98 protein-coding genes and 1 riboswitch (2 of these 99 cut by a window edge) are annotated in these 115,343 nt (G+C 61.9%); of the genes, 39 read left to right on the top strand and 59 right to left on the bottom strand.

Annotated features, from left to right (window positions below; translation table 11 throughout):
- The 12 genes from P3T18_RS04760 to P3T18_RS04705 all read left to right on the top strand — a co-directional run.
- A protein-coding gene (locus tag P3T18_RS04760) for an enoyl-CoA hydratase/isomerase family protein (protein ID WP_429298750.1) crosses the window boundary here: on the top strand, positions 1-51 show its 3' portion. Its footprint begins 690 nt before the window's first position; only the last 51 of its 741 coding nucleotides appear in the window; the start codon falls outside the window, past its left edge; its stop codon occupies positions 49-51.
- Positions 52-819: 768 nt separating this feature from the next.
- Positions 820-1,593, top strand: coding sequence for an SDR family NAD(P)-dependent oxidoreductase (locus P3T18_RS04755; protein WP_429298749.1), 774 nt, complete (start codon positions 820-822; stop codon positions 1,591-1,593).
- Between the two features lie 301 nt (positions 1,594-1,894).
- Entirely contained in the window at positions 1,895-2,239 is a 345-nt protein-coding gene (locus P3T18_RS04750) for a carboxymuconolactone decarboxylase family protein (protein WP_429298748.1), read from the top strand.
- Between the two features lie 62 nt (positions 2,240-2,301).
- Positions 2,302-2,970, top strand: coding sequence for a cupin domain-containing protein (locus P3T18_RS04745; RefSeq protein WP_429298747.1), 669 nt, complete (start codon positions 2,302-2,304; stop codon positions 2,968-2,970).
- A gap of 2 nt (positions 2,971-2,972) precedes the next feature.
- Positions 2,973-4,136, top strand: a complete 1,164-nt coding sequence (locus P3T18_RS04740) for a flavin monoamine oxidase family protein (protein ID WP_429298746.1) — start codon at positions 2,973-2,975, stop codon at positions 4,134-4,136.
- A gap of 314 nt (positions 4,137-4,450) precedes the next feature.
- The gene (locus tag P3T18_RS04735; RefSeq protein WP_429298745.1) at positions 4,451-5,359 is read left to right on the top strand and encodes a LysR family transcriptional regulator; all 909 of its coding nucleotides are present in this window, start codon (positions 4,451-4,453) and stop codon (positions 5,357-5,359) included.
- A 268-nt stretch (positions 5,360-5,627) separates the two neighbouring features.
- Positions 5,628-6,026 (top strand): tautomerase family protein, encoded by a 399-nt coding sequence (locus P3T18_RS04730; protein WP_429298744.1) that lies wholly within the window; start codon positions 5,628-5,630, stop codon positions 6,024-6,026.
- A complete protein-coding gene (locus P3T18_RS04725; protein WP_429298743.1) occupies positions 6,019-6,594 on the top strand; it encodes a TetR/AcrR family transcriptional regulator in 576 nt (191 codons plus the stop codon). The genes P3T18_RS04730 and P3T18_RS04725 overlap by 8 nt, the downstream gene beginning before the upstream one ends.
- A 383-nt stretch (positions 6,595-6,977) precedes the next feature.
- Complete coding sequence (locus P3T18_RS04720) at positions 6,978-8,807, top strand: thiamine pyrophosphate-requiring protein (RefSeq protein ID WP_429298742.1); 1,830 nt, start codon at positions 6,978-6,980, stop codon at positions 8,805-8,807.
- Positions 8,808-9,096: 289 nt separating this feature from the next.
- The gene (locus P3T18_RS04715) at positions 9,097-9,456 is read left to right on the top strand and encodes a DUF4148 domain-containing protein (RefSeq protein ID WP_429298741.1); all 360 of its coding nucleotides are present in this window, start codon (positions 9,097-9,099) and stop codon (positions 9,454-9,456) included.
- 306 nt (positions 9,457-9,762) lie between these two features.
- Positions 9,763-10,665 (top strand): SDR family oxidoreductase, encoded by a 903-nt coding sequence (locus P3T18_RS04710; protein WP_429299041.1) that lies wholly within the window; start codon positions 9,763-9,765, stop codon positions 10,663-10,665.
- Between the two features lie 284 nt (positions 10,666-10,949).
- Entirely contained in the window at positions 10,950-12,323 is a 1,374-nt protein-coding gene (locus P3T18_RS04705) for a Gfo/Idh/MocA family protein (protein WP_429298740.1), read from the top strand.
- A 122-nt stretch (positions 12,324-12,445) separates the two neighbouring features.
- Here P3T18_RS04705 and P3T18_RS04700 read toward each other — a convergent pair whose 3' ends face one another.
- Positions 12,446-13,783 carry a sensor histidine kinase gene (locus P3T18_RS04700; protein WP_429298739.1) on the bottom strand — a complete coding sequence of 446 codons (1,338 nt, stop codon included), beginning with the start codon at positions 13,781-13,783 and terminating at the stop codon, positions 12,446-12,448.
- Between the two features lie 251 nt (positions 13,784-14,034).
- Here P3T18_RS04700 and P3T18_RS04695 point away from each other — a divergent pair, with 251 nt between their 5' ends.
- The 5 genes from P3T18_RS04695 to P3T18_RS04675 all read left to right on the top strand — a co-directional run bounded on the left by P3T18_RS04695 (position 14,035) and on the right by P3T18_RS04675 (position 18,865).
- A complete protein-coding gene (locus P3T18_RS04695; RefSeq protein WP_429298738.1) occupies positions 14,035-14,847 on the top strand; it encodes a ParB-like protein in 813 nt (270 codons plus the stop codon).
- A gap of 95 nt (positions 14,848-14,942) precedes the next feature.
- A complete protein-coding gene (locus P3T18_RS04690; RefSeq protein WP_429299040.1) occupies positions 14,943-15,446 on the top strand; it encodes a DUF421 domain-containing protein in 504 nt (167 codons plus the stop codon).
- A 96-nt stretch (positions 15,447-15,542) separates the two neighbouring features.
- The gene (locus P3T18_RS04685) at positions 15,543-16,433 is read left to right on the top strand and encodes a YihY/virulence factor BrkB family protein (protein WP_429298737.1); all 891 of its coding nucleotides are present in this window, start codon (positions 15,543-15,545) and stop codon (positions 16,431-16,433) included.
- A gap of 84 nt (positions 16,434-16,517) precedes the next feature.
- Positions 16,518-16,865: a response regulator gene (locus P3T18_RS04680; RefSeq protein WP_429298736.1), complete on the top strand. Its 348-nt coding sequence runs from the start codon at positions 16,518-16,520 to the stop codon at positions 16,863-16,865.
- Positions 16,866-17,155: 290 nt separating this feature from the next.
- A complete protein-coding gene (locus tag P3T18_RS04675) occupies positions 17,156-18,865 on the top strand; it encodes a hybrid sensor histidine kinase/response regulator (RefSeq protein WP_429298735.1) in 1,710 nt (569 codons plus the stop codon).
- Positions 18,866-19,218: 353 nt separating this feature from the next.
- On the opposite strand, the gene P3T18_RS04670 is transcribed toward P3T18_RS04675, so the two are convergent.
- From P3T18_RS04670 to P3T18_RS04655, 4 genes are all read right to left on the bottom strand, one after another.
- Positions 19,219-20,628, bottom strand: coding sequence for a dihydrolipoyl dehydrogenase (locus P3T18_RS04670; protein WP_429298734.1), 1,410 nt, complete (start codon positions 20,626-20,628; stop codon positions 19,219-19,221).
- 174 nt (positions 20,629-20,802) lie between these two features.
- On the bottom strand, positions 20,803-21,348 hold the full coding sequence (locus P3T18_RS04665) for a low affinity iron permease family protein (RefSeq protein ID WP_429298733.1): 546 nt from the start codon (positions 21,346-21,348) through the stop codon (positions 20,803-20,805).
- 104 nt (positions 21,349-21,452) lie between these two features.
- Positions 21,453-23,171 (bottom strand): FAD-dependent oxidoreductase, encoded by a 1,719-nt coding sequence (locus P3T18_RS04660; protein ID WP_429298732.1) that lies wholly within the window; start codon positions 23,169-23,171, stop codon positions 21,453-21,455.
- A gap of 294 nt (positions 23,172-23,465) precedes the next feature.
- Positions 23,466-24,209, bottom strand: coding sequence for an SDR family oxidoreductase (locus P3T18_RS04655; protein ID WP_429298731.1), 744 nt, complete (start codon positions 24,207-24,209; stop codon positions 23,466-23,468).
- A 120-nt stretch (positions 24,210-24,329) separates the two neighbouring features.
- Between P3T18_RS04655 and P3T18_RS04650 the strand changes: the two genes are divergently transcribed.
- Complete coding sequence (locus P3T18_RS04650) at positions 24,330-25,226, top strand: LysR family transcriptional regulator (RefSeq protein WP_429298730.1); 897 nt, start codon at positions 24,330-24,332, stop codon at positions 25,224-25,226.
- A 247-nt stretch (positions 25,227-25,473) separates the two neighbouring features.
- Here the strand turns inward: P3T18_RS04650 and P3T18_RS04645 are convergent, their stop codons facing one another.
- Both P3T18_RS04645 and P3T18_RS04640 read right to left on the bottom strand, forming a co-directional pair.
- The gene (locus P3T18_RS04645) at positions 25,474-25,899 is read right to left on the bottom strand and encodes a hypothetical protein (RefSeq protein ID WP_429298729.1); all 426 of its coding nucleotides are present in this window, start codon (positions 25,897-25,899) and stop codon (positions 25,474-25,476) included.
- A 345-nt stretch (positions 25,900-26,244) separates the two neighbouring features.
- Entirely contained in the window at positions 26,245-26,859 is a 615-nt protein-coding gene (locus P3T18_RS04640) for a TetR/AcrR family transcriptional regulator (RefSeq protein WP_429298728.1), read from the bottom strand.
- A gap of 224 nt (positions 26,860-27,083) precedes the next feature.
- Between P3T18_RS04640 and P3T18_RS04635 the strand changes: the two genes are divergently transcribed.
- Positions 27,084-27,980 (top strand): alpha/beta fold hydrolase, encoded by an 897-nt coding sequence (locus P3T18_RS04635; protein WP_429298727.1) that lies wholly within the window; start codon positions 27,084-27,086, stop codon positions 27,978-27,980.
- A gap of 54 nt (positions 27,981-28,034) precedes the next feature.
- Entirely contained in the window at positions 28,035-29,015 is a 981-nt protein-coding gene (locus P3T18_RS04630; RefSeq protein WP_429299039.1) for an NAD(P)H-quinone oxidoreductase, read from the top strand.
- A 689-nt stretch (positions 29,016-29,704) separates the two neighbouring features.
- On the opposite strand, the gene P3T18_RS04625 is transcribed toward P3T18_RS04630, so the two are convergent.
- Complete coding sequence (locus P3T18_RS04625; protein WP_429298726.1) at positions 29,705-30,439, bottom strand: SDR family NAD(P)-dependent oxidoreductase; 735 nt, start codon at positions 30,437-30,439, stop codon at positions 29,705-29,707.
- A gap of 108 nt (positions 30,440-30,547) precedes the next feature.
- Between P3T18_RS04625 and P3T18_RS04620 the strand changes: the two genes are divergently transcribed.
- The gene (locus tag P3T18_RS04620; RefSeq protein WP_429298725.1) at positions 30,548-30,916 is read left to right on the top strand and encodes a winged helix-turn-helix transcriptional regulator; all 369 of its coding nucleotides are present in this window, start codon (positions 30,548-30,550) and stop codon (positions 30,914-30,916) included.
- A 263-nt stretch (positions 30,917-31,179) separates the two neighbouring features.
- On the opposite strand, the gene P3T18_RS04615 is transcribed toward P3T18_RS04620, so the two are convergent.
- Both P3T18_RS04615 and speB read right to left on the bottom strand, forming a co-directional pair.
- Positions 31,180-32,265, bottom strand: a complete 1,086-nt coding sequence (locus P3T18_RS04615; RefSeq protein ID WP_429299038.1) for a polyamine ABC transporter substrate-binding protein — start codon at positions 32,263-32,265, stop codon at positions 31,180-31,182.
- 57 nt (positions 32,266-32,322) lie between these two features.
- Complete coding sequence (gene speB, locus P3T18_RS04610) at positions 32,323-33,300, bottom strand: agmatinase (protein ID WP_429298724.1); 978 nt, start codon at positions 33,298-33,300, stop codon at positions 32,323-32,325.
- Positions 33,301-33,478: 178 nt separating this feature from the next.
- Between speB and P3T18_RS04605 the strand changes: the two genes are divergently transcribed.
- From P3T18_RS04605 to P3T18_RS04590, 4 genes are all read left to right on the top strand, one after another.
- Positions 33,479-34,366: a LysR substrate-binding domain-containing protein gene (locus P3T18_RS04605; protein WP_429298723.1), complete on the top strand. Its 888-nt coding sequence runs from the start codon at positions 33,479-33,481 to the stop codon at positions 34,364-34,366.
- A gap of 526 nt (positions 34,367-34,892) precedes the next feature.
- Positions 34,893-36,326, top strand: a complete 1,434-nt coding sequence (locus tag P3T18_RS04600) for an MFS transporter (RefSeq protein ID WP_429298722.1) — start codon at positions 34,893-34,895, stop codon at positions 36,324-36,326.
- A gap of 14 nt (positions 36,327-36,340) precedes the next feature.
- Positions 36,341-37,540: a CaiB/BaiF CoA transferase family protein gene (locus tag P3T18_RS04595; RefSeq protein ID WP_429298721.1), complete on the top strand. Its 1,200-nt coding sequence runs from the start codon at positions 36,341-36,343 to the stop codon at positions 37,538-37,540.
- A gap of 2 nt (positions 37,541-37,542) precedes the next feature.
- Positions 37,543-38,370, top strand: coding sequence for a citryl-CoA lyase (locus P3T18_RS04590; RefSeq protein ID WP_429298720.1), 828 nt, complete (start codon positions 37,543-37,545; stop codon positions 38,368-38,370).
- Here the strand turns inward: P3T18_RS04590 and P3T18_RS04585 are convergent.
- The 28 genes from P3T18_RS04585 to P3T18_RS04450 form a co-directional block, all read right to left on the bottom strand.
- Positions 38,358-39,077 carry an IclR family transcriptional regulator gene (locus P3T18_RS04585; protein WP_429298719.1) on the bottom strand — a complete coding sequence of 240 codons (720 nt, stop codon included), beginning with the start codon at positions 39,075-39,077 and terminating at the stop codon, positions 38,358-38,360. The genes P3T18_RS04590 and P3T18_RS04585 overlap by 13 nt on opposite strands.
- A gap of 271 nt (positions 39,078-39,348) precedes the next feature.
- On the bottom strand, positions 39,349-41,151 hold the full coding sequence (locus tag P3T18_RS04580) for a pilus assembly protein TadG-related protein (protein WP_429298718.1): 1,803 nt from the start codon (positions 41,149-41,151) through the stop codon (positions 39,349-39,351).
- Entirely contained in the window at positions 41,148-41,822 is a 675-nt protein-coding gene (locus P3T18_RS04575) for a TadE/TadG family type IV pilus assembly protein (RefSeq protein ID WP_429298717.1), read from the bottom strand. Before P3T18_RS04575 ends, P3T18_RS04580 begins: the two co-directional genes overlap by 4 nt.
- Entirely contained in the window at positions 41,819-42,436 is a 618-nt protein-coding gene (locus tag P3T18_RS04570) for a TadE/TadG family type IV pilus assembly protein (RefSeq protein ID WP_429298716.1), read from the bottom strand. The genes P3T18_RS04575 and P3T18_RS04570 overlap by 4 nt, the downstream gene beginning before the upstream one ends.
- Positions 42,437-42,444: 8 nt before the next feature.
- On the bottom strand, positions 42,445-43,311 hold the full coding sequence (locus P3T18_RS04565; RefSeq protein ID WP_429298715.1) for a tetratricopeptide repeat protein: 867 nt from the start codon (positions 43,309-43,311) through the stop codon (positions 42,445-42,447).
- Positions 43,308-44,264 carry a type II secretion system F family protein gene (locus tag P3T18_RS04560; protein WP_429298714.1) on the bottom strand — a complete coding sequence of 319 codons (957 nt, stop codon included), beginning with the start codon at positions 44,262-44,264 and terminating at the stop codon, positions 43,308-43,310. The genes P3T18_RS04565 and P3T18_RS04560 overlap by 4 nt, the downstream gene beginning before the upstream one ends.
- A 14-nt stretch (positions 44,265-44,278) precedes the next feature.
- On the bottom strand, positions 44,279-45,253 hold the full coding sequence (locus P3T18_RS04555) for a type II secretion system F family protein (protein WP_429298713.1): 975 nt from the start codon (positions 45,251-45,253) through the stop codon (positions 44,279-44,281).
- Entirely contained in the window at positions 45,250-46,773 is a 1,524-nt protein-coding gene (locus P3T18_RS04550; protein WP_429298712.1) for a CpaF family protein, read from the bottom strand. Before P3T18_RS04550 ends, P3T18_RS04555 begins: the two co-directional genes overlap by 4 nt.
- Positions 46,770-47,987, bottom strand: coding sequence for an AAA family ATPase (locus P3T18_RS04545; RefSeq protein ID WP_429298711.1), 1,218 nt, complete (start codon positions 47,985-47,987; stop codon positions 46,770-46,772). Before P3T18_RS04545 ends, P3T18_RS04550 begins: the two co-directional genes overlap by 4 nt.
- A gap of 37 nt (positions 47,988-48,024) precedes the next feature.
- Positions 48,025-48,405, bottom strand: coding sequence for a CpaD family pilus assembly lipoprotein (locus P3T18_RS04540; protein WP_429298710.1), 381 nt, complete (start codon positions 48,403-48,405; stop codon positions 48,025-48,027).
- A gap of 9 nt (positions 48,406-48,414) precedes the next feature.
- Entirely contained in the window at positions 48,415-49,869 is a 1,455-nt protein-coding gene (locus P3T18_RS04535; RefSeq protein ID WP_429298709.1) for a type II and III secretion system protein family protein, read from the bottom strand.
- 56 nt (positions 49,870-49,925) lie between these two features.
- The gene (gene cpaB, locus P3T18_RS04530) at positions 49,926-50,981 is read right to left on the bottom strand and encodes a Flp pilus assembly protein CpaB (protein WP_429298708.1); all 1,056 of its coding nucleotides are present in this window, start codon (positions 50,979-50,981) and stop codon (positions 49,926-49,928) included.
- 21 nt (positions 50,982-51,002) lie between these two features.
- Positions 51,003-51,536 carry an A24 family peptidase gene (locus P3T18_RS04525; RefSeq protein ID WP_429298707.1) on the bottom strand — a complete coding sequence of 178 codons (534 nt, stop codon included), beginning with the start codon at positions 51,534-51,536 and terminating at the stop codon, positions 51,003-51,005.
- Positions 51,537-51,601: 65 nt separating this feature from the next.
- Positions 51,602-51,838, bottom strand: a complete 237-nt coding sequence (locus tag P3T18_RS04520; RefSeq protein ID WP_429298706.1) for a Flp family type IVb pilin — start codon at positions 51,836-51,838, stop codon at positions 51,602-51,604.
- A 575-nt stretch (positions 51,839-52,413) separates the two neighbouring features.
- Positions 52,414-53,790 (bottom strand): c-type cytochrome, encoded by a 1,377-nt coding sequence (locus tag P3T18_RS04515; protein WP_429298705.1) that lies wholly within the window; start codon positions 53,788-53,790, stop codon positions 52,414-52,416.
- A gap of 13 nt (positions 53,791-53,803) precedes the next feature.
- Positions 53,804-55,573, bottom strand: coding sequence for a GMC family oxidoreductase (locus P3T18_RS04510; protein ID WP_429298704.1), 1,770 nt, complete (start codon positions 55,571-55,573; stop codon positions 53,804-53,806).
- A gap of 120 nt (positions 55,574-55,693) precedes the next feature.
- Positions 55,694-56,392, bottom strand: coding sequence for a gluconate 2-dehydrogenase subunit 3 family protein (locus P3T18_RS04505; protein WP_429298703.1), 699 nt, complete (start codon positions 56,390-56,392; stop codon positions 55,694-55,696).
- A gap of 255 nt (positions 56,393-56,647) precedes the next feature.
- Positions 56,648-58,465 (bottom strand): glutamine--fructose-6-phosphate transaminase (isomerizing), encoded by a 1,818-nt coding sequence (gene glmS / locus P3T18_RS04500; protein WP_429298702.1) that lies wholly within the window; start codon positions 58,463-58,465, stop codon positions 56,648-56,650.
- 62 nt (positions 58,466-58,527) lie between these two features.
- Positions 58,528-59,550, bottom strand: a complete 1,023-nt coding sequence (gene galE, locus P3T18_RS04495; protein ID WP_429298701.1) for a UDP-glucose 4-epimerase GalE — start codon at positions 59,548-59,550, stop codon at positions 58,528-58,530.
- A 35-nt stretch (positions 59,551-59,585) separates the two neighbouring features.
- Positions 59,586-60,488 (bottom strand): endo alpha-1,4 polygalactosaminidase, encoded by a 903-nt coding sequence (locus tag P3T18_RS04490; RefSeq protein WP_429298700.1) that lies wholly within the window; start codon positions 60,486-60,488, stop codon positions 59,586-59,588.
- 53 nt (positions 60,489-60,541) lie between these two features.
- Positions 60,542-61,609: an endo alpha-1,4 polygalactosaminidase gene (locus P3T18_RS04485; RefSeq protein WP_429298699.1), complete on the bottom strand. Its 1,068-nt coding sequence runs from the start codon at positions 61,607-61,609 to the stop codon at positions 60,542-60,544.
- 245 nt (positions 61,610-61,854) lie between these two features.
- Positions 61,855-63,228 (bottom strand): exopolysaccharide Pel transporter PelG, encoded by a 1,374-nt coding sequence (gene pelG / locus P3T18_RS04480; RefSeq protein ID WP_429298698.1) that lies wholly within the window; start codon positions 63,226-63,228, stop codon positions 61,855-61,857.
- Positions 63,228-64,880 (bottom strand): GT4 family glycosyltransferase PelF, encoded by a 1,653-nt coding sequence (gene pelF, locus P3T18_RS04475; RefSeq protein ID WP_429298697.1) that lies wholly within the window; start codon positions 64,878-64,880, stop codon positions 63,228-63,230. The genes pelG and pelF overlap by 1 nt, the downstream gene beginning before the upstream one ends.
- Positions 64,877-65,887 (bottom strand): hypothetical protein, encoded by a 1,011-nt coding sequence (locus tag P3T18_RS04470; RefSeq protein ID WP_429298696.1) that lies wholly within the window; start codon positions 65,885-65,887, stop codon positions 64,877-64,879. Before P3T18_RS04470 ends, pelF begins: the two co-directional genes overlap by 4 nt.
- Positions 65,880-67,292: a PelD GGDEF domain-containing protein gene (locus tag P3T18_RS04465; protein ID WP_429298695.1), complete on the bottom strand. Its 1,413-nt coding sequence runs from the start codon at positions 67,290-67,292 to the stop codon at positions 65,880-65,882. The genes P3T18_RS04470 and P3T18_RS04465 overlap by 8 nt, the downstream gene beginning before the upstream one ends.
- A 90-nt stretch (positions 67,293-67,382) precedes the next feature.
- Positions 67,383-67,934: a penicillin-binding protein activator LpoB gene (locus P3T18_RS04460; protein WP_429298694.1), complete on the bottom strand. Its 552-nt coding sequence runs from the start codon at positions 67,932-67,934 to the stop codon at positions 67,383-67,385.
- Between the two features lie 36 nt (positions 67,935-67,970).
- The gene (locus tag P3T18_RS04455) at positions 67,971-71,954 is read right to left on the bottom strand and encodes a tetratricopeptide repeat protein (protein ID WP_429298693.1); all 3,984 of its coding nucleotides are present in this window, start codon (positions 71,952-71,954) and stop codon (positions 67,971-67,973) included.
- Positions 71,944-74,679, bottom strand: coding sequence for a sugar ABC transporter (locus P3T18_RS04450; RefSeq protein ID WP_429298692.1), 2,736 nt, complete (start codon positions 74,677-74,679; stop codon positions 71,944-71,946). Before P3T18_RS04450 ends, P3T18_RS04455 begins: the two co-directional genes overlap by 11 nt.
- 729 nt (positions 74,680-75,408) lie before the next feature.
- Positions 75,409-75,488, top strand: a riboswitch (cyclic di-GMP riboswitch).
- A 54-nt stretch (positions 75,489-75,542) separates the two neighbouring features.
- Between P3T18_RS04450 and P3T18_RS04445 the strand changes: the two genes are divergently transcribed.
- Positions 75,543-76,415 (top strand): spherulation-specific family 4 protein, encoded by an 873-nt coding sequence (locus P3T18_RS04445; RefSeq protein WP_429298691.1) that lies wholly within the window; start codon positions 75,543-75,545, stop codon positions 76,413-76,415.
- Positions 76,416-76,454: 39 nt separating this feature from the next.
- Here the strand turns inward: P3T18_RS04445 and P3T18_RS04440 are convergent, their stop codons facing one another.
- Genes P3T18_RS04440 through P3T18_RS04425 form a run of 4 tightly spaced genes read right to left on the bottom strand, consistent with a single transcriptional unit; the run spans position 76,455 to position 80,876 of the window.
- On the bottom strand, positions 76,455-77,864 hold the full coding sequence (locus P3T18_RS04440; protein WP_429298690.1) for an MmgE/PrpD family protein: 1,410 nt from the start codon (positions 77,862-77,864) through the stop codon (positions 76,455-76,457).
- Positions 77,861-78,625 (bottom strand): CoA-transferase, encoded by a 765-nt coding sequence (locus tag P3T18_RS04435; protein WP_429298689.1) that lies wholly within the window; start codon positions 78,623-78,625, stop codon positions 77,861-77,863. The genes P3T18_RS04440 and P3T18_RS04435 overlap by 4 nt, the downstream gene beginning before the upstream one ends.
- Before the next feature lie 11 nt (positions 78,626-78,636).
- Positions 78,637-79,479 carry a CoA transferase subunit A gene (locus P3T18_RS04430; protein WP_429298688.1) on the bottom strand — a complete coding sequence of 281 codons (843 nt, stop codon included), beginning with the start codon at positions 79,477-79,479 and terminating at the stop codon, positions 78,637-78,639.
- 11 nt (positions 79,480-79,490) lie between these two features.
- Positions 79,491-80,876, bottom strand: a complete 1,386-nt coding sequence (locus P3T18_RS04425) for a phenylacetate--CoA ligase family protein (protein ID WP_429298687.1) — start codon at positions 80,874-80,876, stop codon at positions 79,491-79,493.
- A 311-nt stretch (positions 80,877-81,187) separates the two neighbouring features.
- Between P3T18_RS04425 and tcuC (P3T18_RS04420) the strand changes: the two genes are divergently transcribed.
- The gene (tcuC, locus tag P3T18_RS04420; RefSeq protein WP_429298686.1) at positions 81,188-82,498 is read left to right on the top strand and encodes a tricarballylate/proton symporter TcuC; all 1,311 of its coding nucleotides are present in this window, start codon (positions 81,188-81,190) and stop codon (positions 82,496-82,498) included.
- Between the two features lie 110 nt (positions 82,499-82,608).
- On the opposite strand, the gene tcuC (P3T18_RS04415) is transcribed toward tcuC (P3T18_RS04420), so the two are convergent.
- Together tcuC (P3T18_RS04415) and P3T18_RS04410 are read right to left on the bottom strand one after the other, a co-directional pair.
- Complete coding sequence (gene tcuC, locus P3T18_RS04415; protein ID WP_429298685.1) at positions 82,609-83,910, bottom strand: tricarballylate/proton symporter TcuC; 1,302 nt, start codon at positions 83,908-83,910, stop codon at positions 82,609-82,611.
- Positions 83,911-84,278: 368 nt separating this feature from the next.
- Positions 84,279-85,028 (bottom strand): IclR family transcriptional regulator, encoded by a 750-nt coding sequence (locus P3T18_RS04410; RefSeq protein WP_429298684.1) that lies wholly within the window; start codon positions 85,026-85,028, stop codon positions 84,279-84,281.
- A gap of 326 nt (positions 85,029-85,354) precedes the next feature.
- Here P3T18_RS04410 and P3T18_RS04405 point away from each other — a divergent pair, with 326 nt between their 5' ends.
- The 5 genes from P3T18_RS04405 (at position 85,355) to P3T18_RS04385 (ending at position 90,476) form a co-directional block, all read left to right on the top strand.
- Complete coding sequence (locus tag P3T18_RS04405) at positions 85,355-86,509, top strand: CaiB/BaiF CoA transferase family protein (protein ID WP_429298683.1); 1,155 nt, start codon at positions 85,355-85,357, stop codon at positions 86,507-86,509.
- Positions 86,506-87,249 (top strand): enoyl-CoA hydratase/isomerase family protein, encoded by a 744-nt coding sequence (locus P3T18_RS04400; protein WP_429298682.1) that lies wholly within the window; start codon positions 86,506-86,508, stop codon positions 87,247-87,249. The genes P3T18_RS04405 and P3T18_RS04400 overlap by 4 nt, the downstream gene beginning before the upstream one ends.
- Positions 87,250-87,348: 99 nt before the next feature.
- The gene (locus tag P3T18_RS04395) at positions 87,349-88,179 is read left to right on the top strand and encodes a CoA transferase subunit A (RefSeq protein WP_429298681.1); all 831 of its coding nucleotides are present in this window, start codon (positions 87,349-87,351) and stop codon (positions 88,177-88,179) included.
- Positions 88,172-88,906: a CoA-transferase subunit beta gene (locus P3T18_RS04390; protein WP_429298680.1), complete on the top strand. Its 735-nt coding sequence runs from the start codon at positions 88,172-88,174 to the stop codon at positions 88,904-88,906. The genes P3T18_RS04395 and P3T18_RS04390 overlap by 8 nt, the downstream gene beginning before the upstream one ends.
- Before the next feature lie 4 nt (positions 88,907-88,910).
- Positions 88,911-90,476: a class I adenylate-forming enzyme family protein gene (locus P3T18_RS04385; protein WP_429298679.1), complete on the top strand. Its 1,566-nt coding sequence runs from the start codon at positions 88,911-88,913 to the stop codon at positions 90,474-90,476.
- Here the strand turns inward: P3T18_RS04385 and P3T18_RS04380 are convergent.
- Positions 90,464-91,477, bottom strand: a complete 1,014-nt coding sequence (locus P3T18_RS04380) for a TauD/TfdA family dioxygenase (RefSeq protein ID WP_429298678.1) — start codon at positions 91,475-91,477, stop codon at positions 90,464-90,466. The genes P3T18_RS04385 and P3T18_RS04380 overlap by 13 nt on opposite strands.
- 155 nt (positions 91,478-91,632) lie before the next feature.
- On the opposite strand from P3T18_RS04380, the gene P3T18_RS04375 reads away from it, so the two are divergent.
- The 3 genes from P3T18_RS04375 to P3T18_RS04365 all read left to right on the top strand — a co-directional run bounded on the left by P3T18_RS04375 (position 91,633) and on the right by P3T18_RS04365 (position 94,569).
- Entirely contained in the window at positions 91,633-92,556 is a 924-nt protein-coding gene (locus P3T18_RS04375) for a LysR family transcriptional regulator (protein WP_429298677.1), read from the top strand.
- Between the two features lie 207 nt (positions 92,557-92,763).
- Positions 92,764-93,747 carry an MDR family oxidoreductase gene (locus P3T18_RS04370; protein ID WP_429298676.1) on the top strand — a complete coding sequence of 328 codons (984 nt, stop codon included), beginning with the start codon at positions 92,764-92,766 and terminating at the stop codon, positions 93,745-93,747.
- 78 nt (positions 93,748-93,825) lie between these two features.
- A complete protein-coding gene (locus tag P3T18_RS04365; protein ID WP_429298675.1) occupies positions 93,826-94,569 on the top strand; it encodes an enoyl-CoA hydratase/isomerase family protein in 744 nt (247 codons plus the stop codon).
- 90 nt (positions 94,570-94,659) lie between these two features.
- Here P3T18_RS04365 and P3T18_RS04360 read toward each other — a convergent pair whose 3' ends face one another.
- The 3 genes from P3T18_RS04360 to P3T18_RS04350 all read right to left on the bottom strand — a co-directional run bounded on the left by P3T18_RS04360 (position 94,660) and on the right by P3T18_RS04350 (position 97,873).
- The gene (locus tag P3T18_RS04360; RefSeq protein WP_429298674.1) at positions 94,660-95,592 is read right to left on the bottom strand and encodes a hydroxyacid dehydrogenase; all 933 of its coding nucleotides are present in this window, start codon (positions 95,590-95,592) and stop codon (positions 94,660-94,662) included.
- A gap of 15 nt (positions 95,593-95,607) precedes the next feature.
- A complete protein-coding gene (locus tag P3T18_RS04355) occupies positions 95,608-96,807 on the bottom strand; it encodes a mandelate racemase/muconate lactonizing enzyme family protein (RefSeq protein WP_429298673.1) in 1,200 nt (399 codons plus the stop codon).
- A gap of 76 nt (positions 96,808-96,883) precedes the next feature.
- Positions 96,884-97,873: a tripartite tricarboxylate transporter substrate binding protein gene (locus P3T18_RS04350; protein WP_429298672.1), complete on the bottom strand. Its 990-nt coding sequence runs from the start codon at positions 97,871-97,873 to the stop codon at positions 96,884-96,886.
- Between the two features lie 183 nt (positions 97,874-98,056).
- Here P3T18_RS04350 and acdA point away from each other — a divergent pair, with 183 nt between their 5' ends.
- Positions 98,057-99,235 carry a 3-sulfinopropanoyl-CoA desulfinase gene (gene acdA, locus P3T18_RS04345; RefSeq protein ID WP_429299037.1) on the top strand — a complete coding sequence of 393 codons (1,179 nt, stop codon included), beginning with the start codon at positions 98,057-98,059 and terminating at the stop codon, positions 99,233-99,235.
- Positions 99,236-99,322: 87 nt separating this feature from the next.
- Here the strand turns inward: acdA and P3T18_RS04340 are convergent, their stop codons facing one another.
- Both P3T18_RS04340 and P3T18_RS04335 read right to left on the bottom strand, forming a co-directional pair.
- Positions 99,323-100,072 (bottom strand): enoyl-CoA hydratase/isomerase family protein, encoded by a 750-nt coding sequence (locus tag P3T18_RS04340; protein ID WP_429298671.1) that lies wholly within the window; start codon positions 100,070-100,072, stop codon positions 99,323-99,325.
- 43 nt (positions 100,073-100,115) lie between these two features.
- Positions 100,116-102,236, bottom strand: a complete 2,121-nt coding sequence (locus P3T18_RS04335; protein WP_429298670.1) for an acetate--CoA ligase family protein — start codon at positions 102,234-102,236, stop codon at positions 100,116-100,118.
- A 321-nt stretch (positions 102,237-102,557) separates the two neighbouring features.
- On the opposite strand from P3T18_RS04335, the gene P3T18_RS04330 reads away from it, so the two are divergent.
- A complete protein-coding gene (locus P3T18_RS04330) occupies positions 102,558-103,538 on the top strand; it encodes a tripartite tricarboxylate transporter substrate binding protein (protein ID WP_429298669.1) in 981 nt (326 codons plus the stop codon).
- Positions 103,539-103,571: 33 nt separating this feature from the next.
- Here P3T18_RS04330 and P3T18_RS04325 read toward each other — a convergent pair whose 3' ends face one another.
- The 8 genes from P3T18_RS04325 to P3T18_RS04290 form a co-directional block, all read right to left on the bottom strand.
- Positions 103,572-105,689, bottom strand: coding sequence for an acetate--CoA ligase family protein (locus tag P3T18_RS04325; protein ID WP_429298668.1), 2,118 nt, complete (start codon positions 105,687-105,689; stop codon positions 103,572-103,574).
- A 69-nt stretch (positions 105,690-105,758) separates the two neighbouring features.
- Positions 105,759-107,096: a class-II fumarase/aspartase family protein gene (locus P3T18_RS04320; RefSeq protein ID WP_429298667.1), complete on the bottom strand. Its 1,338-nt coding sequence runs from the start codon at positions 107,094-107,096 to the stop codon at positions 105,759-105,761.
- A gap of 28 nt (positions 107,097-107,124) precedes the next feature.
- The gene (locus tag P3T18_RS04315; protein ID WP_429298666.1) at positions 107,125-108,084 is read right to left on the bottom strand and encodes a tripartite tricarboxylate transporter substrate binding protein; all 960 of its coding nucleotides are present in this window, start codon (positions 108,082-108,084) and stop codon (positions 107,125-107,127) included.
- Positions 108,085-108,195: 111 nt separating this feature from the next.
- On the bottom strand, positions 108,196-109,785 hold the full coding sequence (locus tag P3T18_RS04310) for a tripartite tricarboxylate transporter permease (protein WP_429298665.1): 1,590 nt from the start codon (positions 109,783-109,785) through the stop codon (positions 108,196-108,198).
- Between the two features lie 2 nt (positions 109,786-109,787).
- Positions 109,788-110,309, bottom strand: coding sequence for a tripartite tricarboxylate transporter TctB family protein (locus tag P3T18_RS04305; protein WP_429298664.1), 522 nt, complete (start codon positions 110,307-110,309; stop codon positions 109,788-109,790).
- 96 nt (positions 110,310-110,405) lie between these two features.
- Complete coding sequence (locus P3T18_RS04300) at positions 110,406-111,761, bottom strand: MmgE/PrpD family protein (RefSeq protein ID WP_429298663.1); 1,356 nt, start codon at positions 111,759-111,761, stop codon at positions 110,406-110,408.
- A gap of 86 nt (positions 111,762-111,847) precedes the next feature.
- Positions 111,848-112,186, bottom strand: coding sequence for a carboxymuconolactone decarboxylase family protein (locus P3T18_RS04295; RefSeq protein ID WP_429298662.1), 339 nt, complete (start codon positions 112,184-112,186; stop codon positions 111,848-111,850).
- Positions 112,187-112,319: 133 nt separating this feature from the next.
- Positions 112,320-113,159, bottom strand: coding sequence for an IclR family transcriptional regulator (locus P3T18_RS04290; RefSeq protein ID WP_429298661.1), 840 nt, complete (start codon positions 113,157-113,159; stop codon positions 112,320-112,322).
- A 238-nt stretch (positions 113,160-113,397) separates the two neighbouring features.
- Here P3T18_RS04290 and P3T18_RS04285 point away from each other — a divergent pair, with 238 nt between their 5' ends.
- A complete protein-coding gene (locus P3T18_RS04285) occupies positions 113,398-114,405 on the top strand; it encodes a LysR family transcriptional regulator (protein WP_429298660.1) in 1,008 nt (335 codons plus the stop codon).
- Between the two features lie 62 nt (positions 114,406-114,467).
- Entirely contained in the window at positions 114,468-115,064 is a 597-nt protein-coding gene (locus tag P3T18_RS04280) for a cysteine dioxygenase (protein WP_429298659.1), read from the top strand.
- Positions 115,065-115,125: 61 nt separating this feature from the next.
- Here the strand turns inward: P3T18_RS04280 and P3T18_RS04275 are convergent, their stop codons facing one another.
- Positions 115,126-115,343, bottom strand: partial view of an MFS transporter gene (locus P3T18_RS04275; RefSeq protein WP_429298658.1) — the final stretch only. It continues 1,102 nt past the right edge of the window; only the last 218 of its 1,320 coding nucleotides appear in the window; its start codon lies beyond the right edge, outside the window — the gene reads right to left on this strand; it ends in the stop codon at positions 115,126-115,128.

Raw genomic sequence — 115,343 nt, 5'->3', positions numbered from 1 at the left:
AGGGCAGATCTCAAGCTGACGAGAAAAAGTTGGGAGCCGATCTCCGCTTAGCACCACATTTCGCGCCGCAGCAATGACTAGTCCGTCCTTTTCGCCACGCAACGCTCGACCGTCGGTTGGAGTTGCGTCAGGCGGCCCATGATGTGACGTGTTGGTAGCGTCGAGCGATGTCGATCTCGAGTCACTGTTCAAGATCGCAAAGACCCAACGGCGCCGTCTCTTCAAACCTGCGCACCTTGCGACCTTTGGGGGACGATGCCGTGGCCCCCAAAGGCTTCTGACGCACTCCATCAGCGTTTGGTCGAGTCCGCTCAATGCGGCCCCCGAGCCGAGGGCGCACGACTTGACGATACATAAGTCGGATGCCGAACTCGCGGTTCCCACTTGAAGCCCCCTGCTCTCGTACTCGGCGACGTCGTTGCGATGATGAACCAGCGGCATTCCCCGCATCGCCCATTCCGGATCGACCTCGCCCCTTCGCAAGCCAAGGCGCAGCGAACCGAGCATCTTCATGTCAATAAAGATTTTCTTTCAATAAAAGACACATTTTCTCATTTGTCCGCAAATGGGAAGAGGTGAAGAATCTCAGCTAAATCGAAGGCAAGCACCTCTGCCGAGTGACGGGGTTTTAGTAGCCCATGCCTGGCGGATTTAATAGTTTTTCTCCCAGCGGGTGCTGGTGTCGATTGCGACCAAAGCTGGATCAGGAAGGTCGCAACCTCCTGCACGGATGTGGGCAGCGGCGTGCGCCGAGTGCCTCATCCGGGCTTTCCCTTCATCAAAACCTGTCGGTCGACAGGCGTTTAAAGAGTTCTCAAGATGAGCAATACATTTCACGGCAAAAAGATGCTGGTCGTCGGTGGCACCAGCGGGATGGGCATGCAATCGGCACGCATGGTGCTCGCCGAAGGCGGCAGTGTAGTAATCGTCGGCCACCGGCCAGACAAGACCGAGGAAGCGCGCAAGGAATTGGCTGCTATCGGTCAGGTTTGGGCGTTGACGGCCGACGTGTCCAGCGACGAGGGACTCGCCGCGCTACTCAAGACCATCGACGACCAACATGCCGACATCGACCTGCTGGTCAATGCGGCAGGCGTGTTCTTCCCCAAGCCTTTCCTGGAACACGTGAGCGCGGACTACGACCAGTACATGAGGCTGAACAAGGCGTTCTTCTTCATCACACAGAAGGTTGCAATCAATTTGATCGCCAACGAACGTTCGGGTGCGATCGTCAATATCGGTTCGATGTGGGCCAAGCAGGCCATCGCAGCAACACCGTCGTCGGCCTACTCGATGGCCAAGGCCGGCTTGCACTCGCTGACCCAGCACCTTGCGATGGAGTTGGCACCAAAGCATATCCGCGTCAATGCGGTGTCACCGGCGGTCGTGCAGACCCCTATCTACGAAGGTTTCATTCCGAAGGCTGAGGTCCACGCTGCACTCCAAGGCTTCAACGGCTTCCACCCAATTGGTCGTGTCGGCACTCCGCAAGACGTTGCCGAAGTCGTCGTTTTTTTGCTCTCCGACAAGGCGGCTTGGGTCACCGGCGCGATCTGGGACGTTGACGGCGGCGTGATGGCCGGCCGCAACTGACGCGAAGCGTGTAGGCGCTCGCGGTGATTTAAACCATCTCGCAAGGAGAAGTGCAAATGGTCTATCTGCAAATCAACAGAAACGACGCCGATGCCAGTTCCGCTGACGCGCGAAGAAGATGTGCAGGTACTTCGTGGCTTCGACTCCAGAGAAAAAGTGGGCGCCTAGCTGCAAATAGAGCCGTGACTTCAAACCATTGCTGATTGCCACATCCGACGGACGTGTTTATCACATCGCGTAAGTCCTGATCGCTGCGCGCAATGCAGGCGCCCGGCACTTAACCCGAATAGGAACCAAAGCCATGATGCAAGACTGGAACACCTACCGTGAGTCTCTCCTGGAACGCGTGGGCGACTACGCCAAGCAGACCCCTGACGTGATGCGCGGCTTGATGACGATCGAGAACGCTGCCGGCAAGACGGGCCATCTCGAACCGAAGATGCATGAACTGATCGCCCTCGCCGTGGCCGTGACAACACGTTGCGATGGCTGCATCGCCGTGCACACGAAAAAGGCCGCTGAGGCAGGTGCCACGTTGGGAGAAATCTCGGAGTCACTCGGCGTCGCTATTGCTTTGAACGCCGGCGCCGCACTGACCTACTCCGCGCGCGTCATCGAGACCTACCAGCAATTGCCCAACGAGTAAGCCGGAGCAGCAGATGCCTGCTGCGGGCGGGCTCTGTTGCTGCCACGTCTGGAAATTCGTCCATGCTTATTAACGCCGATTTTTCGCGCGCCGCCATCGTGGCGTCCCACCAATATCAATGGGTCGCGTCGCCCCAAAGCGGCGTCGAACGCGTGATGCTGGACCGGGTGGGCGCAGAGAAGGCCCGCTCGACCAGCATCGTGCGATACGCCCCCGGCTCCCACTTTCCTCGTCACGTTCACCCCGGCGGCGAGGAAATCCTGGTACTGGCCGGCACGCTTTCCGAAGGGGACGAGCACTACGCGGCAGGCTGGTATCTGCGCAATCCGCCTTATTCAAGCCACCAGCCGTCCAGCCGCGAGGGCGCCATCATCTTCGTCAAACTCCAGCAGATGCGAGCCGACGAGTGTCGTCGAGTGCGCATTAACACTGGCGACCCAGCCGCCTGGCGTCGCCAAAATGGCCGCGAAATCTGCCCGCTATTCTCGGATGACGTCGAACAGGTCTGTCTGCAACGCCTTGCGCAAAACGAAGTGCTGTTTGCCGAGCCTGTGGAAGGCGCTGAACTGCTGGTGCTGGCCGGCGAGGTTCTGGCAGACGACAAATCCTATGAGCGTGGGAGCTGGATGCGTTTGCCCGTAGGCCACTCCCCGAAGATCGCAGCGGGCGCGCATGGTGCCACCGTCTTTCTGAAAACCGGTCACCTGGCCGGCCGGGTGATAGAGGCATAGCCATGCAGACCACACGCATTGCGATCGTTGGTGCAGGATTGAGTGGCCTGTACGCCGCTCATCTGCTGGCGCGCGAAGGCATCCGGGAATATGTGCTGCTGGAAGCGCGAAATACGCTCGGCGGCCGGATCGCGTCCGTCGACGCGTCGGGGCGAGCCACGCCGGACATGGCGAACACTATCGACCGGTTCGACCTCGGCCCGACCTGGTTCTGGCCCGATCAGCAGCGCGAACTGTATCGCCTCGTCGATGAACTGGGACTGGAGCGCTTCACGCAATTCGAGGCGGGCGACACGGTGGTGGAGCGCTCACACAACGAGCCGCCTGTGCGTGTGGGCGGTTATATGAACTCACCCACTTCGGTCCGCCTGATTGGTGGCATGGACGCGCTGATCGATGCTCTGCACCGCACACTGGACCCACAGCAGATCGTTACCGGTCAGGTGGTGCGACGCCTGCGCAGCAAGGAAACGTATGTAGAGTTGGACAGCACGAACGCCGACGGGGTTGTCACAACCTGGCGCGCTGAGCATGTGTTGCTTGCGCTGCCGCCACGCCTTGTCGACGACACCATCGCCTTCGAGCCCGCTTTGCCGCAAGAACTGAGTCAGCAATGGCGCGCGACAGAGACGTGGATGGCGCCGCACGCCAAATACATAGCCATTTACGATACCCCGTTCTGGCGCGAGCAGGGACTTTCTGGCGAGGCCCGTAGTGCATGTGGTCCTCTAGGCGAGATCCACGACGCCTCCATGCCCGGCGGCAGCGCGGCGCTGTTTGGCTTCTTCGGGATTCCGGCGCACGTGCGCAGGAGCGTCTCCGAAGACGTCTTGCGCGCGCACTGCCAAGCGCAGTTTGCACGCCTGTTTGGGCCGCAGGCAGCGACGCCCCGTGCCGACGTCATTAAAGACTGGGCGCAAGACCCTTATACGGCCACTGCCGCCGATCTGGAAGCGGCGGGCCACCACGCTGAAGCACCGTCCAGCACGGCCACATCCGGTCCCTGGCGCGGACGCTTGACCGGCATCGCCAGCGAATGGTCATTGCAATTTCCAGAGTATGTCGCAGGCGCTGTTGACGCCGCGCGCGAGGCAGTCCAGGCATTACCTATTTTTCCCACTCGTGCCGATGTTCGTTCGCCAAGTCCTGTTTCGTTGAGACGGTGACATCACGCGATAATTAGGAACCCGTATAAGTTTGCGTCGAAACTACGCTTCTTTTTTCAAAATGAGAGTACTTGATCGATCTTGCCCACAACGTTTTGCTCACGAGCAAGGTCGGCAACGAGTTCGCTCAAAGCAGTTCGCTGTTGCCGCTCCCGTTTGGCAGGCGTTTAGCAAGACCGTCGAGTGGAAGCCCGGATCAGTCGTGCGTCCAATGACGAACCTGATTCATGAATGAACGACTGACCGCAATTTAGCGCGACTGCGCACGAGCAATATGATCCCGTAGCCACCAACGCTTTTGAGCGAGGTTCAGCATGAAGCGAGGGCAACTCGATGAACTTTTGGCGTTCGCGACCATCGCGCGTGCGCGCAGTTTCACGCGTGCGGCCGCCGAGCTCAGCCTATCCCCGTCCGCATTAAGTCATACCCTGAGAAGCCTCGAGATGCGCTTGGGCGTACGGCTACTCGCGCGGACCACACGAAGCGTCGCCCCCACGCCAGCCGGCGAGCGGTTGCTGCGTTCAGTCGAATCCGCACTGGAAGAAGTCGAGGCCGGCATTGGCGCCATCAATGAACGGCAAGGCACACCGTCAGGGCTTGTCAGAATCACGACCTGCCAATTTGCCGCGCTCGCCGTGCTGACGCCGGCTTTACCGGGATTTCTTTTAGACAACCCGAAAATTTCCGTCGAAATCACCGTGGATAGCCGACTGGTGGATCTTGTTCAGGGTGGTTTCGATGCGGGGATCAGGTGGGGCCAGCATCTCGATCAGGATATGGTCGCTGTCCGCGTAGGTCCTGACACACGCATGATCGTTGTCGCTGCGCCAGCTTATCTGGAACGGCGCTCTTGCCCGCGTTCGCCGGCCGATTTGAGGAGCCACAACTGCATCAGCTATCGCCTCCTCACCCGAGGCGGGACTTTTCCATGGACACTTGAACGCGATGGAAAAGCATTCCGCGCCCAGACGGAAGGTCAACTCATCGTTGATGATCCAGAAGTCGCGGTGAATTTAATTGTAGCGGGCGCCGGACTTGGAATGGTGCTTGAGCCAAAAGCCTCGCCGCACATGAAAACAGGCCGACTTGTTCAAGTCCTGGACGACTGGTCGGTGCCTTTTGAAGGGCCGCACCTCTACTATCCAAGCAGGCATGTGACGCCTGCATTGCGGGCGCTGATAGACGTGTTGAAGTGGGAGTCGTGCGTCCCGGCGTCGGCGTAATCTGAAATCACCAGCCCTCGGAAACGTCGTTAAAAACGATTGTCTGCATTTGTACTGGGGGCGTCGACCGTTTCCTTCCAGTCCATAGCTGCTGCACCACCATCCCCGATTGAAGTCGAATAACGTACCGGCCCGAGCCTTCGCGCCCCGCCCGATCCGGATTTTTATTTGACATACCTACAGGTCAAATTGTAGTATCGCCAAAATTGACGTGTGCAACCCGCGCATTTGTCACGGCCGATACGCCCTGAACCTTGGAGATTATGTAATGCCATTCGTGACCTTTACCGTCCGACGCGGATTCGACCGCGCCGACAAGTCCCAGTTGTCGGCGGCGATGATAGAAGCCCAGGTGGCCGCCGGTTTTCAGCGAGACGATCTGTTTCATCGTTTTCTCGACGTCGACCCTGAAGATCTGCTGGCGGATCCCCGCTATCCCAACTACACAGCCGACAGAACCGACCGGTTCGTTGTCGTCGAGGTGGTCATTTCGAAAGGGAGGCCGAAAGGCACGGCCGCCGTCATCGCGGATGAAGCGATCAGGCAGTTCGGCGAGCGCCTGCAGTTAGCGCCTCAGGATGTCCTGTTTATCTTCCAGGAAGTGGACCCGGAACTCCCGCGTTTTCCAGCTGAAACGCACAGCCCGAAGGCGACGGCCGATGCCTAAGCCATCCAAACGCGACCAGCTCATAGAAGCGACGAAAGCATTGCTTTGGGAAGTCGGCTACGAGGCCATGTCGCCTCGCGACATTCAGGCTCGGAGCGCCGCCAGGCCCGGTAGCCTCTATCACCATTTCCCGTCGAAGCTCGCGATCGCGGAGGCCGCGCTGGCAGAAGCGGCGGAGGAGGAAATCGCACGTCTCGATGAAATTTTTGCGGCCGATACCCCACCGCTGGAGGCCGTTCGCCACTACCTGCTCGTCAAAAGAGAGGCGTTCCGCGGCTGCCGGCTTGGCCGGTTGGTTCATGAGGCCTCAATCGAACATGAGGAACTTCGCAGACCGATCGCCGCTTACTTCGATGCTGTGCGCAATCACATTGCGCGATCGCTTGCGCAAGCCCAATCCGAAGGAGCGTTCCGAGCGGACCTCGATCCCGAGACATTGGCTGTTTCGCTGACTGCGCTGATTCAGGGAGGGTATGTCCTCGCTCGAACGTTCAACGACGAAGCACTTATGCGCCGGGCCGCTGATGGAGCTTTGGCCCTGCTTCCGGAACTGTCTCCATCGAAATGAAATGGTGGGGTGAACATTTCCGCCGCTTCGTTTAAACCATTGTCCACGAAGCCCTCCTCTTAAACGGCCACGTTGCGCTGCGAACTCGTGCTGATGTAGCCGGCCTCGGCTGCGGTTGAGTCTGCAGCCGAACCGGCGTCAGTGATGAATGTCGATTTGCCACCCGACAAGTTGCCTCCTGCCTTACCTTGCGGCTCTTTCAGAACATGCATCTGAACTCGATCCTTCAAGTTAGCGGAACTGGTTGCCGATTGAAAAAGCGCGGAACAGTGCTTGCTTGTTAAAGCGGATCAACAAGGCTGCTGGGGCATTTCCGGAGCAAGCGACACCGACTGACGGATTGCGCCGAAGCTGGCAACGCCATTTCCTTCGAGGAGTTCTTCATGTCAGAAACTGTCGGCGACTTCATCATCGAGCGACTTCACGCGTGGGGCGTACGTCGCATCTATGGCTACCCCGGTGATGGTATTAACGGCGTATTTGGTGCCCTGAACCGCGCACAGTCGGCGGCGAAGAAACGCGGTAAAGAAGACCACACGGCGATTGAGTTCGTGCAGGTCCGACATGAAGAAATGGCAGCCTTCATGGCATCCGCGCACGCCAAGTTCACCGGGGAGCTTGGTGTGTGTATCGCCACCTCGGGGCCCGGCGCTTCGCATCTCATCACCGGTTTGTATGACGCACGGATGGACCACATGCCGGTGCTTGCCATCGCGGGCCAACAGGCGCGTGCATCGCTTGGTGGGCATTACCAGCAGGAACTCGATCTCGTGTCGATGTTCAAGGACGTTGCCGGCGCATTCGTCGAACAGGCCTCGGTGCCGGCACAAGTGCGCCATCTCGTCGACCGGGCAATCCGCACGTCGTTAGCCGAGCGCAAGGTCACGGCCATCATCCTGCCGAACGATCTACAGGATTTGCCTTACGAAGCCCCCGGACGCAAGCACGGCACGCTCCATTCGGGGATCGGTTACCGTGCGCCGCGGGTTGTGCCCTTCCCCGACGATCTGCAAAAGGCTGCCGACGTCCTCAATGCGGGTAAGAAAGTCGCGATCCTCGTCGGCGCTGGCGCGTTGCACGCAACCGACGAAGTTATCGCCGTCGCGGAAAAACTCGGCGCGGGTGTCGCAAAGGCATTGCTCGGCAAAGCCGCATTGCCCGACGATCTGCCGTGGGTGACGGGCTCGATCGGATTACTCGGGACCAAGCCGAGTTACGACCTCATGATGGAATGCGACACGCTGCTGATGATCGGCTCTGGCTTCCCTTACGCCGAATTCCTGCCGAAAGAAGGTGCGGCGCGGGGCGTCCAGATCGACATGAAGGCCGACATGTTAAGCCTGCGATATCCGATGGAGGTCAACCTCGTCGGCGATAGTGCCGAAACGCTGCGCGCATTGTTGCCGCTTCTCGATGGAAAGAAAGATCGCGCATGGCGCAAGAAGATAGAGGGCTGGACCGAGGACTGGTGGAAGACGCTCGAGAAACGCGCGCATGAACCCGGCAAGGACGCCGTCAATCCGCAGCGCACGGTCTGGGAATTATCAAAGCGCATTCCGGCAAACTCGATCGTGACAAGCGACTCGGGGTCCTGCGCGAACTGGTTTGCACGTGACCTCCAGGTTCAACGCGGCATGATGTGTTCACTATCGGGTGGACTCGCGTCGATGGGTGCCGCGGTACCTTACGCGATTGCCGCCAAGTTTGCGTTTCCCGAGCGTCCGGTGATTGGTCTGGTGGGCGATGGCGCGATGCAAATGAACAATATGGCTGAGCTCATCACCGTCTCCAAGTACTGGAAGAACTGGGCCGATCCACGTTGGATCTGCATGGTTCTGAATAACGGCGATCTGAATCAGGTGACCTGGGAGCAGCGCGCGATGGAAGGCGATCCGAAGTTCGAAGCGTCGCAGGACATTCCTTCCGTGCCGTACCACAAGTTTGCCGAGCTGATCGGCTTGAAAGGCATCTACGTCGAGAACGACGAAGAGATGGGCGCCGCCTGGGATGAAGCACTTGCTTCGGATCGACCGGTCGTGATCGAGGTGAAGGCCGACCCGAACATCGCCCCACTGCCCCCACACATCACGCTGGCGCAGGCCAAAGCGTTTGCATCGACATTGCTGAAGGGCGATCCGGATGAAGACAATGTAATCGTTGAAACGGCCAAACAGATGCTCGGCGCGGTCCTTCCGGGGCATCGCGATAAATAGACAGTTGGGGCGACGGATCGCGCCCTAACCGTCGGCGCATCTCGATCGCTTTGACCGAATTGTGGGCGGCTGCCGAGGTTCGTTGAACCTGACTATCGGCTGACTGCCTGACAGGCAGTCACAAGCGCGTCAGTCGTAGTGCGTGGTCAGTTCTAGCGACCGTTAAATGAGTCTGATCCGAATTGCGCGGACCACGACCTATAAAAATAACAACGCGGCACGCCCTAACTAGCCGGCTGGCACGGCGCATGCGCAAGGTTCGGGGCAATTCAACTCATGGAGAATGACAATGAAGCTAAGGACACATCTTGTCGCGATTGCCGCTCTTGCTGCGATGCCGCTTGCTGCGCTCGCCCAGTCGAATATGCCGCAGCAAAACGATTCGTTGAGCCGCGCGCAGGTCAAAAGCGATCAGCGTAACGTCGAACAGGCGGGTTATAACAATTCCGTCGGAGACCAGACGTCATACCCGCGAGAGGCACAAGCCGCAGAGGCTCGCGTTGGCTCGCAGCAGGTTCGGCAGACTGAGAATGGGGATTACGGCGGCGTAGCAACCGATACGTCCTCGTCAGGTATTTCGAGATCCTCGCCGTCACGCGCCCATAACGGCGATGCATCTGGTGCCAAGTCGGTTTATTTTGGACAGTAGTCGTTGTCGAGCGAGTGAGCGGTGGCTTTAAAAACTCCGCTGCTCACTCGCCGTGATGCTAATTCATTCCATCGCATCAGACATGGCATTCAGATAGTGCTAACGAGGCAGCACATCGATGTGCCTCGCCTGCAAAACCATATTCGTTCAAAGGCCAGCAGGCCATTATCGTTCGTCCTCCCGCATCTGCATGTCGTCAAACGCAGTGATCCAAGGATCGCTGCCCGCCAGGAATATCCCTTGCTCAAACCAAGTACGCCCCCGGGGTCAGCGCCCCGCTCCACACAATTTCAAGGAAGACACGCGATGAGCAATGCAGATAACCAGTTTTCAATGCGCGATCCCCGTACTCAGTATCCGCAGCCGGACTTCGAAAAGCAGCCACAGTCGGCGCCGGGCCTCGCGAAGGACATGACGCCGCCGCCGGATCACGGTGAGTCGAGCTACAAGGGTTTTGGACGTTTAGCTGGTCGACGCGCGTTGATTACGGGCGCCGACAGCGGGATTGGTCGCGCGGTTGCGATCGCCTTCGCCCGTGAAGGCGCGGATGTCGCGCTGAATTATCTGGAGAGCGAAGAAGCCGACGCCCGCCAGGTCGTCAAGCTTATCGAGGACGCCGGTCGCAAAGCCGTGGCGCTGCCGGGCGACATCGGCGATGAAGCGTTTTGCAAGCAACTCGTTAGCGAGTCCGTGAAAAAGCTCGGCGGTCTGGACATTCTCGTTAATGTCGCAGGCAAGCAGACTTACGTCGAAGAGATCGCCGATCTGACGACAGAGCAGCTCGAAGCGACCTTCCGTACCAACGTATTCGCGATGTTCTGGTTGTGCAAGGCCGCCCTTCCCCACCTGCCTCCCGGCGCGACCATCATCAACACCACGTCGATCCAGAGCTATCAGCCGAGTCCCGGGCTGCTCGACTATGCCTCCACCAAAGCCGCGATCACTGCGTTCACCCATGCCTTCGCGAAACAGGTTATCAGCAAGGGCATTCGTGTGAATGCGGTCGCGCCTGGACCTGTCTGGACGCCGCTTCAGCCGAGCGGCGGTCAGCCGCAGGACAAAGTCGAGAAGTTTGGTTCTGAAGCACCGATGAAACGCCCCGGTCAACCGGCGGAACTGGCGCCCATATATGTCCTGCTGGCTTCGCAGGAATCGAGCTTCGTCACCGGCGAAGTGTATGGCGTGACGGGCGGTAACCACCTGCCTTGACCGCAGCCGTGCGGTGGAAAGCGCAGCGTGGCTTGAGTCGAATGGATGATGGACACAGCAGCGCTACGGTCGTCCGATGCGACCTTAGCGCAGCTATCTTTTCCTGCCTAACGGAAGCTCGTTACCGCATCCGACAAGCAGGTGCATTAAAGCCAGGATATCGGGCGCAATCAGCAATGCACCGTGCTCAGCAGGTGCCGTCGCCTCGCGTTATCGGACAGTGCGGCGCAGGACGACTCAGACGGCCTCCGACGAAACTTCGCGGAGTGCCGTGACCTTGCCGGTTGGCCAATAAGCAAGCACCCCATCTGCACGGAGCGATTTCTATGACTGCCAAAATCATTGAAAGCAGCACCGATTCCTCAAGCGAACACAGCGAGAGCGACTCACCCACTGTGGCACGAAGCCGACGCGGCTTTCTGCAACAAACTGGTTCCGGCGTCGCTGCTGTTTTCATGGCTGGAGCCGGCGGCACGGCATGGGCCGCAGCCTCAACGCCCGGCACGCCGAACAGCGTCAAACTGCCCTTGATTCAGGACACGACCACCGAGCAGGCTGAAAACACGCCCGATCCTAACGCTGAACCGGATCGGCGTGTCGGCTATGCGATTGTCGGCCTCGGACGTCTCACCTTGAACCAGATCCTGCCCGCATTGTCGGCCTGTAAATACTCGAAAGTGGTGGCACTGGTTAGCGGCGACGCAGAAAAGGCAAGGAAGATCGCGCGTCAGTATGGTGTGCGCCAGACGGCCATCTACGATTACTCGTCCTTCGAGAAACTCGCCGACAATCCCGAGGTGCAGGTCATATATATCGTGCTTCCCAATGGAATGCATGCCGAATACACAATGCGCGCGGCGTCCATCGGCAAACACGTTCTGTGCGAAAAACCCATGGCGATCAGCAGCGCCGAATGCCAGAAGATGATCGACGCATGCAAGCGCGCGCGACGCCTGTTGATGATCGCCTACCGCAGTCAGTATGAGCCAATGGATCGAATGATTGCGAAGTGGGTCCGGGAGAATCAGCTTGGCAACTTGCACGAATTTATCGCGGGCAACTCGCAGAACGCGGGCGACCCCACGCAGTGGCGTCTAAAACGGGCTCTCGCGGGCGGCGGACCGATGCCCGACGTTGGCATCTACTGCCTGAATGCAGCACGCTTTCTCAGTGGCGAAGAGCCGTTCGAAGTCACAGCGATGACAGTGCAGCCGAAGGATGATCCGCGTTTCACGGAAGTCGAACAGTCCGTGCAGTTCGTTCTGCGTTTTCCCAGCGGCTTTACGGCTACTTGTATGTCGAGTTATGCGAGTCACGAATCGCGCTTTTTCCGTCTGCAGGGCGCACATGGCTGGGCCGAAATGAATCCGGCTTTCGGCTACAACGGATTGCAGTTGCGCAGGGGCGAATTGTTCGACGGAAAAAACGCCGTGACGCAAATCAAGATCGACCCGGTGAATCAGTTCGCCAGAGAGATCGACCACATGTCGCTTTGCGTCGTGCGCGGACAGACGCCTCACACGCCTGGCGAAGAGGGTCTGCAGGATCAGCGGATTGTAGAAGCGATCTATGAATCGGCGCGCACGGGACGTACCGTCAGGATTGCAGCGCCCGCAGGTCCAACACGTGGGCCGGAGCCGGACGAAGAAGAATTCTGAACGGGTTACGGGTCAATCATCAGGGCCCGGCAAATCGTCGGCGGCGCCGCTATTCAGCGAAGGCAGGGCCTACTTCGATTGCTTGCGTGGCGTAAAACTCGGACCGCACCACCACGGCGGTCTTAGCCACCTTTCTTCGAGTCGCCGCCTATCGCCGCTGGAACTGGGCCAACCGGAATGCTCGCGGTAAAGCACGTTCCGTTCACTGTGTCCGAACAGGCTTCCAATGTCCCGCGATGAGCCAGAACGATCTGTTTGCAGATATAAAGCCCCAAACCCAGGCCGCCACCCGGCAGACTCGAAGGCGGTCGCCAGTATGGCTCGAACACCTTGGGTAATACGTGCGAGGGTATCGGCTCGCCATCATTGGCGACGGTCAAAACTAGCCAGCCATCCTCAATAGCAACGCGAACGCGCACAGGGGCGTGAGTCGCGCCGTAGGTCAACGCGTTCCCAAGCAGATTGGAAAGCAGTTGCTGCATGCGAGGGACATCACATTCAACCGATCGATCAATGGCAAGATCGATTTCTATGTCGCGGGACGGATTCGCAACACGCAACTCGTCGATCACGCCGCGCAAAGGCGTTGCGAGATCATCGACCTTCTGGATCGAAGCCATAATGCCGGTACCGAGTCTGCCACGCGCAAAGTCCATCACGTCGTCGATGAGCCGCGTCATGCGGTGAACTGTACGCTTGAGCCGCTGGCCCGCTCCGACGAGATCCGGATCAGCGGGACGGCGAATCAGCAGTTCCGCAGTCGCGGCGACTGCAGACAACGGATTACGCAGATCGTGGCCCAGCACAGCGATGAACTGTTCCCGAAGATTTGCGGTGGACCGCTCGTCTTTCAACAGCGCCTCGGTGCTCCATTGGCGCTGTTCGCTATCCAGTTGCATGGCGATCAGATTGGCGAACACCTCGAACATGCGCACGACTCGTGGCTCGGAAACTTTAGCTGGACGCGGATCGATCGCACACAGATTGCCGAAATATTCTCCGCTCGGCGTGACGATAGGAACGGAAATATAGCTTTCAAGCTTGTAGATAGCCGGGGTGTGGTGACTCTTGTAGGTCAGATCGGTACTGAAATGATCGACTATGATCGGCGCGTTCATGGCTCTTGACTCGAAGCACAGCGTGGTTTGAAGCTCGAGTTGCCCACCGGCCTTTAAACCGAAGCCAATATTGTCGTGGACCGTGCACGCGGTCCAGGTCGTGTCCGTGACCCGCGCGACCGCAGCGAAACCCATACCGGTCTCGTCGCAAATCATGCGCAGCATGGACGGAACCGCATCAATGCGAGCGATCGCGCCAAGGTCGCGTGCCAGCGCTTCCGAAGAGTCTTCCGAAAACCGTCCTTTTTCCATTTTCTCGTCAGCGTACGGGAGTACGCGGAACTCCATGATGGGCTTCGATGAATCGGCATCGCGCAATGCGGCGCGAACTTTGATACGCACGATTGCGCATCTATCCTTTTGACTCGAACAATCGTACCAAATAGCGGGAGTCTTACGGCTACTATCGCAGGACGCTGCATCTACTGCCTGCTGTAGCAAGTTGCGAACCCCTAACTTTGCCATGCGTCGCCTTTGATAGACGACGTCGGGTAGCTATCTCCACCGGCGTCAGCGCAAGAGGAACGGACGAACTAAGGCGCCATCAAAAGCATCACCATTTTGATGCTGCAAAGCGTCATGAAGTCCGCGCCTTGACGACCTTCATTAATTTCGCTCTGGCGCAAAATATGCTGATGCCGATAGGTAAGACGCCGAGTATCGACGCTGCAACTCGCAAGCCCGATGACCGGCCAAGCTTAGGTAGTAATGGATTTTCTTCGACGTCGCATTACATGCTATGCAGGCGAAGGCGCGCTACAGCAACCTCCCGGCACAACGAAATTTCCATTCCTTACAGGAAGGGTTTGATGAAAGCCGTCGCCATCAAAGACATACGCCCGACTCAGCTTACACACGGCCTTCGCGAGATACGTCGCAAGACCCAGTTCTACAAATCGCTGTCTGGACAGGACCTGAAAATGGCCATCGCCGAGAAGCCGGTTCCGCTCGTGCTTGGACCGGACGAACAGCCGTTTGCGATCGACCATCACCATGTCGCAACTGCCTTGCGGCGCGCAGGAATTGACACGATGCCGGCCGTTCTCGTGGCCGATCTATCGCGGTTGTCGTATCAGGACTTCTGGCTTTTGATGGACAACAACCGCTGGACTTACCCGTATAACTCAGCGGGGCAGAGGAAAAGCTTTGCGGATATACCCGAACATGTTTGGGATCTCGAGGACGATGTATTTCGCAGCCTCGCCGCATCAGTGCGAGACGCCGGCGGCTATGAGAAAACCACCGTGCCGCTCGAAGAGTTCAGGTGGGCGGACTTCTTTCGTACGTGTTTGCCCAACCCTGAAACCGAAGACGAATTCCTCGCCGTTCAGCGAAAGGCAATCGAACTGGCGAAAAGTAAAGCTGCGGCAGGGCTGCCGGGATTTCTTGGGAAAGTGCCGGGCTAGTGCCCTCCGCCGACACACCCAAATGTGAAGAGGAGCGGTTCGAATCCATCGCTCGAAGACTATCTCCGCAAAGACCTACGAAAAACAGGGAGGCGATCGTGGATGCACTAGTCGTGCTGTTTGGAGAAGGAAAAGACCTCTCCTCGCTTCAGATGGCGGCACGCGCGGCCGCAACATTTCTCGCGGCGCTAGTCTTTATCCGGATTTCCGGTCGCCGCTCATTCGGGCAACGCTCACCGTTCGATTATGTCGTCGCCATCCTGTTAGGTGCGACGATGAGCCGTGCGATAGTCGGCGCATCTCCCGCGCTGCCAACATTCATTGCATCGCTTGTCATCGTGCTCATGCATCGAGCGTTAGCATGGGCCTGTGTCCGGTCTCACGCACTGGAAGTGTTAGTGGGGGGCGTGGAACGCCAGTTATACCGCGACGGAAACTTCGATAGACAACAAATGCTGGCCGCACTGGTCTCGCAGACCGACATTCTCGAAACCGTACGAAAAGAGCTCGGTACAGAAGCGCTCGACAAGGTGCAAGCTGCGATTCTGGAACGTAACGGCGAGATCAGCATTATCCGAAAGCCAACGGCCGACCGATGACAGACGACGGAAGTCGTTGTTGGTTTCGAGTAAAGCAGCGAAGTTAGAGGCTCCGGCCAGCAAGCAAATTCCCTACCCAAACTCCCGCAGGCAACAATGCCAGCTAGTCACATCCATCGTCGAGGCCTTTTCCACACGTTCCGCGAGGCGATTTCCAGTTTCCTCTCGGACCGCTGTGCAACGCTGGCAGCCGGCATCGCCTTCTACTCTGCCTTTTCGCTTGCGCCGACATTACTCATCGTTCTCGCCGTTGCCGGCTGGTTTTTTGGACCCGACACCGCGCAGGGACGGTTGTTCGGCCAGATAAAAAACGTCACCGGCCCGGAAGCCGCTAGCGCGATGCAGGATATCGTCGCTCACGCCCATCGCACGTCCGGCAGCGGCATTGCCACCATCCTGTCTGTCGTTTTCCTCGTTGTCGGCGCGTCGGCGACGTTTTCGTCGCTCAATTCGGCGCTTAACCTCGTGTTCAAGGTCGAACCGCCGAAAGGCATCTCAGGTTTCGCGTTTCTTCTGCGCGCAAGACTCATTTCCTTCGCGCTCGTGATGGGGTTCGGCTTTCTGCTTGTCGTCTCCCTCGTGCTCGACGCCGCCATCCAGACAATAGGACATACCGTGCTCGGTAGCGTCGATCTGGCCATGCTCGCGACCGCCTTGCAGTTCATGTTCGGACTGGTCGTGCTAACAGCCGGCTTCGGCATTTTGATTAAATGGCTGCCAGACCGGCACGTCCCGTTCGACTACGCATTCACGGGTGGCCTGGTGTCAGCCATGCTATTTTCCGCGGGACGACACCTGTTCGGCTTTTACCTCTCACACGCGCAAAACGCGGGTTCCTTTGCGGCGGCCGGGTCACTTGCAATGTTGATGTTGTGGCTGTTTTTCTCGGCGGCGGTTTTTCTGCTGGGCGCGGAGCTGTCCGCCTCCATCATGGGCGTCACCGTCAAGACGGCTCAATCGTCCAGTCATAAATTGCATGGCTCTTAGGCCAGTTCAAGCCTTTTGTTTCGACTGATGCCTCCTTGCGCGCGGGAATACCCCTTGCGAATAATTCGGGTAAAGGGAGCTCTCATGACGTTAGTACTACTCGTCGAAGACGATGAAAATTTACGCGGAGCACTTACGACGGTCCTGACCGGGGATGGATACCGGGTGAGCACGGCTGAAGATGGCCGATATGCGATGATTGAAATCGCGCGAGAGCGGCCCGACATCATCGTGTCGGATGTCATGATGCCGCATATGGATGGCGTCGCACTCGTCCTCGCGCTACTCGCGGTTCCTTCGCTTTCCAGCATTCCGGTCGTCATGACGTCCGCAGGAGCGCGCCGACCTAACGTTCCGGTTCACGCTTTTCTGTCGAAGCCGTTTTCTGCGCTGCAATTGCTGACGATCCTGCGCGCGCTGCAACAGCCTTGACTCCATTTTTTGCGGCACTGTACGCGCAATGCTTACACGGACGCCGCTTGGGACGGCAAGTTTGACCGTTGTTATCCTATTCCCGGCTCCTCATCCGCACAATTTCCCGAGCGACGTTCTGGCTGCAATTTCCGTAGCACGTCCATCTTGCGGCCGTGGCAAAATGTTAGCGCTGGCCTGTAAGTTCCTATACAACCCGGCGATTCGCCGACGGCCGCACGGTACAGTCAATGTTTGCCGGCCCCCATCCTTGCCTTCGGCTATTCCGATTTCGGACGCGGCTCATCTTCATGGAACGCTATCGCTCACTCAACGGCCGCGAAGACCTCTCGTCGCGACCAGCAAGGCAGCCCGACCACGCCGCAGAGAATGCTGCACTGGTGCGGCTTGCCGCGGCTCAAACCGGACTGCGCGAACATCTTCTCGACGAGATTTCGCAGGCGGCGTTATCGCTCTGCAAGGCCGGCAGCGCGGGTATGAGCCTGCTTGAGATCGTGGGCGAAAGCCGCCAGTTCAGATGGCTCGCCGTGGCGGGACTTTGCGCAGATCTTCGCGGCAAGGCAACCGCATGGGACGAATGCCCGTGTGGCATCACGTTGCAGGCGGGCGAGCCGCAACTGTTCGTCAAACCGCAGGACTGGTTCCCGAGCCTCCGCTTTCCGGAGGTCGAGGTGCCCGAAGGGCTCGTGGTCCCGATAGCAAGCAATGGCACGCAACTAGGCGCGATCTGGGTGATGTCGCACGACCCAAAACATCAGTTCGACCGGGAAGATGTACGGCTGCTGTCCAATTTGGCACTGTTCGCCGGTGCGGCGTTGACCGTCGTGAATGAACGCGACAACGGTATCGCGAACGATCAGCGACACGGCGAATTCATCGCCATGCTCGGTCATGAACTTCGCAATCCGATGGCGCCGATCGACAGCGCAATTGGCGCCGCGAAGAAACTCTGCGCCGACAATACTGCGGCCGTTGAAGTGCTGACCGTGGCGCAACGACAGGTCCGGCATCTCCGTACCCTGGTAGACGATCTGTTGGATGCGGCGCGACTCAAGCACGGCAAACTCGCCATCCGTCACAGCGATACGTCTCTCAACGACATCACGTTCGATGCTATAACCACGGTCAAGCATCATTTCGACTCGCGACGGCATACGTTAAGAATAAACGGACTGGACGCTCCCATCCCCGTCTATGCAGACCATGTTCGTTTGAGCCAGGTATTGGGCAATGTGCTGTCGAATGCGGCGAAGTACACACCAGCGGGCGGCGTCATCGAAATGAGCGTGATTGCCGAGTGCTATGACCAGGAGCAAGGCGTACGCGGCGCCGTGACTGTCCGCGTGAAAGATAATGGCATCGGTATCGATCCCGCCGCACAACCACATATTTTCGAACTGTTCGCACAGTCGGCCCGAAATAATGCGCGCTCGGAGGGCGGACTCGGTATCGGTCTTGCCGTTGCGAGGCGCATGGTGGAACTGCACGGAGGGACTATCTCCCTGCAAAGCGCCGGGCCCGGCACAGGAACGGAGGTGACGTTGCAACTTCCGATTTTGCGGGAAGCGCCTACATCCGTTGCGGTGGAACCAAGGCCGCGCGACTCGCTGCCCGGTTCGGTTCGCGTGCTGCTGGTCGACGACAATCAGGATGCGCTAGTGGCGTTGGCACTATTGCTGGAACTCGAAGGCCACAACGTGAACACCATCGATAACGGCCGCGACGCGATCCGCCTGATTTCCGAAACCCGTCCTGAGGTAGCAATTATCGATGTCGGCATGCCGGACGTCGACGGCTTCGACGTGGCACGCGCGATTCGGGGCGACACCGCGCTGGCTGGCGTCATTCTCGTTGCGCTCACAGGCTATGCCGCGGAATCCGACAAATCGCGGGCGCTTGCCGCAGGTTTCGACTTTCACCTGACCAAGCCGATGTCGCTGGAGAAATTGAACCACATTATCCAGAACCGCACAGACCGTGGTTTAGGCGGGATTGTTTGAAGTAAATAGGGCATCCACGTGCCCCTCCGCGAGCGGCTTACAATGCCCGCTCATCTCGACGCCAGATAGTCCACTAGTTCCTCGATCACCACCGGCTTCACAAAAAACCGGATGAATCCCGCCGAGTACCGACTTAGCGCGACGAGTGTCGGCTACTCCGCTCCATGCAGGGTCAGCAGAGCCTTTGCCGCGTCGAAGTCGGGCCTATCGGCCAAGTCATGATCGACGACGTCGATTGTCGGCTCACACTCTTTCACCATATCGACTACGGCTTTTGCAGCGCGACAAACGTGTCGCGGATTCTAGTTAGCGACTGCCATTTTTATTCCACTTCGCTTTTGTGCCGTGGTTAACTATTCGCGAGAAGCCGGCGCAAGCTCCACGCCGTTCGCATTGCCCAACTTTGACGCAGCATTCCGCAACCCGGTCTGCACGAGTTCTTCGACGGTTGGATGATAGAACGGCATCCGCAGAAGTCCTTCTACCGTTTCTTCCCGCTGAACTGCCCATGCGAGGAGATGGGCGAGATGCTCGCCAGCGCCGCAGAACAACGCAGCACCCAGCAGCTTGCCGCTGTGCGGCTCGACGTAAAGGCGCAGCTTGTTTTCGTTCTGCCCGACAATTCCGGAGCGCGCGTTGTCGTCGCCCTTCCCGTCTACCACCAGCGTGCCGGCGGGCAACTCGTCAAACGGACGACCGATTGCGGCAATATCCGGATTCGTAAATGCAATGGACAGCGGCACACGGCGCTGCCACGCGTTGTTCGATTCGTGCCGCGCAGCGTTCCAGCCAGCGATACTGCCCTCGTCCGCCGCTTCGTGCTGCAACGGCCGATCATCGTCGACGTCGCCGGCAATATAGAAACTTGAATTTCCTATACGCATGGTCTGCGGATCGAATTCAACCTTGCCGTGCTCGTTCACCTCGATGCCGGCGTTTTCCAGTCCTAGCCCACTCAGCGCCGCTCGACGGCCCAACGCCACGAGTACGCATTCCACTTCCGCGCGCCGCTGCTGCGTGTCGCCTGACTCAAGCGCGAAAAATCCGCTGGCGTGACGCTTCAACTCGACGGGAGCATCGAGCCACAGTGTCATTTCGAGGCCAATTTGCCGGCGTGCCGCCGCGGCTATTTCTGGATCCCTGATCGCGCCGATGACATTGCCTTGATCCGCACCAGTCACTCGTACGCCGAGGCGACTCAATGCAACGCCCATTTCGAGCCCGATGGCCCCCAGTCCAATCACACCGATACTCGACGGCAACTCGTCGAGGTCGAATAACGAATCCGTAGTGAGAATTCCGCTACCCAATGCGCTCCATTTCTCGGGGACAATCGGAGCGGAGCCCGTCGCGATAACGATCGCCGTCGCGCGGACGATCACGCCGCCGACGTCGAGTTCGTTCGTGCCAGTCACGCGTGCGTCACCGAGTAAAAGTCCATTGCCGGCGAGATCGCGCGTTTCACGCGCCATTGCTTCGACCGATTCATCGCGTGTCTTTCGCGCAGCGAGCCATAGCCGGTTCGCGATTTCGCTCACTTGAGGAGCGTGATTGCCATACTGCCCGGAGACCGCGGCCATCAAATCGCTCGCATGCAGAACGGCCTTCGAGGGAATGCAACCGACCCGCGCGCACATGGTGCCGAGCTCGCCACGCTCGATCAGCACAAAGGTTTTGCCTGCATCTCTGACCTGGCGCAGGGCCTTCATTCCGGCAGTTCCCGCTCCGATGATCGCAACATCTACTTCGATTTTTTCTGTCATTCCCGGCAGCCTTTGCGCAGATTACGTTTGTTTAGCTTTGTGACAGATCGCCGTTAGATAAGCGTGACTAGAGGTATGGGGTTTTGTTCGCCGCATGTGCCGCGCACGCACGACTCGCTCGAATTGCCAATAAGGTTTTCAACGAAGCCATGGCGCGATTCGCTCCAGGCCCGCTCAACTGGCCTGGTCTGCGACCGCTTTCTTGCCACTGCGATCCTGCGGCTGCTGACACGCTTCAAGATCCGCCGCCTTTTTTCTCAGATCTTCGTCGCTTGGATTTTTCGTCGATAGTCGCAGATAGGCGGCCGCCAGACGTCGCAACTCTTCTTCCGACGCGTCTTCGATTCCGATCAGGTTGTTGTCGGCCGAGCGATGCGACGACAAAAGCTCGTTCAGCTTCATGTGCAGCGCAACGCTATCCTTGTTCTGGCTTTGCTGGATCAAAAACACCATCAGGAATGTGACGATGGTCGTTCCCGTGTTGATCACGAGTTGCCAACCGTCGGAGTAATGGAAAATCGGACCGGTAACGATCCACGCAATGACCGTCACTACTGCAAAGCAGAATGCCGCCGGAGAGCCGGCCCATCGCGTGACGAGACTTGCGAACCTGTCGAATACCTTGGTAAGCGGATGCCCGCTTGCGTAGGCGGGGCTCGACGTATCGGGGATAGTCGCCAACTCGTCCGTGGGTGCAACGGAAGAGGAATCGCTTTTCATGACGGCGCTCTCGAGGATGAGTCACCGTGAAACGCAACATTCGTACCTGATCAGCGATCCATGCGGACGATGTCAGAACAGCACGAGAATCCGAGTCACCTCGTTCACTCGCGCTGCCAGGTCAAAAATTGATGAATCTGCCCCACGACTGCCGCGCCCTCACCGACGGCTGCCGCGACCCGTTTGGTGGAACCGGCGCGAACATCACCGATCGCAAATACGCCGGGCACGCTGGTCTGCAGGTTCAACCGATATTGCATCTGATCCCGGCTCCCCTCGACATCCGGACCGGTGAGAATGAAGCCATGCCGGTCGACGTTGACGCCGCAGTCGCCGAGCCATCCGGTGTTGGGATCGGCGCCTATGAACAGGAATACCCTGCAGATATCGAAAGTGCGCTCCTCCTCGCTGCGGGAGTTGCGAACCTGCACCTGCGTCACGCCCTCTTCATCGCCGACCAGCCCTACGATTTCAGAATGGGTATGCAACTCGATATTTGGTGTGGCTTCAATCCGGTCGATCAGATAGCTCGACATGTTCGACGCCAGGCTGCCCTTGCGGATGAGAAGGTGAACCTTCGCCGCGTGACCGGCAAGATAGACCGCGGCCTGCCCGGCTGAATTGCCGCCGCCGACGAGCACGACCTCCTGCATCGAGCACAATTGGGCTTCTACGGGGGATGCCCAGTAGTACACGCCCTTGCCTTCGAATTGTTTGAGATTGCCCAGTGACGGCCGGCGATAACGCGCCCCGCAGGCCAGCACCACGGTGCGCGCCTTGAGCCGGGTCAGGCTGCCGCACATTTCCACCTGAAGCGGATAGCTGTCGCAATACAGGCGCCCGGCCGGTGCAGGGATGGCGATCTCGACGCCAAACTTTTCCGCCTGGACATAGGCACGGCCTGTCAGCGCGCCGCCCGAGACCCCGGTGGGGAACCCGAGGTAGTTTTCGATACGTGCGCTCGCGCCGGCCTGTCCGCCGTAGGCGCGTGTTTCCAGCACCAGCACGGACAAACCCTCCGACGCTGCGTACACCGCCGTCGCCAAACCGGCGGGACCCGCGCCGACGACGATCACGTCCCAAACCTTATCTTCGCTCAAAGGACGTAGCAGGCCGATGTTGCGACCCAGTTCGACGATGGTCGGATTCTTGCTCACGCCGATAGCCGGACAAATCACCAGCGGCCAGTCTTCCCGAGCCGGCTGAAGGTGCGCGACCAGTCGTGCCGCCCGTTCGTCTTCGAGCGGATCTAGAACCGTATGCGGGTGGGCGTTGGCCGTCAAAAAACTCTGTAAGCTGTGGATGCGGCCATGACCACGCGGACCGATGATGACCGGCCCGCCGGAATTCCTCTCCAGAAACGCCACACTGCGCAGTATCAGCGCCCGGACGAGGCGTTCGCCAAGCTCGGCATGGGCGACGATCAGTGCGCGCAACTTCTCGGATGACAGACGGACTACCTCCACGTCGCCTATCGCTATTCCGTCTACCATTTCGGGGCGCGCGGACAATTGCCCAATGTCGCCGGAGAACTGGCCGCCCCCTAACGTGATGATGCGCGAGTCGTTCTCGAAGCCATCGTGACAATACAGGGCGATACACCCCTGGAGAAGAACCAGAATGCCACCCGTCGGTATGCCGGCGCGTAGCACCTGCGCACCATCGGCGAATTGCTGCTTCTCGCCGAAGCGGGCGACATGGCGTATGTCTGCCTCGCTGAGCGTGGGATAAATCTGGTGACGCCGCTTCTCAAGTTCTGGCGTAGGCAGTGGCGGTTGGTCTTCATCCGACTCGCCAGGAAACTCCGCATGCTTGCTGGTCATGACGACTCCGTGTCAGCCGTTCGATAGAAGGGGCTGCGTACTGTATTCCGTGGAGTCTGACACATTTACTTCGGATGGATCGGCTGGCATGCTATCGAACGCCATCGCCTTGGCGTCTGCAGTTAGCGGGTCGTCAGCCGCCTGTTCGGACGAGTTAAAGCGGCGTATACGCAACGGCTTGCCGCTGCGTGTCGACCGGAGCCAAACCAGCGTCTTTACGGCGGGTAACGTCATCGCAAAGCGCCGTCTGAGCCCGCCGCATACACGGCGGGCTCGGCGCACGACGATGGTGGTTCAGAAATCCTGCGCAGTAGGTCGCAGCACGATTTCGTTGATGTCCACGTTTGCGGGTTCATCAATGGCATACGCAATCGCTCGCGCCACCGAATCGGCAGGAATGGCCAGCTTGTAGAACTCCTTGACGAACTTGCTGCTTTCCTCGTGGCTACTGCCCAGTTTCAGTTCGGAATCGACTGCGCCCGGCTCGATCGTCGTGGTGCGGATGGAACCGCCGACTTCATGGCGCAAGCCTTCCGAGATCGCACGCACGGCGAATTTCGTACCGCTGTAGACCGTGCCGCCAGGGCTGAAGACCTTCACGCCCGCCACCGATGCAATGTTGATGAAGTGTCCGCTGCCCTGCTGCTGGAAGACCGGCAGCGCGGCGGCGATGCCGTACAGCACGCCCTTGACGTTGATGTCGATCATGCGGTCCCATTCCTCGACTTTAACTTCGCTCATCGGAGCGATGGCCATCAGGCCAGCGTTGTTGACCAGCACGTCGATGCGTCCAAAGGTCTTCACGGCGGTGTCGATCAGATTTTTCACCTGTGCCGCACTGGTCACGTCGGTAGCGACCACTTCGACCTTGCCGCCGGCGGCGCGAATCTCGTCTGCCAGCGCGTTCATCATTTCCAGCCGACGTGCACCCAGCACCACCGAAGCGCCGCGTGCAGCCAGCATGCGCGCCGTGGCTGCGCCCAAACCGCTGCTTGCACCCGTAATGACGACGACCTTGCCTGCGATATTGTTGCTCATGATTTTTCCTCGTGTAGCGAGATGAATGAAGACTGCATGAACACGAGTGTAGAAAGGTCGCCTATACCGGTAAATGGAAATGTTACGATTAGACAATTCCTTTTTGTGGAATAGTCAATCGTGCAAAATCGGCTCGAAATGCTGCGTATCTTCGTGGCTGCGGCTGAGTCGCAAAGCTTCAAGGAGGCGGCTGCGCAGCTTGCCATCTCGCCGCAGGCAGTCACGCGCGCTATTCAGGATTTGGAGCGGCTGCACGGCGAAGTATTGTTTCACCGCAATACTCGCGGAATCCAGGTCACGACTTACGGCGAAGCGCTTGCGGTCCGCGCGAAAGCCAGTGTCCGCGAGCTGGACGAATTGTTCCTGCAGGCACCTGTGCGGGAGGCGCAGGAACTGGAAGGCATCGTTCGCCTGACGGCGCCCGTGATGCTGGGCCGCCGATGGTTGATGCCCACGCTGGAAAATCTCGCCAGCACGTATCCGCTCTTGCGCTTCGATATGCATCTGAGCGACGCCCGTGTTGCGGTCGTCGATGACCGCATTGATATCGGCGTGCGTTTCGGTCCGTTGCATGACAACCGTTTCGTGGCCCGCCGCGTCGCAGCGCCGGCATTTCACGTTGTCGGCACTCCGGAACTGATCGCGCGCCACGGCAAGCCTGCCCGCATCGAACAGTTGCACGACTTGCCAACGACGGCCTTGCGAGACGTAACCGCCGGCAAGGCGTGGCCTTGGTACTTTGCGAACGGCGCCCAAATCATTCCTGGCGCACCGCGTTTTATCAGCAACGACGGCGACGCCGAATGTCAGGCGATCCTCGCGGGAATGGGCTTTGGCCAGATTCCCGCGTATCTGGCCGATCCGTATATCGCCACGGGGCAATTGGTCCCTGTGCTGGAAAAGTTTATGCCGGAGCCGTGGGAAATCTACGTTTATCGTCCGCAGCGTGGCCCGGTTCCAACCCGGATTCGCCTGGTGTTCGACTCGTTCGTGGCGGCGTTGGATCGATATTCCTGATTGCCTTGTGAGACGCGTGCCGTCGGGTTCGACTGCGAATGCGTTCGCCGACAATTCGTTTTTGCAGATACCGTTTGGGGTGTTATCCGAATACCCTCTGCCGACTAACGAAGCCAGGAGCACGAACCCTGCCCTTCGAGTTACTTCTGGATTTCACTAGCGTAGACATTTGCGGGCGCTAGCGCAGATCGACTAGCCATCAATAGGACCAAACACAAGATGTGCAAATCGTTGCTCGGGTCCGTTGTCATTGCCAGCCGCAGCGGCCTGTATCAGTCGCGGCACCGGACTCCAAAATAAACGCAGTTTTCCTGCCGGTTTTCCGGTTGATATAAACCATCGAAGGGACCATTGTTCCCTGACTCACCATCTGATACTCACCTGTGACCTGCCTTCCGTAGACCTCGATCCACGTCGTGGTAGTTTCATCAGGGGCATTCTTGTCGAGTGTTTCCGAAGCTGATTCGGCCAGGATCAACGGAATGGCTTGCCGCGAGTTCTGGTACCGGACAAACCCCCACGACAACTTGCTCGACGAATCAGAATAGGTTTGCAACTCGAAGTTGGTCGATTTCGCCCCGCCCGAACCAAAGCAAAACGTATCGTGACTGATTTCCGCGTGGGCGATCAACGGAGCAAAAAGCAAAGAGGCCGAAAAAAATAGTGCCTTCATAGGTGTCATCGAATCAGGGTTCTCGCGGTATCAAAAATGTATCGATCGCGTGCTGGCTAGCGCATAACTTTGTCCCGATCTTCGGGTGCGGCGGACTATCTGGCATCACAACATGTGGCGGATTGCCGGCTGTTTCTGCTACCGGGTGTCCCTGTGCATCAACAACGGGTTCCTTCTTTCCATCAACGGACGCCGTTCGGAGCAGCAAAGTGTCTGCGCACCGAGCCCCGTCAATCTGCTCCGCCCGGTGGGATAAGTCGCTCTGGCGGGATGAGCAGTGATAGCAAAACTTTCCCGCACAACTCCCCGCCAACAACGCCCGAGGTGCTGCAAACGGTTAGCGTCCTAGAAAGACAGCAACTGCACGGCCTCGGAAATCAGCACCTCCCGATCTGCCGAATCGTCTTCCATCAATCTAGCGAGTCGGCGATCCAGCAACAGCATTGCAAGGCCATGTACGAACGACCATGTGAACACGGTGATGGCCCGGCGGTTACTGATATCTGGGCGCACTGCTGCGATCTCCCGCTCGAGAATATACAGAGCACAATCCATCGAAGCGACAAGCGTCTCGCCGCGCTGATCGCTCGGACGTGCCGGCCCGAACATGAGCCGGAACCGCTCAGGGCGGTCTAACGCAAAATCAACGTAGACGCGCGCGACGCACCTCACCCGCTGCGCCGGCCCATCCTTTACCAGGGCAAGTGCCTCCTCGAGACGCCCGACCAGTTCATCCGCCCCTTTCTTGGCAATCGCCGCGAGAAGCCCGTGAACGTTTCCAAAGTGGTGCGCCGGCGCGGCTTTGGACACTCCTGCACGCCGCGCGCATTCGGCTAGCGTGAAGCCGCCGACGCCCTGCTCCTCAAGAACAGCTTCGCCGGCTATGACAAGGGCGGAGCGCAGGTCGCCGTGGTGATATGAAGCCTTCGGCTGGATTGATGCAGGGTGATCGTGAATCATCTTGACTCGGTTAAGATCGAAATATAGAGTCGCATCTTACCCTCGTTCAGATCGCCTGAGTAGATTTCTGCGACTGCTTCTGCAGGGTGACGCAAGAAATGGAGGTCCCTAGGCATCGTGTCCTATCGACTTGCCTTTGAATGAGGCAGACGATAACTCGGGCCCCACTCGCCAGAAGTCACCGCCGGGCGTTAGTACGACCATAAACTGAATCGGAGCTTTCAATGTCAAACGTTACTTTCAGCACTACTAATTATGAAAAACCAAATCCTCCGACGGGCAATTGGAAAACTTACACTGAGGAACGGAAGGTATTGACCGCGTTCGGTCAAGTTAGCGTTCGTACCGGCGGCAACGAAGCCGGGCCGGTTATGGTTTTCTGGCCCAGCCTCATGCTGGACGCGTCAATGTGGAGCTACCAGTTCGATCATTTCGCGTCGGACTACCGGATTGTGCTGGTTAATCCGCCGGGAATCGGCGAATCGGATGCCCTCCGCCGTCCAATTTCCGTCGAGGAATCCGTTGCATGCCTGAAGTCGATTCTCGACGCCCTCAATATCGAAAGATGCATCGTCGTCGGCAACTCCTGGGGCTCCCTCGTCGCCGGTGTTGCCGCAGCCGATCTGTCTGAACGGATAATCGCGGCCGTCATCACGAATGGGACGGCGTCACCGTCAACGCCGGAGTTGATCGAACAGATGACCGGGGTGGCCGCAGGTCTGGAACAAAGCGAAACCGCTCCCGACTGGCTGCTGCCAGCAGTACAACAGGGCTTTGGAAGTCATGCCGCCGAAGCCCGCAATCCTGAGTTCCTGGCCTATCTCGGCCAGGTGATGCGCGAGGATCCCGTCTCGCTCGCTTTCGCGATCAAGGGAATCCTGCTCGCCCGCAAGGATCTCCACGCGACGATGCGCCGGATCCGTGACGTGCCAGTGCTGGTCATCGCAGACGCCGAAGATCGCGTGTTCGATATCGATCAGACGCAAAGCCTCGCCGATGCGATTGCCGGCAGCGAGTTGGTCGTCCTGCCGGACACAGGACATCTTGCCGCGCGTGAGAATCCCAATGCTGTCAACACAGCGATCGATGCGTTTCTCCTCAAGCATCAGGCAGTTCAATAAGCTACTGGCCACGAAGCGATGAATGAACAATCTGTATCTACTTTGCCCGAGACAATGATCGCTATCGATCCGGATGAACCGGGTGGCCCGGAGGTGTTAAGACCCGTCGTCCGCCCGGTACCCAAACCGGGGCCGGGAGAATATCTCATCAAGGTCGCAGCGGCTGGCATCAACCGCCCGGACGTGATACAGCGTCTCGGGCACTATCCTCCACCCGCCGGCGCACCACGTATTCTCGGCCTGGAACTGTCGGGCACGATTGTCGAGGCAGGCCTGGACGCAGATCCGTCGCGCGTAGGGCAAACGGTCTGTGCACTGGTACCGGGCGGCGCCTACGCCGAGTATTGCTGCGCCCCTTCAGGTCAATGTTTGCCCGTACCCGCGGGCCTTACCATGATCGAAGCAGCGGCTCTGCCTGAGACGCTGTTCACCGTGTGGAGCAACTTGTTTGATACGGCACAAGTGACCGAAGGCAACGTCATCCTGGTACACGGCGGTACGTCTGGAATCGGCACGATGGCTATTTCGCTTGGTCGCCTGTTTGGTCTGACAGTCATCGTTACCTGTGGGTCCGAACAAAAGTGCGCGCGTGCGCTGGAAATCGGAGCTGCTCATGCGATCAACTACAAGACCCACGATTTCGTCGAAGAAGTGAAGCGCATCACGGATGGACGTGGCGTCAACGCAGTGCTGGACATGGTCGCAGGCAGTTACGTGGCGCGCAATCTGCAGTGCCTCGCCGACGGCGGCCGACACGTCACGATTGCCGTTCAGGGCGGCACGAAGGCGGAGATCGATATGGTGCCGGTGATGACTCGCCGACTTACGCTCACAGGATCGACGCTGCGCGCACGGTCGACCGCATTCAAGGCGCACATTGCAGACACATTGTTGCACCGCGTCTGGCGTCACCTGATCGAAGGACGATTAAGGCCAATTATCGATACGACGTTCCCGTTATCGGATGCCGCGAAAGCTCACGCTAGAATGGACGCAGGTGAACACGTGGGAAAAATCGTGTTGTGCATCGCTTGAGGCCCAAAGCCATTCGCTACGTCCTTGTTCAATGTAGTTGTCCTGGTCCGAACGAGTCTTTCGGATTTGCTCTAAGTTGAAAACGGATCGAATAGCAGTCTTGCAGCACCGGAGACGACATATTCAAAGAGCAGTTCCACGAGGCTCACTTCGCGAGTTTCACGGTCCGATAGCAGGATGACCTCGCCGCTTTCCGAAGTTGAAGCAAAGTACAGCAGGCCATCGCTACGAAACAATGCGGTCACAGATCGTAAGATCGAGAGCGGGGTGAGTGCAAAAGCGTATTGCGAAATGAAAGCGGCATCAGCCAGCGGACCACTTCGAAAGTCCTCGGTAACGCTAACCTTTTACTGCTCCCCAAGAATCGAGGGCGAACGGCTTTTCTCGGATCATCTTCGCCGCCGCCTCGTTGACGATCCTACATTGAGCATGTGCGGATTCAGACTGGTCCTGCCGCTCGAGTGACCGCTATATAGTTCGCATGAGTGGTAGGAATTGGCCGACTTCTGTCCAATGCGATTGGCGTATGTCGGCCCTTTGAAGACATTGAAACTGCAATACGGGAGCTAACCGGGTATTCTGTGACTTAGCTAAACTAAAGAAATTTGCGTCACTTGCCGATCCAGGCCGGAGGCGAGCGGTAAGCTTGAAAAATTGCTCGCACCTGGAAGAGTTTCCAAACGCAGGCCTCAGAGCTGCGCCAAACCGCCATCGACTGCGACCTCGCTTGCGGTCATGAAGCTGCTGTCCTGAGAGGCAAGGAAGGCCGCCACCGCTCCGATTTCCGCCGGATCGGCCATGCGTTGAAGCGGTGTCATCGACGCGAAAACCTTCTGGCCTTCCTCGCCCAACGCTTCCTTCGCGAGTTCGGTCGCCGTCGCTCCGGGCGACAACACGTTCACCCGAATGCCCGTGCCTTTCAAGTCTTCCGCCCACGTCCGTGCGAGATTCCGCACCGCAGCCTTGCTCGCGCTGTAGGCGCTCATTCCCGGCGCGCCGGTGGTTCCGGCGCTCGAGCCGGTCAGGATGATCGAACCGCCCGCGCGCATCAACGGCAGCGCTTGCTGTACGGTGAAGATCGTCCCCTTCACATTGGTGTCGAAGGTCTCGTCGATGTGCTCGGCAGTGATTTTGCCGAGCGGGAGTTGGCTGCCCGCGCCTGCATTTGCGAAGACGATATTAAGGGTTCCACGCTCGGCCTTCACCGCCGCGTAAAGGCGATCAAGGTCGCCTATATCGGAGACAGAGCCGCTCACTGCGCGGGCATTGGGACCGAGTTCCGAGATTGCAACGTCGAGCAATTCCTGCCGGCGGCCGAAGAGAAACACAAAGGCCCCCTCGTCGATGAAACGTTTTGCTGCGGCCCGGCCGATGCCGGTCGCACCGCCGGTGATAACAGCGGTCTTTCCATTCAGTCTGGTCATCACGTGCATCCAATTTTGATTAATACGGAAGCATCGAACTGCTTGCTTGAGACCAGTATGCAGTTCTGATAACCTGAGGACAAGTATGCACCTTTTGGTAACTATCAAATGAATGACTGTTCCGAGCAATGCGGTGGCCGCTATTCCTATGGACTCGCTGCCACACTCAGCATCATCGCCGGCAAGTGGAAGCCACTGATCCTCTATTTCCTTCTTGACGGTCCGAAGCGCTACGGTGAACTCAAACGCAACGTCCATGGGGTGAGTGCCAAGGTACTGATTCAGCAATTGAAGGAACTCGAGGCTGATCGCATCCTGGAGCGGACGGACTATAAGGAAGTGCCACCACGGGTGGACTATGCGCTCACGCCGCTCGGTCGGAGTCTGGCCGACAAGATCGTTCCGCTATGCACGTGGGGAACCGAGAACATGGCAGAGATGGTGAACGCGCTCGCTGAGCGTGATCATTCGTCCTAGAGGCTTACGAGCGACCGAAAGTGGCCGACACTTGCCCGACGCGGCGGAGCACCATCGACCGTTGCCGTCGTTGAACGCCGTGGCACCTCAACGGCGGTGTATCGATGCTGAGCCGGCGCTCTCTTGTGCGGCGGGAAGCGCGAGCCAGCGGTCGTAGTTGGCCCCATACTCCACGCAACAGGTCGATTGCACAACGCGTTGGCCGCGCCGCGCTCAGCTAGACGGACTGAGTTGCACGCTCGCGCAATCGCACGTGAGCTCGCCTATCCGCCAGTTTTGAGTTGCGCCCACAGCCTGCCCTCCAGCCGCTTGATCGTCGACGGCAACGGCTTGAGCAGGAATAGCGTTTTCAACACGGAATCAGGCGGATACACGGTCGGATCATCGAGAATTTCAGGGCGCACGAATTTACGGGCGGCTGCATCGGCATTGGGGTAGAACACCTCGTTAGTAATGGCTGCATGGACCTCGGGACGCTCGATATAGTTGATCCAGTCGAGCGCAGCTTGCGGATGCGGTGCATCTTTCGGAATCGCCATCATGTCGAACCACACCGGCGCACCACCGGCGGGAATGAAGTATTTGACCTCGTAGCTCTTGTTGGCTTCGCGCGCGCGATGACTCGCCATCGACACATCGCCCGACCAGCTCAGCGCAAAGCAGATATCGTCGCCGGCCAGATCGTTGATGTAGCTGGTTGCGTTGAATTGTGTGATGTACGGGCGAATCTTCTTTAGTGCTTCATAGGCGGCCTGGTAGTCGGCCGGATTCTCGCTGTTCGGATCCCGGCCGATGTAGTGGAGCGTGACCGCGAACACATCGGATGGCGCGTCGAGTACGGACACGCCGCAACTCTTCAGCTTGCTCAGATATTCGGGCTTGAAGAGGATGTCCCAACTATCTAGCGGCGCGTCGTTGCCGAGAATTTTTTTGACGCGCGTGACGTTGTAACCGAGTCCTGTGGTGCCCCACGCCCACGGCACCGCGTATTGATTGCCGGGGTCCGCATCAGCGACTAGCCTCAGCAGACTGCGGTCCAGATTCACCATGTTCGGCAGTTTCGATTTGTCGAGTTTTTGATAGATGCCGGCTTCGATTTGCTTTGCGAGAAAGTTTGAAGTGGGCACCACGACGTCGTAGCCGGTTGAACCTGTCAGCAGTTTTGCCTGCAACGTTTCGTCACCGTCATAGACGTCATAGCGCACCTTGATGCCGGACTCCTTTTCAAAGTTCGGCACCGTGTCTTTCGCGATGTAGTCGGCCCAGTTGTATAGATTGAGCTGCTTTTCGTCGGCCTGCGAGCTTGCGTCGAACGCACAGAGCAGCAGTGCTGCCAGCATCGGCTTCATGATCGGGTTGGTCAATTTAGTTAGTCATCCATAAAGGTTTAGATAAAGCCGTTGGTCTTACATGCACTGAAGGCGTTGCAGCTTCTGATTGCGCATGAGGCACAGCATGTCGGCGGCAAGATGGGCGGCGGCGAGTGCGGTCACGTCGCTGTGGTCGTAAGGCGGAGACACTTCCACAACGTCCGCACCCACCAGATTCACAGGGCCCAGCGCGCGAACGATTTCCAACGCCTGCGCCGAGCTGAGACCGCCCGCTACAGGTGTGCCCGTGCCGGGCGCGAAGGCCGGATCGAGGCAATCGATGTCGAAGGTCAGGTAGGTCGGCTCGTCGCCCACAATAGCCAGCACTTCGTCGATCGTTGCCTGCGTGCCGTTGCGATGCACCCAGGGCGCGTCCAGAATGCGCACGCCCATGAAATCGTCGTTCCACGTGCGAATGCCAATTTGCACGGAATGCGCGGGATCGATGAGCCCTTCGCGGATCGCTTTGTAGAACATCGTGCCGTGGTTTAGCGAGTCGGGATTGTCGTCCGGCCAGGTATCGCAATGCGCGTCGAAGTGGATCAGGTTCAGCGGTTTGCCGTACTTTTCCGCGTGCGCAATGAGCAGTGGGTAGGTGATGTAGTGGTCGCCGCCCAAGGTCAGCATGCGTGCGCCGGTCGCCAGAATCTGGCGTGCGTGGGCGATGATCGCATCGCGAATCCCGAGCGGATTGTGGGCGTCGAACCAGCAGTCGCCATAGTCGACCACATTCAGATGATCGAACGGATCGATCCCCCACGGAAACGCACCCAGCTCGGACAATTGCACGGAGGCGGCCCGCATGCCCGCCGGACCGAAGCGCGTGCCCGGGCGGAAGGTCGTGGCAAGGTCGAGCGGAATGCCGGAGACGGCGACGTCGACACCGGTGAGATCGCGCGTGTATGGCCGGCGCATGAAGGACAGCACGCCCGCGTAGGTCGGGGCGGCAGGTTGCCCGTCGATACCTGCAGCGGCGGTTGGTGTGAGGTGGGAAGAGGCAAGGCTCATGGTCATACGAAACGGTCCGGTCAGTTTTAACGGACGCCGTCACACAAATATTTCTCATATCTGCAGAGACGGCGGGATGCGGGTGAGCGGCAACTGACGCTATCATTGCGGGTAGAAATTCCATCGAAAAGCGAAAAATCTTGCTGGAAGTATCGATATTTTTAATATCTCGTGATCTTCGACAATGCGCAGACTTCCCCCTTTGCAGGCCTTGCTCGCCTTCGATGCCGCCGCGCGGCTCGGCAGCTTCACGCGCGCGGCGCAAGAACTCGCGCTGACGCAATCGGCAATCAGCCATCAAATCCAGCAACTCGAGGAATGGACCGCGCAGCCGCTGTTCCGGCGGATCGGGCGAGGCGTTGCGTTGACCGCCGCCGGCACGCTGTATGCGCAGACCGTGACATCGGCGCTGGGCACACTCGCCGACGGCCGCGACCGTATCGAGCCGTATGGCAATCCTGATTCGGTGATTATGGTCTGTGCGCCGCAGTTCGCGTCGGGCTGGCTGATGCCGCGCATGCGCGCGTTTTCGGAGGCGTTGCCTGACATTGAGATCTGGCTGGTGACCGGAGAAGAGGTCAACGAGATCGATCGGATTGACGTCGACCTGGTAGTCTCGGCGAAGGAGATACGCACGCCCGAGGTGCTATGCGAGCGCTTGCTGGACGAAGAGACGGTCGCCATCTGCGGGCCTGTCACCGCGCATCGTCTGCGCTCAGTGCCCTTTCCCGAGTTATTGACGAAAGCGCCCTTGCTGGTTCACGAGGCCCATCCGGATTGGGCACCATGGTTGCCTGAACTGCGGCGTGGCGGATTGCGCACCCGGCGCGCGATGACCGTCAGCGATCCACGCTTCCTGGTGGCGGCCGCCGAGCAGGAAGCGGGGATCGCCATGGTGTCTCGGCTCGCCGCCGGCGATGCGCTGACAAGCGGGCGCGTCGAGGTCCTGCCGCAGGTGCCGGGATTCGCGCTCGCCCCACTCTGGTTGATGCGTTCAGCGCAGCCGGCGCGTTCCGCTGGGGTGGATGCGGTCTATGAGTGGCTGGTCGGAGCTTGCCGCGCCGAGCGCTAGACGCCACAGCGTGCACGTGGCCAGCCGGGCGTGATGAAAGGCCTGTGCTCCTATAACCGTTCTGACCGACGCCTCAATTGGCCTGATTGCGGGCGAAGGTCCGCTATCTGATTGGACCTGACGTTTGCGTGGGTAGGCTAGCGACCGAACTGGCCGAACCGAGTCACCTCGTCTACCGCTTCCCCAAGCTCTTTGCTCGCCCATTTCCATCGGGTCCTCCAACCCCGTGTCTCTCCCGCTGAGGAATGCGCCTATACAGGCTCTGCCTTAGCCTGGCAGCACGACTAGTGAATAAAGTCCAAACGCAAATAGATCGCCACAGTTGAACGGCGTGTGTAATGCCGATGGATCTCCAGAGCCACAAATGACCACCAGCACTCCCGCCCTCACCCCGCAGAACGTATTCACTAGGTAAAACCCCGTATTTCAAGCACCCGCATTCCCGACTACCCTGCCTTCTCACATAAACAGAACGTCGTTCTTTTAGACAGAACGAACCAGCCGCGAGACATTTTAGGAGGATCACATGGCAAGCCTGCCGCTCGACGCACATGGAGCGTCGCCCGATTCAAGCGTGAGCGCGCCCGGCTCCGTGCCCGGTATCAACGCGAGAATCGATCGTCTGCCCGCGACGCGCGCAGTTTGGATGCTGGTGTTTCTGCTTTCCATTGGTGGCTGGTTCGAGTTCTACGATCTGTTCTTCACCGCGTATGTCGGTCCTGGCCTCGTCAAGAGCGGCGTGTATTCGACCACCACGGCGTCGTTCTTCGGCGTCTCGGGTCTGGGCGCGTTCGTCGCGGCGTCGTTCGCCGGCCTTTTTATCGGCACCTTCTTTCTAGCCGGCATGGCCGACCGCTACGGCCGCAAAACCGTGTTCACCGTGTCGCTGCTCTGGTACTCCGCGGCCACGCTGATCATGGCGCTGCAAACCACGGCGCCCGCCATCAACGTATGGCGGCTGATCGCCGGCATCGGCGTGGGTGTGGAACTGGTGACAATCGACACCTACGTGAGCGAACTGGTGCCGAAGCATCTGCGCGGCCGCGCGTTCGCCTTCGTTCACCTCGTGCAGTACAGCGCTGTGCCGTCGGTCGCGTTCCTCGCGTGGTGGCTCGTGCCGCGCACGCCGTTCGGTCTCGACGGCTGGCGCTGGGTTGTGATCATCGGAGCGCTGGGGGCGCTAGTCGTGTGGGCGATTCGCCGCCGCGTGCCGGAAAGCCCACGCTGGCTCGCGCAACAGGGCCGCACTACCGAAGCCGAACAGGTGCTGCAGACGCTCGAAGCCAAAGTCGCCGCCCAATATGGCCGCCCGCTGCCCGCCGCCGTGCCGACCGTGGAACCGGCCACCACGCGCGCCGCCTTCCGCGAAATCTGGCAGCCGCCGTATCGCAGCCGTGCGATCACGATGCTCGTGTTCAACCTCTTCCAGTCGATCGGCTTCTACGGCTTCGCTTCGTGGGTACCGACGTTGCTCGTCTCCAAAGGCGTGACGATCACGCACAGCCTGCTGTACTCGTTCGTGATCGCGATCTCGAATCCGTTCGGCCCGCTGCTCGGCATGGCCTTCGCCGACCGCATCGAACGGAAGACACTGATCGTGCTCTCCGCGCTCGGCATCGCGGTGTTCGGCAGCCTGTTCGCGACGCAAACGTCACCCGCCATGCTGATGACGCTCGGCGTGCTCATCACGCTGTGCGGCACGCTGCTGTCCGTCGGCTATCACGCCTATCAGACGGAACTGTTCCCCACGCGTTTGCGGGCGCGCGCCGTCGGCTTCGTTTACTCGATGTCGCGCCTGTCCGCGATGTTCTCCGGCTTCATGATCGCTTTCGCGCTGCGTCACTTCGAAGTGACCGGCGTGTTCGCGTTGATCACCGTGTCGATGGTGATGGTGATGGGCGCAATCGGCTTCTTCGGACCGCGCACCAATCACCGCAATCTCGACGAAATTTCGCATTGAAAGAGGCTTCAAAGATGACGCTGCCGTTGGCTGGAGTGCGAGTACTCGATTTATCGAATGTACTCGCCGGACCGTTTTGCGCGTATCAACTCGCGCTGCTCGGCGCCGAAGTGATCAAGATCGAACATCCCGAAGGCGGCGATCTCGCGCGCCGTTTAGGCGCCGACAAACACGCATCGGCGCGCAACATGGGCGCCTCGTTCGTCGCAGTGAACGCGGGCAAACAATCGGTCACGCTCAATCTCAAAGACCCGCGCGGCAAGGAGATTCTGCGCGACTTCGTGCGCAACGCAGACGTGCTCGTCGAAAACTTCCGGCCCGGCGTGATGACACGCCTCGGCCTCGATTTCGACGCGCTGCGCGAGGTGAATCCCAAGCTGGTCTACTGCGCGATCTCGGGCTTCGGCATGAACGGCGAGTTCTCGAAGCGCCCCGCGTACGACCAGATCATTCAGGGCATTGCAGGCGTGATGAGCGTGACCGGCGACGCGCACAGCGCGCCGCTGCGCGTCGGCTATCCGGTGTCGGATACGGTCGGCGGATTGACGGCCGCATTCGGCATCTGCGCGGCCTTGCTCGATGCGCGGACGACAGGCCACGGGCGCATGCTCGACGTGTCAATGCTCGAATCCACGCTCGCGACGATGGGCTGGGTCGTGTCGAACTATCTGAACGCAGGCGTCACGCCCGAGCCGATGGGCAACGAGAACTTCACGGCCGCGCCGTCCGGCACGTTCGCGACCGGCGACGGTCCGCTGAACATCGCGGCGAACGAAAACAAGCAGTTCGCGAGTCTGTGTCATCTGATTGGCCGCGCTGATCTGCTCGACGACGCGCGCTTCTCCGAGCGCAACGCGCGCAAAGTGAATCGCGCCGCGCTGAAGGCCGAAATCGAAAGCGCGCTCGCGAGCGACAGCGCCGCGAATTGGGAAGCAAAGTTTTTTGAAGCCGGTGTGCCGGCGGGCCGAGTGATGTCTGTACCGGAGATTCTCGGTCACCCACATCTTGCGTCGCGCGAGTTCATCCGCGAATTTCCCGCTGAAGGCGAGGTCGACGCGCAACGCGTGACCCGCGCCGGTTTTCGTCTGAACGATGCAGACACGTCACCTGTCGCGCCCGCGCCGGTTCTCTCGGCCAACACGCGCGAGCAGCTCGTCGCGCTCGGCTACGACGACGCACATATCGACCATCTACGCGCTGAAGGAGTGATCTGAGCATGACGCAACCCGATTTCGACGCCGCCAAACTCGCCGCCGACTACTGGGGCACGTCGATCATCGACATTCATCCAGGCTCGATCAACGTGCGCGGCTTTCCGATTCAGGAATTGATCGGCGCGATCAGTTTTCCGCAGATGATCTGGCTGATGCTGCGCGGTGAGCTTCCCGACGCGGCACAGGCACGGCTCTTCGAAGCGGCACTCGTCGCTTCCGTGGATCACGGTCCGCACGCGCCCTCGATTGCAATTTCGCGCATCGCGACGAGTTGCGGTCTGCCGTTGAACGGCGCCATGGCATCGGCGATCAACGCACTCGACGACGTGCACGGCGGCGCGGGCCAGCAGGCGGTGGAGTTATACGACGCGATCGCTGAGCGCATGGAAAACGGCGCGACGCTGGAAAACGCAGTGGAATCCGGCGTGGATGCATTCATCGCGGAGCACGGCAAATATCTACCGGGCTTCGGCCATCGCTTCCATCCCGTCGATCCGCGCGCCACGCGACTGCTCGCACTCGTCGACGATTGCGTCGAACAGAAAACGATTGACGGACGCTACGCCGCGATCGCGCGAGGCATCGAAGCATTGCTCAAAGCACGCAAGAATCGGCCAGTGCCGATGAATATCGACGGCGCAACCGCCGTGATCTACGCGGAACTCGGCTTCGCGCCGGAACTGGCGCGCGGCGTATTCTGCCTTTCACGCGCCGTGGGCATTCTTTCGCATGCGTGGGAACAGCGTGGCCGCAAGGAACGCAATAAAGGTCCGATGCCGCGCCAGATGAATTACACGTACACGGGCAAGCCCGAACGTCACTTGCCCTGAACCTCGAGCGCACGCCGCTGCGCGTTGCGCATGGCGCGCGAGTCGCCGCCGAGCGCATCGGTGGCGCGCGTCGCGCATTCGAACAGCGCATCGAGATTTTGTTCGAGAAATGCCTGATCGATGCGCGAGCTGGGACCTGCCAGCGTCACGACGCCGCGCAAACTTTGACGCACACCGAACACCGGCATAGAGATACCCGCCGTTTCACGATCGCGTTCGCCGATCGACATACAGTAGAAATCTTCGCGAATCCTCTCGTACGGTTCGCCCTGCATGCCGCCGAAAGCGAGAAGTGCTCGCCCGCCCGAGCCGCTTTCCAGCGGCAGCACGTCGCCTTCGCGCACATGAAAGCGCACCGCATGCGTCGAATCGACGCGATGCAGACAGACACGCACTGCTTCGTCGCGCACATAGAACGAGACGCTCTCGCCGCTCGCTTCGGCAAGTTCACGCATCAGCGGCACGACAATATCGCCCATGTTCAGACTGCGTTGATAGAGCGCGCCCAGCATGAACGTAGCGGGGCCGAGCTGATAGCGGCCATCATCGAGGCGCAGCAGCAAGCGATGCTGGATAAGCGAGCCCGCCAACCGCAGCAGCGTGCTCTTGTACAGGCCTGTGCGCGCCGCGAGCTCTGCAAGCGTGAGGGCTTCGTCGTCGGGGCGGAATGCAAACAGGATCGCACAGGCTCGGTCGATCACGGCCACGCCTTCGCTGTCCTTTGGGATGGTTTTTTCCGTTGGCATCGTTCAGACAAGGCATGATGAGAAAACCAAATTTTACGCCACAGTGGCTGTGCTCCGGGCCTCCAGTTCAATGAAAAATAAGGTGATATTCTTTTCAGCAGAGCATCACTGACATTCGCAGATGCGCCAGATGGTCAACGTCTTGTCTCCGCTGCAGTCTAACGCCGGAAATTGAGTTCTATAGGCGACTGCTGGCTTCGAAGGTGCAACGCTCCGCCACAAATTCACCGCACTATTTAACGAGCCGAAGCTCGCTCAGGCTGCCGGCAATCTGCCCGAATGTCTTCTGCAGCGTCGAGTTGTCCGGCGCGTGAAAATAGTGATCGGCATCGGTCGCGCACGCGAGCATCGATTGCTGCGCGACGCTGCTCGACGAATCCGAGCCGAACGTGATCGCGTAGATCGTGATGCCCTCGGCCTTCATCTTGTTGCACAACGCGAGCTGATACGTGTTGAGGTCGTCCACGTAGCCGGCACCACCCGCGCTCGAATCCGTCGGACTGTTCTTGTGCAGTTCCGCCGAGTCGATACGACCGTTGGAGAGCGTGCTGCCGTCCGCGCGCGTGACGCTCGGCACGTTCAGCAGCGCGTTGCCAATGCCACTTAGTCCGTTGTTATAGATGGCGTTCGGGAACGTGTTCGTGCCGCTCACCTGGTTCTGGCCGTCGGTGAGAATGATCAGCACGCGCTTCAGGCCCACCTTATCGACCGGATACGGCAGCGTCGTGCTGCCCCACCCCGTCGTGCCTGCCCAATCGGGCGACAGCATGCGCCAGCCCCACAGCAGGCCGAGCGGAATGATGGTCGATCCAGCCGCATTCATTCCCTTGATGGCCGTATTCAACGCGGACTGATCCGAACTCAGGAACACGACTTTCTGCGAAATGCAGTTGTTGTTCTGCGTGTAAGTGGAGTTGGGATTATCGGAGCGTTGCGCCCAGATCCGCGTGAGACCGGAATACTTATCCTGCGCGTAGATGTTGCCCGGCTCGCCATTCGGATTCGGCACGCCGCCCGAGGTTATCGTGAACGGGATGCTGTTGATCGTGGTCGCCGGCTTGGAGAGGTTCGACGCGCAGTTCTGCCACGTGCCGCTCGGACACGTCTGCACCTGCATGCCCGAAGCCGGCGCGTTGTAGTAGTACTTCTTGAAAACCTTATCTGCAGGCTTGTAGGTCTGCACGTCGAGCACGCCGTTCTGCTCATCCGGTTTGCCGTTGGTGAGCCGCGGCTCGACCGTGCAGCCAGACCATGAACTTTCGACCACCCCATTCGTGTTGTACGAAGGCAGCGCGCCGAACCAGTTGCTCGAACTGGCAATGCTTTTTACGTTGACGGTGCTCGCGAACGGCACGAGACCGATCACCGCGTTGCCGGCGGGCGGCGTGCTGCCGTCGCCGAGCATGAGTGTGACAAGCGTCGAAGCCGCGTCGCGCAAACCCTGAATCTTGGTCGCGCCGCCGCTGCCGGTCGCGCTGCTGCCCATCGAACCCGTGTTGTCGAGGCCCATCACCAGTTCGAGATTGGTTTCGTTGCGACGGACTGCGGAGTTGCTCGCAGTGACGGTGTCGACCAGGATTGGCAGAAGACCGGCGGACCACATCGGCACGTTCGCGTTCACCTGCACGGATACAGTTTGCCCCGTGCCGAGCGCGCCGGTCACGGTTGCCTGGAAGCTCTTCGGGTCGACCGTACCGCTCACGTAATTGTCCGGGACATTGCTCATCAGATAGTTGTACGCATTGGTCTTCCATGCGTCGAAGTCGCTGCCCTGCAAGGTCGGATACAGGCTCAGGTTCACGCTGGCCGACAGCGTGGCGACGTCGAGCGCGTTCTGCAAGCGCGCCGCCATCAGATGCACGCGCATCATATCGATGCCGCCCAGCATGCTCATCAGAATGAGCCCGATACAGACGGCGAACATGGGCGTGACCGCGCCGCGCTCGCGGCGGCGCTTCGCGCGCGCAATGCGCAGCGCACGACTGACAATGGAAGCTTTGGCGTAAGCCGGCGAAGGCAACAAGGTGTCGCTCATGATGAAGTCAATAGAACTGGCGTCTTGCGCGGTCTGGCGAACACGACCTCGTAGACGGTGACGACGCCGGGCGCATTCGACCAGAATGCGGAGCTCATCAGAAACGGATTGAACTGGTAGAACACTTCGACGGCGATCATCGAGTCGCCGCTGAAAAATGGCCACGCGGAGGGTTTGAGCCCCGCCGGAAGCCGGGAATTCTGGTTGGGGCTGTTGGCACCATTAACCGGCGAGCGACGCTGCCAAAGCGTAGCTGGCGTGCCGGTCGAACCGACGCTGCCAATCGCCTGCGGGTTCTGACAGTTATTCGACACCGTGTCGCAAATCGACGTGATGATCACTTCGCCGCGGCTCTGAAAATCGAGCGGTTGCGAGATCGCCGTAGCCGCATACCAGTACGTGCCGATGTTGTTGGCGCTCGCCGTGGTATTCACGTCGACGATGCTCGCCTTCTGGCCGAGCGTGTCGGCAAGCGTGAAGGCGACGCGCTCGGCGGCCGACACCGTACGCAGATACAGATACAGCTCGGTGAAGCCGAGCATGACGAATAGCAGAAGCGGCACAATCACGGCCGTTTCGATGCCGGCAACGCCATGGTCGGATCGCCAGAAGCGTTTCAGGCGAAGCCGTGCAGCACGCTGGCGGCAGCGGCGAATGAGAGAGCGCATCATTGGGAGGGTTCGTTCTGCACGACAAATGTGCGGGTGAAACTCAGGGTCGGGATGCCGAACAGCTCGGGAATACCGGTGAAGCTGCTCATCGTGATCGTGAGCGAATAGCTCACCACGTCGTCGTAGTTGCCTGTGCCACTCACGCCGAGGTCCGCGTCCCACACGCCGTTCTTGTTCACGTCCACGAAGGGATCGCCCTTGACGTAGTGGCCGACATTGCCGACGTCGGTGTACGGTTCCGCGCCGGCGGAGCCGATGTACGACGGATAGACCTTACTCACGACGCTGAAGGTCTTCACGCGCGACATCCACACGACCATCGTGCCCTTGATGCTGTCGTTGACCGCGTCCTGCATCGTTTGGCCATTGGGCGGCAGCGTCGTGATGCCAAGTCGCGAAGCGCGCTGCACGGCCGTTTCAACCGTCGCATCGACCCATAGATCGAGGCCGGTTTCCACCGTGCCGAGCAGCAGGAACACGACCACGGGCGCGACGATTGCGAATTCGATGGCGGTCACGGCGCGCTCGTCGCGGCCAAAACGGCGTGCGCAGAGGCGCAGCGCGCTCCCAAGCGCACGCAGCGGGTTGTACAGGGTGACGAAGCGGTCGTGCACGCGCGGCCTTATTCGATCGGCGAAATGCGCATATCCGTCGCGGACGGTCCGCGCGGAGACGGCTTGTCGGCCGGAGCCTGCTTCGCGAGCAGATCCCTCACCGCGCTGTAATAGCGCAGATCGTCGTTGACGGATCCCTTGGGCAAGTCGATCGAGAGAATCCGGCCGGCCGCTTCGTCGTTACCCAGCACGCCGTAGGCGAGCGCCAGATTCTGACGTGCCTGCGGCGGCGCGCTCGGACCGTTGGCTACGTCGAGCAGCAGGTTCGCGCCTTCGCGCGGCTGTCCATCGAGTATCAGCGAAAGGCCGAGGTTGCTGCGCAACGCGACGTCGCCCGGCGTGGTTTCGAGGCCGCGGCGGTACGCGTCCTGCGCGTCGTGATGCCGGCCGCTCAGGTCGTAGGCCGCGCCCAGCCCGGCCCACGCAACGGCGTCGGCGGGGTTGGCGGCGACTAGCGGCTGGTACAGTTCGATCGCGTCGGCAAAGCGCCGTTCATGCACGGCGACGCGCGCGAGGCCGATGCGCGGACCGCGCGCGCCCTTGGCGATCGCGCCGGCGCGTTCGTACATCGAGCGCGCGCGATTCATGTCACCGGCGAGGTACAGGGTGTCGGCGAGACCGAGCAGCGCCTCCGTCGAATCGGGATGCGCGGCCAGTTCACGTTCGTAGATCGATGCCGCCATCTGCACGTTGCCGCCTTGTAGCGCGGTATTGGCGATGTGCATTTCGCTCGCGGTGCTCGGTGAAGAGTTGAGCACGGTGGGACGCGCCATCGGAATCTGCGCACGCGGCGACGAGCCGCATGCGCCGAGCGCGGTGATGGCGAGAAGCGCGGATACGCACAGCGTGGCGCGAGTGATCAGATTGAGCTTCATTTGAGTAGTTGTCCAAATACCGAGCCCAGCGTCAGAATCGCCGGGCCGCATGCGATCATCACCACTGTCGGCAGGATAAAGATCATCATGGGCAGCGTGATCTTCGGGGGTAGCTTGGCGGCCTTTTCTTCCATCGCCATCAGACGCGCGGAACGTTCGCTGCGTGACAGCACGCGCAGCGCCTGCGTGATCGGGGTGCCGTACTGCATGGACTGCACGAGCGTCGAAACAAGGCTGCGTGCGGACGGCAGGTCGACGCGTTCCGCGAAATTGCGCAACACGGCCGCGCTGTCGCCGCCCAGCTGCAACTCGTTCGCGGTGAACGTGAGTTCCTGCGCGAGTGCGGGAGCCATCATCGAGATCTCCGACGACACGCGGCGGATCGCGACGCTCAAACTGTTACCGGCATTCGTACAGATGACGAGCAGGTCGAGCGCGTCCGGCAGATACAGCGAAATCTCGTTGCGACGGCGGCCTGAGTACCAGGCCAACACATACTCGGGAATGATCATGCCGACCATGAAGCCACCGAGCGAAGCGAACACGCGCATGACGAAAAAGTCGCCGAAACGCGGTACGCGCTGGAAGAAAATGAACGCGGGAATCGCAATCGCGAGACCTGCAAAAAACTTCCCGGCAACCAGCAATGCAGTAGCGCGGCGGCTGCGAAAACCCGCGCGCACGAGGTTTTGCGTGAGCGCCGCGCGGCGCTTGGCGTCGAGAAGCGGAAGCCGGTCGCCAATATCCGCCATGCGTTTGACGAGGCGCTTCGCGAACGTATCCGCTACTTCATCGGCTTCGTCGGTCTGGGTGATCTTCAACGCATTCAGCGTGCGCACGCGATCGGCAACACGCTCAGCGGGGCCGCTGCGCATGCGGTAGTAGTAGTACGCGATGGCGAGCAGCAGTACGCACAACGACAGGTCGAGCAGCTTGGCGGCGGGGAAAACCATGATCTAGCGTGCCTTTAACGTGCGTTGTCGAGGTTGGACATCTTCGAGATCACGAGCAGGCCGGTGGCGAGCAGCGCTCCCGAGATGAACAGGATCGTGTGTCCGCTGGGGCGCTCGAACAACAACATGATGTAATCGCGGCTGACCAGATACAGAACGCCGAGAATGAAGAACGGCACGGCGGCGATGATCTTGCTGGCCACTCGCGTTTCGCCCGTCAGCGCGCGCGTTTTGAGCCGCAGGTCGCGGCGCGCGCGAATGATCGCGGAGAGGTTTTCGAGCGTCTCGCCCAGCTGTCCGCCGGTTTCGCGTTGCAGCAGCAGACACACGGAGAAGAACGAGAAGTCCGGAATCTGGATGCGTTTTACCGCGACTTCGAGCACTTCGTCGATGCCGATACCCACCTTCAGCGAATGACCCATCGTCTTAAACTCGGCACGCACGGGCTCGCTGCCTTCGTCGCCGGCCGCGACGATCGCCTGCGTCACTGGCACACCCGCGCGCACGGCGCGAATGATCAGGTCGAGCGTGTCGGGAAACGCGTTCACGAAGCGCAACTGATAATGCGCGATGAGCTTGTGATAAAGACGGTACGTCATGAACGCCATGATCGCGAGCGCGGCGAACGGCGTGCCCCAACCCGGCAGCGGCGCATAGTGCAGCGCGCCGAGACTCGCGCCGAACATCAGCACGGCCGCGATCGCCACGATCACCGCACCTCGCGGTCCCGCCACGATCTTCAGGCGCTCGATACGCGCTTCGAGCCACGCCTTCGCGGGATGATTGTTCACCTGCGCGCGAAAGCCGCTCGCCGCCCGTTCGCCTGCAATGCTGTCACGTCCACCGTTCTTCTGGGCGATTACGCCGAGCCGTGCCTTGATCAGCACAGGTGCGCTCGTGCGCGCGGAACGCATGATGACGCGCACGATCAACCCGACGAACAGGAAGCCGACGAACACCGAGACCGTGAGAATGTCGACGGGCGTCATGACTGCATCGCTTCCTGAAGCGCTTCTTCGAGGCCGTAATAAGCGGCGCGCTGCGAGAATGCAGGCCGTACCGACGAGGCCTCGAACGTGCCTTTCACTTCGTCGTTGAACGAACTCGCGTCGTAGCGGAACGTGAAGAGATCCTGCGTGATGATCACGTCGCCTTCCATGCCGGCCACTTCGGTCACACGTGTGATGCGGCGCATGCCGTCGCGCATCCGTTCGATCTGGAGAATCAGATTCACGGCGCTCGCAATCTGGCGGCGAATCGACACGAGCGGCAAATTGCCGTTCGCCATCATGACCATGCTTTCGATACGCGTGAGCGCGTCACGCGGTGTGTTCGCGTGGACTGTGGTCATCGAGCCGTCGTGGCCGGTGTTCATGGCCTGCAACACGTCGAACGCTTCGGGGCCGCGCGTTTCGCCGAGAATAATGCGGTCCGGCCGCATCCGCAGCGCGTTTCGCACGAGGTCGCGCTGGTTCACGCCGCCAGTGCCTTCGGTGTTGTCGGGCCGCGTTTCGAGGCTCACCACGTGCGGCTGCTGCAATTGCAATTCGGCCGCGTCTTCGATCGTCAGGATTCGTTCGCGTGCGTCGATGAAGTGCGACATCGCGTTGAGCAGCGTTGTCTTGCCGGAACCCGTGCCGCCGGAAATGATCGTGTTCAGACGGCACGCGCTGGCGATTTTCAGCACCCGCATCATCGGTTCGGAGAGGTTGCCCTGCTGCGCCATGCGTGCAAGGGTGATGTTGCGCTTGCTGAACTTACGAATGGCGATGCACGCGCCACGCAGCGCGAGCGGCGGCAGCACGACGTTGACCCGGCTGCCGTCGGCGAGACGCGCATCCACCATCGGGCTGCTTTCGTCGACGCGGCGGCCCACGGCGGCGGCGATCCGTTGCGCGACGTTCACCACGTGCGCATTGTCGCGAAACTTGAGCGGCGTGAGTTCGAGGCGGCCGTGGCGCTCCACGTAAACCTGATCGGAACCGTTCACCAGAATGTCGGTGATGGTGTCGTCGGCGAGCAGCGGCTCGATCGGGCCGACGCCAAACATGTCGTTGAGAATTTCATCGACGATCTGATTCAACTCGACCTGCGTGACGTTCAGACGGTCGCGTTCGACGATCTGCGCGCCGATCTGCTCGATGCCCTTGCGCACCTGCGGACGCGTTTGCACGACCACGGCCGACACGTTCATGCCCGCGTACACGGCGGTGCGAATGATGCGGAAATTGTCCGAGCGGATCAACGCTTCGCTGCCCTCGTTCGGCGTGTGCGGCGCGGCGCTCAGGCCCGCAATCGCAGCACCGGCACCCGGCGCAGCGCTACTGGCGACGTGTGCACCGTGCGGCGCGTGCGATGCAGGCGACCCGTGCACGGCATGCACAGCATGCGATGCGGCGTCGCCGGCATTCGCTCCGGCCGACGCGGCGCGATCGATCGCGCTAAGCGCGTCGAGCGTGCTGGAAGAATGGTAGGTGTCGGGCGCGTCGTTCTTCTGTCCGAACATCATGCGCTCCTGCGCTTGAGACGTCGTGCGATCCAACCCGGCTGCGCGACGATCGGCTGCCCTGTAAGGTCGGCGCTCAACTGCTCGACCGCTGCACCGAATGCCGACGCGGAGGTGAAGCGCCCTGCTTCGCCCAGGTTTTCCGCAGTCTGGACGCTGCGGCCGTCGTACGGCACTTCAGCCTGGACCACCCGGCCCACCGCCTGCATGAAGTCGGCGGGTTTCACCTGAGTCGGGATCGACGGCGTCGGGTTGTTCAGCACGAGCGACGCCGACGGCGTGCCCGAGCGGCTCTCGACATAGCGGAACAGGCGCGGAGCGTGACGCGCCGAGTGCACCGAACGGTCGGCCACCACGAACACCCGGCGCGACGCCGAGATCGCTTCCTCGGCGAGCGGCGACTGTGCATTCGGCACGTCGAGCACGACATAGTGGAAGCTGTTCTTCAGCACGTTGATGAGCGCCGAGAGACCGCCCGGCGGCGGCGTGAAGTCCGCGCCGTATTCCAGTTCGGACGACAGCACGAAAAAGCGGTTGCCCTTGGGCAGCAACGTTCGTTCGAGGTATTGCGGATCGAGCCGGTGCACGTTCGTGAGTGCGTCGGCAAGACCATTGTTGCTGTCGAGGGCGAGCATCGAATGCACCGCGCCGCCGCGCAGATTCACGTCGATATACGCGACCCGGCGATGCGTATCCGCCGCCAGATGCTGGCTGATCGAGAGCGCGAGCGTCGTCACGCCCACGCCGCCGCGCGTGCCGATGAAGCTCACCACCTTACCGGCGCGCGCCGAGTTGATCGGGGAGTGAGTGTCGCCGTCCAGTGTGCGTTGCAGCAGTTCCAGCGCGATCGGCTTGACCACGTAGTCGCTGACGCCGAGTTGCAGCAGGTTGCGGAACAGGCCGACGTCGTTACGGTCGCCGAGCACGAACACCTTCACCGACGGTTCGCAGACCTGGGCGAGACGCGCGAGGTCGGAGACCGGCATCGTCGAACCGGAAATATCGACGAGCAGACGCGAAGGCGAACGCTCGGCGCCTTTGAGAAATTCGATGGCCGCGTCGATGTCGCCCACCGCCACGTGGGCGTGCGGCATCATCTGGTCGAGCACATAGCGGCGCACGGCGCCCTCGCTGTCGCGGTCGGCCACGAAAGCGAGGAATTCGCACGACTTGCTGGCTTGTGCCGCGCCCGGCTTGATCAGGCTCATGAGGCTCATGTTGCGTTCCTGCTGGAGTTCGGGGTCGTCACGGTCGTCACTTGGCTTGCTGGCGCGTGCTGGTTTGGTCGAGCGGCGTCACCTCGTTCAACTGGTAGCGGCGCACGGCGGCGGCGGCGACCGCGCCGTCGGCCGGACCCATCGGCTTGGGACTCACGATGTCGGCCGGGCGCGCGATCTGCGCGGCCAGATTGCTATAGGTTGCGCAGCCGAATGCGACGCTCGGCCGGCGGAACCCGGCGTTCGTAACGAGCGACTCGCGTTCCAAGTCCGTGCAATCCGGACCGATCACGGAATGGCCGTCATACGAAAGCGTGGAAGCGTCGGGCATGCCGATCGACGGCTTGGTGAAGCAGCCGCCCAGCAACGTGCAGGCAGCAAGGGCGATCGACGCGTAGAACAATGAGCGGATGGACATGGTGCGTGCTCAGTAAATGAAACCTGCCGCGCCGACGAGGCGTGGCGTCGAGGCGGAGAGCGGATCCAGTCCGATCTTCTTCTGATAGGTGTATTCGACGTCGCTGCTCGGGCTCAGCACGGCCATCGAATCGGTCGGCGTGCGCAGGCGGCCCGGATCGGTCGGCTGCACGATGTACGGCGTCACGATCACGACCAGTTCGGTCTTGTTGTTCTGGTAGTTCGTCGAGGTGAACAGCTTGCCGAGCACGGGCAGCGAACCGAGCCCCGGCACCTGAGAGATCACGTCATTCGTATTGGCCTGCAACAGACCGCCGATGGCAAAGCTTTGTCCACTGGAAAGCTCGACGGTGGTGTCCAGACGCCGCACCGACAGACCCGGAATGGTGATGCCACCCGTCGTGATGCTCGCGCCCGAATCGAGCTGGCTCACTTCAGGCCGCACTTTCAGGCTGATGTGGTTGTCGGCGAGCACGGTGGGCGTGAAGTCGAGCTTCACGCCGAACTGCTTGAATTCGATGGTGATCGCGTTGTCCTGCTGCTGGATCGGAATCGGGAATTCGCCGCCCGCGAGAAAGCTCGCGGTTTGTCCCGACAAGGCAACCAGATTCGGCTCGGCCAGCACGGAAATGAGGCCCTCCTGATTCAGTGCATCGATCAGCGCCTGAATGTTGGTGTGCGACGTGGAAAAGCCGCCGAGCACCGAGAACGCGTTGTTGCTCGGCAGGTTCACCGTGTTCGGCGTCGTGTTCAGATTCATGATCTGACGCCCGCTGAACACGCCAGCCGAAAAGTTGCCGGCAAAATTGCTGATCGTGCTCCAGTTGATGCCGAGTTGCTGCGTGACGTTGCGATCGATCTCCGTGATCCGCACGCGCAACTGAACCTGCTGCGGACGCGGAATCGACAGACGGTTAATCAGCTGTTCCTTTTCTTTCATGTACGGCGTGAGCGTCTGCACGATGGCGTCGGCTTCGGCGGCATTGTTGACGTCGCCGGAAATCATCAGCGAGCCAGGCGCGCTGATGAGATTCAAATGCAGCGCAGGAAAGCGCGTACGCAGAATTGAATCCAGTGTGGTGACGTCCTGGCTCACCACGATGGTTTGCCGCAACACCTGCTTGTTGTTGGCGCCGAGTACGTAGAGCGTCGTGGTGCCGGCTTTCTTGCCGAGCACGAACACCGCGCGCGGGTTCGGGACGTTCACGTCGGCGATTTCCGGATCGGCGACGAACACGGCAGTGGCAGGCTCCGTCAGCCGGACCATTTCGCCCTTGCCGGCCGCGACCGTCAACTGCGCTTCGTGGCCGGCAACCGACGCTTGCGGCTGCGCGTCGGCATGCGTCGGCGAAGCGGCGACCTTGCGCGGCGCAGAGAGAATCGTGCCTTTGGATGCCGCGCAGGCAAACGACGCGGCGAACGACATCAGGACAGCCGCGCAAAGCGGTTTGAAGAAAGCGGGCATGACGGAAGGTTCCGGTGATACGTTCGATTCAAAGCGTCGGTTGATCATGGTGGGATTCACTGCGCCACCGGAACGCCGTCGACATACTGTTGTGCGATGGGCTTCATCGTCGCGGCGGGCTTGCCCGCCGGCGGCGTTGCCACTATCTGTTTCGTCGCGCCGGGCAGCGCCATGGCCGTCGGAATCGGCGGCAGCGGCGGAACGCCTGCGCTCCATGCACCGGCCTGCTCGCTAGATACGGCCGTCTTCTCCGAGCCACGGAAAACCTGCACGGGTGCCTCGACCGGGGCGGCGCGGACCACTTCGGCGGGTGCCGGCGCGCTGGCACGCTGCACGCGTGCGGTGTGCGTGATGTCGCCTGCGTAGACCGGCGGCGGTGCGTCTTCGACCGCGTCGCTCGCGGCATTTACCACGGTCGTGCGCGCGAAACTGCGCAGCGCCAGCGAAAGGCTGCCCAGCTTGCTGGCCACGGCAATCACTTCGGCGCGATGCGGTGTGACTTCCAGTGTCACGGTGCGTGCCGTTGCACGCGGCTCCGAGTCAACCGTGTTGTTACCCGTGGGGCGATGGAACTGCGAACCGACCGCCAGGACACGGACGCGTTGAGCAACCGTTTCGCTGGTGATCGACATGTCGCGCGAAGCGTCCTGACGATCCAGTTGTTGCGTCAGCAACAGGTCCACGAAATCGCCGGGCTGGATGAGACCGGCATTGCCGGAGACGTCGTCGATGGCCACCGACACGGCGCGCATGTCCGGCTTGAGCGTTGCGGCGAGAAAGCCGGGGTCATTGGCCGGAATCACGTCGGCAGTGACAATCACCGCGCCTTTCGCAATCGGATGACGCAGCAATGCGCCCTTGAGTTCGGGGCCGTCGATACCTTTGACGATGGCACCGTTGGGCACGTCACCATCGGCAACGGCGCGCCAGCCGAAATCGGTTTCGCGCAGCAGCAAACCTTCGGGGAGATCGGCCGCGGTGACGCGAATCATCTTGCTCGTCTCGACGGGCGCGGGCGTATTGCTCGCCGCATTCAGATACAACGTGCGCGCCAGAACGGCGAAGAGCCCGGCGGCAACTACGAGCAACAGGAGTTTGACAGTATTGGACATGACGGCGGCCCGGCTGGAAGCTTAAAAACGAGGCAAACGGAAAATGACGGGCAACCACAGACCAGCGGTACCACCCACTGCAAGTGCAACGCCATACGGCACGCCGCGTTTCGCCGAAAGCCAGTGCGCGAGCCGCTCGACAGGACGGCGCGGCGCGGCGGCGGCTTCTTCGCCGGCTGCGCGCTCGCGGCGGCGCGTGACGCGCGCGGCCAGCACACTGCAGGCGGCGACCGGCAACCCGGCCAGCGAAACGAGTATGAGAACGGGCCACGCAAGCGCGCCGCCGGTCCACACGAAAATTGCTGCGGCCATCTTGACGTCGCCGCCGCCTACCCAACGCAGCGCGAACATCACGAAGCCGATGACGAACACGGCGAGCGCAACGGCGCCATGTTTGAGAATGAGATAAAGCGGATCGCCCGCGATAATCGCGTCGACGAAATACAGCACGCCCACCGCGATAACGAGTCGCGTAGGCAACCGGCGATGACGGATGTCATAGGCCGCGAGCGCGAGAAGCGCGACGCTGGCGAGTAGGCGAATGAAAAGAGACAAGGAGGGGCTCGGGTGTCGGCCGGGAAGGCGGCGGTGCCAGCAAAGCGCACCGCCGTGTCCGGACTTTAGTTCGTTGCCGGAGCCTTCGTTACTGCGTTGCTCACTTGCGCATTGCCCTTCGTGAACAGCGAAGCTACGTTTCCGCCCATCGTGACGGCACCCACCGTCACCGCACCGACGATCAGCGCCGCAAGAATTGCGTACTCGATAGCGCTCACGCCACGTTCGTCTTTTGCAAATTTCTTCATCAGTTGACGCATTTTTTGCTCACCCCTTTTCCAGATTTCAAAAGCTTCCTGCACGCACCCAACGATTCGGTTGCTTTGGGAAGTGGGCCAATCGTATCTAGGAAAAGAAGAAATAATTTTTCGATATGCGATTCAAAACGCAGTCTTTTCGGGACTTAAGTTTTGAATAAAAATGCCGATAGGCGAACGCAGATCGGGAAGCTTGAGGGGGCGAGAAATGCTTATTTGAAGAACTGCGCCATTGCAGCGCGTGTGATGGGTAAAAGTTGCTGCAGTGAAAGCGTTTCACTGTGTATCAGTTTAAACGTTTGCGCAAGCCTATTCAACGAATAGCTGCTATTGGAATATGACCGGCGGCGCACTCATGATTCACGAAAAGAAGCGCAGGGGCAGTACTATTTTCAACTATCTTGAGGCGCGGAACACGGAACGGAAGCGGTATTTTTTCCTTTAAGATTTTTATTTCGTTGCGTCGGCAACGAAAAGAGAAGTTTGCTCAAATAGTTCGTTTTTTGTCTGATAATTCGTTGGACTAATTGGCGAGGAATAGAGCGCTGCACGGCAAAAGGTGAACCGCGATCGCCCTATCCGGCGATCGCGGTTCGATCATGCGTTCAGCCACGAACTGATTAGCCGCGTGTACCCGACGCCTGATCGGCCGGTGCGGCGTGATGCAACTCCGGCTCCGCCACTTGCAGACCACGCGCCTCGACCGGCGTTGCACCCTTGCGGATCTTCGCCACCTGAGCGGCCGTCGCCTTGCCACCCGTGTTGCCCCAACCCGTCTGGATGAAACTCACGACGTCCGCCACCTGCTGATCGCTCAGGATGTCGGCATACGGCGCCATCGTCAGCGTCGACGGTGCTGTCTGCGTGGACGGCTGCGCGCCGCCCGACAGCACGATATGAATCGCCGACGTCGGATTCGCCGTCTGCAACACCGGGTTGCCGGCCAGCGCCGGGAACGCCTTGCCATTCCCCTTGCCGTTCGACTTGTGACACGCAGCGCAGCGATCCAGATACAACTGTGCGCCCGGCACAGCCGGCACGTTACCGACGAACAACTGGCTGGCAACGTGCGCGTCGTACGCATACGGCTTCGTCGCTTCATTGCCGGCCTGCGCGCCGAGCGACTTCAGATAGAGCGCGATACTCTGCAGATCGCGCGTCGTCATGAACTGCGTCGAATCGGCGATCACGTCATTCATCGCGCCGAAGGAAGCGGTGCGCGCGGTACGTCCGGTGTGCAGGAACTCGACGATTTCCTGCTCGTTCCAGTTCGCGAGACCGCCGCCGTGCTCGTTGCGCAGACTCGGAGCGATCCAGCCGTCAATTGCGCCGCCACCTGCCAGATAGATCGCGTTGCCGTCGCCGGTCAGCGCCTTTTCCTGCAACGTCACGCTGCGCGGCGTGTGACAACTGCCGCAATGCCCGAGGCCTTCGACCAGATACGCACCGTGTTCGGCCGACGCGTCCGGACCCGCGACGTCGGCAAACGGCTCGGGAGTCGGCGCATACATCCAGCGCCAGATTTTCAGCGGCCAGCGCATCGACAGTGGCCACGGAATCTCATTGGCCCGATTGGCCTCGGCGACCGGTGCGACGCCATGCTCGAAGTACGCGTAAAGCGCGTGCATGTCGGCGTCGTTGACGCGCGAGTACGACGGATACGGCATCGCCGGATACACCGCATAGCCCGCTTTCGTCTGGCCGTGACGCATCAGCACGGCGAAATCGTCGTAGGTCCACGCGCCGATGCCGTGATCGCGATCCGGCGTGATGTTGGTCGAATAGATGCGGCCGATCGGCGTCTGTATGGCGAGGCCGCCGGCGAACGGCTTGCCGTTGCGCGCGGTGTGGCAGGCAATGCAGTCGCCGAGACGCGCGAGATACGCGCCGCGCTCGATCAATGCGGCGTCGGCGCTGCTGCCGGCGGCATACGCAGCGGGAGCAATCAGGCCGCACAGCGTGGCGGCGGCCAGAACGAGATGCTTCAATTTTGTCATGGTGGCGTGGTCCTCAGGCATCGATCAGAGGACGCGGATCTTTGAGGTATTGCTCGCGGATGGCCTTCGCGGACCAGTAAGCGAGCGCGGTGGCGAGGCCGGTCGGGTTGTAGCCGATGCCCACCGGGAACACACCCGAGCCGACGGCGAACACGTTATGCACGTCCCAGCTCTGCAGATAACGGTTGAGCACGCTCGTCTCGCGGTCGGGTCCCATCGCGACGCCGCCGGCCCAGTGAGTCGTCTGGTACGGGCGCAGGTCGAAGTGGTCACCTTGCTTCAGCATCGAAACGCCGATGGACCTCGGATTCATCGCGTGAGCCACCTGCATCATCTGCCCGGTCACCCAGTTGCTCATGCGGATGTCGTTGTCCTTCCAGTCGAACGTGAAGCGCAGCAGCGGCTGGCCCCATGCGTCCTTGTAGGTGGGGTCGAGATCGACGTAGTTGTCGCGATACACCATGTTCGAGCCATGCACGTCGAACGACACGAAGTTCGTGTAGCTGTCTTTCACTGCGTGCTTCCACGCCGCGCCCCACTTCGGCGTGCCGTCCGGCACCGGAATGCCCGAGATCGGCTTGACGCCGGCCGGGTTACACCACACCGGCGAGCCGCCGACGAAGCCAAGTCCGCTGTGATCGAAGTTGTCAGCGTTGAAGTCGTCCACCGCGACGCCGTTGCCGCCTGCGCCAATGAAGTTGTTGGTGTTCTTGCCCGGCTCGAAGAACGCCTTGACGGTCGACATCGTCTGGTAGGCGATGTTCTTGCCGACCGCACCCTTGCCCGTGACCGGGTCATACGGCTTGCCGATGCCCGAGACGAGGAACAGGTGCGCGTTGTTATAGGCGAACGTGCTAGCAATCACGATCGACGCGGGCTGCTCGACCTGATTGCCTTGCGCGTCCACGTAAGTCACGCCGGTCGCTTTCTTTTTCGTGCTGTCGAGGTTGATGCGCAACACGTTGCAATGAGCCCGCAACTCGAAGTTCTTCACCTGACGCAAGGCCGGCATGATGTTGACGTTGGGCGACGCCTTCGAGTAGTTGTAGCAGGCGTAGCCGGAACAGAAGCCGCAGAAATTGCACGGTCCCATCTGGCAGCCGTACTGGTTCGTGTACGGCTGCGACACGTTGGCGGACGGCTCCTGAAACGGATGCAGCCCAACCTCGCGCGCGGCCATTTCGAACAGGTGCGCGGTGTACGGCGTCTTCTGCGGCGGCGTGGGAAATTCGTCGGAACGGTTCGCCTCGAACGGGTTGCCCATGCCGTTGTTCACCACCTGCCCTTTCACGCGATACGCGCGACCCGAGGTGCCCATCATCTTCTCGACGAAATCGAAGTGCGGTTCGAGTTCTTCGTAGCTCACTCCAAAATCCTGGATCGTCATGCCTTCCGGGATGAACTTGCGGCCGTACTTTTCTTCGTAGTGACTCTTGATCCGCAGTTCTTCGGGGAACACGCGCCAATGCTGACCGGACCAGTGCAGGCCCGCGCCGCCCACGCCTTCGCCAGGTTTGAACGCGCCGATCTGCCGGTACGGCATGGCCGCGTCGTTCATGTTCCAGCGGAATGTGAAGCTCGTTTTCGACATGTCCTGGAAGAGTTTCCAGCGCTGCAGATACGTCAACTCGTCGATGGTCTTCGGATACGCGCCATCCGGATAGGTGTCGCGATAAGCGCCACGTTCGAGCGCGAGCACGTTCAGGCCCGCCTCGGTCAATTCCTTCGCCATGATGGCGCCCGTCCAGCCGAAGCCGACGATCACGACGTCGACTGGCTTCATGGTTCGATCGGTCACTGCTCTTTCCCCTGTAAATCGTATGTGGCAGGCACATTTCCGCCCTGTCACCGGCAAAATTTGGAACCGGTTCCAACAATGGACGTAAAAATGACCGTGCGTCGTTCAGCCGATCGAGACCGGCGGAAGCGGATAACGCTTGCCGTATTGTTCGACCTGGTCCATGTAGTCGGCGCGGGCGCCTGGAAAGTTGATCATCTTCCAGGCTGCCATGCCCTTGTTGCCGCCATGCTTCGGATCGCAGAAATAGCCTTCGTGCGTGTTCTGCAGAAGCTGTGCGAAGAAGTCCGCGGGCGGCACATCGCCGATCGCGAGCTTGCCGTGTTCGAGTTGCCCGATCACGTCGTCCTGCGTGGCGGCGTCGAGTTCGGCAAATGACTTGCCGTGGGCAGTGCGTACAGTGCGGTCGAGGCCGGCCAGCGCGTGGCGGTAAAGGTCGCGCGGCGCGAGTGGCGACTGGTAGCCCATCAGCGGCGACGGGTTCTGCGCGAACGGTCCGTGCATGTAGAACAGCGCGCCGTGACCATACGGCAGGTTCATCTGCCGATCGATGAATTCGGCAACGCCTGCTTCGACGGCGCCGGGGCCGGTGTCGTCAGCGGGGATCAGGCGATCGACCAGCGCGGTGAGCGTGGTCCATTCGTCCGGGGAAAAATAAGCGGGTTGGTAGCGTTGCGGATCGGCGGCAGCCTTGACGATCGTCGTGCCGACGACGCCGGTGCCGACCGCCACTGCAGCAGGCGCGATAGCGATGACATCACGCATGAACGCCCGGCGCGCGGGCGAAATCTGAATTTTTTTCATGTAGAGATGAGCCGTGTGGGAGGCCGCCAGGATGATGGCGGGCTTAGTGCAGTCTTCGGCTTTTGACCGATGACCCGTCTCCCCACGCTCTGATGGTCGATCGCATCATGTGCGGCGATCGGACACAGGGACTCTACCGTTTCTAAATAAATCATGCTGCGAACCCGGCATTCCGGCGCTCCAGCATTCCAGCACTTGAGTGCGGCACTCTCTGGAAACGGCCGACGTACCCGTCGGCCGCCCCACCTCAAACCTTCACTCCACCGTCACCGACTTCGCCAGATTTCTCGGCTTGTCCACATCGGTCCCGCGCGCACACGCCGTGTGATAAGCCAGCAACTGCAACGGCACCACATGCAAAAGCGGCGACAACGGGCCGTAGTGCTCCGGCATTCTGATCACATGAATCCCCGGCTCGCTGCCGATCCGCGTGTCCGTATCCGCGAACACATAAAGCTCGCCGCCCCGCGCCTTCACTTCCTGAAGATTCGACTTCAGCTTTTCGAGCAGCGTGTCGTTCGGCGCGATCGTCACGACCGGCATCGCATCGGTGACGAGCGCCAGCGGACCATGCTTCAACTCACCAGCCGGGTACGCCTCCGCGTGAATATAGGAGATCTCCTTGAGCTTGAGCGCGCCTTCGAGCGCGATCGGATAGTGCGATCCGCGTCCGAGAAACAGCGCGCTTTCCTTGCCCGAAAACTTCTCAGACCACGCGATGATCTGCGGTTCCAGCGCCAGCACCGCATTCAGCGCGGCCGGCAAATGGCGCAGCTGACGCACATAGTCGGCTTCCTGTTCGGCGCTCACGGTGCCGCGAATTTTACCGAGCGTGGTGGCCAGCACGAACAGTCCCACGAGTTGCGTGGTGAACGCCTTAGTCGAGGCCACGCCGATCTCGCGGCCCGCGTGCGTGTGAAACGACAATGACGTCAGGCGCACCATCGCGCTCGTCGCCACGTTGCAGACCGACAGCGTGTGCTTGTGTCCGAGCGACTGCGCATGCTTCAACGCGGCGAGCGTGTCGGCCGTTTCACCGGATTGGGAGATCACCACCACCAGCGCTTTCGGATTCGGTACCGAATCGCGATACCGGTACTCGCTGGCGATTTCAACCTGCGTGGGAATCTTCGCAATCGACTCGAGCCAGTACTTGGCCGTCAGTCCCGAGTAGTAGCTGGTGCCGCAAGCAAGGATCAGCAGACTGTCGATATCCGCGAACACGGCGGCAGCCGTTTCGCCGAACAGCGACGCATCGAGCGACTCGCCCTGCGGCACCGTATCGGCGATCGCGCGCGGCTGCTCGAAGATTTCCTTCTGCATGAAATGCCGGTACGGGCCGAGTTCCACGCCGCCACCGTAGGCGGCCACCGTGCGCACTTCACGCTGCACGTCGACGCCTTCGCGGCTCACGACTCGCACGCGCTCCAGCGTCAGCTCGCACACGTCGCCCTCTTCCAGGAAGATGAAGCGTTCGGTTTCGCCGGCCAACGCCAACGCATCCGAAGCGAGGAAATTCTCGCCTTCGCCGATACCGACGACGAGCGGCGAACCTTGCCGCGCGCCCACCACGAGATGCGGATGAGCCTTATGCTCGACCGCGATCGCGTAGGCACCGTCCAGTTGCTTCACGGCCTCGCGAACCGCGTCGAACAGATTGCCGCGATACAGGCTGTGCACCAGATGCGCCACCACTTCGGTGTCGGTTTGCGACACGAACACATAGCCCTTGGCACGCAGCATCTCGCGCAACGGCTCGTAGTTTTCGATGATGCCGTTATGCACCAGCGCCAGCTCGTCCTTCGAAAAGATCGGATGCGCGTTGTCCGTGACCGGCGCGCCATGCGTCGCCCAACGGGTGTGCGCCACGCCCGTGCCGCCTTCGAGATGCGTCTCGCGCGCCTGCGCGTCGAGATCGGCGACGCGTGCCGTGCTGCGCGCGCGTCGCGGACCGCTGGCGTCCAACACGGCGACGCCGCACGAGTCGTAGCCGCGATACTCGAGACGCCGCAGTCCTTCGATCAGAACCGGGACGATGTTACGTTGCGCTACCGCGCCGACAATGCCACACATAAATTTGCGTTTCCACGTGATGTTGTTTCGATGAGGCAAGTTGCCCCGAATCGGATAAGGCCTCAGGCGTAGCCGGCCGGATTGGTCGATTGCCAGCGCCAGTGGTCGGCGCACATGCGTTCGATACCGTATTGCGCGCGCCAGCCGAGCAGCTTTTCCGCTGCAGCCGGATCGGCGAAGCAGGACGCGACGTCACCCGGACGACGCGCCACGATTTCATAAGGCACCGGCTTGCCCGACGCCTTTTCGAACGAGCGAACCACGTCCAGCACGCTGTAGCCCTGCCCCGTTCCAAGGTTCACGACGAAGCTGGCGTCGCGCGCGACCAGCGCATCGAGGGCCGCCAGGTGTCCGCGCGCCAGGTCCACCACGTGGATGTAATCACGCACGCCCGTGCCGTCCGGCGTGTCGTAGTCGCCGCCGAACACGCGCAGCTTTTCCAGCTTGCCGACTGCCACTTGCGCGACATACGGCATGAGGTTGTTCGGCACGCCGCCTGGATCTTCGCCGATCAGACCGCTCTCGTGCGCGCCGACCGGATTGAAATAACGCAGCGTGGCGATGCGCCACGACGCATCCGATACTTCCAGATCGCGCAGAATCTGCTCGGCGATCAGCTTGGTCTGCCCGTACGGATTCGTGGCGGACAACGGAAACGATTCGTCGATCGGCGAAGTTTTCGGCACGCCGTACACCGTGGCAGACGAGCTGAACACGAACTGCTTCACATTGCGCGCGCGCATGACCGACAGCAGCGTCAACAGACTGCCGAGGTTGTTGTCGTAGTACTCGATCGGCTTCGAGACCGATTCGCCCACCGCCTTGAGTGCCGCGAAGTGAATCGCGCCGCTGACCGGATGCGCGTCGAAAATGCGTTGCAGCGCGGCTTCGTCGCGCGAATCCGTTTCATAGAACGCGACGCGCTTACCCGTGATCTGCTCGACGCGTTTGAGCGACTCGCGGTTGCTGTTGACGAGGTTATCGACCACCACCACGTCGTAGCCGCCGTTCAGCAATTCGACACAGGTATGCGAGCCGATAAATCCCGCGCCGCCGGTGACGAGAATCGTGCCTTTCAGGTCCATGCGAAATTCCTTTTTTTATTGATTCAGTCCGCTTGTCACGGACTTGCATTGCCGGTAACGGCCGCGCCCACGCCGACTGTCATGAGTCCGCCATCGGTGACGTAAGGCACGAAGCCGGCTTCAACGATTCGCGCCGCGGTGGCGGCTGCGCACGTGTCGTCGGCGGGCGGGCAATAGTCGATGGAAAGCACCGGCAGCCTGTATTGGTCGCGGATCGTCACCGCCTGCATCAGCAGCCAGTCGCGATCGGCTTGCGGCACTTCCGTGTATTGCTGCTTGCCGGCATCCCAACCGCGATACAGTGATTCGAACGCCACCATGTAGGCGAGATCGTGAACCTGCGGCAAGATTTCGAAGCCGCGGTTGAAGATCAGTTTCGCGCCGGGAAAACGCTTCTTGATCGCGCGAATCACCCGCACCATCCCCGCTTCCTGCGCGGCTCGCGTGGTGTCTGTCTTCGCAATCAGGTGGTAGGAGTCGAGCGTATCGAGGAAAAAGCCGCGATAGCCCTTCTTCCATAGCGGCGCGATCACCTTGTCGACGAAAAACGCCGGCCATTGCGCGGCCGTCTGATCGATCACATGCGAGGCCCACGCTTCGTTGACGCCTGGCAGCCACTCGCGCGGCATGGCGCTGTAATACGCGCGATGCGGGTTGACCTCGCCGACGCTCACGTACGCGAACCATGCGGGATGCGCTTTCGCATGAGCGCGCGGTTCAAAGTGCGCGTCGGGATCGACCACCACGACGTCGAATGTCGACAACTCTTCGACCGGCGGATTCATGCCGTAGTACAACGCCACCGAAGGTCCCGCCGGCGCGCCTTGGGCGTGCGCCACCGAAGTCAGCGCGCCGAGCGCGGCCATGCGCGCAAACCGGCTGACACGACGCAGTAGCGCGCGCAAGGTGAAGCGTCCGTTGTGATCGTGCTCGGACAAATCCGGCTCCTCTTTCATGTTGTTCAGGCAACGCTGCCCGCTCGATGCCGTCGTCAACTGCCCGCGGGCAGGAACGACCACCAGCAAATGCTATCGAGCGATACGGTCGAGATCGACGGACTGAAGCCCGCCTGTTGCGCAGCCGTCCACGCGGTTTGCGCGGTCGAACTCGCCGTGCACGACGACGCGTAGTCGAGCGAGCCCACGAGGAATGCGCTGCGGCCAAGATTCTGTTCCGTGCTTTGCCACGACTTCAATAGCTGCACGATCGACGTGCTCGTCGACGGCAGGAAGACCTGTTCCGCGATCACGCCATCGATCAACCACGGAAACGACACACCGCCCGTCGTTCCGCCGATGGCCGACACCGGCGCGGCATTGGGCACCAGCGCCAGATTCGGGAAGCGGTCGCGCAGTTGCTTGACGAGATCGAGGCCGCCCTGCGCGCAGGTTGCATTGCATGGAGCACTCGACGAGTTGGCGCCGTGGCCGACGATTTCGAAGTTGTCCAGCATGAAGCCGTCGATACCCGTTGCCGCGAGACGCGGCGCGATGTAGTTGACGATCAGGTTCTGATAGTCGGCGTTGGCGGGATTCATCCAGTATTCCTGGAAGCCCGAGTATTTGCTGATTTGCGCCGCAGTATTCGCGCCGCACGATACGAAGCCGGTCGGCACCGTTGTCCAGTAGGTCCGCGATTTTTCGCAGGCACCGAAGTTCAGATAGCTGAGCACTTTCGCGCCCTTCGCTTTCAGCGCCGCGATCTGGGTGGCCGAGAAAGCGGGCGTGCCGGTGCCCGGATCCGCGTCGATCACGATCACGTTGAACGTGGCCGCCGTCTGAGCGATGTCGATCGCGCTGCCCCGGCCGTAATACACCGCCCACACCGGCGACGTCGGCAAGTTGCGCGCCGTCGCGATAGTCGGCTTGCTGGTCGACCCGGAATTCGTATCGGACGATGAATTGCCCGAACTGCCCGAAGTGACCGAGCCAGTCGGGTTGCCGGAGTTGGCGATGCTACTGCTCGCCGGAATCGCCGCGGCCACGGTCGAGCCACTCGTCGCGCCCGTGCCGCTGCCGCCGCCTCCGCAACCGGCCAGCAGACCGCAGGCGGCGATCATTACGGCTGCACCGAGCCAGCGTTGGACGACACGGCGGCCGTCATGAACGCCGACGGCAACGCGCGCGCGAGCGGCCCGCCGAAGCAGGCCAGAATCAGATTGATGCATGGTGGAATCCGAAGTCGAATGGTGTGAGGCCAAACGTGCCGGCGCGCCGGTTCGTCTCGTCGAACGCGCCGTGCCCTCACTCCTTCTACAACGGCAGCAGGAACACGATCTTGAGCCGAAACAGCAACGCTTTACACTCAACCCCGCAACATATACGTTTCGTATTCCAAAGACATGAATTTGCGATCGAGCACTTTCACGGCCGCCACCACCACGACCAGCAGCGCCAGCGCAAAACCATAACCGTAAAAATCCGGTCCGAGTTTCAGCGTGATGCCGGTGAAGAGTCCGTTCAGCACGACGAATGCGCCGGTGAGCCGCAGCACCATACGTCGCCCGTCCAGATAGAAGAACACGTTGAGCAGGCCGAGCAGCAAGACCTGCAAACTCGCCGACACCACGTCGACGACGAGCAGCGGCATATACAGCGGCGAAATGCCGAGCGAGGCCAGCACGCGCTCGCCGAAAGCGATGATCAACAGCAGCACGACCGTCTGCACCTTGATGATTTCGTACAGGCCGGCACGCACGCTGCCCACCATCATGTCGCGCATTTCGTTGATATGGCGCAGTGTCGCGCCGCTACGCACCGCGTCGTAGAAGGCGTCGTAGTACTCGACGAAATCCGCTTCGATACGCACGAGGAACGTCGCCATGCCCGGCATCACGCACACGTAGGCGATAAAAATCGGAATGTCGTAAATCACCGACGCATTCAGCGGTCCGATCACATGCGTGCCCGTGCCCGGCGAATACCAGAACATGAACTTGTCGAGCCACACGCCGATATTGAACAGCAGGCCGACCAGCGCGAGGCTCGGATAGGAAAAGCGCCGCTGGAACACTTCGAAAGACACGAAACGTTCGCTGCGGTAGTTACGGTAAATCAGACCCGACAGACCGGCGAGCAGCACGATATGTCCTGCCACGAAACCACCGAGCAGGCCAACCAGTCCATAGCCGTTCAACGCGAGCGCGAGGCACACCACGCATGCATAGCCGACGGCAAAGACCATCAGGATCTGTCGATACTGTTTGACGCTCGACAGAAAGATCACGGCGATCCAGATGTTGCTGACCACCACGAAGCCCGTAATCATCAGCAAGCGGTAGATCAGCGGCTCCTGGCGGAAACCCACCAGCATCGCCACCACCGCGACCACGCTCGCCAGCACCGACGACACCAGCACCACGCCGTTGTAGTTCGACAGCACGAGGTCGTCGCGCTTTTCAAACAGCCGGTCGGAGATGAAGCGCGTGAACGACAGTTGCAGCGGTCCCGTCAGAATCAGACTGAGCGCAATCAGATAGGTGACTGACACCTGGAACTGCACGATTGCAAAGGTCGGAATGACCGAGGTGAGACTGATCAGCCCGATGATCAGGATGCCGAAGATCGACAGGATCAGCGGACCGGAACTGATCAGACCCGCGTAGGCATAAGCGCGCGCCACGCCGGCCAGCGTGTCGCGGCGCATGATCTTGCGTAATTCAAAGCCGATACCCGCCATCAGCGTGTCTCCTGCGATTGAACGGGCGGCGCCGGCTGCACGCGCGGCGCTGCGTTCGATTGAGTGCTGTGATGCATCGGGCAGCGCGCGGCATCGTTAGCCGAGCCGCTACGCTCGCGGTCCGGCAATGCGGAGAGGCGCTCATACAGCGTGCGATAGCGGTCGATCATCTGCTTCTTGGTGTAATAGCGGCGCACGCGCGCGAGTCCGGCCTGTTGCGCGGCCTGCCAGCGGGTTCCGTCGGCGAGCAGCGCCAGCACGGCCTGAGCGAAGGCCGCCGGGTCGGCGAGCTGGACCACCGCGCCCGCGGAGCCGAGCGCGCGATCTTCCTCGTCCACGCCTTCGATCAGTTGACGGCACGAGCCCACGTCGGTCGTGATAGACGGCACGCCGGCCGCGAAACCTTCCAGCACCACGAGCGGCAACGCCTCGCTGATCGAGGTCAGCGCGATCACGTCGATCTGCGGCATCATGTCGTCGATGCGCTGAAAGCCGAGGAACTTCACGTTGCGGCTCAGGCCGAGACTCTCCACCAGCGCGCGGCATTCGAGCGCGTAAGCGGGATCTTCCTCTTCCGGTCCGATGATCCAGCCTTCGAGGTCCGGCATGGTGCGCGACGCAATGAAGATCGCGCGAATGAAGGTCTTGATGTCCTTGATCGGCACGACGCGGCCGATCAACGCCACCACGCGATGCGAGCGCGGCTTGCGTTCGGCCACCAGCGGCCCCAGCGCGTCCACGTCGATGCCGTTCGGAATACACTGCGTGCGTTCGGCGCGCGCGCCGTCCGTGATCTGGCGCTGGCGGTTCGCTTCGTACAGCGCGACGATATCGTCGGCGGCGTCGTACGCGAGCTTGCCGATCGCTTCGAAGAAACGCACCCACAGTTCGCGGAAATAGCTGACGCGCGAAATATCGCGCTCGAATACGCCGCGGTTGTCGCGAATCCACTGGCTTTGCAGCAGGTCGATCTTGCGCTCTTTCGTGTAGATGCCGTGCTCGGAGATCAGCAGCGGACGGCCCGTACGGTAATGCGCGAGTGCGCCGAGAAAGCCGCCGTATCCCGTCGACACCGTGTGATACACCTTGGCCGGCAGCAGCTTCTCGGCGACGCGCGCGAGTTGCCACAACGGCTTGTGCATGATGCGCACGGTCCAGAAGTAATCGGTAAACGAGGGATCGGTGCAGTACTTCTGGTACTGATCGACGATCGTGTCCCAGGCCGCGCGGCTCGACAGGAACTGTTCTTCGCTCAATGCGCCGTTCGTTCCGAGCATCGGAATCACGTCGGCCATCAATGCGCTCACGTCCTTGCCGCTACGCGGATCGCGCAGGGCGTCGTGCAATTTCTGGGAGCGGGCAAAGGCATCGGCATCGCCGGCGACAGCGCGCGGTTGGAAATCCGCCGCGGCCTGCTCGTACAGGAAGTGCGTTTCGATATGCACCACGTTATCCGGCAACGCATAGGCGACACCGTTGTAGTCCTGCTCCCGGCTGCCGATGAACACAATCGCGAAGCGGGTCTCCGGGTAGGAGCGGATCATTTCATTGACCCAGCTCGACACGCCGCCACGCACGAACGGGAACGTGCCTTCGAGCAGCAGGCAGACATCGGCATCGGCCGCACGGCGGATCGGGAGTTCTTTCATCATGACCAGTACTTCACAACCGGTTTGAGTGTGGGCAACGCGGCAGCATTGCCCAGCGATGCGAGAAGCTGCTTGACGCGAGCGTAGTCGCCGCGCAGGAAGTCGGCTTCCGCCAGCCACGGCACCAGCCGTTCACGCGGGAAACCGAGTGCGAGCGCCTGGCCGATGTATTCGTGCGCGGCATTGGGCAAGCCGTTCGCCAGCGCGAGACGGCCGCGAATCAGCCACAGCGCGGCGTCGCCCGGATCGGTTTCGAGCGCCGCCTGAGCGTATCGGTCAGCCTGTTGCAGCGTATGACGGTAAACCGCGCCCTGCACCAGGTTCTGGTACACGAGTTCGAAATACAGCTCGGCGAGCAGGCGGTTGAGCGCGCGGCGCTCGGCATCGTTGCCGGTCGCTTCCAGCGCTTTGCTGGTGCGGAAGATCTTCTGCATGATTTCGTTTTCGGCGTGATCCAGCGTGCCGTAAGCGATCAGGCGAATGTCTTCGAGCGGATCGGCCAGCAACTCGCGCAGCAACGTGCCCGTGGTGCGGGTCGGCATGCTCTGGATCGCCACCAGCGCGGACAATCTATCGGTAGGCGACACCTGAGTATTGGCGAGACGCGCCTGCAGACGCGCGCCGCCGCCGTGCGACACGCGCGACACCAGATAGGTGACGAATTCCGGGCGCGGCACGTCGGTGAGCTGATCGCTGTCCTTGCCGCCCGGAAAGAGCGCAGCCCAGATGCAGCTGCTCAGCACCACGAGTCCGCCGAACAGCGGCACGAAGGTGCAGGCGAGCCACAGCAACAGCAACGACATCGCGCGCGGCTCGCGGTAATTCAGCGGCAGCCACGAGCGGAACGCGATCGCCTCGGCGAGTCCCGCCACCGCCTGCCACGCAAAAAAGCGCAGCAGCGGATCGATCGCGCCGGCCGGCTGCAGCAGGCTCGCGATCGCCAAATATTGCACGATCACGGCCACCACGGCCGCGAGCGCGCCGACGATGAGAGAAATGGACTTAGACATCGAGGCCGCTTCGCTTGAGAAGACGCAGGAGCGCCGCGCCCGGCTCGTCGCCCTCGAGGTGGAGCGTGTGAACGCCAACGCGCGCGCGTTCCAGGTCGGTGCTGAACTGGGCCGTCAGGCTGGCTTCGATACGCGCGAGATAACCGTCGATGCCGGTCGTGTCGGTAGCCGGCATCAGATTCACCAGCACCGACTGCTTCGCGGTCTGCACCGGCCACATCACGTCCAGCGAACGACGCCGACGCATGACGTGCTCGAACAGCGAGTCGCCTTCTTCATCGCGCGGGAACGCCAGCGCGACGAGCGACGATGCCACGCCCGCCTTCTGCTGAAGACGCGTGAGGCGGCTCAGGTCCAGCGCGAATTCGTACGGGCAGTTCGGCACACGGTCGAGAATGCGTTGCACGAATGCGGAATGCTCGACGCCATCGGCGTAATAGCCGAGCAAGACCAGCAGCAATTGCAGGTTGTCGAAGTTCAGCGACAGGAACGGCATGCGCTTGACGACGAGCAGCGCGCGCAGTTCACCGTCCGCCGACACCAGCGGCGCGCACACCAGGTACTGGCTGACCGGCACGACCGTGTCTTCGTTCTTCAGGTGCGCGACGCTCAGCGTATTCACTGCGTGCGTGACGAGTTCGTCGTGGACGGCGAGTTCGAACGGGTCGCCGATCTGCGCGATGGCCTGCGCGCCGAGCTTGCCGTTATGCACCGGGTACAACGCAGCGACTTCGATCTGGCAGGCCTGCGCGACGAATTCCAGCAGACCGCTCGCGCCGCCAAGCGGATCGCGTTCCTTGTCCGCCGCCGGCACGGCCAGCGCGGTATCGTTCGCCACCGACAGACGGCGCAATTCCGTAATCGAATCGCGCAACGTGGTCGGACGCGACAGCAAATCCTTTTCGAGCCGCTCGTGCGAAAGCCGCATCAGATAGTGGCTGTTGGTCAACGCGACGAGACGGTCGTTCAGGTAATCGTTCAGCGAGGACGCGCGCCCGGCGCGGCTACCCCACGTATCGCCGAAGTGTCCGGCGAGAATCGTCTGGATCAGACCACCCGCGAAATACAGCGCGGGGAACGAGCCGCCGGCAGGATAAAAGACCGCCCACGCGCCGAGCATCAGGCCGCCGCTCAGCAGACCGAGCAGGCTGCCATAACGCAATGCCACCAGCAGCGGCGCCAGCCACAGCCACGGAAAACCCGCGTGCAGCAGCACCGGATCTTCAGGATGAAGCCAGCGGGTCACGGCCAGTACGGCCACCATGAGCACGACAGTCTCGACGATCGCGAACGGCCGCGCTACCGCGGGCGCCAGCAGGCGGCGCACGCGTCCGAGATTGCCGAACGGATGCGCATGACGCGGCTTCGAGGCGCTCGGATTGTTTTCCACGGCTGCGGTATTCACGGCCATTTCCTTTTCACATGTCGGGTTGCGGCTTGCGGCGCACATGTCGGGCGCAAGCCGGCAACCTTGGGGAGTTGCTTGTCGATGTTCTTACTGACGCGCTTGCAACGGCGAGAGAACCTTGCCGATCAACGAGGTTGCCACACTCGAAAGTGCCGAGCGGCTCCAGCCCGTGCGCGTACCTGTCGCGCTCCACACCACAGCGCCGTTCGACACGTCGATCAGCTCGAAGGTCACGCCGACCACCGGTTCGCCGTCCACGCCCGTCTTGTAGCGCCATTCTTCGACGGCGCCCGACAGGATGTAGCGGGCGTTCTGCGAACGTGCCCACTCCAGAGCCTTGTCGCCGTCGGCGCGCTGGTTCGTGTCGAACATCGCGTTGCGGTTCGCATCGGCGGGGGCGATACGCACGTCGGCGATGCCGCCGGCGCGCAGCGTGTTGGCCGCGATCGATTCGGCGCTCTTGCCGGCGTCCGGCGTTTCGGTGTAGTTGGCGATCGAGACCAGCGCCACCTTGTCGCCGTGCGTCAGCGCGGGGCCCGACGTCTGACGGACCGTGGCGCATGCGCTCATCACCAGAGCCAGCGCGGTTGCCGCGACACACCAGGCGCTCGTACGAGCCAATCGTTTAATGCCGACCATGAAGAATGCTCCTTAAATTATGTATTCGAAACCGGTTTAGTAGAACCAGCTATAACGTGCGCCGATCTGGGTCACCGGCGTGCCGAGATGCGACACGCGCTGGTGCGAGAAATAGACTGCAGCGTGATCGCCGCCGAATATCGTGCCGGCGAGACCGAGGCTTACTTCCGGGCCCCAACCCTGATTCGAGTCGTGTTGCAGGCCCACGTCGAGGAACGGCCGCCACGCGCGCGTGTACTGGTCGATCAGGTCGTTGCCGAAGCCGAAGAAGAAGCCGTATTGCGAGTACGTTTGCGGCACGAAGGTCGCGGCGTTGACCGGCCCCACCGCGACCGGCACCAGCCGCGAAATCAGGGCGTCGGCGCTGCCGCTCGCACCGTAGTCGCCGTGCGCGCCGACCAGACGCAGCGTGTAGTCCGGATAGTTGGTGAAAATGCGGTAGCCAATTTCACCCGACGTCAGGACGCCGCTGCCCAGGTAGTTGCGCGCCTGGCTATAGAAGCGATCCGCTTCGACGCTGCCCGATGCGTACAGATGCTGCGTCAGGCGATACGTGAAGTTGCCGACCACGTTGTCTTTCATGCCGCCCACCAGCAGCGCCTGCGACTCCTGCGCGGTCTGGTTGCGGCCTGCCTTCAGCCCGACCGACAACGGCGAATTCCTGCCCCACTCGCCGCTCACCGACACGCTGTAGAAGCTGTCGAGTGCTTCGCGGCGGCCTGCCGTGACCTGGAAAGCCGTGTCGTAGGTTTGACGGCGCGCGAACACCTGCACCGAACGGTCCACGGAAGGCAGGTTGGTGAATTCCGTCGAATCCGTGGAATGCTGGAAGCGCTGCACGCCATTCACGCCGACCATATAAAGGTCTGCAACCTTGATGCTGCCGGACACCGTCTGCTCGATGTAGTCGAGCGGATGTTCGACCCAGCTCGTCACCGACGCGTCGAGCGATTGCGGCCAGGTCAGCGCGGTCTGCTGCAGACGGCCATGCATTTCCGAATCCTGCGGCGCGCCTTCTAGGCCGCGAAACGCGAGATCTTCCGCCGCGCCCGGCCGGTCCACCTGGACCGACGCGTCGATACGGTTATTGAGCGAGAGGCTCGCGTTCTTCTGATCGAGCAGGCGCTTCATCGCAGGCTTGTCGTTTTCGGCGAGCGCGATCGCGATCAGCTGGTCGGACGGCTGAGCCAGCACGTCGGCGTATTGACGCGCCAGCCAGCGCTTGGCCAGCGGATTCGCTTCGTGCGACATCGCCCAGGCAAGCGCGATGTCGCGAGCCACGGAAGACGTCAAGCGCGCCTGATCCGCCGAAGCTGCCGCGGCGTCCGGCTTATCGGCTTGCATGGGCGGCAGACCCGCCGTATCGCCGAGCAGCGTGCGACGCGTTTGAGCGTTGTCGTGACGGCCGCCGTCGGAGTCGAGCAGATCGATCAGGAATGCCTTCGACACGTCCGCGTTTTCGAAGATCGACGCGAGCGTGACGCGACGGCCGAGCGACTGCTCACGCGCTTCCTTACCCAGCGAAGCGCGCCGGCGCAGGATGATCTGGCCTTGCGCCGTGTCGGCGCGAACCTCGGCTTCTTCCTGCTGCATCTGACGCCAGACATTGCGGCGGATCGACCATGCGCGATCGGGATGCCCCGCCATTTCCAGGGCTTCCGCGTACGTCAGTTGCCACAGCGGATCACGCGACATGGCGGCCGACTGCAAGCGCAAATATTTCAGCGCGGCTTCCGGCCGGTTCAGGCGCATCAGCGCCGCGGCCAGCGGGTCCCACAGTGCCGCCGACTCAGCGGGCGCATCGCGCCACTCAGCCACGGCTTCGCGCAACTGCACATCGGTGCCGTAGTCCACCAGCGTCCAGAGCAGCGCGACGCGCAACTCGAGCGTCGCGCCGGGCATCGCCACCGCGCGCTGCAAGTCCTTCAGCGCGTCCAGCGGACGATCGATCTGGCGATAGTACTCGGCACGCACGCGCAGGAAGGACGGGTCGGCTTCGCCGGCCGCCAGTTCTTCAGGCGTCAGGCTCTTCAGCAAAGCGTCGACGCGATCGTATTGCTCGGCGTCGGTGTAATAGTGAATCGCGCTTTGCAGTGCACGCTGCGAGTGATCGCGACGGAACTGCAACTCGGACGTACGGGCCGCGTCGATCGGATACGCGTCGTAGAAGTACGTCATCGCGCTCAGGTCCTCAGGCGCCGCCTGGCCGCTGGCCAGCAGGTGCTTGTAGGCGTCGTTCGCAATGTCGTCACGCTGCAGCAGGCGCGCGAGCTGCGCGGCGTTGCGCCAGAACAGCACGTCGTCGTCCTTGGCGCCGCGGCGCGCGGCGAGCAGCGCGTCGAGCGCGCCCTTGTAGTCGCCGTGACGGTACAGAAGGCTCGCCGTGCGCAGCGCGTATTGCGTGTTCGACGGATAGAGCTGGCTCAGCTTGCGGTAGTAAGTCAGTGCTTCGTCGTCGTGACCGGAGCGCTCGGCGAGCTGACCGAGACGCAAGTCGATCGCTTCCGCCGGCGCATTGCGTTGGCGACCGCGCAGGAATGCCAGCGCGTCTTCAGGACGGCCGAGGCGTTCGTATGCCGCGACGACGGCGTCGACCAGCTTCAGGTCGCCCGGCGAAGCATTCGATGCCTGGATCAACGCGGCCAGATAGGCGTTGTCGTCGTTGAGCATCGGCGCGAGGCGCATCACGTTTTTCCAGCCTTCTGGGTCGTGTGTCGCTTGCGAGTAGGCGAGCCACATCTGCAAGGCGAGCGGCGACGCGTGATTCCATTCGGCAACCTGTGCGAGGCGCTTGGTCCAGACCGGCGAAGTCGGATTCTTGCTGACCTGCTCCGCTGCCACGCGTTGAGCGTTGGGCAGATCGCTCGATTCGAGGAACGACTGATAGAGGAGACCCGGCACGTCGCTGGAAGCGGCGGAGTTCGAAGCGGTCGCAGACGCGGCGATCGGCGCAGACGCGGCGTCTGACGCCGTTGCAGCGGGTGTCGCAGCAGCGGTGGACGCTGCGACGCGCACGACATGCACGTCGCGCGAACCATGGGTACTCGCGCGCACGGCAAAACCGGCCCGAACTTGCGGACCATCCATATAGGTGTACTGGCCCTGCGCGCCCTCTTCTTTTGCACGCTCGCGGATAAAGTCGACGAGCCGCAGCGCGCCGTCTTCTTCCGGCTGAGCCTGCGCGTAGCCGGCCAGCGCTTTCGCGTAACGGTCCACGAGGTCCGGACGATGCGCCGCGCGCGCCAGATTCAGCAGCACCACGAGCGTTTCGTGATCGTGCCTGAATTCGGCACCGTGCTGATCGGCGGCGGCGAGCGCTGCGTCGAGCTGATTGCCCGACTGCAACGCCTTGATGCCTTCGATAAAGCACTGGCGTCGCGCCTCGAAGGTCGCCGATGTGGCTTGCAGGCGGAACCAGCCGTCGGCCGCGCCGCGATAGTCGCCGCCATACATGGCGAAACGCACCACTTCGCGGTTCCAGCGCGTCTGCTGCGCCGGGTCCTGCACGGCGAGGCGCGCGTAAAGCCGGCCCGCGAGTTCCTGTGCGTTCACCGAGGCGGCCGCTTCGGCAAGCATCTGCAAGTCGGCATTCGACCACGACAGCGCCGCTGCATTCGTGAGTTGGGTGCGCAGATGCGCGAGAGCCGCATCACGGCCCGGATCGTTCGCGGGCAACGCGAAGGCTTCGCGGGTGTCGACCGTCAGACGCAACAATTGCGCGGCACGCCGCATCTGTTCACTGGGGATGGCTTCCATACGGGCAGCCATACGACGTGCGTCCTCATTACGGCCGAGGCGGACGTACTGCGTGCCGAGCACCGAGAGGATTTCCGTGTTGTCCGGCTGCACGCGCAGCCACGCTTCCAGATAGGCGATGCTGAGATCGCTGGGCGCGTTGGTCGACGTCATGCGGCTGCGCAGTCCGCCACGCGGATGCACGATATAAAGCGCGATCAGCACCACGCCGGCCAGCAGAAGGACCAGCCACGACGGCGCGATGCGAGGACGATTAACGGCCACAGGTGACCTCGACGGACTTGTAATTCAGATCGTGTCCGACTTCAGCCGAAGTATCGAAACGGAGGAAATCGCCGTCGCGACGCGTGGCGACCGGTTGCTTGTTGACACTGACCTTGCACTGCTGCGCGTTCGCCAGCTTGACGAACGGCTGATAGTGACCGGCGAACTCGAAACGCACACCCTGCGCCGTACGCTGGAAGTTGCGCACGAAACCGTTGGCTTCGCTGATATAGGGCGCCGTGTCCGTGGCTGCAGCGTTGCCGATCGCAAAGCGCGCGCTGCCGCCGTCGATATGGATATAGGTGCCGTCCGTACTGTTTGCGAAACCGGTCACGCCCGACGCATTGGCCAGCGACGGTTTGGTCGCCTGCGGCCAGTGCAGCTCGCGGACATCGCCGTTGCCGCGCACGATCCAGTCGTTCGCCTGCGGACCCACCTCTTTTGCCACGGCGAACGTGTGCCAGTCGAGCACCTTGCGGATGTACTCGCTCACGTAGACCGGCATGACGGGCTGCTTGAGCACCGTCGAAAAGATCTGGTCGAGCGCGCGCAGCGAGGCCACCTTGGTGCCGCTGTACATGTGGTAGTAAATGTCGATCGGCTTGAAGCGCAGCGGCTTGTCGGTCATCGAGAAAGTTTCGAGCACGCGCATGAAGCCATAGAACGGGCCTTGCCAGTCGTTCGTGTAGACGTTCTCGTCCTGATTCGGCGCATAGACCTGATAGGCGCCCGGCCCCTTGTCCACACCGATCGGTGCGATATTGGTCCAGCTATTGGCCGATTTCGTGATGACCGTATCGCCGCCGTTGAAGTTATAGACCCCGGCTTCGTACACCTTACGCACCACGAAACCCGGCGGACGGCAGTCGCCGGACCATTGCAGCAGCACGGTCTTCTTTCCGGGCGGCGCAAGGCGCGTGTTGATGTAGTCGATCGAACCGGTGATCTCGCGGTCGATGTTGAAGTGATAGCCCGGAATGTTTAGCGAGAACGCCGCGTCGCCGCCTCCACGATCCACCTGCGCGCCGGTCTTGCTGTCGACCTGCTCCCACTGGAACGGATGCGAGTACGTGTGCGTGCCGATCTCGACGTTCGGCAGCGCGAACATCTTGCGCGCGATCTCTTCGAGACGCGGCGAGATATCCGGATGCAGGCCCTTGGGACCGACTTCGCCTTCGATCACCGACAGCGTCATCGGCACCTGATAGCGGGTAAAGATCTGCTGATACAGCGCTTCGCCCGAATAATCGGGGCCGGGGAATTCGGCGCGCGAGGCGAAACCGTCGCCGTCCACGTGAGACATGAACAGACGCCGGCCGTTTTCAGTCGTGACGCTCGGCGACGGCATGTCCTGCAAATGCAGCGCCGCTTTCATGAACGCCATCGGCTGGATCGCCCAGCGTTCCTGCTCGATGCTGTCGAGCGACGCCACCGTGTACGGGCTGAGCGCGTAGCCGCCCCACGGTGTAAGCGCGACCTGGTCGAGCATTACGCCGTTGGCCGAAACACGCAGCAACGAGTGGCTGCGCGAACCCACGCGCACGCCCAGCAGATCGCGAGGTTCCGGCTTCGGGCTGATTTCGAAGCCGACCATCGGATCGCTGCCGACCACCGTGACCGGCGCGGCCAGCGCGCCGCCCACGGCTTGCAGATCGAGCGCCGCGCCTGCCGAACCGGCCGCGTCGAAGCCGAACGCACCGAGGAAGGCGACAGGCACGTGATCCGCCATGCGCGCCGTGACCCAACGTTGCCACGCTTCGGAATCCGGCACCGCGCCGCGCTGGATCCACGCGACGACACCCGCGTAACGGTCCGGCGTAATGGCGTCGGGCAGACGCGACGAGAAGTCGGCGTACTCGACGTCGTAACCCATGTAGTTGAGCGGCGTGGCGAGATCGCGCACACCGGCGCTCAGGTCAAGCGGATCTTTGGTGTCGCGATCCTGCACGATGAGAATCTTGCGCGGCAGCACTTCGATCTTGCCGATGCCGACGACGTCACGCGACTTGTTCGTTACATAAGGCAGCATGCCGGCCGACACGACGCGCGCGGCGGTGTCGCGCGCGCACTGCCGGTCGTTGCCCGCGCAATATTCGACGGACACCACCGGTACGCCGCTTTGCTGTGTGAAGGCGCGTGCGTCCGCGATACGTTGTGCTCGCAACGCCTCGGGGACTTCCACGAATTGGCCATTGCTGTCGATACCGCGCACCAGCGATTCGCCCGCAACCGCGTAGAGCGACTTCGCCACCGGCAGCGCGTTGCGCAGGACGTCGGGGCCGCCCGCTACGAGGCGTGCGTCCGGATGAGCTTCATGAATGCGGCTAGCCGCGGCCACCGCTGCGGGCGTGTCGAGCAGGAAGCCGCGATAGCCGCGCTTCCACAACGGCTCGATCTGGCTGGAGAGGAACGTCTCGGCCGACGCGGCGGACTCGGCGCCATTCGTGCGCGCGATCCACGTGGTGTGAGCCAGTGGATGCGCCGCCGGATCGAAACCGGTAGCGGGATCGACCACGACAGCGTCGAATGCCTGCAATTGGTCGACAGGCGGATTGGCCGCATAGAAGAAAGCGAGGTTGGGTGCAGACGTGGCGGAGTGAGCCGCGGACTGCGACGGCGCGGCTTCAGCCTTCGTGGCTGCCTGAGCGATGACCTGAGCGGATGCCTGAGTGGCGGCATGGGCCGCAAACGGCGCGATACAACCCGCGCCAAGGAGTACCGCCATTAAGGTACGCGTAAGAAATCGTTCGCCTGCACGCTCGACAACCCCGCAAGAGTCCCCGCCGGCGCATGCCCGGGTCCGCTTCTTCATCGCCAAAATCTTTTCCCCGTTCAGTCTGAACGCGAGCGGCGCTCTCCCCTACGGGAAGACAGTTTCCGCTTGCGGATTTTCTAGCCGGCCATCGGCATTATTTACATCGCGCCAAACTGCATTGCGGCGGATGTCATACCGACTTTTTGTTTGTTTACTGGTAAGGCCGTGGAAGATATCACATGCATTAAGTCGTCTCAAGCTTGCTTATGGCGTCGCAGCAATCCGGACCGTTAAATAGTGGTAAATGCATCCACTTGAATTCAAAGGCAAACGATTGCGCGGCTCGGCGGGCCTTACTGCGATGGCGAAATAGCCCAAAATCGCTTCGTCAAGCGATTCGTCAATGTGTTGGAAAATCGCCGCACGGCGTCCGGATCAGCCGTCCCACGATTAATTCCTCTGAACATTGATTTACTGAATATCTGCTTAGGCACACTCCCTACAGTCTCTTTCAAATATTTTTAACCTATGCCTAACACGGCTATCCGCCGCCTCGCACGCCCTGCCCGAGCGCGGGAAGCAATAAGTACCGAAATGCATGGACAGGAATTAATTTTCCGATATGCTGCACGGGCATTTGATTCAAACGCTGCGAATAAATAAATAGGCTCCCTAAAGAAAATTCTTGGGATGCCGTTAGCGCAGTTTGGGCAAACCCGGAGCGATCCGGCGACGCAAAACTACAGGGACTCCTTCGCGGGAGTTTGCCAGTTGCCCGCCGTATCCACGGCGGGCCAATCGACAGCGGTGACCACACCGCGTCAGGAGGCTACATGCAAGTCAATCGGGGAATGGGTGCAGTTGCGTTTGTGGCTTCGGAATCGGCGGAAGCCATCCGTCTTTTGGGCCGCACCGGTAGAAGTCTTAAACGGGCCGGGCTGATTGCAAGCCTGCTAGTCGTGGGATGCCTGAACGGCACAGCTTTCGCGGCGACCACGGCAACCACGCCAACCACAAGTCTCGTCGTACCGTCCTACTTCAATGCCACCAGCAGTGTCGCGAACTGGAACAGTCTCGTGACCTCGGCGCGCAAGGTGCCGACCACGGCCATCCTGAATCCCAACAGCGGCCCCGGCACCAAGGTAGATGCCAACTACGCGGCCGCGACAGCCGGGCTTCGCGCCGTCGGCGGCAAGGTCTTGGGTTATATCTCCACTTCGTACGGCCAGCGCTCGCTTTCCGCGGTCGTCACCGATATCAACGCCTACGTGGCGATGTATAAAGTGGATGGCTTCTTTATCGACGAGATGACGTCCGACAGCAAGATGTCGCACATCCAGTTCTACCAGTCGATCTACAACTACATCAAAGGACTGAACTCCGCCTACACGGTGACGGCCAATCCGGGCACGAACATCCCCGAACTCTACGCGAGCCTGCCGACGGCCGACCAGTTCGTCGTCTTCGAAAGTACCGCGAAGAGTTACGCGAAATACCAGCCGATGAGCTGGCAGGCAGCCTATCCGAAGAACCGCTTCGTGCACATGGTGTACGGCGCGACCGCCGACCAGTTGCCGGGTATCGTGCAATATTCGAAGGCGCATGGTGCGGGCGGCGTGTATGTCACGTCACTCGCCGGCGGCAATCCGTATAAGGCGCTGCCGCCCTACTGGAACGATGAGGTCACGGACGCCGCTGCGCGTTGATGGGCGGAGTCAGATCGACAGGATGTTCGCGGTGGCCGGTTACGCCGGCCCCGCACGCATCAACCCAATCCAGCCCGCATCCGGCGCTTCGTCGACGTGACGCAGCGTATCGAGCATCGCGTCGACCTGCGCCGCCGGCAACGCCGCGCAATTCGAACGGAACTTGCCGAGGAAGTGCGCTTCGCTCATCGGCCGGTCGAGGCTGCCGTACACATCGTCGATACGGCCTTCCCATACCACCGTTTCACCGCACAGCACCTTCAGGCCACCGTCGATATGCAACGGAAAGCGCGCATCGAACGACGCGTCCGGCACGAACGCGACTTTGCGCGCGAGGGCGCGCGTGGCGTCGTCGCATACGTAGTGCTCGCGAAAGTCGGATAGCCACAGATTGCCGTCGGCCGCTTTGGTCAACGCTCGCGCGATGCAGTATGGCGCACTCATCAGAGCCTGAAACGCATCGGCGGGCGCAGTCTTGGTGTCGACGGGTTCGAACAACGTGACAAAACGCGCGGTGGCGGACGCTTCAATACGCGTCACATCTGACAGCAACGGCAGGACGGTGTCTCGCGCCCGCCCCGTCAATTCGACCAGCGGATGAATGATGTATTCGAGCGGATAATGCTTGAACGACATTTCCTCGCAGATCCACGTGTCGTCGGAATTGCGGCGCAACGCCTCGGGCCGGAAGCGATTGCCGGTGAACGCCTCGAAAAATCCCTGCGGCGTTTCGAGCACCGAGCGTGGGCCCGTGAAACCTTCGCGGGCGAGCAACGCGGCGTTCAAGCCGGATTGCGCGGCCCAGCCTGCCTGAGTGCGCTTGGTCGAATTGTCGCCGCGCGACACCGACGCGAGACCGGCCGCGTAGCTACCCGCAATCGCGATAGCCTGCGCAGTTTGCCCCACGGAAAGGCCGAACACTTTCGCCACCGCGACCGCCGCAGCCAGCGTCCCTAGAATCGCGGTGGGGAAAAACGAGCGATTGCGGATCGACGTACCGCCCCATTCGGTCGAGCACGCCGCCCAGCCGATGCGCCCGCCGACTTCATCGCCGGCGATGACGGCTTCGAGAAAGGTCGCACCACTCGCGCGTTCCATCTCGCACGCGGCAAGAGCGGCCGGTATCACGATGGTCGAGAAATGCGACAGCGACGGCAGATGAACATCATCGAAGTCATAGCCATGGCCGAGCGTGGCGTTGATCATCGCCGCAGCCGACGGACTCACGCGCTCGCTGCGGCCGAGCACGCTACACGTGCCGCCGCCGTAAGCCGCGCCGGTCGCGCGCAACGCTGCGTCGGCAAATGGTTCGGCCGCGGCGGCGATGGCGCAACCCACCGTGTCGATTACCGTGTCGAGCAATGCGCTGCGCGTCGACGCGCCCATGTCGGCCAGCCGCACGCCGACAGCCATGCGGGCCAGTTCCTCGTGATAGGCCGCCTCGCTCATGCCGACGCCGTGGTGCGAGCGGGCGCGGAATCGAGGAATGCCGTGGCCGCAAAGTTCGGATAGACCTCGGCCACTTCGCGGCGAACGAAACCGCGTAGCACGTCGAGTTCGTCGGCAGTGGGTGCGGGCGTGGTCGGCACGTCGGCCGGGCAGTCGAACTCGAAGCCGGTTTCATCCAGTACATCCTGCCGTGTATGGCCGGGATGCACGCTTTCCAGCGTAAAGCGGGCGCGTTCGCGATCGAAGCTCATCAGACACATGCCGGTGACGAGCGCGATCGGTCCGCCCAGCCGGTGCACGTTAGGCGGCGAGACGCCCGGCGCGCTAATGAAATCCACTTTCGGCACCAGCACGCGGCGCGAATGTTCCTGGCGGAACAGGATAGTTCGACGGCCGGTGTAGTACTGCAAGCCCGAGCCGAACGACCCCGCCAGTCGCACGCGCGATTGCGGATAACCGTCGACGCCGACCAGGTTGATATTGCCCTGTCCGTCGATCTGCCCGCCGCCGAAGAACTGCACGTCGAGTTGGCCGCGCGCCGCGAAATCGTACTGCTCGCGAATCCCGCCGGTGAAAAGCTTGTTGTACTTGAAGCTGCCGAGAATCGAGAGCGTCATTTCGGCGTTCCGACGCGCATAGACCGCGAGCGCGGCGGCGGCCGGAATCGGCGATGTGTTGCCAACACCGATACTCTCGGCATCGGCGGCAATCCGGGCAATTACAGTGGCGAGCAGTTCCTGCAAGGTGTAGTCGGTAGTCATCGTCGCGATCCTCACGGGGCGGTGTGCGTGCGTTCGAACACGAACTCGTCGAGATACTCGGCAAAGCCTTCATCGGTTCGCGCGAGTTGCGCGTAGCGCGACAGATGCTCGGCGTCGAAACCGTATTCCTTGCCGAACGCAACCGGCCATGCGCCCTTGTCGACATGCACGCTTGCCGTGACATAGAGCTGCGACACCGTCGACGGCGCCATATGCACGTCGTCGAGCAGGTCGCCTTCGTAGAAATGCTCGAAGGTCGCCAGCACCGTTTTCGCGCTCTGCGCCATCGCCATCACTTCGAAGGCCTTGCCGACCCACACGTTGCCGTAGCGGTCGCCCCAGAGTCCGTGGAATAGCACCACGTCCGGCACGAGCGCGGGCAACAGCACAATGGGATCGTCGTGGCCGGCGTACGGGTTGCGGATGACTTGCCACTCCGGCCGGTACTTGAGAATGTCCGAGCCGATCAGTCCGCGCATCGGCATGAAAGGCAGGCCTTTTTGCGCCGCCGCGATCGAGGAATGAAACGCGGGGCACGTGGTGTCGCGAATCTCCAGCTTGCCCGCGGTGACGGCCGCACGAAAACGCGGCGCGAGGCCGAAGTCGCCGAGAATCACGCCGGGCATCTCCAGATAGCTCAAGCATCCCGCGCCGATCAACAGGTCGGCCACGTAGCCGCTCGGTGGTCCGCCAATCAGCCTGAGGTTGCGCGCGCCCTTGCGCACCAGCGCGCGTGCCGCTTCGGCGGGCGAGCCACCGTAGTCGGCCGGCACGACGAGCGTCGCGCCGTCGTCGATCATGCCGACGAGATCGGCGACGTTGTCGAGCACCACCGGTTTGCGATACGTATTCATCTCTGCCTCCATCAGCGCGGTTCGATGACCAGCAACTTGGTCTTGAGGTTCGACGCGGCGAGCGAACCCGGCGCGACGATCTGCACCTGCGTACGGATCTTCAGCGCGCCGTGCACGCGTGTTTCGATACTCTCCGCGAGTGCGGGCCACTGCGATTCGGCCACCTCGTGACCCGCTTCGACGCGCAACCGGACCGGCGGCGCCACACGCGGCGGCGCAGCGTCGAGCACGACCTGCATCGGCCCGGCCACCTGCGGCGAAAACGTTTCGACCACTTCCTTCACGGCGGTCGGATAGACCTTCACGCCCTGCACGTTCATCAGGTCGTCGGCGCGTCCGACAAAATTGAAGCGGGAACCGAACTGCCCGCAATGCGGACACTCGCCGACCGACAAGCGCAGAATGTCGCCCGTCGCATAGCGCAGCGCGGGCGCGGCTTCATAGTCGAGCGCCGTATGTACGGCCTCGCCCACCATGCCGTCCACGAGCGGTAGCGGCTTGCGTGTTTCGGGGTCGACCAGGTCGTAGCGAAAGCAGGTGTCCTCGGCCAGATAGTGCAGACCATTATGTTCGGGGCCGCCGCAGTCGGCGGCCGCATTGGTCCACGCGCCGCAGGTCATGTCGATCACTCGCGCGCCGGTGCCGTCCTGAATGCGCTTGCGGTAAGCGGGAATCGCAAGCCCCGGCTCGCCGCCGCAGATCACTACTTCGATGCCGCACTCGTTGAGCGGGCGCTTGAGTTGCTCGGGCGCGCGGTCGATCAGATGCGAAATCATCGACGGCGTGCCGAACACGACGCGCGGCTTCACCAGATCGATATATTGCAGCGCCTTGGTCACGCCGGCCTCGGCACCGAGCGGAATAGGCCGCGCGCCATAGGCTTCGCTCGCCTGGATCATCGTCGTGCCGGCCACCCAGATGCTCAGACCGAACAGTTGCAGGATGGAGTCGCCGCGCCGCACGCCCGCCATTTTCAGCAGACGGCCTATCGTCAGATACGTGTTGTCGAGGTCTTTCTTCGTGAACAGATAGAAAGTGGGCAGGCCCGTCGTGCCGGATGTGCCCGCGACATGCACCACGCTCTCGATCGGCGCGCACAGATGCATACCGAAGGGATGCCCGTAACGTTCACGCGACTGATCCTGCGACTCGCGGTGCCAGGCCTTGGTGAGAAACGCGGGCAGCGCGCGAAACGCGTCGATCGTATCGATCGCGCGTGGATCGTCGATACCGGCTTCGCGCATTTTTGCGCCGTAGTACTCGTTGCGAAAACAGTACTCGAGTTGCGGACCCAGCTTACGGATGCGCAACTCGTTCAACGCCTCCATGTAAGCGATCGGGTCACGGCTGCGAGTGGCGTCGATCAGGGCTGTGTCCGGCGTACTTTCCATCAGCATGAAACGTCTCCTTTTTTCGCACGCTGGACGCCCGGCACATCGCGTTCCATGAAGCCGGTGTTTCGCGCATGTCCTATAAATTAGGAATTAAGTCCTTATATTTATCAATATTAGGCCGCGTGGCGAATCGCGTCAACAGCGACCGTGCGCCAACGTTTAGTTCGGCTTGCGAAGCATCTGAGGGTATTCCCGCGGACCTGTCCTGCATGCTTGACGCATCGCCATGCTGATGACAGGATCGAAAACAATATTTGAAAAGCTCGTCCTGCAAGTTGGTACGGCACATCAAATCAATCAATGGAGACCTCACCATGAGCGAAAGCGCAACGGCAGGACATCCCAGCGGCAAAGCGATTTTCCGCGTGGTGGGCGGCGTATTTCTCGAAGGCTACGATTTCGTGGTCTACGGCTTTTACGCTTCGTCGATCGCCAAAGCCATGTTCCCGAGCCACGACCCGTTCATTTCGCTGATGATGGCATTCGTCACGTTCGGCATGGGCTTTCTGATGCGGCCCATCGGCGCGCTGGTGCTCGGCTCCTATATGGACACGCATGGCCGGCGCGCGGGACTGCTGCTGTCGCTCGGGATCATGGCGGTAGGCGTCCTGCTGCTGGCGCTCACGCCGAATTACGCTACCATCGGCCTCGCGGCACCCGTGCTGGTTGCAGTCGGGCGCCTGCTGCAAGGTTTCTCAGCCGGCGCGGAGTTGGGCGGCACGTCGGTCTATCTATCGGAAATCGCGCCGCCGGGACGGCGCGGCTTTTACGTTTCGTGGCAGCCCGCGAGCCAGCAACTCGCGGTGCTCCTCGCATCGGCGCTCGGAGTCGGTCTGCGCTTCATGCTGAGCGATACGCAGATGGACGCGTGGGGTTGGCGCATTCCGTTTCTGATCGGCTGCTCGATCATTCCGGTGATCTTTTCGATTCGTCGCTCGATCGAGGAATCGCATGTATTCATCGCACAAAGACGGCAGACCACCGGCGAACTGTTCCGCTCGCTGTTCGAGCATCGCCGGTTGGTGCTCTCGGCGGTCGTGCTGGTCACGCTCACCAGCATCATGTTCTATTTCATCACCGTCTATACGCCCACGTTCGGCCGCGTCGAATTGGGTCTCGCGCCAATCGACTCGTTCTGGGTGGCCGTGGGCGTGTCGATCGTCACGTTCATCATGATTCCGCTTTTCGCGATCGTGTCCGATCGTGTGGGACGCCGCCCGATGCTGGTCTGCTCGTCGCTGGTGATCGGGATCGTCGCCTATCCCGCGATGTTGTGGCTCGTCTCGAAGCCGTCGTTCGGCTCGCTGATGCTGGTGGAAGTGGGATTCGCGTTCCTGTACGCCGCTTATCAGTCGTCGCTGGTCGTCACGCTCACCGAGATGATTCCGGCCAATGTGCGCGGGACGGGTTTCTCATTGGCCTATAGTTTGTCGCAAGCGATTTTTGGCGGCTTCACACCGGTCGTCTGCACCATGCTGATCCACCTCACCGGCAACAAGGCGATTCCCGGCGTCTGGCTCGGCGCAGGCGCGCTGCTGGCACTCTGCGCGACCTTCCTCGTGGTGCCGGGCAAGCGCGCCGCCGCGCAGAAGGAACGCGCCGGACTCGTCACCGGCTACGACTGACGGCGAGCTGTCGCATCACGTCGCGGCATCGTTCGATCCCACCGAATCACGCTGTAACCGCAAAAATGGGCGCCTCAGGCGCCCATTTCGTTTGCTGCTCCTCGGATGAATCAGGTGAGTGCTTCCGCGCTGGCTCTTTCGTCATCCGCGACGCGCTGCGGTCGCGTCGCCCCGAGAGAGGCGATAAAGGCCAGCATCGCGGCGACGGCCAGCCATGCGCCAGGAACCGCCTTGTTGCCCGTCACGTGAATCATGGCCGTGCACATGAACGGAGTGAAGCCGCCGAAGATCGCCACCGACAGGCTGTACGCCAGCGAGAAACCCGTGCCGCGAATGTTGTCGGGAATGATCTCCGTCACCGCCACCACCAGCGACGCCTGCCAGCCCGAATACAACAGCGCGAAGCCCACTTCGACGATCATCAGCGCCCCGAACGACGGCGCCGCCACGAGCCATTGCATGGCCGGATAAGCGACCACCGCGATGGCGAGCGCCGATCCGGCCAGCATCGGCTTACGGCCCACCTTGTCCGACACGATCGCCATGAGCGGAATCATGATGAAGGTCGTGCTGGCGACGCAGGTCGTGACCCAGAAGGTGTCGATCGGCCGCAGACCGAGTTCGTGCAGACCGTAGGTCGGCGTATAGACGGTGATCAGGATAAACATGACAGGCGTCAGACTGATGAGCAGCGTGGCCCACAGCACCGTGCGCCAGCAGCGCGCGAGCGACAGGAACAACTCGCTCGTGGTTTGACGCTTCTGCGCGGTGAATACGTGCGACTCGACGATCGAGCGGCGAATCCACACCAGCACTGGAATGATCGAGCAGCCGACCAGCATCGGCACCCGCCAGCCCCACGAATCCATTTGCTCGGGCGTCAGCGCAAAACGAAGACCGACACCGAGTACCGCCGCCATCAGCACGCCGAGTTGCTGCGTGGCCGATTGCCAGGATACGTAGAATCCGCGGCGGCCGGGCGGCGCGATCTCGGCCAGATAAATCGACGCCCCGGCCGATTCAGCGCCTGCGGAGAATCCTTGCAGCAGGCGTCCGATCAGCACCAGCACGGGCGCGGCGAGTCCGATGGCCGCGTAGGTTGGCGTGACCGCGATCAACGTGATGCCGATCGACATCAGCGTGAGCGTGACGATCAGTCCCGCGCGCCGGCCGCACCGGTCGATGTAAGCGCCCAGCACGATGGCGCCGAGCGGCCGCATCAGAAAGCCCATGCCGAAGGTGGCGAGCGACAGCAGCAAGGACACGAGTGGATCGTCACTCGGAAACATCGCCTTCGCAATCGACGTGGCGTACAGGCCATACACCATGAAGTCGTACATCTCGAGAAAGTTGCCGCTGACGACACGCAAGATCGTGCGTGCCGGCGATTCCGTCCTTGCAGGGATGTCCATCGCTGCTGTCTCCATGAAGAGGTCGTGCGGTCAGAAAACGGGGCGTCGAAGCGGAAACGATGCGTCTTGCCGAGAACCGCCCATGACATGCAGCAAGGCTCGGCAACAGAGAGATGCCGCGAACACGGAAGGCGAAGCAATCGCATGGAGGTCATGTCGACCGAAACGCGAAGTCCTATTTTTTAGGAACAACGTCCCGCATTTGAGTTTACCTTATGACGTTTTCTCAGGCGCGACGTCATGGGGTATTCCCTGAACGTGCCAGTCGGAAGAGGAAATGAGGAAGGAAAAGAGGCGCGGCGAGGTTGCCACGCCGGGTTGCCGCGCCGCCGGCACAAGCTGGCCGGCGCGCGTTCGAAGACTACGGATCAGCCGCGATAACCCATCGCGCGCGAGACGCTCAACGCTGCTTCCTGCACAGCGGGCGTGAGTTCTTTCATACGCTTGAGACTCAGACGTTCGAGCGGTCCTGAAATGCCGATTGCGGCAATCGGTGCACTGAACGCGTCGAAGATCGGTGCCGCCACACCACCCACGCTCTCGCGCCACTCGCCGCGATTCATCGCGTAGCCGTTGGCCGCCGCGCGTGCGAGTTCCACCTTGAGGTCTTTCAGATCGGTGATGGTCGCCTTGGAATACGCGACGAGTTCCGGCAGATGACGGGCCACGTACTCAGGACCCTTGTACGCCAGCAGAATCTTGCCCGTCGCCACGCAATACGCCGGCGCGTGACCGCCGAGCGCCGAATACGCGCGCACCGGCTGCGGGCTGTCGATTTTGTCCACGTAGATCACTTCGCCGCCGTCGAGAATCGAGAGATGCACGGTTTCGCGCGTCAACTCGGCGAGCGCGTGCATCTGCGAGGTCGCGAACTGGCGCACGTCGACTTGCGCCATCTGCTTGGAGCCGAGTTCGAACAGCTTGAAGGTGCTGCGGTAATTGCCGCTCGCTTCGTCGCGGGTCGCATAACCGGCGTGCGCCAGGGTTTGCAACGTGCGATGCGTATTGCTTTTGGTCAGGCCGACCCGCTCGGCCAGTAACTGAATGGTGACGGCTTTGCCACTCTGGTCGGCGAGCGCCTCGAGTAGCATCAGGCCCTTGAGCAAAGTCTTGTCCATAGTCCTAAGGATTGGGATGTTGCGCCCATTCTACACCTGCATCTCACGCCGTCCAGTGCAACCTGAAGTCCCGCCTGTATCTGGCGGCGGGCGCCTGCGCGCATACCGTCGAGGCGTCTCACGAACACCCGGCACGACACGTTCAACGCGCCGCCGCTCCTGGAGTATTCCCCATAATTCAGGATTCGCGTTCTATATTTTGTTTACATCCTTCGAGCTTCGTTTCACAATGACATGAAGCAGTCGGACGGCGCGCGCCTTCGGCCCCGTCACCGGACCCACACGGCGCGGCTGCTACGTATTCAACTGTTAGTCGAGGACACGCAATGGATCTGCCTCTCCAGGGAATCAGAGTGATCGAGTTCTGCAATGTCGCCGCAGGGCCATTCTGCGGAATGTTGCTTGCCGACATGGGCGCAGATGTCATCAAGGTCGAGCATCCCAACGGCGGCGACACCTTGCGAGCGTGGCCTCCCATTTCTGAGGGCTACAGCGAGAATTTCGCCTCGCTGAACCGCAACAAGCGCTCGGTGACGCTGGATCTGAAAGACCCCGCGGATATCGATCAGGCGCGTCGTCTGATCGACAGCGCAGATGTACTGATCGAGAACAATCGCCCCGGCGTGATGGCGCGACTCGGGCTTGGCTACGACGAGATACGCCAACGTGTGCCGCGTATCGTCTACTGCTCGATCTCCGCGTATGGCCAGTCCGGTCCGCGCTCGCAGGAAGGCGGCTTCGATCTGACCGTGCAGGCCATGAGCGGCATCATGAGCATCACGGGCGAACCCGGCGGCGAGCCGGTCAAGTGCGGCGTGCCGCTCGCCGATTTTTCCGCGGGACTGTACGGTGCGTTTTCGATTGTCGCGGCATTGCGCGGCGCCGCGCAATCCGGTGTCGGCACGCACATCGACGTGCCCATGCTCGGCGCCACGCTGGCCATCGCCGCGCTGCAAACCTCAGAATATTTCGGCACCGGCCGCGACCCCGTCAAACTCGGCTCCGCTCATCCACGCAACGCGCCGTATCAGGCGTTCGCCGCGCGCGACACCTACTTCGGCATGGCGGCCGGCAACAATGCGCTATGGCATAGCGTCTGCGAAGTGGTCGGCCTGCCCGAACTGGAGAAAGACGAGCGCTATCTCACCACCACACTGCGCGCACAGCACCAGACCGATCTGCGCCAGACGCTCGAAGCCGTGTTCAGGCAGCACGATGCCACTCACTGGATCGAACAATTCCGCCGCGCCGGTGTGCCGTGCGCGCCGATCAATACGTATTCACAGGTTCTCGCCGACGCGCAGGTCGAACATATGCAATGGGTACAACCGGTCGAACTACCCAACGGCGTCTCGACTCGTACCTTTGTTTCGCCCGTGCGTTTCTCCGGGGAAACGCCGGGCATTCGACTGCGTCCGCCCGCGCTCGGCGAGCACAACGACGAACTGCTCAGCCGCACCAGCACGGAGGTCGATGCATGAGTGTCCTGTCCATCGACAAACACGACAGCCACTGGGCATTCACGCTCAACCGTCCCGATAAGCTCAACGCGCTGTCCGCCGACCTGGTCGACGCCCTCCTCGACGGCCTCGACGCCGCCGCGCGCGAAGCCGTTCCCGTGCTGACGCTGCGGGGCGAAGGCCGCTGTTTCAGCGCCGGCTTCGATATGAACGGTGTCGAGCAACAGAGCGAAGGCGATCTGCTGCTGCGTTTCGTCCGCATCGAAATGCTGCTGCAACGCATCGCCGCTTCGCCCTGCTTCACCATTGCGTTGTCGCACGGCCGGAACTTCGGCGCGGGTGTCGATCTGATCGGCGCGTGCAATCTGCGGGTAGCCGCGCCGGGTTCCACCTTCCGCATGCCGGGCCTGAAGTTCGGCCTCGTGCTGGGCACGGCCCGTTTCGCGCGCATCGTCGGCCATCAGGCGGCGAAACGGATTCTGGAGACCGCTGAAACCTTCGACGCCGACCGCGCGAGCGCACTAGGCTTTATCGAACGGATTGCATCGCCGGAAGATCACGACGCCATCGTTGCCGAAGTGGTAGACCGTGTCAGCGCGCTGCCTCCCGAAAGCCGCGCCTTGCTGCATCAGGCGCTCGACGCGGAAACACCGGACGCGGATCTGGCGGCGCTGGTGCGCTCGGCCGCTGCGCCCGGTCTTCATCAGCGGATCGAGGCTTATCTGCAAGCCGGCAAGCCAGTCAAGAGCGCCGCCGCTTAACACCAAGCCACACGCCACGAGCCGCGAGTCGCCGCCCGGCAGAGGTACGCACGTGCGCGCGTGCTTCTCGACATCGGCCCGCTTCAGATGGAGGACGACATGGGTTCCGGATTCCCCGACAAACACAAGCAGGTCTCGCTCGCCGAGATGGTCGCACGCATTCCCGATGGCGCGTCGCTCGGCCTCGGCGGCAGTTTCCTGCATCGCGGCCCGTTCGCCTTCGTGCGCGAACTGATCCGCCAGAACAAGCGCAATCTCGAAGTCATCAAGCAATCGCCTGGTTATGACATCGACATTCTGAGCCGCGCCGGTGTGGCGAGCCGCACGCGTTGCGGGATTGTCGCGATGGAAGGCAACTTCGGGCTCGCGCCGTACTACCGGCGCGCAGTCGAACAAGGCGCGCTGAAACTCGAAGAACACTCGTGCGCGAGCCTCACCGCCGGGCTGCGCGCCGCCGCGTTCGGCGTGCCGTTCATGCCGTGCGGCGGCCTGCACGGCAGCGAACTGACGCGCGTCAACGGCTGGCAATGTCTCGACGACCCCTACGGCAGCGATCAGCGCACGTGGGTGATTCCCGCCATCACGCCCGACTACGCGGTGATCCACGCGTCGTGTGTGGACCGCTCCGGCAACGTGCGAATCGCCGGTACTTATCACTGGGACCGCATCATGAGCCGGGCCGCGAAGAGCGTGCTGGTGATCGCCGAAACGATCTCCGACGAAGACTTCTCCGCGCAACCGGAACTCACCGTGGTTCCTTATTTCATGGTCGAACAGTTCGCCGTGGTGCCGAACGGCGCATGGCCCGGCTCGTGCTGGCCGCTGTACGAAATCGACTATCCGGCAGTGGAAGCCTATCTACCCGACGGCGACGCGGCGCTCGCCGCGCATCTGGCCGCCGCCCCCGAAATGGAGCTCGCTCATGGCTGACGACTGGTCCGGCTTCTCCTATATCGTGACGAATCTCGCGCGCTTCATCCGGCCCGACGAGATCACCTTCAGCGGCGTCAATTCCACGTTGCCCATGCTGGCCTGTCTGCTTGCCAAGCGTGCATACGACTGGGATTTCGTCTATCTCAACGTGGCGGGTGGCGTCGACCCGACACCTTCGAAGATTCCCATCTCCAGTTCCGATCCGGTGCTGGCCGAAGGCTCGGCCTCGATCTTCGCCAATGAAGATTTCTACGACCTGTGCACGCGCGGCCGCATGGACCTGACCTTTCTCGGCGCGGCGCAAATCGACGGTGCCGGCTGCGCGAACAACTCGTGCATCGGCGCGTGGGAGCATCCGAAAGTACGTCTGCCGGGCGGCGGCGGCGGCGCGGTCATGCTGCCCACCGCGAAGCGCGCCTGCACCTGGCGCACCGAACACTCGCGCCGCACGCTAGTCGAGAAACTCGATTTCGTCACTTCGTGGGGCGGCATGCATGGCGTCGTGACGCCGATCGCCGTGTTCGTCAAACGCGACGACAGACTGGCGCTGCAATCGTGGCACCCGGCGGTGAGCATCGACGAAGTCCGCGAACGCACCGGCTTCGCGTTCGACGCGCGCGGAGCCGAGCCGACCCAGCCGCCCACCGCACGCGAACGCGATGCACTGCGCTCGCTCGACCCCGACGGCCGCTTCGAACGCGATGCCGCCATCAAACTGAGGTAAGGCCGTGGCGATTCCGACGATTCTCGATCTGGGCGCACGCCCCGCGACGCTCGCCGAAGCGTTCGATACGTTCTGGCAAACGCCACAGGTGCGCTCCCTCACGGCGTTAAGCGATGGCACGCGCAGTTTGACCTATGCCGAGCTGGAAAGCCGCACGCGCGCGATTGCCGCGCGACTGCACGCAAACGGCGCACGTCCCGGCGCAACGCTCGCCATCGGCATGGAACGCTCGCTGGATGCCGTGCTCGTGCTGCTCGCAGCGATTCGCGCGGGCCTCAGTCCATGCGTGCTCGAACCCCGCCTCGCCGACGACGAAGCGCGCGCACGCGTGACGGCTACCGGCGCCGCGTGGCTCGTTCACGATGACAATCACACGGCGCTCGCCGCGCAAGGCGACGGTACTTGCGCCGCGCTGCATGTCACGACGTTAGAAGCAACCGAGCCGACAGAATCCGACGCAAGCCTTGCGCTTCCCACGCTGGAAACACCCGCGTTGCTGCTGTTCACCTCGGGCAGCACCGGTCAGCCTAAAGTCGTGCAACTCTCGCAATCCGCCCTGCTCAATAACGCGCTCGGCGTCATCGCCATGAGTGCGCTCGACAGCGATGACCGTCTGTTGCATGTCATGCCGATCTATCACACCAACGGCGTGAACAACCAGCTGATTGCGCCGTTGCTGGCAGGCAGCACGGTCGTGTTCTGCGCACGCTTTCGCGCCGAAGACATGCCGGGCCTCATCGACCGTCATCGGCCCACCATCATTACCGGTGTGCCGACCATGTATTCGCGCATGCTGGGGCAATCGTTCGACCGCGCAGCGCTCGCGGGCTTGCGGATGGCGCGCTGCGGTTCGGCGCCGATCACCGAAGCGCTGCATCGCGAGGTCGAAGACAAACTCGGCTGCCCGCTGGTGGTTTCGTACGGTCTCTCGGAAGCCACCTGCACGAGCACGCTCAATCCGCCGCAGGCGCGACGTATTGGTTCGGTCGGCAAGGTGCTGGCGGGACAGCGTGTCGAACTGCGCACCGCCGATGGCACCATGAGCGCGGCGCCGGGCGTCGAAGGCGAAATCTGCATCGCGGGCGCGAGTCTCATGACAGGCTATCTGGGCGCGGCCGACGCCACCTCGCGCGCGGTCACCGACGGCTGGCTGCGCACCGGCGACCTCGGCCGCTTCGACGACGCCGGTTATCTCTACGTGACGGGGCGCATCAAGGACGTGATCATTCGCGGCGGCGAGAATCTCTCGCCACGTCTGATCGAAAACGCGATCACGAGCGCGCTCGCCGTGTCGGGATGTTGCGTGGTCGGCAAGGCCGATCGCGATCTCGGCGAAGTGCCGGTCGCGTTCGTCGTGGCCGGCAACGTGGCGCAACCGCTCGACGCTGAACAGATCCGGGACGCCGTGCGTCAACGCCTGTCGCGTGTCTATGTGCCGCACGAGGTCTATTTCGTCGACGCGCTGCCGGAAACCGCCGTCGGCAAGATCGATCGCAAGGCGCTGGTCGCCCGTCTCGCGGCGGCCGACTTCGTGGCGAACGAAGTTCAGCCGATATATCAGCCGTTGTAGAAGCGGCGCCCCGCATCACGCAACCATAGCCGCACGAGATGCCGCTTGCGTTCCGCTTCCGGATAGTCGACGAAGCCGGTGCGGCGGTGTCCGCAACGCTGGTTGTCGACAATCTGGATCTGCCCCGGCTCGAAGAAAAATTCACGGCACCATTGACGCTCGCGCATCACGGCTTCCAGCGTTTCGAGCGCGTCGAGCCCTTCCTGATCGAGCGTCGCGCCAGCCATCCGGTAGCCGTTGACCACATGCACATGTGAGAGCCGGCAACGCAGGTGTCCGTCTTCGTAATGAAACAGCGGGTGGCTGATAAGCCGCGGATCGTCCGGTGCATGTTCGCGCTGACGGTCGAAAATGTACGGCTGATAGAGCCGTTCGAGCAAGGCCGGATGCCGCTCGATCATCTGGTTGTACACGGTATAAAAGCTCACCACGCTGCTGATGCCGCCTTCCAACGCTGGTTGCAGACACAGCAACGCGACATATTCCGGCGGATACAGGTTATAGCTGTTGTCCGTGTGAAAGTTCTGCTCGGCATTGGTCACGTCGGGGCGCACGCCGTTGCCGGGCGGTTTGCCGAGATCGCGCACGTCGTAGATCATCTTGCCGTCCCAGCTTTGGGCGACCGGCCGCGCCACCATTTGCGAGAGCAACCAGTAGATGTTTCTTGCGTCGTCCTTGCTGTAATCGTCGAGCGGCAATTTGTCGATGATCACGAAACCCGGTCCCTGCCCCAGCATCTGCGTGGCTTCCGCCATCATCGCGCGACAGTGGTCGAGTTCGAAATCCTTCTCCTGCAGCAACAGGGTCGGCAGCGGGTTGGCGCGCAACAGTTCCACGAGCGCATCCAGTTCGCGCCGGCACGCAGCGCTCAGGCGGATCATGCCGTCGTCCGGCGTGAGACTCGCCGAGGTCCACGTGATCGGACCGCCAAACGGCTCCATCCGCACCTGTGACGCGTGCTGCCAGGTCGTGTCATCCAGTACCGCCAGCGCTTCCGACATGTCTTCCTCCTTGTGGTCAGCTTGTATTCGTCATTAAGCTTATGGAGTCGCGCGCGGCCATGAAAGCGAGTAATTTCGATGCGCCTTGATCGAAACTTGCGATCGACCGCGTGCCGCAATGCAGCACTTCCCCGCATCGCCTGAGGACACGTCAGATGGAAATACGCCAGTTGCAGACTTTCCTGCGCATTGTCGAAACCGGTAGTTTTGCTGCCGCCGCCGATGCCTTGCACGCGACGCAATCCACCGTATCCGCCCGGGTGCGCGAACTCGAACGGTCGCTCGGCGTGGCGCTGTTCGATCGCAGCCAGCATCGTGCCCAACTGACCGCCAAGGGCAGCGAACTGGTGGCGCTCGCGCGGCAGATGGTGCTGCTCGGCGCGCAGATTCGCGAGCGCATCGGCGCGAGCGACGCGCTTGCCGGTACGCTGCGCCTCGGCGTCGTCGGACTGGTTGCCGCGACCTGGCTGCCGATGCTGATGAGCGCGATGCGGGCGCGTTATCCACGCGTCTCGATAGCCATCGAGGTGGCACTGACCAACACCTTGATCGAGCGCGTGCGCCTTGGCGAACTTGAGGTGGCGATCGTCACCGGGCCCTTGCACGAACCGGCCTTCGAACATGTTCATCTCGGCTATGACGCTTTTGCGTGGATGGCCGCGCCCGCGCTGATACCGCCGCAATCGCCATCGCAATCCATTGCGCCCTTACGCGCCGCCGATCTGACGCGCTGGCCGATCCTGGGCTTGTCGGCGGCCTCGCATCACTATCCGGTTATCGAGCGCTGGTTTCGCGATGCGAGCGTGACGTACCAGCCGGTGATTTCCTGCAGCAATGTGCGGGTACTCGCCGATCTGACCATCGCCGGACTCGGCGCGAGCTTGCTGCCGGTCAACGCCTATGCCGCCGATATCGCCACTGGCCGTCTGCGGGTTATCGATACCGAGCCGAAACCGGAACAGGTCGAGTTCGTCGCGCTGCATCGGCCGCATCCGGCCGATCCGCTGGCCAGCGCCCTCGCCGGCCTTGCCAGCGAACTCGCCGAAGCCGGCGCGCTGCGCTCAGCGGCCGCAGATTAAGCGGCAACGTGAGCAGCCGCGTGAAACCCAGTGACGACGCCGATGCGTGCAGGGAAACCCCGAGTTTCGTCACCAATGCTTGACCCTCATCGCCGTATGATGCGAGCCTTGAATAAGGATCACCATTTAGTTTTTTAATCCTGTCATTTAGGATTTTAGAACTGCCCACACGTGAACCGCTTTCTTTTCCGATCAGGAGCATGTCAGATGTTCAAGGCAATCCTGCTGGACCGGCAAGACGATCGCACCCTCGCCAGCGTGACCGAGCTCGACGAGAGTCGCTTGCCCGACGGCGACGTGACAGTGCGTATCGACTACTCGACGCTTAACTACAAGGACGGTCTCGCCATCACCGGCAAAGGTCCGGTCGTGCGCAAATTCCCGATGGTGCCGGGCATCGACTTCGCGGGCATCGTCGAAACGAGCAGCGACCCACGTTATCGTCCCGGCGACGCGGTGCTGCTGAACGGCTGGGGCGTCGGTGAGACGCATTGGGGCGGACTGGCACAGAAAGCGCGCGTGAAGGCCGACTGGCTGCTGCCGCTTCCCGAGGGCGTCGGCGCGCGACATGCGATGGCAATCGGCACGGCCGGCTACACGGCCATGCTGTGCGTCCTCGCAATCGGGGCGCACGGCGTCACACCCGGTCAGGGCGACGTGCTGGTGACCGGCGCGAACGGCGGCGTGGGCGGCGTGGCGATCCGCTTGCTCGCGCAACGCGGCTATCGGGTCGTCGCGTCAACCGGGCGGCTCAACGAGGCCGATCATCTCAAGGCGCTCGGTGCCGCGGATGTGATCGACCGCAACGAACTCTCGTCGCCCGGCAAGCCGCTGGTCAAGGAGCGCTGGGCTGCCGTGGTCGATAGCGTCGGTAGTCATACGCTCGCCAACGCGTGCGCGGCAACCCGCTACGGCGGCATTGTCACCGCTTGTGGACTGGCGCAAGGCATGGACTTTCCCGCCACCGTGGCGCCGTTTATCTTGCGCGGCGTCACGCTGCGTGGCATCGACAGCGTGATGGCGCCGTTCGCGATCCGTCAGCAGGCGTGGCAGGCACTCGCTGACGAACTGCCCGCAACCGCGCTCGATGCGCTGGTGCGCGAAGTGCCGCTCGCCGACGCAATCGCGCTGGCCGCCGAACTGCTGGCCGGTCAGGTGCGCGGCCGCGTGATCGTCGACGTCAACGCGTAATCGTCGAGTTCACGATACTCACACAGGCTGCATCCTATGGCGCGCGGCCTGCCTTTCTTATCAAAGGACATTGCAACCATGGACGAACCGGTCACGTACGAATCGCACGATCACATCGCGCAGATCACGATCAACCGCCCGCATCGCATGAATGCCATCGACGACCACGTCGAGATCGGTCTCGCCCATGCATGGCGGCGCTTCAACGCCAGCGACGACCGCGTGGCGATCCTCACGGGCGCGGGCGACGCCGCATTCTCCTCGGGCCGTGACCGCGACGCGACCGGCGTGCCTGAATATCGCAAGTTCGCGCCGGGCGTCGATATTGCCGTGGAGAAGCCGGTTATCGCGGCAGTCGCGGGATGGTGTGTGGGCGGCGCGCTGACGCTGGTGCAGATGTGCGATCTATGCGTGGCTGCCGAGAATGCGAAGTTCATCTACCCGGAAGTCAAAGTCGGCTTCGCGGGCGGCCTGGTTGGCTCGCTGGCCGTGCGCATTCCCCACAAGATCGCAATGGAGTTGATGCTGCTGGGCGAACCGGTCGGCGCGCAACGCGCCTATGAGGTCGGCTTCGTGAATCGCGTGGTGCCGGTGGGTCAGCAGGTGGCCGAGGCGCGCGCGCTGGCGGCGAAAATGGTGAATCACGCACCGCTCGTGCTGCGCATGCTCAAACACTTCGCCAACGAAACGATCCCGAAAGGTCCCGTGGAACGTGCGTCGGAAGCACTCCGCGAAACCGACCGGCTGTTCGCCAGCGAAGACTATCGCGAGGGCCTCGACAGTTTCATGCAGAAGCGCACCCCGCATTTCACCGGCAAATAAGCGGACCGACCTTTCGCCTCGCGCGTGCGCCCCGATTCGTCGGGCGACGCGCGCTGTGCTCAGTCATCGTGCGTGAATTAGCCTGGATGGTCACGCGGTACGCTGCGCCGCCAACGCCTCGATCACCCGTCTCGCCACCAGGTTGCACACGCGCGTTTCCGATTCCTCGGTCACACCCGCGATATGCGGCGACACCAGCAGATTCGGGGCGCCCACCAACGGCGACCGTGCGCCAAGCGGCTCCGTGTCGAACACGTCGAGCGCCGCGCCGGCCAGATGACCATCGCACAAGGCACGAGCCAGAGCGGCTTCATCGACGATGCCGCCGCGTGCTGCATTGATCAGGATCGCGCCGGGTTTCATCGCCGCCAGCGCGCGCGCATCGAACAGGTTGCGCGTGCCGGCCGTGAGCGGCATATGCAGACTGACGACGTCGCTCGTGGCGAGCAGTTCGTCGAAGCTCACGGCGCGCACATCATTTCCCGCGATCGTGGCGGCCGATGTGCTGTTGTCGCAGGCGATCACCTTCATGCCGAGCGCCGCGCCGAGTCGCGCGGTCTCACGGCCAATCGAACCGAAGCCGACAATGCCGAGCGTCCTGCCCGCGACTTCGTGACCCTGCACCAGCGCCGCGCGTGGCCACTCGCCGGCGAGCACCGACGCACTCGCGGCAAACCACGGACGCAGGAGCATCAGTGCGGCCGTCACCACGTATTCCGCCACGGCCAGCGCGTTGGCACCGGTTGCCGGAATGACCTCAATGCCACGCGCCGCACATCCTTCCAGATCGATATTGTCGAGCCCCACGCCGAGCCGGCCCACGACACGGCAACGCGTCAGCGCGTCGAGCAGTTTGCCGCGCACCTGCGTGCGATTGCGCACGATCAGACAGTCCGCTTGCGGCGCTGCGCGCAGCAACGCCGGCAAATCGGTCACCAGCGTGGGTTCGTAGATCACCTCGTGCTGGCGCGCCATCGCGGCACGCGACTCGGCGGTCATCAGGTCTGGAATGAGGATCTTCATGGCGGCTCCGTAGCGTCAGGCGCGCTTGTATTGCAGCAGGCCGCCCATGACTTTCGGCGGATGCGCGAGGATCGCTTCCTCTATTGGATCGGTGCCCCAACCCGGACGGTCCGGAATGATCAGCTCGCCGTTCTGATACTCCGGTGCGTGCGTGAACAGTTCGTCTTCCCAGGCAAGCCGGTCGATGTCGGTCTCCATGATGCGCAGATTCGGCACTGCCGCCGCAAAGCTCGCGTTGATCATCGTGCACAAGTGCCCGTAAAAGTTGTGTGGGGCAATGTTCACGTCATGCGCGTCGGCGAAGGCCGCGATCTTCATCGACTGCCACACGCCGTTCCATATCGTATCGACGATCGCGACATCCACCGCATCGGCATCGAGGAACGGTTTGAACTCGCGAATGCCAAACAACGTTTCGCACGAACTGATCGGGTGCGGACTATGGTTGCGCACGTAAGCAAGTGCCTGCGGCGAATAACTGTCGATCTCCACCCAGAACAGTTCGAAGTCCGCGAGTTCGCGCAGGATCTTCAGATAGCCTTCCGGCTTCGCGTTGAAGTTGAGATCGAGCAGAATCTCCACGTCCGGCCCGGCGCCGTCCCGCAAAGCCTCCAGATGCGCGCGCAGATTACGCAGTATCTTGCGATCCACGTTCAGCGCGGGCTGGAACGGCACGCCGAAACCCGGACGCCATGCGTGTAACGGGCCGTCGTCGTGAATGAAAATGTTCGTCTTGATGGCGCGGAACTGGCGTTCGCGCGCTTCTTCGGCGGTACGCTTAACGCCATCCAGATCGGTGACGGGCGGCCCGAAGAAGCGTGGATGGTTGATGCGCCAGGTCGGGCAATGCGACCAGTACACCGGCACCCGGTCGCGCAACTTGCCGCCGAGCAGTGCATAGCACGGCACGCCGAGCGTTTTCGCCTTGGCGTCGAGCAGGGCATTTTCGATCGCGCCGATTCCTTCGCTGACCACGCCGCCGGTCGCCGGGCGTGTGAGACAGTAGGCCTCGGCGAAGAACCGCTCGTGCTCCATCACCGAGGCGCCGATCAGGCGTTTGCCCAGTTGCTCGATCACGGCGGTGACGCCCGGCGAGCCGAAACCTTCGTCGAATTCGCTCCAGCCGACGATACCGTCGTCGGTGGTGATCTTCACGAAATGGTAGTTGCGCCAGCCCGCGTCGCAGCAGAGCGTGTCGATCGAAACAACTTTCATTGCGCCTCCGTCAGCATGCAAAGTGGCGTGGCTCGTCGCGCGCGCCAGCGTTAATCAGGCGATGAGCAAACGTGTATCAGTCCAGATGCAGGTTCAGTTCCTTGGCGACCTTGCCCCACTTCGTCAACTCCGCGTTGACGAACTGCTGGAACTGCGCCGGCGTGCTGCCCACCGGAATCGCGCCGAGCGGTTCGAGCTGTTTCTTCACCTCGGGCGACTGCATTGCCTTGTCGATCTCCGCGCCGAGTTTGCTGACGATGTCGGGCGGCGTGCCGGCCGGCACGAATACGCCGTACCACGAGGTCACCTCGTAACCCGGCACGCTTTCAGCCACCGCAGGCATCTCCGGCGCCAGCGGCGAACGTTGCGCGCTCGTGACCGCGATGCCCGTCAACTGACCGTTGCGGATATACGGCAGCGCTTCGTTGACGATCGCCACGCTCTCGCGTCCGCCGATCGTGTCCTGAATAGCCGGAATGCCGCCCTGATACGGAACCTCGGTGATCTGCACACCCGCCATGCGCTTGAACAATTCGCACGACAGATACGGACTCGTGCCGACGCCTGAAGTTGCGCAACTCGCCTTGCCAGGATTCTGTTTGGCATAGCTGATGAATTGCGCAAGCGTGGTGATTTTCAACGCGGGATTGACGGCGAAATAGTTCGGCACGTTGACCACTTGCGACACCGGAATCAAATCCTTGCGAATGTCGTAGAGCGGCTTTTTGTAGAAGTAATCGTTGAGCACATTGGCAATGCTGCCCATCAGGATCGTGTAGCCATCGGGCTTGGCTCTCGCGACGAATTGCGTGCCGAGCATGCTGCCGGCGCCCGGCCGGTTTTCGACGATGACATGCGTGCCCAGGGTCGCGGTGAGTTTCGCCGCGACGATGCGCCCGAGCACATCGGTATTGCCGCCTGGCGGAAACGGCACCACCAGGGTGATCGGATGATCGGGCCATTCCGCGTGCGCGGCCACCGACCAGGGCAAGGCAATCGCCGCTGCGGCCATCAACAGACCGTAGCGAAGCGTGTGGGAGAACCGCTGCAAAATTCGAGCCGTCATGATGCTGTCTCCATTGCCAGCGTCGTGGCCGGCGGTGTTGATTTATTTTTTCTGTAGTCCTATATTTCAGTACGAAAAACCTAAATATTGTAGGCCAAAAATTCTGTCACGCCAGCGCGATACGCGCAAATTCATGGTTTACCCACGATGGCACCAACCGACTCCGCGATGAACAACCTTCCCATGTTCGAACTGACCGACGCACAACGCGAGTTGCAGCAAAACGCTCGCCATCTGGCCGTGACGGCGATTGCACCGCATGCGGCAGAAACCGACCGCAGCGAAGCCTACCCGTGGCATACGGTCGAGGCTTTGCGCGAACATCGACTGATGGGCATGACGCTGCCACCGGAATATGGCGGCAGGGGCGCAAGCTATTTCGACGCCGTGCTCGTGATCGAAGAACTCTCGAAGGTCTGCGCCGCTTCGGGCCGCATCATGGTCGAATCGAACATGGGCGCGATCGGCGCGATCATGAAATACGGATCGCACGAGCAGAAACAACTCGCGGCGAGGCTGGTGCTGGCCGGCGACAAGCCCGCCATCTGCATCACGGAACCGCAGGCCGGCAGCGCCGCCAGCGACATGCAGACGCGCGCCGAACGGCACGGCGATACGTGGCTTCTGACCGGCTGCAAGCACTGGATTACCGGCGGCGGTGTGTCGAAACTGCACTTCGTGTTTGCACGCGCCATCGAAGACGGCAAGGACACGGGCATCGCCGGCTTTATAGTCGAAGGACCGGACGTGCCGGGCATGTCGATCCGGCGCATCCCGGCAATGGGCATCCGCGGCATTCCCGAGGCCGTCATTGAATTCGACGGTGTACGCGTGCCGCACGACATGAAAGTGACGCCACCGGGACGCAGTGAAGCGGGCTTCGGCGGCCTGATGAACGCATACAACGCCCAGCGTGTCGGCGCGGCTACCGTGGCGCTCGGCATCGCGCAAGGTGCCTTCGATCTCGCGCTCGAGTATGCAAAGCGGCGCGAGCAGTTCGGGCGTCCCATCGCCGAATTTCAGGGCTTGCAATGGATGCTCGCGGATATGTCGATCCAGCTCGAAGCCGCGCGCCTGATGGTCTGGAAGGCGGCAACCTCGGGCCGCTCGTCGGGCAGCGAATTCCCGTCGATGTTCGCCGCCGCGCAGGCCAAGATCGCCGCCGCCGAGACTGCCATCAAGGTGACCAACGACGCACTGCAGATTCACGGCGCGGCGGGTTACGGCCGCGACCTGCCGCTCGAACGAATGGTGCGCGACGCTCGCATGTTCACGATTTCGGGCGGCACGGCGCAGGTTCTTCGCACTCAGGTAGCGAGTACCCTGCTCGGACAGAAGCTCTCGCAACGGCGCGGCGGCTGACACTGGCCTCGGCCGGCGTCGGGTGCGCGCTTTATCCACGCACTTTATCCGCGCGCTTCATCCCATAACAGTCCGCTCGTTGTCCGCTCAGCGTCCAATGAACTTCGGCGCGCGCTTTTCGCGTTGCGCGAGCAGGCCTTCTTTCTTGTCCTCGCTGTTCGCGACCATTTCCATGTCGCGGCGTGTACAGCCGAAGCGTTCGGTCGGCCCATGCGCGAGTACGCCTTCGTTGACGAAGCGCTTGAGCGTAGCCAGCACGAGCGGCGCAAGACCCGCGAGTTCGCGCGCCATCGCGAGCGCCGCTTCCACGTGCTGACCGTTCGGCACCAGCTGATTGACGAGGCCCGTCTGATACGCGCGCTCGGCGCCGACCGGTCGCGCGAGCAGCATCATTTCCATCGCGACCTTGTGGGGGATGCGTGCGGCGAGGCCGGCAATCATGCCCTGCGTCGTGCCGAGCCGCGCTTCCGGGTAATAGAATTTGGCGTCTTCGGTGGCCACCAGCAGATCGGCCATCATCGCCATCACCAGACCGCCGCCCACACACCAGCCCGATACCGCGCAGATCACGGGTTTCTCGGTGGTGATGCCGACCGTCGGCACGCAACGCCATAGCTCGGGCATGTCGCTGACGTCGGCACCCGCGGTGAAAGCCGCCGTGCCGGCGCCCGTCAATACCGCGACACGCTGGTTCGACCGGTCGAACTCGGCGAACGCATTTTGCAGTTCGACCGCTGTGCTGGCGGAAATCGCGTTGCGGCGCGCTTCGCGATTGATGGTGAAGAGCGACACGCCGTCGTCGAAATGTTCGATCAGCAGATTGTCAGGCTGGCTCATACAAGCGCTCCTTTGCAATAAAGACAAGAGATCTCACGCGGGCTCAGCCGATCCGCAGCCGGCCGTCCACGGCCCAGCAACCGGTATGGCCGACGATCAATGGATTGATATCGAGTTCGAAGTCGCGATCGCCGAGGTCGGCGGCGAGCCAACTCACTCGCACGATCGCGTCGACGACCTGGTGGAGCGCGAGCCGTCTTCCGCGATAACCGTCGAGGATCTTCCACACCGGCAGCGTTTCGAGCAGCGCCAGCACCCGGTCGGCTCCGACTGGCGCCGAAGCGATGGCGCGCTGAGCGAGCAGTTCAACCAGGACGCCGCCCGCGCCGAACACGACGATCGGACCGAACTGTGCGTCGCGCCGCGCGCCGACGATCAACTCCAGTTCGCCCTCGATCTGCGCCTGCACCGACACGCCATCGATGCGCGCGTCGGGCATCGCTCGACGCGCCGATGCCGTGATCCGGCCGAAGGTCTCGCGCACCGCCGCTTCGTCGGCCACGCCGATCGCCACGCCGCCTACGTCGCTCTTGTGCACGATGTCGGGCGAGACGATTTTCATCACCACCGGAAAGCCGGTTCGTATCGCGTAACGCACCGCTTCGTCCGCGTCGGCGGCCACGCTCCCCACGTTGGTCGGTATGCCGTAACGCTGGAACAGCGCCTTGCTGCGGTCTTCATCGTAGATGCCGGATTCAGGCGCGGCGGATGCGGGCGGCAAATCGGCCGGGCGCGTGGGCGTAGTGAACTCACGCCGCTGACCATAGCGCCGCCATGTGGCCCACACGCCGACCGCTTCGTCCATTGAATTGGTGTAGGGCACACCGTGCTCGCGCAACAGTTCACGCAGCGGTTCGCTGGTCGTACCCGCTTCGACGGCGAATAGCGCCGGCTTGCCAGCCATGCCCGGCTCGCTCGCGAATGGCGAGGGCAGCGCCAGCACGAGTTCCCGCAGCAAGGGAAACGGCGCCATCGTGACCGGGGCGAAAATGCCGTCGGTCTGGGGGTCGTCCTGCAAGGCGGCCATCGTGTCGCGCGCCGCCACTGCCGGGTCGGGCGAAATGCGCGCACCGAAATCGACCGGATTGCCGTTCTGTCCGTGCGTGTAGTGAGCGTCGAGCGCGGTTCGCGTTGTCGCGCTGAATTCCGCGAGCGGCACGCCGTGCTCATGCAGCGCGTCGCAGGCGAGCGCGCCGCCACCGCCCGAGGGTGTGACGATGGCAAGCCGATCCACCTTGCGCCCCGGATAACGCACCATCGACGCGGCCAGCGTCATCATGGCGCCGATATCGTTCATCAGTACGATGCCCGCCTCCGCGCACACCGCCTCGAACACCGCATGATTGCCCGCGATGCTCGCGGTATGCGAGAACGCCGCGCGGCTGCCGGCTTCGGTACGTCCCGACTTCACCGCGAGCCACGGCTTGCCGGCCGCACGCGCACGTGCGGCCGCGGCGAGGAACCGCTGCGTATTCTTCACGCCTTCGATATACGTGCAGATCACCTGCGTATCGGGATCGTCGGCAAGGAATTCGACGAAATCGGCAAGTTCGAGATCGGCCTGATTACCCACCGAAATACCGTGACTGAAGCCAATGCCATGCGCCCACGCGCGATCGAAGAATGCCGTCATGAGCGCGCCGCTCTGGCTGACCAGACCGATCGGCTGCTGCGGCAACTCGGGAATTTCCAGGATCGGCGACGAACACGCGGCGAGCCGGTTGGCAGCGCTGATCAAGCCAAGACAGTTTGGCCCGATCAGCCGCATGCCGTGCTCGTGCGCAATTCTGACCAGCTCGTTTTCGGTGGCACGCCCTTCGTCGCCGACATCCGAAAAGCCCGCGGTAATGATCAGGCCGCAGCGAATGCCCATCTTCGCGGCCGCCTCGATGGACGGTTTGACGAAGGGTTGCGGCACGGTCAGCACGACCATGTCGGGGACGGTCGGCAGCGCGTCGAAATCCGCATAGGCCTTCAGATCGAATAGCGTGTCGCGTTTCGCGTTGATCGGATAGATGGCGCCTGCGAAGCGGTGGCGCAGCACCATGCGCAACAACCGGCCGCCGAACTTCGACTGGTCTTCCGAGGCGCCGACTATCGCGATGGAAGCGGGACGTAGCAAGCGCGCGATGTGCGCGCTGCCGGCTAACGGGAGTCTTTCCACCTGGCGTGTCTCCTTGGCTTCGCCCCTGCCCGGCGACACATACGCCGGTGCGGTGCGGGTGCATTCTGGAATCGCGCCATCTATCGGGTGAATGGCGCCATGCGAGCCGGTCGTCATTTTCCCGGCATACCCAGTATCGACCCGCCAACGCAGGGTTGCCATGTGTTCCGGAATACGGAACATCGATGAATTTCTGCGGTGTTGGCCTATTGTTAGGGAACGGCCGTGCGCACCAGCCGGGCGTGCACGCGCGATTGCGGCCCTCGCGGGTCGCGACGCCGCGGTGCGCAACGGGCGGATCAAAATATCAAGGAGACATTCGTGAACAGATTCAGGCTCAGGCGCGCGATGGCGATCGCCGCGCTGTCTCTCCCGTTCTGCCCCGTGACCGGCCATGCCGATTCCCCTTACCCCAACCGGCCGATTCGCATGATCGTCCCGTTCGTGCCGGGCGGCGCGTCGGACAATCTGGCGCGCGCACTTGCCGCGGAACTCACGAAAAAGCTCGGCCAGAACGCCATCGTCGAGAACAAGCCGGGCGCGGGCACGGTGATCGGCTCGCAGTACGTCGCCCATGCCGAACCCGACGGCTACACGTTGTTGTGGGCCACCGCGCCGCTCGCGATCAACGCCACGCTGATGAAGCATCTGCCCTACGACACGCTGAAAGACCTGACTGCCGTGGTGGACGTGGCGTCCTCGCCGGAAGTGCTGGTGGTCAACAAGTCGCGCAACATCACCACGCTCGCGCAACTGATCGACACGGCGAAGAAGAATCCCGGCAAGCTCACGTACGGATCGTCGGGCATCGGCGGCTCGCCGCATCTGGCTACCGTGGTTTTCGCCAACGACGCCGGCATCAAACTCACGCACGTGCCGTATCAGGGCTCGGCACCGGCCGTCACGGCCGCCATGTCCGGCCAGGTCGATATGGTCATCGACACGTTTCTCACCTGTCTGCCGGGCATTCAGGCCGGCACGCTGATTCCGCTGGCGCAGACCGAAGCGAAACGCGCCAGCCCGCTGCCGAACGTGCCGACCATGCAGGAATCCGGCATGAAGGGTTATCAGGCGAGCGCGTGGTTCTCGCTGCTTGCACCGTCGAAAGTGCCCAAGCCGATCATCGACAAGCTGAACCAGGCGGTCAACGAGATCATCCAGCAACCGAAATTCCAGCAGCTCTTTGCCAAGCAGGCGATCTTCATGGTCGGCGGCACACCCGAAGCCGCCGAAGCGCATTTGCGCAACGAGGTGCAGCGCTGGCAGACTGCCGTGAAGGAATCGGGCGCGTCGATCGATTGATCCACCACCCTGGCGACGCGCGCGTTCGGTGTGTCAGGCTGAACGCGCGCCAACTCGCAGGCGTGCGTCGACGGCGCAGGACGTGACGTCCGACACCATCAGCGGATTGATGTCCAACTCGAAATCGACTCCGGCGGATTGCGAACCGGCGAGATCGGCGGCGAGCCAGCTCACGCGCACGATCGTCTCGACCACGCCCGCCAGGTCGAGCCGCGCACCGCGATAGCCTTCGAAAAGCGGCCACAGCGGTAATCGTTTGAGCAAGGCGATCACGTGTTGCGCGTCGACAGGCGCGCGCGCGATGGCGCGAGCCGACAGCAGATCCACCAGCACGCCGCCCGCTCCGAATACGACGATCGGCCCAAAAGCGGCATCCCGGCGTGCGCCGACGATCAGTTCCAGACGCCCCTTGATCTGCGTCTGTACGGAAAGTCCTTCTATGGACGCGCCGGAAGCACGTTCGCTCACGTTCGCGAGAATGCGCCGATGCGCGTCGCGCACCATGTCGTTGCTATACAGATCGACCTGAACGCCACCGACGTCCGATTTATGCACGATATCGGGCGACACCACTTTCAACACGACCGGATAGCCGAGCATCCGCGCAATTTCAACCGCTTCTTCTTCGTTGTGTGCGAGGCGTTCCTCGTTGGTGCGGATGCCGTAACGTCGCAACCAGTCACGCGTCGCGGTTTCGCCGTACGTGCCCTCTGCCGGCAAACGTGGCGCGTTTTCGTCGGCCATCGATGGGCAGTCCGCAGGACGTTCGGGCGAACCGGCGGCCAGATAGTGCGAGCGTTCATGCCACGCCGCGAGAACATCGACAGCTTCGCGCAGATTGTTCGAGAAATAGCGACCCCGTTCGAGCAGGCTGCGCCGAGCCGCGTCCGCCAGTCGTCCGGTTTCAAATACATAGAGAATCGGCTTGCATGGCACGGGCGACGCCGGATCGCCGCGCAACGCGTCGGCCACCTCGCCCGCTACGCGATCGAGCGTCGGCGTGGTAGTGATGGCGAACAGCAGCGCGTCGGTGCCGGAGTCGTCGGCCGCGATGCGCGCCGACTCGCCCACTACGTCAGGCCCGTCACCCACGGTTCGTCCACCGATATCGACCGGATTCGCGGACTGCGACGGTGGATAGAACTCGCCGAGTTTCGCGCGCGTCGCCTCTGAAAACACGGCCATGCGCAGGCCAGCCGATTCGATCTCGTCGGCGGCAAGCGCCGCTTCGCCGCCCGACGGCGAGAACACCGCAATACGCCCCACCTGCGCAGAAGGATGGTCGGCCAGACTGGTGGCAAGGGCGAGCATGGTGAGCGGGCTGTCGAGCAACGTCACATGCTCTTCGCGGCACACGGCCTCGAACACCGCACGATCCCCCGCTACGCTCGCCGTGTGAGAAAAGGCCGCCTGCGCCCCCGCCCGCGTACGCCCTGAACTCACCGCGAGCCAAGGCTTGCCCGCCGCCCGAGCACGCGCGGCGAGCGTCGCGAACCGACGCGGGTCTTTCAGGCCTTCGATATAGGTGCAAATCACCGCCGTGGCCGGATCGCCGATCAGATATTCGACGAAGTCGCACAGTTCGAGATCCGCCTGATTGCCGACGGAAATCGCGTGCGAGAACGCGAGGCCGACTTCCTTGGCCTTGTCGAAGATGGTGCCCATCAAAGCGCCGCTCTGGCTGACGAAGCCGACCCGGCCGACCGGCAAACCTTCCGCGGCGAGCGCCGTGGACGAACACAGCACCACGCGATGCGCCGGACTGATGATGCCGAGGCAATTCGGACCGACGAGCCGCATCTGCGCGCCGCGCGCGATCGACACGATATCGCGCTCCAGTGCCGCACCTTCGGCGCCGGCATCGGAGAAACGCGCGGTGATCACGATGGCAGCGGTCACGCCGCGCGCCGCGCAGGCCTCGATCGTCTCACGCACTTTCGGCTGCGGGATCGCCATGATGGCAACATCCGGCACGACTGGTGTTGCGCCGACATCCGGATACGCGGTGACGCCGAGCAGGCTTTCCCGGACCGGATTGATCGGCATGACCTGACCACGATAGCCGTGCGAGAGCAGCATACGCAGCAGTCGACCGCCGTATTTCTTCTGATCCTCGGACGCGCCGATCACGGCCACGGAGGTCGGGTTCATCAACGTTCGTACAGCGTGATCCGTCATGACGGGCGACATGGTAGGGAATCCTCGGTGCGCGTTTTGCGCTTAGTCCGCGTGTGCGTTCAGCACGTTGTCGACCACCCGTTCCGCCTCGCCGATATAGCCGGCGGGATCGAGCGCATCGGCGAGTTCGCGGGCGTTCAGATGTTGCGTGACGTGCGAGTCCGCACGCAACACCTCGCCGAGCGGCCGGTTTTCCTGCAACGCCTGATTGCAGAGCCGCGAAATCGCGTGGTGCGCGTTCTTGCGGCCGATCTTCGGCGCCAACGCCATCATCACGCTCTCGGCCATGACCTGACCGCGTGTGATGTCGAGATTCGCGCGCATACGATCGGTATGCAGGATCAGGCCCGCGAGCACGGTATTCATCTGCGTGACGGCGGCGTGCGCGTGCTGGAAGGTCTGCGGCACCGCGATGGTTTCGAAGTGCCCCTGCCAGTCGCGCTCGAAGTCCTGCACCATCGACTCCATCACGACCGGCACCTGCTGCGTGGCCATCTTGCCGTGCACGATCACGAGTTCCGGCCCCACCGTGTTGTGTTTGTGCGGCATGGCCGAGCTCGTGCCACGATGTTCGCCGCCGCCTTCGGACGCCTCGGCGAGTTCGTCACGCGTCATCATCACCAGCGACTTGGCGATGCTCGCCATGGTCTGCGCAATCGAGGCGATCCGGAACACTACTTCGGAGACGCGGTCGCGCGAGGCGAACCAGGCGATTTCCGCCGTGCCGAGCCCGAGTTCCTGCATCAACGCGTCTTGCACTTCGAGTCCGCGCGGCCCGACTGCCGCGAGCGTGCCGATCGCGCCGCCGAATTGCCCCACCAGCGGTTCGGCCCGCAGCGCGGCGAGCCGTGCGGCTTGCCGCTCGACCTCGCTGTACCAGACCGCGCAGCGAAAGCCGAAAGTGGACGGTAGCGCGTGCTTGCCGTGCGTGCGCGCGATCATCAGCGTGGAGCGATGTTGCGCCGTCATCTCGCGCAGCTTGCGGCGCACCTTGTCGAGATCGGCGGCGAGTACGCTCAACGCATCGCGCAGTTGCAACATGAATGAGGTATCCGTGATATCGCGCGTGGTGGAACCCCAGTGCAGATATTCACCGGACTCGCCGCAGTGTTCGGCGAGTTGCGTGACGAACGGCATCACGGGATAGCCGACCGCTTCGACGTCGGTCCGAAAGCGCTCCCAATCGATCTCGAAGCTGCGCGCCTTTTGTTCGATGTCACGCCAGGCGTCCTGCGGAATCACGCCGAGCGCCGCCTCGACCTTGGCGAGCGCGACTTCGACCTTCAGGTAGTTCGCCACGCGGGTGTCGTCGGAGAAAATTGTGCGCATGGCGTCGGTGCCAAACAGATTGCGCACCACTTTCGAAGTGAAAACAGACATGAAGCCTCCTTGAACGCAACCCGTCCGCTCATTGCGGATGGATGCCGGCCGACTTGACGGCACCGGCCCAGCGGTGCGTGTCGTCGGCGAGATAGTGGGCGAAGTAATCCGGCGACTCCACGGTGGGATCGGAGCCGAGGTTGACGAGTTGAGACTTGAGCGGCTCGCCGCTCACGGCGTGATTGACCGCGGCATTCAGTTTCGCGACGATCGGCGCGGGCGTGCCGGCGGGCGCGAGCAGGCCGTACCACGCCGCCACGTTCATGCCGTCCACGCCCGCTTGCGTCATGGTCGGCACGTCGGGCAACAGCGGCGAGCGCTGTGCGCTCGTGACCGCCAGCGCCTTCAACTGATGCGCCAGCACGAGCGGCTTGGCGCTCGGAATGTTGACGAAGCTGAAGTCGACTTCGCCGCTCATCACCGCTGCCACCGATGGCGCGCTGCCTTTGTATGGCACGTGCGTTGTCTTGATGCCCGCCTTCTGCCCGAAGATTTCGCCGGACAGATGCTGCGTGCTGCCGTTACCCGACGATGAAAAATTACCGCCGTCCGGCTTCTTCTTTTCGTAGGCAATCAGTTCAGCCACCGAATTGACCGGCAGCCTCGGATTGACCACCAGCAGATTCGGGCTCTGCGCGAATAGCGCGATCGGCGCGTACGCCGTCAAGGGATTCTCGCTGAGCTTCGGGAACAGACTCGGATTCACCGCGAGCGCGGACGAACTCACCAGCAGCGTATAGCCGTCGGGTGCGGCTCGCGCCACGTAGGTGTCGGCAATGTTCTGCCCGGCGCCGGGCCGGTTCTCGACAATGACCGATTGTTTGAGCGCGCTCGTCAGCTGTTTTTGCAGCAGACGCGCCATGATGTCCGCGCCGCCGCCGGGCGTATAGCCGACCACGAGTCGGATCGGATGCTCGGGGAAACGGGCGGCGGGATTGGCGCTCTGCGCAGCGGCGCTCAACGATGCGGTGGCAAGCGCAGCGGTCAACACAACGCCCCCGAACCGGCGCGGCCAGAGACCTCGCCGTTGCAACACTAAAAATCTGCGAGAGACGGATTGGGGCTTCGTTGCGTGTCGTGTCACGAGGTCGTCCATTGCCTAGCGTTGTTTGACGAAAGTCGGCTGCTTCGGATCGATCTGCGCATCTCTCATGGTGGGCGCCTGCGGCAGAACGCTCGCTTTCAGCCCCTTGCGTTTGCGCATGGCGCCGCGAATCGCGAAATAGAACTGCAACGCGACCAGCAGCACACACGCCGCCATGAAGCAGGCACTGATCGGCTGTTCAACGAAGATGCCCAGGTTGCCATGCGAGAGCAGCAACGCGCGCCGGAAGTTCTCCTCGACCATCGGCCCCAGCACATACCCGAGCAGAATCGGCGCGACAGAAAAGCCGAAGGCAATGAACACTGCGCCCATCAGCCCGAACACCAGCACCTCGCCGACTTCGAACAGGCTGTTGTTGGTGCTGTACACGCCCACGGCGATAAAGAACAGCGCCGCCGGAAACAGATAGCGGTACGGCACCTGCAGCACCTTGACCCAGATCTGGATCAGCGGGACATTGAGCATCACGAGCAACACATTGCCGATCCAGAAACTCGCGATCAATCCCCAGAAGATGTCCGCGTGCTGACTGATGAGTTGCGGTCCCGGCTGGATGCCCTGAATCAGCAATGCACCGAGAATCAAGGCCATCACGGGGTCGCCGGGAATGCCGAGGCTCATGGTTGGAATGAAGTCCACCTGGGTTTTGGAGTGCGATGACGCTTCGGGTGCGGCGACGCCTTCCAGCGCGCCCGTGCCGAAACGCTCGGGCGTGCGCGAGATCTTCTTCTCCAGCGCGTAGGCAATGAACGTGGTGATGGTCGGCCCGGTGCCCGGCATGGCACCGAATGCCGTGCCGACCGCCGTGCCACGCAGAATCGGCAGGAATGCCTGACGCAACTCCTTCATGCTCGGTCGCATATCGCGCAGACGCAATTTCACGCCGCTGCCCACGGTATGCATGCGGTTCACGTTGCGCAGGAATTCCGTCACACCGAACAGGCCCAGTGCAAGCGCGACTAGTTGCACGCCATCGGAAAGCTCAGTGAAGCCGAAGTTGAAGCGCATCACCCCCGTGTTGACATCCGTGCCGACCACGCCGATCAGCAGGCCCACCACGGTCATCGACACGCCTTTGAGCGGTGAGCCGCTCGACATCGTGCCGCCCGCCAGCAAGCCGAGCAACATGATCGAGAAAAGCTCGGCCGGACCGAACTTGAAGGCGATGCTCACGAGCAGCGGCGAAGCGAAGATCATCACGATGATGCCCACCGAGGCCGCGAAAAACGAAGCGATCATCGTGATGCCGAGCGCGGTGCCGCCCCTGCCCGCTCGCGTCATGGGATAGCCGTCGAGACAGGTGACCGCGTGCGGCGGGTGGCACGGCAGATTCAGCAGGATCGCGCCGATGGCCCCGCCATACTGCGAGCCGTAGAAGATGCCCGCGAGCATGAGAATGGCCGGCACGGGATGCATGGTGTAAGTGAGCGGCAACAGAATAGAAATTGCCGACAGCGGCCCCATGCCCGGCAGCACGCCGATCAGATTGCCGACCAGTACGCCGAAGAACGACCACATCAGGTTGTGCCATTCGAGTGCAACGCCGAAGCCTTGCCATAGATCAGCCAGAGAATGTCCAATCATGTTCAGCCCCAGGTAAAGAGCGGAAACTGCAATTGCAGCAGCCACCAGAAGATGACGACCGACAACAGCGTGATGACCGAAGCCAGCACGAGCGCGCTCTTCCAGGTGTTGTCGCGATCGCCGAATGCCGAGATGAAAGTCACGGCAAACGATGCCGGCAGCAGGCCGCCCCATTTGCCGAGCACCACGAATGCGACGATGCTCGCGAGAATGCAGAACCAGCCGCGCCATTCGGGGTGGGCCGGTTCCTGAGCCGCGTTTTCGCCAATTGGCGGACGCGTCGCGGGCCGCTTCGCCGTGGCGGCGATCGAAACACCGAGCACCACGAGAATCGCACCGAGACAGGTCGGGAAAAATCCGGGACCCATGTGCGTGAGGCTGCCGAAGCTGTATTCGAGCCCCTGCGTGACGGCGCCCGCGCCGATCAGACACATCAACGCGCCGCCGTAGTAGTCGCGCTTGTAGCCGCTGAGGAACGGCTGTCCGGCCGGCTGGCCAGCCGACTGTCCTGGTGCATTCAGCATTGCATGTCCCTCCATGTTCTTGTGGTGCCACACCGCGTCGAACGCAGACGCGTTACAACTCGCGCCGCGCGAATCAGCGGCTTTTCGTCGGTTGCGCTATAGCAGCGCGGCGACACTCGCCACGTCCGTTGCGCGATCGAGCGTCCAGAGCGCTTCCAGCGCCTGGCTCTGCCATGCCTCGCTTTTGACCGCTGCGGTGTTGGCGCAGAATTTCGCGTCGATGTCCGCGTCGCTGAGCGGATTGGCCAGATGTCCACGCGCGTGTTCGATCGTCACCGTGACCGTGGCGCCGTCCGACCGCCGCGCCTCGATCGTGCATTGGCCGGCAGGCAACGACGCGTCGGGTACCAGACTGATCTTGCGACGCACACGCGCCAGCGCAGCGTCGAGCACGCGCTCCGTGGTGTATTGCGCGATACCGGCTGCGTCGTCGGTCAGCGCAACGGCGGCCGAATGCTGGAAACTGAATTTGCCTTCGAGCCCCGTCACCGGCTCGGCGATGTTGCTGCTGTCGAGAGAGATGGCCGGAACGCGGCACGCGGCCGTCTCCAGCGTGGCGGGCGTGACGCCGTGCTCGCGCCGCAATGCGAACATGCCGTCGATGACCGCGTGATGCGGCAGACAACACGCGTACGCCTTGAACATGTTGCGCCGCAACTCGAATCGTTCGCCGAGATTCGCCACCGCCAGAGACAGATCGAACTCAGGCGCAGTGAGCGCGGCAAAGCCGAGCGGGCCTTCGATCGCCTGCGTCGAACTGGTGATGCCTTCGCGTGCCGCGAGCGCGGCCAATACGCCGTTCATCGCCGCCTTACCGACCTGGAAGGGCTTCCCCATCGAACCGTGATTCTGCCGCGAACCACTGGCTTGCGAAGCAGCCATGCCGAGCGCGTGACACATGGCTTCGCTGTCGAGTTTGAGAATGCGACCCGCTGCCGCGGCGGCGGCGAACGCGCCGCTGGTCGGCGTGTTCTGCCAACCTTTGCGATAAATCGACGGATTGAGCGCGCGGGCGAGTCGTGCGCCGATATCCCAACCGGCGACGAACGCCACGATCATCTCGCGCCCCGACGTCCCGAGCATTTCGCCGAGCGCCCACACCGCAGGCGCGACCGGCACCGTGCCGTGATAGAAGAAGTCTGCGTGAGTGTCGTCGAAATCGAGCGCGTGGCCGGCCGCGCCGTTCAGGAATGCGGCAGTCATCACATCCGCGCGACGCCCGGTGCCAAACATGCGCGCTTCGGCGGCGCCGCTACGCGCGGCATACACGCGCTGCAATGCGGTGCTGAGCGGCTCGCTGCTGCCGGCCAGTGCAACGCCTTCGAAGTCGACCAGGGCGCGCTTTGCGTCGTGCACCACGGCGGCAGGAATCGTCTCCCAGCGCAATGTCGCCGCATGCGTGGCCAGCAATCGCGTGACTTCGATGTTCTGCCCGTGACCCGCGCTCTTCACGTCCGTCTCCTCAACTTGCGATGATGCGGACCCGTCGAATGCGCGCGAAGCGTTCATGCCGATGACGCGCTTCGCGCCGGCGGGACTTATTTCAGGTTCTGCATCGCTTCCATGGCGTGAAGCGAGTACACGTAGGCAGCGCCGGCGTTCAGCGCGATCGCCGTGCCGAGCGCATCGGAGACTTCGGCTTCGGTCGCGCCGGCCTGAATCGCCGCCGCCGTGTGCGAACTGATGCAGCCGTCGCAGCGGGTCGTCACCGCTACGGCTATCGCAATCAGTTCGCGCGTCTTGGCATCCAGTGCGCCATTCGCACCTTGCGCGGCCGCCAGATTGCGATACGCCTCCAGCATTTTCGGGTTCGAATTGCCGAGCAGATTGGACGAGCGCTTCAGCGTGCCGAGCAGTTCACTCCAGTTCAGAAACATCGTCGTTCTCCTTATGATGATTGAGGACCTTCGCAATTCGGTCCAAGGATTCCGTCAAGCTGTCACCGATCTTAGAGTGCGGCGTGGCGTGATCCAAAGCGTTCCATTTGGTTGAACTGCGTGCCGTGAACCATCAGACTGCGGCTGCACTGAGTTCGTCGTACTCCGTTGTTTCGCCGGTCTGGGCGACGTCGCTCCAGTGATTGGTCACGCTCAACAGCAGCGCATGTGGCGGGACCGTGCCTGGTGTCATCGAAAGCGTCTGGCTCGCCTCCATCACCTGCGCGGCGAGGCGTTCCTGATGCGCGCCCGCGAGCTGCGCCGTGGGACCCGATACGCCGATCGCACCGATTACCGTGCCGGCCGCGCCGAACACCGGCGCGGCAAGTCCGCTCACGCCGACGCGCCATTCACCGTGATTGCTCGCGAACCCCTGGGCGCGAATCCGCGCCATCTGCGCGATAAACGCCTGGGCGTCGACGATCGTGTTGGCCGTGGCGGGTGTCAGTTCGGCGGCCATTGCCGCCAGCCAGTTCGGCGCTTTGTAGGCGAGCATCGCCTTGCCCGTCGCGACGCAATGCGCGGGTACGCGCCCGCCGATCTGGCTGTACGCGCGCACCGAATTCTCCGCTTCGAGCTTGTGTACATAGACCACGTGACGCTCGTCGAGTACGGACAGATGCACGCTCTCACCGGTGGCGTCCGCCAGCGCCGACATGACCGCGACCGCGTGGCGGCGCAGATCGAATCCGGGCAAGGCGGCCGATGCCACCTCCCAGAGTTTGATGGCGACGCGATAGCGGCCCGAGCCGCTCTGTTCGACATAGCGTTCCTCGACCAGCGCCTGCAACAGACGATGCACGCCGCTCTTCGGCATGGCCACCGCGATCGCCAGTTCGCTCACGCCCATTGGTGCACCGCGGCGTGCGAGTGCTTCGAGCAAACAGAGTCCTTTAACCAGTGTGTTGTTCATCGACGACCTCATGGCAAGACGACCCGCACGGAGCGTTTCCGGCGCAAACGGCGAGCGAACGCGCGCAGAGCCGTCATTCCAACATTATGCAAAGCTCGAATGAAATCACACTTCGAAATTCCCATGATGGATATTTTGGGATTTGTGTCCTATGCTTTGCTCCAGCGCGCATGCTGCGTGAACGGCGCATTCCACTGACGTTGCCCTCTTCCTCTGTTCATGTAGACGAATGGCCGTCATGACGAATCGCGCGGACGTGGGAGCGAAACAGATGAAACTGGAAGACATCCACGCGTTCGTCGCGGTGGTGCGTCACGCGTCGGTCACCGGTGCGGCGGAAATGCTGCTCACGCGGCAGCCGGCGATTACGCGTCGTGTGCAGAGCCTCGAGAAGGATCTCGGCGTGCTGCTGCTCGATCGCAATACCAAGCCGAGCCGGCCGACGCCGATCGGCCGTCGTGTGTTCGATCTCTGCATGAACGTGATGCGCGACGTCGAGTTGATCGAAGACCTGCTGCGCGCGGACGCACCGCCGTCAGGGCGATTGCGGGTGGGCGTGGCCGAGATTCTCGCGGAACTCGCGCTATTCGATGCGCTGCCCGTATTGCGCGAAGCCTTTCCTCAGATGGAACTCGAAGTCGCGTCCGGCTGGAGCACCGAAGTCATCGGACAATTGCGCGAGGGCACGGTGGATGCGGCTATCGCCGTCCTGCCGGAAAGCACGCGCTTCGATCACGGCCTGAGCGCGGAATCGATCGGCGTGCTGCCCATGGTGGTGGTCGCCAAAAAAGGCTCCTTGCCGGCACACGGCCGGCTGAGCGAGCTGCAGGGTCACGAATGGATTCTGAGCCCCGAAGGCTGCGGCTTTCGCGACTCGCTGCAGCGCGCGTTCAGCGATCTCGGGTTGCCACTCGCCGTACGTATCGCCACCTTCGGCACCGAGCAGAAACTGGGGCTGGTGGCGCGTGGCGTGGGACTCGGCTTCGTCCCGGAAAACATGCTGAAGGCCAGTGCTTTCGCGCCTGCATTGCAACGTATCGACCTCGCCGATTTCAAGCCTTTGCCGCATGTGTGGCGCGTTCATTACGAAAACCTCGGACGTGCGGCGCCGTGTGTGCAACGTTTCGGCGAAGCGATCGTAGCCGGACTGTCCACACCCGGCCGCAAAAAACTCGATGCCGCGCGAGCGCCCGGTTTGCCGCATGAAACGCGGGCCATCGCGCCGCGTGGCGGCCGTTGCACCTGAACGCGCCGACATCGACGATGTCCGCGATCGACACACCATTCCGACCACTTTGGAGATCCGTTATGAGCATCTCGCGACTACGCGAATTCGTGAGCGATCTGACCGATATCGTGAGCGAAGACCGGCCTGAAGCCGCCGTACTCGAAGCGATGCGTGCGCCGATGGCGCGCCTGCTCGCCGAGGACGACTGGCTGCCGGACGCGTTCGCCCAGCCCCACCCCGACTTTTATCAGCAGTATTTGCTGCATTGCGATCCGAAGCAGCGCTTCTCGGTCGTCAGCTTTGTGTGGGGTCCGGGCCAGCAAACGCCGATTCACGATCACACCGTCTGGGGCATGATCGGCATGCTGCGCGGTTCCGAACAGGCGACCCGCTTCGACGTGGCGCAGCCGGATGCGATGCTGCGCGCCACGCCATTGCGCGCCACGCAAACCGACGTTCTGCACGAGGGCGATATCGACCTCGTGTCGCCGACCATCGGCGACGTGCATCAGGTACGTAATGCGTACGACGACCGGGTGTCGATCAGCATCCACGTGTACGGCGCGAACATCGGCCGGGTGCGCCGGCATGTTTATAGCGGCGAAACGGGTGGCGTGAAGGAATTCGTGTCGGGATTTTCGTCGAGCGTATTGCCGAATCTCTGGAGTCCGAGCTAATTTTGTCGCGACGGGCAATCAGTAGAACGCGCGGTGGATAGGGCCGCGCGCTCCGTATCGTTCAGGTCTGGTGGCCAAGTGCCGGATCGCGGATATCGCCCGATCGATCTCCTGCCGACGGCCGGTCGCGATACATGCGTATCGTCGCGATCAACGCCACGATGGCCGCGAGCGACACCCAGAGCGCGGGCATGGCGCGGTTGTCGGTCAGATGAATCAGCACCGTGCAGATGACCGGCGTGAACCCACCGAAGATGGCTTGCGCGAGACTCCACACCA

The organism is Paraburkholderia sp. GAS199 (assembly GCF_050436585.1).
In the GTDB taxonomy this organism is placed as follows: domain Bacteria; phylum Pseudomonadota; class Gammaproteobacteria; order Burkholderiales; family Burkholderiaceae; genus Paraburkholderia.
The sequence above is the reverse complement of the archived record's forward strand: the minus strand, read 5'-3'. Positions and strand labels throughout refer to the sequence as shown.

Coding starts and splice junctions, on each gene's coding strand:
- P3T18_RS04675 (WP_429298735.1), top strand. CDS start 17,156: ATGGAACGCTATCGCTCACTCAACGGCCGCGAAGACCTCTCGTCGCGA.
- P3T18_RS04745 (WP_429298747.1), top strand. CDS start 2,302: ATGCTTATTAACGCCGATTTTTCGCGCGCCGCCATCGTGGCGTCCCAC.
- P3T18_RS04575 (WP_429298717.1), bottom strand. CDS start 41,822: ATGATGCGCTCTCTCATTCGCCGCTGCCGCCAGCGTGCTGCACGGCTT.
- P3T18_RS04580 (WP_429298718.1), bottom strand. CDS start 41,151: ATGAGCGACACCTTGTTGCCTTCGCCGGCTTACGCCAAAGCTTCCATT.
- P3T18_RS04515 (WP_429298705.1), bottom strand. CDS start 53,790: ATGACAAAATTGAAGCATCTCGTTCTGGCCGCCGCCACGCTGTGCGGC.
- P3T18_RS04355 (WP_429298673.1), bottom strand. CDS start 96,807: ATGAAAGTTGTTTCGATCGACACGCTCTGCTGCGACGCGGGCTGGCGC.
- P3T18_RS04560 (WP_429298714.1), bottom strand. CDS start 44,264: ATGGTTTTCCCCGCCGCCAAGCTGCTCGACCTGTCGTTGTGCGTACTG.
- acdA (WP_429299037.1), top strand. CDS start 98,057: ATGTTCGAACTGACCGACGCACAACGCGAGTTGCAGCAAAACGCTCGC.
- P3T18_RS04460 (WP_429298694.1), bottom strand. CDS start 67,934: ATGGTCGGCATTAAACGATTGGCTCGTACGAGCGCCTGGTGTGTCGCG.
- P3T18_RS04410 (WP_429298684.1), bottom strand. CDS start 85,028: ATGGACAAGACTTTGCTCAAGGGCCTGATGCTACTCGAGGCGCTCGCC.
- P3T18_RS04750 (WP_429298748.1), top strand. CDS start 1,895: ATGATGCAAGACTGGAACACCTACCGTGAGTCTCTCCTGGAACGCGTG.
- P3T18_RS04600 (WP_429298722.1), top strand. CDS start 34,893: ATGGCAAGCCTGCCGCTCGACGCACATGGAGCGTCGCCCGATTCAAGC.
- P3T18_RS04365 (WP_429298675.1), top strand. CDS start 93,826: ATGGACGAACCGGTCACGTACGAATCGCACGATCACATCGCGCAGATC.
- P3T18_RS04605 (WP_429298723.1), top strand. CDS start 33,479: ATGCGCAGACTTCCCCCTTTGCAGGCCTTGCTCGCCTTCGATGCCGCC.
- P3T18_RS04435 (WP_429298689.1), bottom strand. CDS start 78,625: ATGACTACCGACTACACCTTGCAGGAACTGCTCGCCACTGTAATTGCC.
- glmS (WP_429298702.1), bottom strand. CDS start 58,465: ATGTGTGGCATTGTCGGCGCGGTAGCGCAACGTAACATCGTCCCGGTT.
- P3T18_RS04740 (WP_429298746.1), top strand. CDS start 2,973: ATGCAGACCACACGCATTGCGATCGTTGGTGCAGGATTGAGTGGCCTG.
- P3T18_RS04430 (WP_429298688.1), bottom strand. CDS start 79,479: ATGAATACGTATCGCAAACCGGTGGTGCTCGACAACGTCGCCGATCTC.
- P3T18_RS04655 (WP_429298731.1), bottom strand. CDS start 24,209: ATGAGCAACAATATCGCAGGCAAGGTCGTCGTCATTACGGGTGCAAGC.
- P3T18_RS04400 (WP_429298682.1), top strand. CDS start 86,506: ATGAGTGTCCTGTCCATCGACAAACACGACAGCCACTGGGCATTCACG.
- P3T18_RS04545 (WP_429298711.1), bottom strand. CDS start 47,987: ATGAGCCTCATGAGCCTGATCAAGCCGGGCGCGGCACAAGCCAGCAAG.
- P3T18_RS04555 (WP_429298713.1), bottom strand. CDS start 45,253: ATGACGCCCGTCGACATTCTCACGGTCTCGGTGTTCGTCGGCTTCCTG.
- P3T18_RS04350 (WP_429298672.1), bottom strand. CDS start 97,873: ATGACGGCTCGAATTTTGCAGCGGTTCTCCCACACGCTTCGCTACGGT.
- P3T18_RS04590 (WP_429298720.1), top strand. CDS start 37,543: ATGACGCAACCCGATTTCGACGCCGCCAAACTCGCCGCCGACTACTGG.
- P3T18_RS04710 (WP_429299041.1), top strand. CDS start 9,763: ATGAGCAATGCAGATAACCAGTTTTCAATGCGCGATCCCCGTACTCAG.
- P3T18_RS04645 (WP_429298729.1), bottom strand. CDS start 25,899: ATGAAGGCACTATTTTTTTCGGCCTCTTTGCTTTTTGCTCCGTTGATC.
- P3T18_RS04440 (WP_429298690.1), bottom strand. CDS start 77,864: ATGAGCGAGGCGGCCTATCACGAGGAACTGGCCCGCATGGCTGTCGGC.
- P3T18_RS04445 (WP_429298691.1), top strand. CDS start 75,543: ATGCAAGTCAATCGGGGAATGGGTGCAGTTGCGTTTGTGGCTTCGGAA.
- tcuC (WP_429298686.1), top strand. CDS start 81,188: ATGAGCGAAAGCGCAACGGCAGGACATCCCAGCGGCAAAGCGATTTTC.
- P3T18_RS04755 (WP_429298749.1), top strand. CDS start 820: ATGAGCAATACATTTCACGGCAAAAAGATGCTGGTCGTCGGTGGCACC.
- P3T18_RS04595 (WP_429298721.1), top strand. CDS start 36,341: ATGACGCTGCCGTTGGCTGGAGTGCGAGTACTCGATTTATCGAATGTA.
- galE (WP_429298701.1), bottom strand. CDS start 59,550: ATGGACCTGAAAGGCACGATTCTCGTCACCGGCGGCGCGGGATTTATC.
- P3T18_RS04715 (WP_429298741.1), top strand. CDS start 9,097: ATGAAGCTAAGGACACATCTTGTCGCGATTGCCGCTCTTGCTGCGATG.
- P3T18_RS04720 (WP_429298742.1), top strand. CDS start 6,978: ATGTCAGAAACTGTCGGCGACTTCATCATCGAGCGACTTCACGCGTGG.
- P3T18_RS04635 (WP_429298727.1), top strand. CDS start 27,084: ATGTCAAACGTTACTTTCAGCACTACTAATTATGAAAAACCAAATCCT.
- P3T18_RS04470 (WP_429298696.1), bottom strand. CDS start 65,887: ATGTCTAAGTCCATTTCTCTCATCGTCGGCGCGCTCGCGGCCGTGGTG.
- P3T18_RS04390 (WP_429298680.1), top strand. CDS start 88,172: ATGGCTGACGACTGGTCCGGCTTCTCCTATATCGTGACGAATCTCGCG.
- tcuC (WP_429298685.1), bottom strand. CDS start 83,910: ATGGACATCCCTGCAAGGACGGAATCGCCGGCACGCACGATCTTGCGT.
- P3T18_RS04485 (WP_429298699.1), bottom strand. CDS start 61,609: ATGATCGCCGCCTGCGGTCTGCTGGCCGGTTGCGGAGGCGGCGGCAGC.
- P3T18_RS04450 (WP_429298692.1), bottom strand. CDS start 74,679: ATGGCGGTACTCCTTGGCGCGGGTTGTATCGCGCCGTTTGCGGCCCAT.
- P3T18_RS04325 (WP_429298668.1), bottom strand. CDS start 105,689: ATGAACCCGACCTCCGTGGCCGTGATCGGCGCGTCCGAGGATCAGAAG.
- P3T18_RS04405 (WP_429298683.1), top strand. CDS start 85,355: ATGGATCTGCCTCTCCAGGGAATCAGAGTGATCGAGTTCTGCAATGTC.
- P3T18_RS04665 (WP_429298733.1), bottom strand. CDS start 21,348: ATGAAAAGCGATTCCTCTTCCGTTGCACCCACGGACGAGTTGGCGACT.
- speB (WP_429298724.1), bottom strand. CDS start 33,300: ATGACCATGAGCCTTGCCTCTTCCCACCTCACACCAACCGCCGCTGCA.
- P3T18_RS04505 (WP_429298703.1), bottom strand. CDS start 56,392: ATGAAAAAAATTCAGATTTCGCCCGCGCGCCGGGCGTTCATGCGTGAT.
- P3T18_RS04730 (WP_429298744.1), top strand. CDS start 5,628: ATGCCATTCGTGACCTTTACCGTCCGACGCGGATTCGACCGCGCCGAC.
- P3T18_RS04340 (WP_429298671.1), bottom strand. CDS start 100,072: ATGAGCCAGCCTGACAATCTGCTGATCGAACATTTCGACGACGGCGTG.
- P3T18_RS04625 (WP_429298726.1), bottom strand. CDS start 30,439: ATGACCAGACTGAATGGAAAGACCGCTGTTATCACCGGCGGTGCGACC.
- P3T18_RS04425 (WP_429298687.1), bottom strand. CDS start 80,876: ATGCTGATGGAAAGTACGCCGGACACAGCCCTGATCGACGCCACTCGC.
- P3T18_RS04310 (WP_429298665.1), bottom strand. CDS start 109,785: ATGATTGGACATTCTCTGGCTGATCTATGGCAAGGCTTCGGCGTTGCA.
- P3T18_RS04295 (WP_429298662.1), bottom strand. CDS start 112,186: ATGTTTCTGAACTGGAGTGAACTGCTCGGCACGCTGAAGCGCTCGTCC.
- P3T18_RS04370 (WP_429298676.1), top strand. CDS start 92,764: ATGTTCAAGGCAATCCTGCTGGACCGGCAAGACGATCGCACCCTCGCC.
- P3T18_RS04360 (WP_429298674.1), bottom strand. CDS start 95,592: ATGAAGATCCTCATTCCAGACCTGATGACCGCCGAGTCGCGTGCCGCG.
- P3T18_RS04630 (WP_429299039.1), top strand. CDS start 28,035: ATGATCGCTATCGATCCGGATGAACCGGGTGGCCCGGAGGTGTTAAGA.
- cpaB (WP_429298708.1), bottom strand. CDS start 50,981: ATGTCCAATACTGTCAAACTCCTGTTGCTCGTAGTTGCCGCCGGGCTC.
- P3T18_RS04735 (WP_429298745.1), top strand. CDS start 4,451: ATGAAGCGAGGGCAACTCGATGAACTTTTGGCGTTCGCGACCATCGCG.
- P3T18_RS04280 (WP_429298659.1), top strand. CDS start 114,468: ATGAGCATCTCGCGACTACGCGAATTCGTGAGCGATCTGACCGATATC.
- P3T18_RS04660 (WP_429298732.1), bottom strand. CDS start 23,171: ATGACCAGCAAGCATGCGGAGTTTCCTGGCGAGTCGGATGAAGACCAA.
- pelG (WP_429298698.1), bottom strand. CDS start 63,228: ATGGCGGGTATCGGCTTTGAATTACGCAAGATCATGCGCCGCGACACG.
- P3T18_RS04375 (WP_429298677.1), top strand. CDS start 91,633: ATGGAAATACGCCAGTTGCAGACTTTCCTGCGCATTGTCGAAACCGGT.
- P3T18_RS04725 (WP_429298743.1), top strand. CDS start 6,019: ATGCCTAAGCCATCCAAACGCGACCAGCTCATAGAAGCGACGAAAGCA.
- P3T18_RS04620 (WP_429298725.1), top strand. CDS start 30,548: ATGAATGACTGTTCCGAGCAATGCGGTGGCCGCTATTCCTATGGACTC.
- P3T18_RS04540 (WP_429298710.1), bottom strand. CDS start 48,405: ATGTCCATCCGCTCATTGTTCTACGCGTCGATCGCCCTTGCTGCCTGC.
- P3T18_RS04535 (WP_429298709.1), bottom strand. CDS start 49,869: ATGCCCGCTTTCTTCAAACCGCTTTGCGCGGCTGTCCTGATGTCGTTC.
- P3T18_RS04510 (WP_429298704.1), bottom strand. CDS start 55,573: ATGAAGCCAGTCGACGTCGTGATCGTCGGCTTCGGCTGGACGGGCGCC.
- P3T18_RS04290 (WP_429298661.1), bottom strand. CDS start 113,159: ATGAACAACACACTGGTTAAAGGACTCTGTTTGCTCGAAGCACTCGCA.
- P3T18_RS04615 (WP_429299038.1), bottom strand. CDS start 32,265: ATGAAGCCGATGCTGGCAGCACTGCTGCTCTGTGCGTTCGACGCAAGC.
- pelF (WP_429298697.1), bottom strand. CDS start 64,880: ATGATGAAAGAACTCCCGATCCGCCGTGCGGCCGATGCCGATGTCTGC.
- P3T18_RS04680 (WP_429298736.1), top strand. CDS start 16,518: ATGACGTTAGTACTACTCGTCGAAGACGATGAAAATTTACGCGGAGCA.
- P3T18_RS04550 (WP_429298712.1), bottom strand. CDS start 46,773: ATGATGTTCGGACAGAAGAACGACGCGCCCGACACCTACCATTCTTCC.
- P3T18_RS04320 (WP_429298667.1), bottom strand. CDS start 107,096: ATGTCTGTTTTCACTTCGAAAGTGGTGCGCAATCTGTTTGGCACCGAC.
- P3T18_RS04380 (WP_429298678.1), bottom strand. CDS start 91,477: ATGTCGGAAGCGCTGGCGGTACTGGATGACACGACCTGGCAGCACGCG.
- P3T18_RS04640 (WP_429298728.1), bottom strand. CDS start 26,859: ATGATTCACGATCACCCTGCATCAATCCAGCCGAAGGCTTCATATCAC.
- P3T18_RS04305 (WP_429298664.1), bottom strand. CDS start 110,309: ATGCTGAATGCACCAGGACAGTCGGCTGGCCAGCCGGCCGGACAGCCG.
- P3T18_RS04565 (WP_429298715.1), bottom strand. CDS start 43,311: ATGAAGCTCAATCTGATCACTCGCGCCACGCTGTGCGTATCCGCGCTT.
- P3T18_RS04395 (WP_429298681.1), top strand. CDS start 87,349: ATGGGTTCCGGATTCCCCGACAAACACAAGCAGGTCTCGCTCGCCGAG.
- P3T18_RS04285 (WP_429298660.1), top strand. CDS start 113,398: ATGACGAATCGCGCGGACGTGGGAGCGAAACAGATGAAACTGGAAGAC.
- P3T18_RS04685 (WP_429298737.1), top strand. CDS start 15,543: ATGCCAGCTAGTCACATCCATCGTCGAGGCCTTTTCCACACGTTCCGC.
- P3T18_RS04670 (WP_429298734.1), bottom strand. CDS start 20,628: ATGACAGAAAAAATCGAAGTAGATGTTGCGATCATCGGAGCGGGAACT.